This window comes from Acinetobacter sp. 2JN-4 (genome assembly GCF_003687745.1).
Classification (GTDB): Bacteria; Pseudomonadota; Gammaproteobacteria; order Pseudomonadales; family Moraxellaceae; genus Acinetobacter; species Acinetobacter halotolerans.
This window is the reverse complement of the sequence record NZ_RDNY01000003.1, coordinates 288358-402917: the sequence shown is the minus strand read 5'-3', so window position 1 is coordinate 402917 and position 114560 is coordinate 288358. Positions and strand designations below refer to the sequence as shown.

94 protein-coding genes, 1 pseudogene and 1 riboswitch (1 of these 96 running past the window's edge) are annotated in these 114560 nt (G+C 37.6%); of the genes and pseudogenes, 61 read left to right on the top strand and 34 right to left on the bottom strand.

Annotated features, from left to right (window positions below; genetic code table 11):
* From EAH57_RS07025 to EAH57_RS07015, 3 genes are all read left to right on the top strand, one after another.
* On the top strand, window positions 1-884 hold an 884-nt coding region (locus tag EAH57_RS07025; protein WP_147440120.1), incomplete at its 5' end, for a DUF2345 domain-containing protein.
* Between the two features lie 2 nt (window positions 885-886).
* Entirely contained in the window at window positions 887-2131 is a 1245-nt protein-coding gene (locus EAH57_RS07020; RefSeq protein ID WP_121929420.1) for a hypothetical protein, read from the top strand.
* A complete protein-coding gene (locus tag EAH57_RS07015; RefSeq protein ID WP_121929419.1) occupies window positions 2131-2484 on the top strand; it encodes a hypothetical protein in 354 nt (117 codons plus the stop codon). Before EAH57_RS07020 ends, EAH57_RS07015 begins: the two co-directional genes overlap by 1 nt.
* Before the next feature lie 140 nt (window positions 2485-2624).
* Here the strand turns inward: EAH57_RS07015 and EAH57_RS16275 are convergent.
* Window positions 2625-3014, bottom strand: a pseudogene (locus EAH57_RS16275) (formylglycine-generating enzyme family protein); the annotation flags it as partial.
* Window positions 3015-3244: 230 nt separating this feature from the next.
* On the opposite strand from EAH57_RS16275, the gene atzF reads away from it, so the two are divergent.
* The 7 genes from atzF to hchA all read left to right on the top strand — a co-directional run bounded on the left by atzF (window position 3245) and on the right by hchA (window position 12678).
* Complete coding sequence (gene atzF / locus EAH57_RS07005) at window positions 3245-5071, top strand: allophanate hydrolase (RefSeq protein WP_121929418.1); 1827 nt, start codon at window positions 3245-3247, stop codon at window positions 5069-5071.
* A gap of 15 nt (window positions 5072-5086) precedes the next feature.
* On the top strand, window positions 5087-8692 hold the full coding sequence (gene uca, locus EAH57_RS07000) for an urea carboxylase (protein WP_121929417.1): 3606 nt from the start codon (window positions 5087-5089) through the stop codon (window positions 8690-8692).
* 11 nt (window positions 8693-8703) lie between these two features.
* Window positions 8704-9399 carry a GntR family transcriptional regulator gene (locus tag EAH57_RS06995; protein ID WP_121929416.1) on the top strand — a complete coding sequence of 232 codons (696 nt, stop codon included), beginning with the start codon at window positions 8704-8706 and terminating at the stop codon, window positions 9397-9399.
* 21 nt (window positions 9400-9420) lie between these two features.
* Window positions 9421-9651, top strand: coding sequence for a hypothetical protein (locus EAH57_RS06990; RefSeq protein ID WP_121929415.1), 231 nt, complete (start codon window positions 9421-9423; stop codon window positions 9649-9651).
* Between the two features lie 154 nt (window positions 9652-9805).
* On the top strand, window positions 9806-10681 hold the full coding sequence (locus EAH57_RS06985; protein WP_121929414.1) for an AraC family transcriptional regulator: 876 nt from the start codon (window positions 9806-9808) through the stop codon (window positions 10679-10681).
* Between the two features lie 7 nt (window positions 10682-10688).
* Entirely contained in the window at window positions 10689-11693 is a 1005-nt protein-coding gene (locus EAH57_RS06980) for an NAD(P)H-quinone oxidoreductase (protein WP_121929413.1), read from the top strand.
* Between the two features lie 109 nt (window positions 11694-11802).
* Entirely contained in the window at window positions 11803-12678 is an 876-nt protein-coding gene (hchA, locus tag EAH57_RS06975; RefSeq protein WP_121929412.1) for a glyoxalase III HchA, read from the top strand.
* Window positions 12679-12795: 117 nt separating this feature from the next.
* Here hchA and EAH57_RS06970 read toward each other — a convergent pair whose 3' ends face one another.
* On the bottom strand, window positions 12796-13674 hold the full coding sequence (locus tag EAH57_RS06970) for a bile acid:sodium symporter family protein (RefSeq protein WP_121929411.1): 879 nt from the start codon (window positions 13672-13674) through the stop codon (window positions 12796-12798).
* A 676-nt stretch (window positions 13675-14350) separates the two neighbouring features.
* On the opposite strand from EAH57_RS06970, the gene EAH57_RS06965 reads away from it, so the two are divergent.
* The 9 genes from EAH57_RS06965 (at window position 14351) to EAH57_RS06925 (ending at window position 26892) form a co-directional block, all read left to right on the top strand.
* Complete coding sequence (locus EAH57_RS06965) at window positions 14351-15418, top strand: HlyD family secretion protein (protein WP_121929410.1); 1068 nt, start codon at window positions 14351-14353, stop codon at window positions 15416-15418.
* 24 nt (window positions 15419-15442) lie between these two features.
* Window positions 15443-16990 carry a DHA2 family efflux MFS transporter permease subunit gene (locus tag EAH57_RS06960; RefSeq protein ID WP_121929409.1) on the top strand — a complete coding sequence of 516 codons (1548 nt, stop codon included), beginning with the start codon at window positions 15443-15445 and terminating at the stop codon, window positions 16988-16990.
* 150 nt (window positions 16991-17140) lie between these two features.
* A complete protein-coding gene (locus EAH57_RS06955; protein WP_121929408.1) occupies window positions 17141-17962 on the top strand; it encodes a hypothetical protein in 822 nt (273 codons plus the stop codon).
* Window positions 17959-19545, top strand: a complete 1587-nt coding sequence (locus EAH57_RS06950) for a GH3 family domain-containing protein (RefSeq protein ID WP_121929407.1) — start codon at window positions 17959-17961, stop codon at window positions 19543-19545. The genes EAH57_RS06955 and EAH57_RS06950 overlap by 4 nt, the downstream gene beginning before the upstream one ends.
* Window positions 19546-19583: 38 nt before the next feature.
* Window positions 19584-20885 carry a TolC family protein gene (locus tag EAH57_RS06945; RefSeq protein WP_416240488.1) on the top strand — a complete coding sequence of 434 codons (1302 nt, stop codon included), beginning with the start codon at window positions 19584-19586 and terminating at the stop codon, window positions 20883-20885.
* Entirely contained in the window at window positions 20882-22054 is a 1173-nt protein-coding gene (locus EAH57_RS06940; RefSeq protein ID WP_121929405.1) for a hypothetical protein, read from the top strand. The genes EAH57_RS06945 and EAH57_RS06940 overlap by 4 nt, the downstream gene beginning before the upstream one ends.
* Window positions 22055-22358: 304 nt before the next feature.
* Window positions 22359-24560 (top strand): OsmC domain/YcaO domain-containing protein, encoded by a 2202-nt coding sequence (locus EAH57_RS06935; RefSeq protein ID WP_121929404.1) that lies wholly within the window; start codon window positions 22359-22361, stop codon window positions 24558-24560.
* A 412-nt stretch (window positions 24561-24972) separates the two neighbouring features.
* Window positions 24973-26046: an amidohydrolase family protein gene (locus tag EAH57_RS06930; RefSeq protein WP_121929403.1), complete on the top strand. Its 1074-nt coding sequence runs from the start codon at window positions 24973-24975 to the stop codon at window positions 26044-26046.
* A gap of 15 nt (window positions 26047-26061) precedes the next feature.
* On the top strand, window positions 26062-26892 hold the full coding sequence (locus tag EAH57_RS06925; RefSeq protein ID WP_121929402.1) for an SDR family NAD(P)-dependent oxidoreductase: 831 nt from the start codon (window positions 26062-26064) through the stop codon (window positions 26890-26892).
* 75 nt (window positions 26893-26967) lie between these two features.
* Here EAH57_RS06925 and EAH57_RS06920 read toward each other — a convergent pair whose 3' ends face one another.
* Window positions 26968-27606: a LysE family translocator gene (locus EAH57_RS06920; RefSeq protein ID WP_121929401.1), complete on the bottom strand. Its 639-nt coding sequence runs from the start codon at window positions 27604-27606 to the stop codon at window positions 26968-26970.
* Window positions 27607-27736: 130 nt separating this feature from the next.
* Here EAH57_RS06920 and EAH57_RS06915 point away from each other — a divergent pair, with 130 nt between their 5' ends.
* From EAH57_RS06915 to uca (EAH57_RS06900), 4 genes are all read left to right on the top strand, one after another.
* The gene (locus EAH57_RS06915; RefSeq protein WP_121929400.1) at window positions 27737-28216 is read left to right on the top strand and encodes an Lrp/AsnC family transcriptional regulator; all 480 of its coding nucleotides are present in this window, start codon (window positions 27737-27739) and stop codon (window positions 28214-28216) included.
* A 132-nt stretch (window positions 28217-28348) separates the two neighbouring features.
* Window positions 28349-28457: riboswitch (guanidine-I (ykkC/yxkD leader) on the top strand.
* Window positions 28458-28481: 24 nt separating this feature from the next.
* Window positions 28482-29225 (top strand): urea amidolyase associated protein UAAP1, encoded by a 744-nt coding sequence (locus tag EAH57_RS06910; protein ID WP_171407396.1) that lies wholly within the window; start codon window positions 28482-28484, stop codon window positions 29223-29225.
* 17 nt (window positions 29226-29242) lie between these two features.
* Window positions 29243-29896 carry an urea amidolyase associated protein UAAP2 gene (locus EAH57_RS06905; RefSeq protein WP_121929398.1) on the top strand — a complete coding sequence of 218 codons (654 nt, stop codon included), beginning with the start codon at window positions 29243-29245 and terminating at the stop codon, window positions 29894-29896.
* Window positions 29897-29899: 3 nt separating this feature from the next.
* Window positions 29900-33505 (top strand): urea carboxylase, encoded by a 3606-nt coding sequence (gene uca, locus EAH57_RS06900; protein ID WP_121929397.1) that lies wholly within the window; start codon window positions 29900-29902, stop codon window positions 33503-33505.
* Between the two features lie 68 nt (window positions 33506-33573).
* On the opposite strand, the gene cpaB is transcribed toward uca (EAH57_RS06900), so the two are convergent.
* Both cpaB and cpaA read right to left on the bottom strand, forming a co-directional pair.
* Window positions 33574-34266 (bottom strand): metalloprotease secretion chaperone CpaB, encoded by a 693-nt coding sequence (cpaB, locus tag EAH57_RS06895; protein WP_121929396.1) that lies wholly within the window; start codon window positions 34264-34266, stop codon window positions 33574-33576.
* Between the two features lie 2 nt (window positions 34267-34268).
* A complete protein-coding gene (gene cpaA / locus EAH57_RS06890; protein ID WP_121929395.1) occupies window positions 34269-36065 on the bottom strand; it encodes a metalloendopeptidase CpaA in 1797 nt (598 codons plus the stop codon).
* Between the two features lie 623 nt (window positions 36066-36688).
* On the opposite strand from cpaA, the gene EAH57_RS16205 reads away from it, so the two are divergent.
* The 3 genes from EAH57_RS16205 (at window position 36689) to EAH57_RS06880 (ending at window position 38340) form a co-directional block, all read left to right on the top strand.
* Window positions 36689-36814 (top strand): hypothetical protein, encoded by a 126-nt coding sequence (locus tag EAH57_RS16205; protein WP_004639188.1) that lies wholly within the window; start codon window positions 36689-36691, stop codon window positions 36812-36814.
* 4 nt (window positions 36815-36818) lie between these two features.
* A complete protein-coding gene (locus EAH57_RS06885; protein ID WP_121929394.1) occupies window positions 36819-37253 on the top strand; it encodes a CopG family ribbon-helix-helix protein in 435 nt (144 codons plus the stop codon).
* A gap of 64 nt (window positions 37254-37317) precedes the next feature.
* On the top strand, window positions 37318-38340 hold the full coding sequence (locus EAH57_RS06880) for an ABC transporter substrate-binding protein (RefSeq protein WP_121929393.1): 1023 nt from the start codon (window positions 37318-37320) through the stop codon (window positions 38338-38340).
* Between the two features lie 172 nt (window positions 38341-38512).
* Here the strand turns inward: EAH57_RS06880 and EAH57_RS06875 are convergent, their stop codons facing one another.
* Both EAH57_RS06875 and EAH57_RS06870 read right to left on the bottom strand, forming a co-directional pair.
* Window positions 38513-39391 carry an ABC transporter ATP-binding protein gene (locus EAH57_RS06875; protein WP_121929392.1) on the bottom strand — a complete coding sequence of 293 codons (879 nt, stop codon included), beginning with the start codon at window positions 39389-39391 and terminating at the stop codon, window positions 38513-38515.
* The gene (locus EAH57_RS06870) at window positions 39391-40335 is read right to left on the bottom strand and encodes an ABC transporter permease (RefSeq protein ID WP_121929391.1); all 945 of its coding nucleotides are present in this window, start codon (window positions 40333-40335) and stop codon (window positions 39391-39393) included. The genes EAH57_RS06875 and EAH57_RS06870 overlap by 1 nt, the downstream gene beginning before the upstream one ends.
* A gap of 188 nt (window positions 40336-40523) precedes the next feature.
* Here EAH57_RS06870 and EAH57_RS06865 point away from each other — a divergent pair, with 188 nt between their 5' ends.
* The 11 genes from EAH57_RS06865 to EAH57_RS06815 all read left to right on the top strand — a co-directional run bounded on the left by EAH57_RS06865 (window position 40524) and on the right by EAH57_RS06815 (window position 52552).
* On the top strand, window positions 40524-41045 hold the full coding sequence (locus EAH57_RS06865) for a sigma-70 family RNA polymerase sigma factor (RefSeq protein ID WP_161401213.1): 522 nt from the start codon (window positions 40524-40526) through the stop codon (window positions 41043-41045).
* The gene (locus EAH57_RS06860; RefSeq protein ID WP_121929390.1) at window positions 41046-42050 is read left to right on the top strand and encodes a FecR family protein; all 1005 of its coding nucleotides are present in this window, start codon (window positions 41046-41048) and stop codon (window positions 42048-42050) included.
* A 128-nt stretch (window positions 42051-42178) separates the two neighbouring features.
* Complete coding sequence (locus tag EAH57_RS06855) at window positions 42179-45352, top strand: TonB-dependent receptor (RefSeq protein ID WP_121929389.1); 3174 nt, start codon at window positions 42179-42181, stop codon at window positions 45350-45352.
* A 188-nt stretch (window positions 45353-45540) separates the two neighbouring features.
* The gene (locus EAH57_RS06850) at window positions 45541-46332 is read left to right on the top strand and encodes a Slam-dependent surface lipoprotein (protein ID WP_121929388.1); all 792 of its coding nucleotides are present in this window, start codon (window positions 45541-45543) and stop codon (window positions 46330-46332) included.
* 80 nt (window positions 46333-46412) lie between these two features.
* Window positions 46413-47900, top strand: coding sequence for a surface lipoprotein assembly modifier (locus EAH57_RS06845; protein ID WP_121929387.1), 1488 nt, complete (start codon window positions 46413-46415; stop codon window positions 47898-47900).
* Window positions 47901-47909: 9 nt separating this feature from the next.
* Window positions 47910-48824, top strand: coding sequence for an energy transducer TonB (locus EAH57_RS06840; RefSeq protein ID WP_121929386.1), 915 nt, complete (start codon window positions 47910-47912; stop codon window positions 48822-48824).
* A gap of 34 nt (window positions 48825-48858) precedes the next feature.
* A complete protein-coding gene (locus EAH57_RS06835; protein WP_121929385.1) occupies window positions 48859-49455 on the top strand; it encodes a biliverdin-producing heme oxygenase in 597 nt (198 codons plus the stop codon).
* 111 nt (window positions 49456-49566) lie between these two features.
* A complete protein-coding gene (locus EAH57_RS06830) occupies window positions 49567-49992 on the top strand; it encodes a YbaN family protein (protein ID WP_121929384.1) in 426 nt (141 codons plus the stop codon).
* 181 nt (window positions 49993-50173) lie between these two features.
* Window positions 50174-50521: an iron transporter gene (locus EAH57_RS06825; protein WP_121929383.1), complete on the top strand. Its 348-nt coding sequence runs from the start codon at window positions 50174-50176 to the stop codon at window positions 50519-50521.
* A gap of 4 nt (window positions 50522-50525) precedes the next feature.
* Entirely contained in the window at window positions 50526-52220 is a 1695-nt protein-coding gene (locus EAH57_RS06820; RefSeq protein WP_121929382.1) for a PepSY-associated TM helix domain-containing protein, read from the top strand.
* On the top strand, window positions 52217-52552 hold the full coding sequence (locus tag EAH57_RS06815) for a DUF3325 domain-containing protein (RefSeq protein WP_121929381.1): 336 nt from the start codon (window positions 52217-52219) through the stop codon (window positions 52550-52552). Before EAH57_RS06820 ends, EAH57_RS06815 begins: the two co-directional genes overlap by 4 nt.
* 102 nt (window positions 52553-52654) lie before the next feature.
* On the opposite strand, the gene EAH57_RS06810 is transcribed toward EAH57_RS06815, so the two are convergent.
* Window positions 52655-56125, bottom strand: a complete 3471-nt coding sequence (locus EAH57_RS06810) for an indolepyruvate ferredoxin oxidoreductase family protein (protein ID WP_121929380.1) — start codon at window positions 56123-56125, stop codon at window positions 52655-52657.
* Between the two features lie 204 nt (window positions 56126-56329).
* Here EAH57_RS06810 and EAH57_RS06805 point away from each other — a divergent pair, with 204 nt between their 5' ends.
* The gene (locus tag EAH57_RS06805; RefSeq protein WP_121929438.1) at window positions 56330-57286 is read left to right on the top strand and encodes a LysR family transcriptional regulator; all 957 of its coding nucleotides are present in this window, start codon (window positions 56330-56332) and stop codon (window positions 57284-57286) included.
* Window positions 57287-57412: 126 nt separating this feature from the next.
* Here the strand turns inward: EAH57_RS06805 and EAH57_RS06800 are convergent, their stop codons facing one another.
* The 5 genes from EAH57_RS06800 to EAH57_RS06780 are packed head-to-tail and all read right to left on the bottom strand — an operon-like array spanning window position 57413 to window position 63927.
* Window positions 57413-58315, bottom strand: a complete 903-nt coding sequence (locus EAH57_RS06800; protein WP_121929379.1) for a hydroxymethylglutaryl-CoA lyase — start codon at window positions 58313-58315, stop codon at window positions 57413-57415.
* Window positions 58312-60303, bottom strand: coding sequence for an acetyl/propionyl/methylcrotonyl-CoA carboxylase subunit alpha (locus EAH57_RS06795; RefSeq protein ID WP_121929378.1), 1992 nt, complete (start codon window positions 60301-60303; stop codon window positions 58312-58314). The genes EAH57_RS06800 and EAH57_RS06795 overlap by 4 nt, the downstream gene beginning before the upstream one ends.
* 11 nt (window positions 60304-60314) lie before the next feature.
* A complete protein-coding gene (locus EAH57_RS06790) occupies window positions 60315-61118 on the bottom strand; it encodes an enoyl-CoA hydratase/isomerase family protein (RefSeq protein ID WP_121929377.1) in 804 nt (267 codons plus the stop codon).
* A 10-nt stretch (window positions 61119-61128) separates the two neighbouring features.
* Window positions 61129-62730, bottom strand: a complete 1602-nt coding sequence (locus EAH57_RS06785; RefSeq protein ID WP_121929376.1) for a carboxyl transferase domain-containing protein — start codon at window positions 62728-62730, stop codon at window positions 61129-61131.
* 24 nt (window positions 62731-62754) lie between these two features.
* A complete protein-coding gene (locus EAH57_RS06780; protein ID WP_004671138.1) occupies window positions 62755-63927 on the bottom strand; it encodes an isovaleryl-CoA dehydrogenase in 1173 nt (390 codons plus the stop codon).
* Between the two features lie 145 nt (window positions 63928-64072).
* On the opposite strand from EAH57_RS06780, the gene EAH57_RS06775 reads away from it, so the two are divergent.
* The 6 genes from EAH57_RS06775 (at window position 64073) to EAH57_RS06750 (ending at window position 71687) form a co-directional block, all read left to right on the top strand.
* Window positions 64073-64690, top strand: coding sequence for a TetR/AcrR family transcriptional regulator (locus EAH57_RS06775; RefSeq protein ID WP_005196943.1), 618 nt, complete (start codon window positions 64073-64075; stop codon window positions 64688-64690).
* Window positions 64691-64794: 104 nt separating this feature from the next.
* The gene (locus EAH57_RS06770; RefSeq protein WP_121929375.1) at window positions 64795-66489 is read left to right on the top strand and encodes an AMP-binding protein; all 1695 of its coding nucleotides are present in this window, start codon (window positions 64795-64797) and stop codon (window positions 66487-66489) included.
* Between the two features lie 67 nt (window positions 66490-66556).
* Window positions 66557-67261, top strand: coding sequence for a class I SAM-dependent methyltransferase (locus EAH57_RS06765; RefSeq protein WP_121929374.1), 705 nt, complete (start codon window positions 66557-66559; stop codon window positions 67259-67261).
* 291 nt (window positions 67262-67552) lie between these two features.
* Window positions 67553-68830 carry a DcaP family trimeric outer membrane transporter gene (locus EAH57_RS06760; protein ID WP_121929373.1) on the top strand — a complete coding sequence of 426 codons (1278 nt, stop codon included), beginning with the start codon at window positions 67553-67555 and terminating at the stop codon, window positions 68828-68830.
* Window positions 68831-68924: 94 nt separating this feature from the next.
* Window positions 68925-70289: an MFS transporter gene (locus tag EAH57_RS06755; protein ID WP_121929372.1), complete on the top strand. Its 1365-nt coding sequence runs from the start codon at window positions 68925-68927 to the stop codon at window positions 70287-70289.
* Between the two features lie 213 nt (window positions 70290-70502).
* Window positions 70503-71687 carry a hypothetical protein gene (locus EAH57_RS06750; RefSeq protein ID WP_121929371.1) on the top strand — a complete coding sequence of 395 codons (1185 nt, stop codon included), beginning with the start codon at window positions 70503-70505 and terminating at the stop codon, window positions 71685-71687.
* A gap of 132 nt (window positions 71688-71819) precedes the next feature.
* Here the strand turns inward: EAH57_RS06750 and EAH57_RS06745 are convergent, their stop codons facing one another.
* The 5 genes from EAH57_RS06745 to EAH57_RS06725 form a co-directional block, all read right to left on the bottom strand.
* Window positions 71820-72992: a thiolase family protein gene (locus EAH57_RS06745; RefSeq protein WP_121929370.1), complete on the bottom strand. Its 1173-nt coding sequence runs from the start codon at window positions 72990-72992 to the stop codon at window positions 71820-71822.
* A 74-nt stretch (window positions 72993-73066) separates the two neighbouring features.
* Entirely contained in the window at window positions 73067-73714 is a 648-nt protein-coding gene (locus EAH57_RS06740) for a 3-oxoacid CoA-transferase subunit B (protein ID WP_121929369.1), read from the bottom strand.
* Between the two features lies 1 nt (window position 73715).
* Window positions 73716-74420 (bottom strand): CoA transferase subunit A, encoded by a 705-nt coding sequence (locus tag EAH57_RS06735; RefSeq protein WP_121929368.1) that lies wholly within the window; start codon window positions 74418-74420, stop codon window positions 73716-73718.
* A 231-nt stretch (window positions 74421-74651) separates the two neighbouring features.
* Window positions 74652-75533, bottom strand: a complete 882-nt coding sequence (locus EAH57_RS06730) for a LysR family transcriptional regulator (RefSeq protein ID WP_121929367.1) — start codon at window positions 75531-75533, stop codon at window positions 74652-74654.
* 177 nt (window positions 75534-75710) lie between these two features.
* Complete coding sequence (locus EAH57_RS06725; protein WP_121929366.1) at window positions 75711-76142, bottom strand: SRPBCC family protein; 432 nt, start codon at window positions 76140-76142, stop codon at window positions 75711-75713.
* Window positions 76143-76385: 243 nt separating this feature from the next.
* On the opposite strand from EAH57_RS06725, the gene EAH57_RS06720 reads away from it, so the two are divergent.
* Window positions 76386-78584 (top strand): TonB-dependent siderophore receptor, encoded by a 2199-nt coding sequence (locus tag EAH57_RS06720; protein WP_121929365.1) that lies wholly within the window; start codon window positions 76386-76388, stop codon window positions 78582-78584.
* A gap of 51 nt (window positions 78585-78635) precedes the next feature.
* On the opposite strand, the gene EAH57_RS06715 is transcribed toward EAH57_RS06720, so the two are convergent.
* The 3 genes from EAH57_RS06715 to EAH57_RS06705 all read right to left on the bottom strand — a co-directional run bounded on the left by EAH57_RS06715 (window position 78636) and on the right by EAH57_RS06705 (window position 81488).
* Window positions 78636-79334, bottom strand: coding sequence for a DUF1826 domain-containing protein (locus tag EAH57_RS06715; protein WP_121929364.1), 699 nt, complete (start codon window positions 79332-79334; stop codon window positions 78636-78638).
* A 296-nt stretch (window positions 79335-79630) separates the two neighbouring features.
* The gene (locus tag EAH57_RS06710; RefSeq protein ID WP_121929363.1) at window positions 79631-80629 is read right to left on the bottom strand and encodes an NADP-dependent oxidoreductase; all 999 of its coding nucleotides are present in this window, start codon (window positions 80627-80629) and stop codon (window positions 79631-79633) included.
* A gap of 55 nt (window positions 80630-80684) precedes the next feature.
* A complete protein-coding gene (locus EAH57_RS06705) occupies window positions 80685-81488 on the bottom strand; it encodes an oxidoreductase (protein ID WP_121929362.1) in 804 nt (267 codons plus the stop codon).
* 235 nt (window positions 81489-81723) lie between these two features.
* Here EAH57_RS06705 and EAH57_RS06700 point away from each other — a divergent pair, with 235 nt between their 5' ends.
* The 3 genes from EAH57_RS06700 (at window position 81724) to EAH57_RS06690 (ending at window position 83948) form a co-directional block, all read left to right on the top strand.
* On the top strand, window positions 81724-82737 hold the full coding sequence (locus EAH57_RS06700; RefSeq protein WP_121929361.1) for an alpha/beta fold hydrolase: 1014 nt from the start codon (window positions 81724-81726) through the stop codon (window positions 82735-82737).
* Window positions 82738-82913: 176 nt separating this feature from the next.
* Window positions 82914-83210, top strand: a complete 297-nt coding sequence (locus tag EAH57_RS06695) for a YciI family protein (protein ID WP_121929360.1) — start codon at window positions 82914-82916, stop codon at window positions 83208-83210.
* Window positions 83211-83237: 27 nt separating this feature from the next.
* Window positions 83238-83948, top strand: coding sequence for an SDR family oxidoreductase (locus EAH57_RS06690; protein ID WP_121929359.1), 711 nt, complete (start codon window positions 83238-83240; stop codon window positions 83946-83948).
* A 78-nt stretch (window positions 83949-84026) separates the two neighbouring features.
* Here the strand turns inward: EAH57_RS06690 and EAH57_RS06685 are convergent, their stop codons facing one another.
* The gene (locus EAH57_RS06685) at window positions 84027-84467 is read right to left on the bottom strand and encodes a winged helix-turn-helix transcriptional regulator (RefSeq protein WP_121929358.1); all 441 of its coding nucleotides are present in this window, start codon (window positions 84465-84467) and stop codon (window positions 84027-84029) included.
* Between the two features lie 169 nt (window positions 84468-84636).
* Between EAH57_RS06685 and EAH57_RS06680 the strand changes: the two genes are divergently transcribed.
* Window positions 84637-84885, top strand: a complete 249-nt coding sequence (locus EAH57_RS06680) for a hypothetical protein (RefSeq protein WP_121929357.1) — start codon at window positions 84637-84639, stop codon at window positions 84883-84885.
* A 245-nt stretch (window positions 84886-85130) separates the two neighbouring features.
* Here the strand turns inward: EAH57_RS06680 and EAH57_RS06675 are convergent, their stop codons facing one another.
* Window positions 85131-85367: a VF530 family DNA-binding protein gene (locus EAH57_RS06675; protein WP_121929356.1), complete on the bottom strand. Its 237-nt coding sequence runs from the start codon at window positions 85365-85367 to the stop codon at window positions 85131-85133.
* 439 nt (window positions 85368-85806) lie between these two features.
* On the opposite strand from EAH57_RS06675, the gene EAH57_RS06670 reads away from it, so the two are divergent.
* Window positions 85807-86544, top strand: coding sequence for a hypothetical protein (locus EAH57_RS06670; RefSeq protein WP_121929355.1), 738 nt, complete (start codon window positions 85807-85809; stop codon window positions 86542-86544).
* A 249-nt stretch (window positions 86545-86793) separates the two neighbouring features.
* On the opposite strand, the gene EAH57_RS06665 is transcribed toward EAH57_RS06670, so the two are convergent.
* Window positions 86794-86988, bottom strand: coding sequence for a hypothetical protein (locus tag EAH57_RS06665; protein WP_004865564.1), 195 nt, complete (start codon window positions 86986-86988; stop codon window positions 86794-86796).
* A gap of 121 nt (window positions 86989-87109) precedes the next feature.
* Here EAH57_RS06665 and EAH57_RS06660 point away from each other — a divergent pair, with 121 nt between their 5' ends.
* The 3 genes from EAH57_RS06660 to EAH57_RS06650 all read left to right on the top strand — a co-directional run bounded on the left by EAH57_RS06660 (window position 87110) and on the right by EAH57_RS06650 (window position 88716).
* Window positions 87110-87358, top strand: a complete 249-nt coding sequence (locus tag EAH57_RS06660; RefSeq protein ID WP_121929354.1) for a hypothetical protein — start codon at window positions 87110-87112, stop codon at window positions 87356-87358.
* 4 nt (window positions 87359-87362) lie between these two features.
* Window positions 87363-87782: a hypothetical protein gene (locus EAH57_RS06655; RefSeq protein WP_121929353.1), complete on the top strand. Its 420-nt coding sequence runs from the start codon at window positions 87363-87365 to the stop codon at window positions 87780-87782.
* A gap of 196 nt (window positions 87783-87978) precedes the next feature.
* On the top strand, window positions 87979-88716 hold the full coding sequence (locus tag EAH57_RS06650; protein ID WP_121929355.1) for a hypothetical protein: 738 nt from the start codon (window positions 87979-87981) through the stop codon (window positions 88714-88716).
* 249 nt (window positions 88717-88965) lie between these two features.
* Here the strand turns inward: EAH57_RS06650 and EAH57_RS06645 are convergent, their stop codons facing one another.
* The gene (locus EAH57_RS06645; RefSeq protein ID WP_004865564.1) at window positions 88966-89160 is read right to left on the bottom strand and encodes a hypothetical protein; all 195 of its coding nucleotides are present in this window, start codon (window positions 89158-89160) and stop codon (window positions 88966-88968) included.
* A gap of 121 nt (window positions 89161-89281) precedes the next feature.
* On the opposite strand from EAH57_RS06645, the gene EAH57_RS06640 reads away from it, so the two are divergent.
* The 5 genes from EAH57_RS06640 (at window position 89282) to EAH57_RS06620 (ending at window position 101128) form a co-directional block, all read left to right on the top strand.
* Window positions 89282-89530, top strand: a complete 249-nt coding sequence (locus EAH57_RS06640) for a hypothetical protein (RefSeq protein ID WP_121929354.1) — start codon at window positions 89282-89284, stop codon at window positions 89528-89530.
* Between the two features lie 4 nt (window positions 89531-89534).
* Window positions 89535-89954 (top strand): hypothetical protein, encoded by a 420-nt coding sequence (locus EAH57_RS06635; protein ID WP_121929353.1) that lies wholly within the window; start codon window positions 89535-89537, stop codon window positions 89952-89954.
* A 335-nt stretch (window positions 89955-90289) separates the two neighbouring features.
* The gene (locus EAH57_RS06630; RefSeq protein WP_121929352.1) at window positions 90290-91309 is read left to right on the top strand and encodes a ComEC/Rec2 family competence protein; all 1020 of its coding nucleotides are present in this window, start codon (window positions 90290-90292) and stop codon (window positions 91307-91309) included.
* On the top strand, window positions 91296-96425 hold the full coding sequence (locus EAH57_RS06625) for an ATP-binding protein (protein ID WP_228200039.1): 5130 nt from the start codon (window positions 91296-91298) through the stop codon (window positions 96423-96425). The genes EAH57_RS06630 and EAH57_RS06625 overlap by 14 nt, the downstream gene beginning before the upstream one ends.
* A 65-nt stretch (window positions 96426-96490) precedes the next feature.
* Complete coding sequence (locus EAH57_RS06620; protein WP_121929351.1) at window positions 96491-101128, top strand: hypothetical protein; 4638 nt, start codon at window positions 96491-96493, stop codon at window positions 101126-101128.
* A gap of 15 nt (window positions 101129-101143) precedes the next feature.
* Here the strand turns inward: EAH57_RS06620 and EAH57_RS06615 are convergent, their stop codons facing one another.
* Window positions 101144-101635: a hypothetical protein gene (locus EAH57_RS06615; protein WP_171407395.1), complete on the bottom strand. Its 492-nt coding sequence runs from the start codon at window positions 101633-101635 to the stop codon at window positions 101144-101146.
* Between the two features lie 85 nt (window positions 101636-101720).
* Between EAH57_RS06615 and EAH57_RS06610 the strand changes: the two genes are divergently transcribed.
* Entirely contained in the window at window positions 101721-101930 is a 210-nt protein-coding gene (locus EAH57_RS06610) for a helix-turn-helix domain-containing protein (RefSeq protein WP_121929350.1), read from the top strand.
* Here the strand turns inward: EAH57_RS06610 and EAH57_RS06605 are convergent.
* From EAH57_RS06605 to EAH57_RS06575, 7 genes are all read right to left on the bottom strand, one after another.
* Window positions 101919-102356, bottom strand: coding sequence for a hypothetical protein (locus EAH57_RS06605; protein WP_121929349.1), 438 nt, complete (start codon window positions 102354-102356; stop codon window positions 101919-101921). The two genes, EAH57_RS06610 and EAH57_RS06605, sit on opposite strands and share 12 nt — an antisense overlap.
* 1 nt (window position 102357) lies before the next feature.
* Window positions 102358-104682, bottom strand: coding sequence for a hypothetical protein (locus EAH57_RS06600; RefSeq protein WP_121929348.1), 2325 nt, complete (start codon window positions 104680-104682; stop codon window positions 102358-102360).
* Complete coding sequence (locus tag EAH57_RS06595) at window positions 104672-106252, bottom strand: site-specific integrase (protein WP_121929435.1); 1581 nt, start codon at window positions 106250-106252, stop codon at window positions 104672-104674. The genes EAH57_RS06600 and EAH57_RS06595 overlap by 11 nt, the downstream gene beginning before the upstream one ends.
* Window positions 106253-106259: 7 nt before the next feature.
* Window positions 106260-107609, bottom strand: a complete 1350-nt coding sequence (locus EAH57_RS06590; protein ID WP_121929347.1) for a site-specific integrase — start codon at window positions 107607-107609, stop codon at window positions 106260-106262.
* Between the two features lie 390 nt (window positions 107610-107999).
* Window positions 108000-109250, bottom strand: coding sequence for a hypothetical protein (locus EAH57_RS06585; protein ID WP_121929346.1), 1251 nt, complete (start codon window positions 109248-109250; stop codon window positions 108000-108002).
* A gap of 117 nt (window positions 109251-109367) precedes the next feature.
* Entirely contained in the window at window positions 109368-110288 is a 921-nt protein-coding gene (locus EAH57_RS06580) for a metallophosphoesterase family protein (protein ID WP_121929345.1), read from the bottom strand.
* A 395-nt stretch (window positions 110289-110683) separates the two neighbouring features.
* Window positions 110684-111706, bottom strand: a complete 1023-nt coding sequence (locus EAH57_RS06575; protein WP_121929344.1) for an AraC family transcriptional regulator — start codon at window positions 111704-111706, stop codon at window positions 110684-110686.
* Between the two features lie 131 nt (window positions 111707-111837).
* On the opposite strand from EAH57_RS06575, the gene EAH57_RS06570 reads away from it, so the two are divergent.
* The gene (locus EAH57_RS06570; protein WP_121929343.1) at window positions 111838-112539 is read left to right on the top strand and encodes an NAD(P)H-dependent oxidoreductase; all 702 of its coding nucleotides are present in this window, start codon (window positions 111838-111840) and stop codon (window positions 112537-112539) included.
* A 66-nt stretch (window positions 112540-112605) separates the two neighbouring features.
* On the opposite strand, the gene EAH57_RS06565 is transcribed toward EAH57_RS06570, so the two are convergent.
* On the bottom strand, window positions 112606-113355 hold the full coding sequence (locus EAH57_RS06565) for a TenA family transcriptional regulator (protein ID WP_005196980.1): 750 nt from the start codon (window positions 113353-113355) through the stop codon (window positions 112606-112608).
* A gap of 344 nt (window positions 113356-113699) precedes the next feature.
* On the opposite strand from EAH57_RS06565, the gene EAH57_RS06560 reads away from it, so the two are divergent.
* Window positions 113700-114560: the 5' portion of a GGDEF domain-containing protein gene (locus tag EAH57_RS06560; protein WP_121929342.1), read on the top strand. 369 nt of this gene lie beyond the right edge of the window; 861 of the gene's 1230 nt are visible here — the first part of the coding sequence; it begins with the start codon at window positions 113700-113702; the stop codon falls past the right edge of the window.

Sequence of the window (114560 nt, the reverse complement as noted above, 5' to 3'; positions counted from 1 at the left end):
CAGGAGAAGGCTTACTGATCAGCACCCATGCACAACAACAAGCACAAGGCGAACACCTCGAAGCGCAAACAGCCAAACAACAACTGGAAGGCAACCAGAACAATGCCAAAGCCCTCAGTGAAGTGGCGAAGAATCAACAAACGGATGAACTCGAAGCTTTAGAACAACTCAAAGCGTTCGCTGAGACAATTCAGGACAAGATTGCTAAATTTAATGAAGCAATCCTTTTACTCAGTTCGCCAAACGGCATTGGACTCAGTACCGCAGAAGACATACACCTTTCCGCCGATGGACAATTGAACCAATTTGCAGGCGACAGCATTAACCTGACCACACAAAAGAATTTCATCGCCCAAGCCAGTCAAAAGATCAGCCTATTTGCAGCACAGGGTGGGATTAAACAAGTTGCAGCAAAAGGTAAGTTTGAGATACAGGCCCAGTCCGATGGTTTAGATATCTTAGCGAAGGCAGGCATTCAGATTATCTCGACAGAGGATACGATTTATTTAACTAGCCCCAAAGAAATCGTCTTTAAAGCAGATACGTCAGAACTGAAGGTGAATGGTTCGGGAATCTTTCCAACGACAGGTGGCAAGTTTGAGGTCAAGGCTGGGCAGCATTTGTTTATGGGAGGTTCTAATATGAATCTGAGTGTTCCTCAGTTACCTGTTTTTGGTGTAAAAAATCACCACAATTTAAGGTATCTTTTGAAAGATAAAGAAAATATTCCATTTGCTCATCATAAATATATTGCTTTTATGCCAAATGGAGAAAAACTAGAAGGTCTAACTGATGAAAATGGATATACTCAATTATTTAATACTGTACGCCCAGAAGATATATCTATCCACTTGTATAATAATGAAGAACTTGATATAGATTAGCCATGAAAAAATTCTATCCATATATTATTTTAAAAACTAATGTTTCAACTAAGTTGTTGAAATATAATATCTACATATATAATACAGTGCTCAATAAGGCTGAGACAGCTATTGTTTTTAAAGATAGTGCATTTAAAAAAATAGGTGATCAGCTTTATCAAACTAAGCCAGTCGAAATCGATAGTTCAAAAATAGGATTAGAAAGACTTAGAGACTGCGTTATTATTCTTAATTTATATCGACTAACTTCATCAGGGAAAGAAAACCTAGTGATAAGTCGTTACATTATTCCAGATAAAATTGAATCTTACCCTTATCAAGATCATGCAAAGAACAAAAATATTCCCGTAACAACGTACGTTGAGTCAACGGCTGTAACTAAAATCGTTAAAGATGATATCTCTAAAAATGAATTTGAACTCGCTTTAAATCGAAATCGAATTTTTCAGTGTATTGATTCTGGCTGTAGACCAGGAGAAGCTAAAGATCCTTTTTCTAAGGCTCAAATTGAGGCTGGACTACAATCGAGATTAAATGAACCTCTTCCAAATCAAGACTTCACATCATTATGTGGACCAGCAGCTTACTTTTTTTGTTTAATTAATTTAAGCCAATCCAAATATAAGTTAGCTGTGAAACAACTTTGGGAAACAGGGCAGACAAAGATTGGGGAACTAGAAATTAAACCTTCATTGAATGGAAGTAGGCGTGTAAAGAATTTTTACATGACTAGTGGTGATCCAAAAATTCCTCCCATTGACTGGATCATGCTTGCAAGTTTACGTGAATCTGAAAATATTAGTTTAACACTTAAAGATCCTTCTCAAGAAGTTGCGGGAATTACGCTCTGGACAGAACTAAAAAATTGGTTTAGCAAGTCAGGGTTTAAGGGTTTAAAAACATATCCCTTTTATCTTAACGGTTACAATCCCAGTTTGATTAATGAAATTAATCAATATGCTGGTGAAGATTATTATGTAGTCACTTTAATATCGGCAAGTCTTCTTAGTAGTGGTAGTAGTTCTGGTACTCAAAGTTTTCCCGATCATTGGATTGTCTGGACAGATAAATTAAGAGATACAAAGGGACGACCTATTACAATTTCGTCAGATCCATATAAAACTGAAGTTAGACTAAAAATGTTTACTTGGGGAGAAAACACCCAGAGACTCGGTTCAGGAATATCTCTGTATGATTTTGAAAAAAAAATATTTTTTGCCTTACTTATAAAAAAGGAAAGATTTTAATGAAAATTAAGCTGATCATTATTTTTTCGATATCCTTGATACTCACAGGTTGTGGTAAGAAATATACCATTACTCCCGATAGCTTGCCTTTAGCCCATGTTAATCAAGAATACAAACAAACTATAAAAATATCTGGGGGTAAAGTTATCGATCACTATGCTAAATTAGAAACAAATATTCCAAAAGAATTAGGAATAACTATTCAACCTGTAAATGATCTAGATGGTTATAATATTATTGAGGTCAAGGGGAATCCTAAGTACAAAGGTACATTTACAATTCATATTTGGGCTGGTTTTTATGCAGGCGGTAATGCAGAAATCAATAAAACATATACGCTTACAGTTCAGTAAGAGCTTTTAAGAGATTAAATTTTTTGGACCTGTGCTAGATAGCATTGTGACAATCTACTTTTATGAAGATAACTAGACGTAGATTAAATTGCAGGTCCTTGAGGATTCTTTTCTGGAGGTTTTTATAGTAATAGGAATCGTTCATACTCGCCCTTATCTGTTGGGTAAATAACGTATTCACCGCGATTACTTGTGCATATTCCCAATGCGCCTCATTTGAGAGATTCATCGGTATCCCCACTTGTTCACCTATACACTGACAGTAATCATTGGCTTGTTGCCAACTTGATCCCAGCAGGTGCATTAGGAACACGGTTAATTTTAGAGATTTCTTGCATCCCAGCTTTGTGCTATCCAGTTGCTTCTGTATAGATATTAAAGTCGTCGAAAGTAGTTTTATAGGCATTTAAGCTAAAACTATCGAGCGTGACTTTGTGTAATAGCATGGGCTGCATAGAGTCCCATGATGAGTAATTTACCCTTGGGTGCGTAATGGGGTTTCCCATCATAAAAGAATCACCTTCGACAAAGTGCAGTTAAGGCAATACTAGAAAGTAATTTGGAAATGCTAGATAAAAATTACATTCTCAGCATTATCTCTAGAATTGTGCAACAACAGTGATTTCAGCACCAATAATAAGCATATTTATCAGATCTAAAAATTAAATATATCTAAATACATGAATTATATTAAAAAATTATTATGGCACACTTTCTGCATTTATTAATTCAAACTTGTATACAAGATAGGATTCATAAAGTGCACGAAATTAAAACTTTAGGCTGGACAATTTCTGAATGGCAAACGGCTTACTTAAAAAAAGAGATTCAGCTCGATACTTTAAAAGATTTAGTTGCAGCAATTGACCCTCAAGACAATGCATGGATTTCAATTGCAACGGTAGATCAAATTGAACAGCAAATCCAAGTATTGAATCACTTAACTCAAGATGCTGAGAATCTGCATAAACAATTTCCACTTTACGGCGTACCGTTTGCCGTGAAAGACAATATTGATGTTGCAGGATTTGCAACAACAGCAGCATGTAAGGCACTAACCGCAATAGCAGAGCAAGATGCAGAAACAGTACGTTTGTTAAAACAAGCTGGTGCGGTTGTGATTGGTAAAACCAACCTTGATCAATTTGCTACAGGTTTAGTGGGGACACGTTCGCCATTTGGTGCAGTGCCAAATACATTTAAAGCTGAATATGTCAGTGGGGGGTCAAGTTCTGGCTCAGCAAGTGTCGTGGCTCGTGGATTCGTGCCATTTGCATTAGGTACAGATACCGCGGGTTCAGGCCGTGTACCTGCAGCATTTAATAATATTGTTGGTTTAAAGCCAACCAAAGGGCGTTTTTCGAATCGTGGCTTAATACCTGCGTGTAAAAGCCTTGATTGCATTTCGATTTTTGCTTTAACAGTTGTAGATGCAGACTTGGTTGCAAATGTTTTAGAAGCATATGATGCTTTAGACAGTTATTCACGTAAGCATCCTAAAAACGTCCCAGCGCATTTCTCTAGCAAATTAAAATTTGCCATCCCAGAAAAACTAAATTTCTTTGGTGATCAGCAAGCCGAAAAAGCATTTCAACAAACTGTGCAATTGCTGGAAAGTTTAAACGCTGAAATCACCAAGATTGATTTTTCAGATTTTGATAAATTAGCAGCGCAACTCTATCAAGGGTCTTGGGTGGCAGAGCGTACCGCAGCCGTTGAAGATTTACTGAAAACTAATCCTGAAGCTTTTGATCCAACCGTATTGGAAATTATTAAAAATGGAGAAAATTATTCAGCGGTTGATGCCTACAATGCAGAATATTTAAAACAGGATCTCGCTCGAAAAATCCAACAACGATTGGCTGAATTTGATGCCTTAATCGTACCAACAGCGCCAACCATTTATACCATTGAGCAAGTACATCAGCATCCGATTGAATATAACGCTCATTTTGGTACGTATACCAACTTTACCAATTTAGCCGATCTCAGTGCGTTGGCTTTGCCAGCAGGTTTTAGAGGAGATCATTTACCTTTTGGCATCACCTTAATCGCACCAGCTTGGCACGATGCCGCATTGGTTCATTTCGGTAAGGCTTGGCAAAACTACTTAGCACTGAAATTAGGTGCTTTAGATAAGACTCAGCCTTTAAGTTCAGCAAGCCCTATTTCTCCACATCATATTCGTGTTGCAGTCGTCGGTGCTCATTTGACAGGCATGCCGCTGAATTTCCAGCTCACTACTCGTGATGCAGTGCATATCGAAACTACAAAAACGTCTAAAAATTATGAACTTTATGCTTTAAACGGCACTGTTCCACCAAAACCAGGATTAGCACGTCAGCAAGATGGTCAAAGCATTATCGTTGAATTGTGGGATGTCCCAACAGCTCGTTTTGGTGAGTTTGTGGCTGAGATTCCAACACCTTTGGGCATAGGCAATGTTGAGCTAGAAGATGGTCGTTGGGTTAAAGGCTTTATCTGTGAGCCTTATGGCATAGATGATGCAGAGAATATTAGTCATTTTGGTGGATGGAGAGCCTATATCCAGCATCGTCACAGCCAAGCAGCAAACACAGCGAATTAATTGGGGGAAATCATCATGTTTAAAACTGTACTTATTGCAAACCGTGGTGAAATTGCTGTTCGAGCGATTCGCACTCTCAAAAAATTAGGCGTGACCAGTGTTGCTGTTTATTCAGATAGCGATCGTTATGCACAACACGTTGAAGATGCTGATATTGCGATTGGATTAGACGGTTTAAAGCCTGTCGATACTTATTTGAGTATTGAAAAACTAATTCAGGCAGCTAAAGAAACTGGTGCTGAGGCAATCTTTCCGGGGTATGGCTTTCTTTCTGAAAGTGCTGATTTTTCCCGTGCCTGTGAGGAAAATAATATTGCCTTTATGGGGCCAACAGCTGAGCAAATTCTAGAATTTGGTTTAAAACACCGTGCTCGTGAATTGGCTGCCGCTGCCAATGTGCCAATGACTCCGGGAACAGGATTGCTGGATAGTTTAGAAGAAGCACTCACTGCCGCAGACCGTATTGGTTATCCAATTATGCTGAAAAGTACCGCAGGTGGTGGTGGTATTGGTTTGACTCGTTGTGATACGCCACAAGCGTTGACCGATGCTTATGAAAGTGTAAAACGTTTGGGTGAACAGTTTTTCAAGGATGCAGGCGTATTTATTGAATGCTTTATTGATAAAGCTCGCCATGTTGAAGTACAAATTTTTGGTGATGGAAAAGGGCAAGTCGTTGCCTTTGGTGAACGTGATTGTTCTTTACAACGTCGTAATCAAAAAGTGGTTGAGGAAACACCTGCGGGAAATTTACCTGAAGAGACACGCAAAAAATTGCATCTAGCTGCGGTTGAGTTAGGCAAATCGGTCAATTATCGTAGTGCAGGGACCGTTGAATTTATTTACGATGCAAATCGAGATGAATTTTATTTTTTAGAAGTGAATACGCGTTTACAGGTTGAGCACCCAGTCACTGAGATGGTCACTGGTTTAGATCTAATTGAATGCATGCTCAAAGTGGCTGCGGATGATGAACTCGATTGGGCATATCTCAGCGATATTCAGCCGAAAGGTGCTGCAATTGAAGTGCGAGTTTATGCCGAAGACCCTGTAAAAAATTTCCAACCTAGTCCAGGTGTATTAACTGAAGTCGCCTTTCCTGAGGGTACACGTGTCGATACTTGGGTGAAAACAGGCACAGAGATTTCTCAATACTTCGACCCAATGATTGCCAAGATAATCGTTCACGCGGATGACCGTCCTAGTGCTATTGAAGAATTAAAGAATGTATTGGCTGAAACACGTTTAAATGGGATCAGCACCAATTTAGATTACGCACGTGCCATTGTTTCAGATCAGCGCTTTGAATCAATGCAGATTTGGACACGTATGTTGGATGATTTCAACTATACGCCAAACGTAATTGAAGTAGTTCAAGCAGGAACGTTGAGTTCAATTCAGGATTATCCGGGTCGTACAGGCTATTGGGATATTGGTGTACCTCCATCAGGCCCAATGGATGATTATGCATTTCAGCTTGCCAATCGTATTGTTGGAAATGATGCTAAAGCCGCAGGTTTTGAGTTTACTTTAGTTGGGCCGACTTTAAAGTTTCATGCAAATACAACCATTGCTTTAGCTGGAGCCAGCTGTACAGCTTTATTGGATGATAGAAAAATTGATTTTTGGCAACCAGTTGATGTGAAAGCAGGTCAAATACTAAAGATTGGTCAGGTAAATTCAGGTTGTCGTACTTATTTAGCGGTAAGAAATGGCTTAGATGTTCCTGTTTATCTGGGTAGCCGTTCTACCTTTGCACTTGGCAATTTTGGTGGTCATGCTGGGCGTACTTTACGCGTTGGTGATATAATTAAACTGGTTGATCCAGCATTTGCCAGTATAGAACTTCCAATTGCAACTGACGTGCCTCAAGCATTATCGGCTGATCTGATTCCTGAATATGGCAATGAGTGGGAAATCGCAGTTTTATATGGCCCACATGGCGCACCTGACTTCTTTAAGCCTGAATATGTGGAGGAGTTTTTTGCATCAGAGTGGACAGTACACTTCAACTCCAACCGTTTAGGCGTGCGTTTATCAGGACCGACGCCAAGCTGGGCGCGAGAAAATGGTGGTGAGGCAGGTTTACATCCATCCAATGTGCATGACTGTGAATATGCGATTGGCGCAATCAACTTTACTGGTGATTTCCCTGTTATTTTAGCAAAAGATGGTCCGAGTCTAGGTGGTTTTGTATGTCCTGTAACCATTGCCAAAGCAGAACTTTGGAAAGTTGGGCAGTTAAAGGCGGATGATAAAATTCGTTTCTACCCAATCACGGTAGAACAAGCCAATGAATTAGAACGCAAGCAAATTGAAAATATACAAAACTTTGCCGATGCGACCAAAGTCGTGGAGACGATTGAGCCAACTCAAGATGTGCTAACAACAATTTTGGCACAACGTGAACCAACCGATTTATCACCAAAAACAGTTTATCGCCAAGCTGGGGATAGCTATATTCTTTTAGAATACGGCGAAAATGTTTTAGATTTGGCGTTGCGTTTACGTGTGCATCAATTGATTCAAATGATTCGTGCAGCAAATATCGATGGCATATTAGAACTGTCACCGGGTGTACGTTCGTTGCAAATTAAATATGATGGTTTAGTGATTCCACAATCAGAACTGATTGCTCAATTACTTAAACTTGAAGAAGAAATGGGCGATTTGAGTCAGTTAAAAATTCCATCTCGAATCGTACATTTGCCAATGGCATTTGAAGACAGTGCAACTTTAGGGGCTGTTGAACGCTATCAAGAAAGTGTTTGTTCAAAAGCACCGTGGTTGCCAAACAACGTAGATTTCATCCAACGCATCAACGGTTTGGCAGATCGAAATGAAGTCAAAGATATTATTTTTGATGCGAATTATTTAATCCTTGGTTTAGGCGATGTTTATCTTACTGCACCATGTGCCGTACCAATCGATCCACGTCATCGCTTACTGAGTTCTAAATACAATCCAGCACGTACCTTTACCGCAGAAGGAACAGTGGGGATTGGTGGTATGTACATGTGTATCTATGGCATGGACTCACCGGGTGGTTATCAGTTAATTGGTCGTACTCTGCCAATTTGGAACAAGTTTAAGAAGAATAAGCAATTTGGCAATAAGCAATGGTTCTTGCAATTCTTCGATCAAATTAAATATTTTGAAGTCACTGAAGAGGAATTAAATCAGTGGCGTGCTGATTTTGAAAATGGTCGTGCGCAGATTCAAATTGAGGAAACTGAGTTTGATTATGCAAACTATGTAAAATTCTTAGAGAATGAGGCGGAAAGTATTGCTGAGTTTAAAGCCAAGCAGCAACAAGCATTTATCACCGAAGTGAGCCGTTGGAAAGAAGAGTTTGCCGCACAGCCAGAAGAACAGATTGAACTTTGTAACAATGCGGACTATAGCCATCTTTCATCCCTCAACGCATCGATGACTGGCAATATCTGGAAAATCTTTGTTGAAAGCGGTCAGGAGGTTAAAAAAGGTGAGACTATTGCTATTATTGAAGCAATGAAAATGGAACTTCCTGTTTATGCAGAAGAGGATGGCATCGTGAAAGCCATCATTTGCAGAGCAGGGCAAACCGTACATAGTGGCGAGCCACTGGTCTATATGGAATAAGGCAAGGCTGCATGAAAGAAACCAAAATAAAAACAACAAAAAGCTCAGACAATTTGTCTGAGCTGGTTTACCAACGCATAAAGAATGATATTTTTGATTTCAAACTAATGCCTGGTGAACGTTTCACTGAGTCCGAAGTTGCAAAGGCTTATGATGTGAGTCGCACCCCAATCCGACAAGCTTTGTATCGTTTGCAGCAAGAGGGTTATGTCGATGTGAGTTTTCGTAGCGGTTGGCAAATCCGACCGCTCAATTTTCGTTATTATGAAGAACTCTATGATGTGCGGATTGTGTTGGAAAAAGATGCCATTCGGAAGTTATGTCATATAGATCATCAAAACTCAGTCGAACTATCGGTTTTAAAAGACTTTTGGATGGTTGAGCCGAATCAATACCTAAAAGACATTAAACAACTCTCGCAGCAAGATGAAGATTTTCATTGTGCTTTAGTTCGCGCCTCTGGAAATAATGAAATGGCTAGAATTCATCGTGATTTGAGTGAGCGAATCCGTATTATTCGTCGTTTGGATTTCTCTAAAGATTATCGTGTTGAAGCGACTTATCAAGAACATCAAAAGATACTCGGTTTGATTTTTGATCGTAAAGTAGATGAAGCCATTCAAGCGATCGAAGCACATATTATGCAAAGTCGCGATGAAGTGAAAAAGATTACTTTGCAAATGTTAGATTCGAGTCAGTTTTATTGATTTATGAGTTATGGATTACGAATGCTTGAAAATGAATTAACTTATAGTATTCAACAATTTATAGATAAAAAGGATATATCTGTAAAGAATGCTAATAAAATTGAATTTTTGCTTGAAAGTTTAAATTCAGAGCAGGAGTTAGTTGAAAATACTATTTTAATGTTGGCTTCTTATCTACCTAATGGTGGAAAATATATGTACGACGAAGACCAAGTTGCTTATGAGCTAAAGAAAATATTGAAAATTTTGTAATAGATAATTAGATTTTATTTATCATAGTTAGAATAAAAATTTAATATTCTATTAAAACACTCTATTTTTCATGCCTAATCCTGCATAAAACTAACATCTTTCATTACTTTTCTATTTAATAATAAAGATCAAACTTCCAATCATCAGATGAAACATGATGAATGATCAAACACTAACTGCACTTTTTCTAAAAATCGTTCAAAAAGAAGGCTTTTTTACTACAGCAATCGATGGCATCACCTTGATGCGTGTAGATCACAACACGCCACCACTAGCCGTACTGCAAGAACCGACTTTAGTTTTTGTTTTACAAGGCAAGAAACGTGGCTACATCGGAACAGAAACCTATACATTTCAACAAGGCGAATGTCTAATCGTTTCAGTATCTATGCCATTTGATTGCGACACGATTGCAAGTCCTGAGTCACCTATGATCGCTGTAAGCATGAAACTTGAGGCGGATACTGTCAATGAATTACTAGCAAAAACCTATTTTGAAAATGATGGGTTTAAGCCACTCACTACGGGTATGAGTGTAATTCAATGTGATCAAAATATTGCAAATGTACTGATACGATTATTGAATACACTTACATCAGCGCAAGATATTTTGATTTTAGGTGATCAAATAAAACGAGAACTCTTATATCGAGTGATTCAACACTCAGGTGCAGATGCTTTAAAAGGGTTAGTGGCTCAAGGAAATTTAAGACCAATTTATAAAATTTGTGAATATATTCAGCATCATTTTACAGAGAAATTAACAGTAGAAATGCTGGCTGAGCAAGCCAATATGAGCATTTCTGCTTTTCATAAAGCATTTAAACAAGTCACCTTACATTCTCCATTGCAATACCTCAAAGTCGTTCGATTGCATAAGGCCAAACAATTGTTGCAAAACGAAAACCAAAGCGTTGCGCAAGCAGCTTATGCTGTTGGTTACCAAAGCTCTTCACAATTTAGTCGAGAATTTAAAAAGCAGTTTGGTTTTCCTCCTAAACAAGCTGAATTCAATACTGATAAGGAATAAGCAAATCATGAATCGAAATAGTGTAGATCAAATGAAATATATCGAAATTACTCAAGCGGGCGGTCCAGAAGTATTAAAAGTTGCACAAGGTGATCGTCCAGAGATTAAAGAAGATGAAGTGCTCATTGAAGTCTACGCAACAGGTATCAATAGGCCTGATATTTTGCAACGTCAAGGACTTTATCCAATGCCGAAAGGCGTAACACAAATTCCGGGTCTGGAAGTTGCTGGCGTTATTGCACAAGTAGGGAATAAGGTAGAAAAGTTTAAAGTCGGCGATAAAGTGTGTGCACTTACCAATGGCGGTGGATATGCAGAATATTGTGCTGTACCCGCAAATCAGACCTTATCAATTCCCAAAAATCTGAGCTTTGTAGAAGCAGCTGCTATTCCTGAAACTTACTTTACGGTATGGGCAAATCTATTTCAGATCGGGCAGTTAAAAAATCATGAAACTGTCTTAATTCATGGTGGCGCAAGTGGTATCGGTTCAACCGCGATTAGTCTATGTCATGCGATGGGAATTCAAAATTTTTCAACAGTTGGCAGTGATGCCAAGGTCGAAAAACTAGCTTCAATGTCTCAAGTCATCAATTATAAAACTCAGGATTTCGAAAAAGAAATTTTAGAACGTACCGATGGTCAAGGTGTCGATGTCATCTTGGATATTATAGGTGCATCTTACTTCAATCAAAATTTGCGCTTACTCAAACGAGATGGTCGACTAGTCATTATTGGCTTTATGGGTGGTCGAAAAGTCGATGGTTTTGATATACAAGAGCTAATGCTCAAGCGTGCGGTGGTGACTGGCTCAACCATGCGTGCTCGAACCAATGATGAAAAAGCAAAAATTACTCAAGAATTAGAACAGTTTGTGTGGCCGCTAATTGAAACAGATCAATGTAAACCGATTATTTATAAGACTTTTGCTTTTGAAGATGTTGCAGCAGCACACCAATGTCTTGAAAGTAGTCAACATATTGGAAAAGTGGTACTCGAGATTAAATCGTAATTTTGCCTAATTATATTCATCACATGCCTATTTATGTGCATTACTTGAGAACAACTCAACTCTTGAGCAGTATGTGTATAAATAAAACACCCCTATGAGGACACTCAAAATGACAACAAATACTGATGATCGTAACCCAACGCCTGATGTTGCTGAAGATAATGCTTTTTTTCCATCGCCTTATTCATTGAGCCAATACACATCTCCTAAAACAGATTACGACGGAACCACGTATCCGGATCCTTATCAGGGCGATAAGAAGATACTTATGATCGCAACGGATGAACGTTATATCTTGATGCAGAATGAAAAATTCTTTTCTACAGGTAATCACCCTGTTGAAATGTTATTGCCTATGTTTCATTTAGACAATGCTGGTTTTGCTTTTGATATCGCAACGCTTTCTGGTAATCCAGTAAAGCTTGAAATGTGGGCGATGCCTAATGAAGAACAAGTGGTTCTAGACACCTATAAGAAGTATGAGAAACAACTGAAAGCGCCACTTAAGCTAGCAGATATATTGGATAAAGTACTCAGTAAGGACTCTCCTTATGCAGCCGTATTCATTCCGGGTGGGCATGGCGCAATGGTAAAAATACCGCACAGCAAAGAAGTTAAATCCGTGTTGAAGTGGGCAGTTGAAAATGACAAATATGTGATCACACTTTGTCATGGTCCGGCAGCCTTATTGGCGGCAGCAGTTGATGAAAATTCAAATGATTACCTTTTTAAAGGTTATCAAGTCTGTGTATTCCCTGATGCTTTAGATACTGGTGCCAATATTGATATTGGTTATATACCAGGCCCACTACCGTGGTTGGTTGGTGAAAGTTTAGAGAAACTCGGTGTGGAAATCCTAAATAAAGAAATTACAGGTCAAGTTCATCAAGACAGAAAATTATTAACAGGTGATAGTCCTTTGGCTTCAAACAATTTAGGTAAGCATGCAGCGAATGCTTTATTAGCAGATACAAATATTGTTTAAAGGAATACATCCCCCAACGAATAAAATCTTCTTCAAGTTGAGTATTTATCTAACTTCAAGAAGGCAATAAAAAACAGCGTATCACTTGATACGCTGTTTTTTTATTAAAGAATAAATCTATTCGGGTGTGTTGACCGCATCTTTAGGACCAAAGCGAGTAACCCAGATCCCAAAAATAGTCGCAAAGATATACATGAAAATAGAATAGACCGCAGCAGGCATTGCAATGGTAGTACTTGCCATCACCGTAAGCGCAATCGTCATGGCTAACGTACTGTTATGGATACCAATCTCAAAAGCACAAGCACGTGCTTGAAATGAACTAATGCCGAGCAGACGAGGAACAAAATAACCAACGCATAGACTAATTGCACAGAATAGAGCAGTAGCTAAGCCAATTTGGCCAATGTACTCTACTAGATTTGCTCGTTCTGTAATAATTGCACCTAGAATAATAATCACGAGGAAAATGACGGCAAAAATGCGTACAGGGCGGTTCAGTTTTTCAGCAAAATGTGGCGCATAGTGACGAACAAGCATCCCAATACCAACAGGCACTAAAATAATTAAAAATACCTGCATTATTTTAGAAAACTGTAGACCGACTTGTTGGCCCTCATTCATAAAATGGAGGATTGAAAAATTGACAATAAAAGGTAAAAAAACAGCGGCGAGTACAGCATTGATCGCAGTTAGGCTAATATTCAGCGCAATATCACCTTTATATAAATAACTAAATAAATTTGCGGTCGTTCCACCAGGTGAGGCCGCAAGGAGCATCAAACCAACAGCCAATAATGGCGGTAAAGCTAGGATTTTACAGATTAAAAAGGCAATACCGACCAATATGACCAATTGACAGAACAGTGCAATCAGTACAACTTTGGGATGTTTACTTACTCTGGCGAAATCTTTAACCGTTAATTCAAGCCCCAAACCTGCCATAACAATGGCGAGGGCAATAGGTAAAAAAAGTGTGACCAATCCTGAATCCATAATCATTTTGTCCTTTTAATAAATATTATTTGCATGAATAGATGTTGTTTGATCGTACCCATTACGAAATCGAATCCTTCGATTTCTATTACTCTTGGGAAAGCCGGTACGACGCTAACAACATACTTAAAAAACCAATACTTTATGCAATGTGAATTTAGTTATTTTTACTAAATAATTTCACTTATTAATACGATGCATTTTTCTATTGGAATTTGTCTACTCTACGACAAATTCATAAAATTTTAATATGTCACTTTTAGACTGAGCATTCATTTTTGATGCTTGGTTACATTTTTACAACTAATGAAAATGATTGCAGTTTGATCTCCATGCGAGGACAAATAGCCGCATATAGCATGATTTTAAACAATGTAAAAAAATATTATTAGGATTAATAGTTATTATTAACAGATAGATATGTCGTTTTTAAGGGTGGTAAAATTGCCAATAATAAAATGGTAATGATTATCGTTTAATATTGTTTTTAGCAAAAGTAATTGGCTTAAGTGCACAACTGTATCTTAATTGTGGTCAATGACACTAAATTACATCGAGCATGATAATTTGCGCCAATTCGATATTTGTAACTATTTATTTGGCTTGAATAAGTGAAAGTTATAGAAATCTATAAATCGAAATAGAAGAATTTATATTACAACATGTGGAATAAAATATGGATACCATAGCTCGTGTAGAGGTGGGGACGGATACGAAGGTCCAAAAAAAGCAAAAAGTCACTTGGATCGTTTTTTCACTACTTTCGCTATTTTTATTGATTGGGGTAATGTACTACTTTTTTGTTTTTCGATTTTATCAATCTACAGATAATGCTTATATCCAAGCCGATGTGACATGGGTCATGCCGAAAATTTCGGGTGAAGTTGTTGAATTAGTCATAAATGACAATCAGTTTGTTAAACAAGGTGAAACCCTAGCCATATTAGACCAGCGTGATTATCAGGCACGTTATGATCAAGCTCAATCTTTGGTGACATTAAAAGAAGCTGCGCTTATTGTGCAGCAACAAAATGAAAGGTCTGCAAAATCGACCATTAATGAAGCAAATAGCGGCGTGCTTGCGGTACAGGCGGATTTATCTCGTTTGAAAAAAGATTATGCCCGTTACCAAGACTTATTGAAAGATGGCGTGATTACGCGTCAAAACTTTGACAGTATTCAATCCCAATATCTTTCTGCTCAAGCGCAATTAAACAAAGCACTAGCAACCGTCAATTCAGCAGAAGCGCAGCTCGGGAGCCTACAAGCGGGTCGAGCACAACTTTTGGCAGATATCCAAAATGCAAAAGCAAGCTTGGATCTTTTTCAAATTGATTTAGCATCTGCAAAAGTGACTAGCCCCGTTTCAGGTAAAGTGGGGAGTTTAGCGATACAAAAAGGTTCTCGTGTTGGTCCGCAAACAAGATTAATGGCGATTATTCCAGAAAATAGTTTATATGTTCAGGCCAACTTCAAAGAAACGCAAATAGAAAAAATGCATATTGGGCAGGAAGTTAAATTAAAAATAGATGCTTATCCAAGTTTAACCTATACCGGAAAAATCGAAAGTTTTTCACCTGCATCAGGTGCAACGTTCTCACTGATGCCACCAGATAATGCAACAGGCAATTTTAATAAGGTCGTTCAGCGAATACCCGTGCGTATTGCGATTGACTCCAACGCTCATATCGATCTGATCAAACCTGGTATGTCTGTCAAAGCAACCGTAGATTTAAGAACTTAATCATCACGATTTTAGGTGCTAAACATGGATAAGCGTTTAGATGAGGACTGGAAGTTCCCTACTAAAGTCGCGTGGGTGATTTTTATTGCCATGATTTTCGGCAATTTTATGGCGATTTTGGATATTCAAATCGTTGCAAGTTCTCTGAATGAAGTTCAAGCAGGTATGAGTGCCAGTCGCTATGAGGTGACATGGGTTCAAACGGTGTACTTGATTGCTGAAATCATCGCTATTCCGATGTCCAGTATTATTGCGCGAGTGTTATCGACACGAATTTATTACACGATTTGCGCAGTTGGATTTACGATCAGTTCGCTTTTGTGTGCGATGGCATGGAACTTAGAAAGTTTATTGGTATTTCGTGCAATTCAAGGCTTTATGGGCGGCGGTATGATTCCGACTTCCATGACCGCTTTATTTATATTATTTCCTGAAGCGAGACGTACTTTGCCACTGGTGCTTTTTGGCATGATCAGTACTTTAGGACCAGCTATTGGGCCGACTGTGGGTGGGTGGCTCACCAATAGTTTCTCATGGCACTGGATGTTTCTGATCAATATTATTCCAGGCATCATTATCGCAACCATTATTTTCTCTGGCCCTGATATTGATCGTGCCGATCATTCTTTGCTGAAAACAATGGACTGGATTGGTCTCATTGCGATGGCAATGTTCTTGGGTGGATTGGAATACTTTTTAGATGAAGGCGCTCGACATGATTGGTTAGTGGATAGTGGAGTGCGCATGGCATTTATTATCTGCATTTTAGGCGGTATTACGTTCTTTTATCGGAGCTTTACCCAAGAAAAACCCTTATTGGATTTGAGTGTTTTTAAAAATAAAAATTTTACCTTGAGTGCGATCATCACCTTTGTTATTGGCATGGCGCTGTATGGTTTGGGTTATATGATTCCTGTTTTTCTTGGGCAAGTTCGGGAAATGAACAGTAGTCAAATCGGTCACATTATGATGGTAACAGGCGTAGTCATGTTCTGTTTCGCACCATTCCTTGCATGGCTGATTCCAAATTTTGACACTAGAAAAACGGTCTTTGTGGGCATGATCTTGGCTGGGTTTGGTGTTTGGTTAAATTCGCATTTAAGTATCCATAGTGATTATGACTTTATGTTTTGGCCGCAAATCTATCGTGGTATTGGCTTAATGATTTGTTTGATTGTGGTGTCGCACTTAGCCATGAGTACCTTGCCGATGAGTAAAGTTGCGGACGCCAGCGGTATCTATAATTTGATGCGCAATATTGGTGGAGCAGTAGGACTTGCTTTAATCAACTCTTCACTAGATTGGCTTACGGCGATTCACGTCACAGAGATAAATCAATATATGACGCCACAGAATTGGATTTTTGTAGAACGACTTGAACAACTTACAGCGCAATATCAAGAAGTAGGTTCAAATGCTCAGCAAATCGCACTCAGTATTATTTATCGAGATATTCATTATCAAGCACTGACATCAAGTTTTAATGATTTACTGCGTATGCTGTCGATTATTATGTTTATTGCTGCTTTTCTCACATTTTTTATGGATAGGGGGAAGAAAATGAATATGTAAAAATCATATTTGAGGGTAAGTTTTTTAATCAATTAAAAAACTGGAAAGGTGTATATCAATATATGCCCTTTAAATAAAAATAATAGTTATATAAGTATCGAGATGTCTTGGGGACAAGAATACTTATGTATGAATTTAAAGGTTAGATCTATGATTAAGACAACATATAAGCTGATTTCTAAGTTAAACAATAAAGAAACCACTTATGGCCAATACATTGAGAAAGAGAAAATTGATACGGATATGTTGAAAACCATGTTTTCAATTTATGAACAATATTATGAAAATACTAAATTTTCAGTCTTTGTTGAGGATTTCAAAAAGAAAAGTGGTGCAATATTAATCTTCAATAAAGATCGCAATGAAATTGTGGGATTTTCAACGGTTGCTGTTCAACATTTCTATTTTGAAGGTAAGGATTACACGGTTTTATTTAGTGGTGACACAGTCATCTTAAGAGAATATTGGGGAGCGCGTACACTACAAAGCACAATGTTAAAGCTCATGGTGAAGTTAAGAGTTAAGTATCCTTTTAATGAGTTTTATTGGTTATTAATTTCGAAAGGTTATAAAACCTACTTGCTGCTTGCAAACAATTATTATGCTTATTATCCAAATATAAAAGAAGAAAATCAGCATCTTTCTGCAGTCGTTGAACATTACTGCGAAAATTTCTTTGGTGAATATTATGACAAAGAAGTTGGCTTATTAAACTTTGGCAATGACTATCAACCATTAAAAGGAGAAGTCGCACCAATTACGGATGAGATGAGAATAAAAAATCCTAAAATTGAGTTTTTTGAGCAACTCAATCCAACTTGGACAGTAGGAACGGAGTTACCGTGTATTGGACGTTTGGCTTGGAAAGATATTGCTCGTTTTCCGGCAAAGCTCATCGCTAAACCAATTAGTAAAGGGCGATATGAAGCCATTATAACCAAGCAAATTCACCAACGAGGAGCCAGAAAATGAGATATCAAGAATGGCTAACGTCTGGATCGCATTTTATTTTAAAACAATGGTGTGATATCGCAGATCAAAAATTTAAGAAAGGTTTTAATGATCTAGAAGCGACACAACGCCAAATTTTAAGTGCTATTTTGCAGTCATCTACTCTAGCAAAACAAAAAGACGTCAACGATTATGAACAATTCGTCGCGTCTTTTCCTGCAACACGTTATAGCGCATGGCGAGAAGATATTCAGCAATATCGAGAAGAAAAGTCTTTGCTTTCAAGTAGTAAATTGATCCGTTTTCAACCGACCAGCGGTTCGAGTGAACAAATCAAATTTATTCCTTATACCCAAGCATTCTTAGATGAACTTGATCATGCCATCACGCCTTGGTTAGCTAGCATGTACCGTAAATGCCCGCAATTACAATCGGGCACTCATTATTGGTCAGTTTCATGGTTGCCTGAAAGCCAACGTGAAGTTTTAAAAGACAAAAACTTAAATGATGATAGTGCGTTACTTGGGATTGGAAAACGGATCTTATCCAAATTCACCCAAGCTGTTCCCAGTAATATCGCCTTTGCAGCAAACGCAGATGATGCCTTGTTTGCCACGATTTGTTATTTGGTTGCTAATCGTAATTTAGCCATGATTTCAGTGTGGAGCCCAACTTTTGCTATACAGTTGTTAGATCGTTTGGAAGCGATGCAGCAAGAAGTCGCCGAGGTTCTTTACAGTGGTTCTTGGGGGGCTCGTCAGCTTTCTTTGCAACAAGTCGACGCACCACATAGTCCAGAAAGTGCTGAGCGTTTAATTCAATGCTCCGATGGCGAGAAAATTGATTTTAAAGCCTTATGGCCAAAACTCAGTTTAGTTTCCAGTTGGGATACAGCAGGCTCAAAAGCTTGGGCGGCTCAATTACGACAAAGACTGCCTGAGGTACAGTTTGAAGGCAAAGGTTTGTGGGCAACCGAAGGTGTTGTCACGATTCCTTATGCTGATCAGTATCCACTTGCGTATCAAAGTCATTTTTATGAATTTGAATATCTAGAAGGCGAAAAACAAGGGCAGATTATCCCATCTTGGGCATTGAAACTTGGTGATGTTGTGAGTCCAATCATTAGCTCAGGTAATGGTTTACTCAGATATTGTTTGGATGACTGTTTAATTGTGACTGGTTTCTTGGATCAAATTCCGTGTTTTGAGTTTCAAGGACGTCGTTTTGGTGTCGATCTTGTGGGAGAAAAGTTAGCACCTGAAACAGCACAACAGCTTTTATCTCATTTAAATCAAACGGATTCTAAAGCGATTTCGTTACTCGCGATTGATACGCAGCAGCACGTTAAACCGTTTTATTGTGTATTGTTTGAAGGCGATATTCATCACACCGTTGATCATGACTATATCGACAATATCTTGCGTCAAAATTTTCATTATGAATTGGCACGGAATTTAGGACAGTTGGATCAACCTCAGATTCGACAGGCAAAAAATGGTTGGAATGCCTATAAAAAGTTGGTGATGTTCGATGGCATCATTGAAGGGAATATTAAGCCAGAACCTCTCAAGAAAGTGAGCTTGAATAGTTTGGAACAGCTATGAGACATGGAGGATGTAGGGTGCAATGGCTAAAAAAGAAAATGTGTAAATTTCATTCCTTGATGTATGTCAGTGTTTTATTCTTGTCGGAGGCAGTCAATGGAATGACTTTAGATCAAGCCTTGAGTGCGAGTTTAAAACATGAAAGCCAACTGGAGTTAAGTCGTTTAAGTGTGAATCAGTCTAGCGCCATGCTGGAACAGGCCAAACAAAGAGATGGGTTAAAAGTCAATCTGGTTGGGCAGTTAGACTATGAAAAAATAGAGACACCCACGACCGTTTTATTTCCAACAGAGGGAAATAGACATGGTCGTAGTTTACAATTACAGATGGACTATCCGATTTATACATCAGGTCGTCATCGTCTGGGGGTAGATGCGGCTAAAAGTCAACTTTCCGCACAGACACATGCATTCTCCGATCAACGATCAGAAACGATTTTAAATACGGTGATGGTCTATACCGATGTACTCAAAAAGCAATCAATTTTAGCCCTTAGAAAAAAAACTCTTTCTAATCTACAAAGATCACTTTATGAGTCTCAACGGCGCTTTGATGTTGGCATGATTACTCGTGCTGATTTGGCTCAAGTCTTGGCGCAGGTCGCTCAAGGGCAAGCAGATGTGACTCAAGCACAATCGAGCCTCAGCATTAGCGAAGCGCAATTTTATCAAGTGACAGGTGTTCGAGCTGATCAATTGGTTGCCATCACTCAAATCCCAAATCTATCAAATGATTTAGATGACATCCTGTCAAAAACCAAGAATCATCCAGCATTGATCCAAGCCAAATATCAAAAGCAAGCGGCAGAGCAACAATTCGCCTTAACAAAGCGTGAGCTATGGCCAACAGTGATGTTGACGAGTCGCGCTGGAAAACAAGAAGAAGCGAGCTATATAGGGTCAGAAAGCAATAATTATATGGTGGGCGTACAGTTAAATGTACCGTTATATGATGACGGATTGAATCGCGCCAATATACGAAAAGCACGAACAGATGTGGACTTGGCCAATCAAAAGATCAGAACTCTTGAATTGGATCTGAATCAACGTGCACAAACAACCTATGCGCAACTTTTAAGCATACGTCAAAATAAAAATGCGCTCAAAAATGCAATCGATGCAGCAGAAATAGCGTTGCTCTATACACGTAAAGAATTTGAAATAGGAACCAAGACAACTTTTGACTTACTCAATACCGAGCAAAAGCTGTTAGACGTTCAGACTCAGAAAATCGTCAATGAGCAAGATGAGATTGTATTTGTTTATCAGTTATTGGATCAAATGGGTGAGCTAAACCAGCTGGTATCAAATCAATATCCCGAACAGGTGAATCAACAATGAATATAAACCCATCATTACAACAGCCTGAAAAAAGTCATCTCATTACAAGAGAAGCAACATTAGACGATGACCAAGCATTGAGAGCATTAATCGCTGTTCCAATGACAACAAAAGGCGTTCAAATCAGTTTTCAACGTGAACCAAGCTATTTTAAAGCCTCAGATATTCTGTATAAACATAAATTACATGTTGTGATTGAAGACAGTGCGAGTCAGAAAAAAGTAGCATGTTATAGCAATGGTCATCGCCCATGCTATGTCAATCGTGAAATACAGAACTTTAGATATGCCAGTGATTTGCGCGTTGATCATCGCTATCGCGGCAAATCCTTAGTAAAAGTGCTGGGTGTTCATGTAAAAGATAATATGCATGCACCGAATTTTAGTCAGATGATCATTTTTGATGATAATCACGCAGCTCGGGCAGCAATACAAACCCCTAAAACAGGTATGCCTGATTATTATGATGAAGGACTCATTGAAACTTTAACATTAACAGATTTGGGCTCACCCAGAAAAATTACGACTTTCTTGAATGATTCAAACCCATATAATACGGACATGACGCAGATTCAATCTTGCATAGCCATGCCAGAACATATACAGGCGATGAATCACTTTATTGCTGAGATGTCTGTTCACTATAATTTTATCCCTGCTTATAATTTCGAAGAGTTAGCTGAAGGAGATTGCTATTTTTCTGGCATAAAACTATCGGACTTTCTTCTGTATTTTAAGGGTGAAAAACTGGTTGGCATGTTTGGGTTATGGGATCAACACAGCCTAAAACAAACCAAAATATTACATTACAGTCCAATGATTGGTGTACTCAGACCGATATATAACCTTTACACCAAGTTCAGTAAAAGTATGCCTTTGCCCAAACGGGGCGAAGCAGTGAAATACCATGTGCTACATACTTTATTGTGTCACCCAGAGGCTCTCGCTTTGCATCATCAGATGTTAAAAGACGCCTATCATCGTTCTAAGCAACTCGGTGTTGGTGCTGTTAGTTTTACCTTATCGCATAAAGATCCGCGCTTTCAACTGAATCAGTTTTATAAAGGGGAACGATTGACAGGAATGCACGGTTTTATTAGCTTTCAAGGTGATCCGCGTCCTAACTTTGATCAAACACTCATTCCATATCTTGAAGTGGGAAGAATTTGACACTCAATCAAAATGACTGTGAAATATTTTTATTGAACAGTCATTTTCAATTTAACATGTTTCAATATGGCGTTTTTTTAAGCCAATCCATTTAAATCCATTAGAAAAACCGACAAAAGTTATCAATTAGATAAAATACTTCTATAATAGCGTCCATTATGACTAAAGTTCATGTTCGATACGCTGATCGCATGACTCTAGCCACTCTTTTTAAGTCAATTTCTTATTTGTGATTCGACTTATCTATTCAATATTTTAAGTGTTGTGTGTTGCTAGTGACACATAAGAAAGTTTAGGTGTCTGCATGGAAATCAAAGTTAATTATCTCGACAATCTTCGTCAAGAAGCCAAGTTCGATGACTTTACCGTAATTGCAGATCAACCGATCCGCTACAAAGGTGATGGTTCTGCGCCAGGTCCATTTGATTATTTTTTAGCATCATCGGCGCTCTGTGCAGCTTATTTCGTAAAAGTGTATTGTGCCGCACGTGATATTCCGACGGATAATATTCGTTTATCGCAAAACAATATTGTTGATCCAGAAAACCGCTACAAACAAATTTTTAAAATTCAGGTTGAATTACCGGCTGATATTTCAGAAAAAGATCGTCAAGGCATCTTGCGCTCAATCGACCGTTGTACGGTGAAGAAGGTCATACAAACTGGCCCAGAATTTATTATTGAAGAAGTCGAAAGTATCGATGCCGATGCACAGGCATTGCTTATGCCAAGCTTAGCATCGGAAAATACGACCTATATCGCAGGTAAGGATCTGCCATTAGAAGAAACCATTGCCAATATGTCGAGCATTTTGGCAGGCTTAGGGATGAAGATTGAAATTGCGTCATGGCGTAATATTGTACCAAATGTTTGGTCACTGCATATCCGTGATGCCCAATCTCCAATGTGTTTTACCAATGGTAAGGGTTCAACCAAAGAAAGTGCATTGGCTTCAGCACTCGGTGAGTTCATTGAGCGTTTAAACTGTAACTTTTTCTATAACGATCAGTTTTGGGGTGAAGAAATTGCCAACGCTGAATTTGTTCACTATCCAGATGAGAAATGGTTTAAACCAGGTCCAAATGGCGAATTGCCGAAAGAAATTTTAGATGAATACTGTCTAGAAGTTTATAACCCTGACGATGAGTTACTGGGTACGCATTTGTATGATACCAACTCAGGTAACATCGAACGTGGTATCTGTTCACTTCCATTTGTGCGTCAATCTGATGGTGAGACAGTCTATTTCCCATCGAATCTAATTGAAAATCTATATCTAAGTAACGGTATGAGCGCGGGGAATACTTTAGAAGAAGCGCAAGTACAATGTTTATCTGAAATCTTTGAACGTGCTGTAAAACGTGAAATCTTAGAAGGGGAAATCACATTACCTGACGTACCTGAAGACGTTTTAGCGAAATATCCAAGCATCGTCGCAGGTATCCAAGGCTTAGAAGAGCAAGGTTTTCCAGTATTGGTTAAAGACGCTTCTTTAGGCGGTCAATTCCCTGTGATGTGTGTCACTTTGATGAACCCTCGTACAGGTGGTGTGTTTGCTTCGTTTGGTGCACATCCAAGCTTTGAAGTCGCTTTGGAACGTAGTCTGACTGAGTTATTGCAAGGTCGTAGTTTTGAAGGCTTGAATGACTTGCCACAACCAACCTTCCAAAGTGAAGCAGTGACCGAACCAAATAATTTTGTGGAACACTTTATTGATTCAAGTGGTTTAGTCTCTTGGCGTTTCTTTAGTGCCAAATCAGACTATGATTTCGTCGAGTGGGATTTTACCAATGATGGTAAAAACTCAAATGCAGATGAAGCCGCAGAACTGTTTGGTATTCTTGAAGAAATGGGCAAAGAAGCCTACATGGCTGTCTATGAGCATCTCGGTGCAACAGCTTGTCGTATCCTCGTACCAGATTATTCAGAAATTTATTTGGTTGAAGATTTGGTTTGGGATAACACCAACAAAGCTTTATTGTTCCGTGAAGATATTTTGAACTTGCATCGCTTAGACGATGAGCAACTTGAAGCATTGCTTGAACGTTTAGAAGAATGTGAATTGGATGATTATACTGAGATCACTACGCTGATCGGGGTTGAATTCGATGACAATACTGTGTGGGGACAGCTCACACTGCTCGAATTAAAATTATTAATCAATCTTGCATTGCAGCAATTTGAAGAAGCCAAAGAACTGGTCGAAACGTTCTTGCAATACAATACCAACACAGTTGAGCGTGGCTTGTTCTATCAATGCATGAATGTCGTGCTAGAAGTCATTCTCGATGATGAGATGGAATTGGAAGATTACGACAAGAACTTCCGTCGTATGTTCGGTGATGAACGTATGGATGCTGTAGTGGGTTCTGTCGAAGGCACTGTTCGTTTCTATGGTTTAACGCCGACCAGCATGAAACTTGAAGGGCTCGATCGTCATTTGCGTTTGATTGAAAGCTATAAGAAATTGCATGCTGCTCGTGCGAAATCAGTGATAGTAAGCTAGGAACGTCAATACACGACACTGGACTGCAAGATGATATTCATTGAGCAGTCCAGTGTTTTTAAATATCTAGCACATTTGAACAAAAAATTTAAAGAAATAAGAATGATATAAATATTTAGAGTCTGTTGACACTTCAACTATGCATTGCGTTTTTAGCTAACCTCCTTTGATCTTTATTTACATCTGCTGGTATTTCCTTTTGAGATAAACAAAAGGAATTTATAAAAAAGTGTATTGCTTTAGATTATGAATATAATTCATATTTTTACATTAGAAAAAATCATTTCATGCATATCTAAATTGTTTGTAAGCTCGCAGAATAAGATAGAGATGGTCATCATCTAATAACCGAAGCTATTAATGGATGAATAAATACAAAGATGCGTTTATATATAATCAATAGAGTAGAAAAATGAATCCCTTAGATTTCGCAATTATCGATCCACACATACACCAATGGGACCCTTATCACACACCACATTCAGCCGCGCTATTAGTCAAAACCTTGGGGAAATATCCAGCGCTTATGGATAAGGTGATTCGTCTGGTTAAGCCCAAGCCATTATTAGATACGCTCGGAAAGACTGAACACATCTTAAATCCTTATTTACCGATGCATTACCATCAAGACTTAGGCGGTTTGAATGTAGAGAGTGTGGTGCATGTTGAAGCCAATTGGCATCATCATAAAGGTTTTGGCGTTGTTGAAGAAACGAGCTGGTTAAGCCATTTAGATTTTTCTAAACATGATTTAAAGCTTACAGCAATTGTTGCCACGGCGGATCCAAGTAGCCGCAAATTCGCCGATATTTTAAAAGCTCATCGAGATGCAAGTCCTTTGTTTAGAGGAATTCGAAAGATGTCTTCTTGGCATGAAGATGACGGCATCTATCGCTGGTCTAAAACACCTCATTTATATCAGTCTAAGAAATTCTTAAAAGGATTTGAGCAACTCGCCAAAATGGATTTGTCCTTCGATGCTTGGGGCTATTCAACTCAATTAAATGAGATCACTGCCTTAGCCAAGCAATTTCCAGAAACACGCATTGTAGTGGATCATCTTGCAACACCTGCTGGGCTATTTGGCGCAGTGGGTAAGAAGACTGGGAAAACTGCTGCGCAACGTGATGCAATATTTCAGCAATGGCAAAACGACCTGAGTACTTTAGCGGAGCAGCCGAATGTAAGTGTGAAAATATCAGGTCTCATGATGCCTGTATTGGGACATACATTTTATAAAGAAAATCGCACCGCGACTGTAGATGAAATGGTTCAATTATTGACCCCATTGATACAGCATGCGATTCGTGTTTTTGGTACAGATCGAATTATGTTCGCTTCGAATTACCCAATGGATAAACCTAATGCGCGTTTAACTGACTTAATACAGGCTTATATCAAAATGATTGAGCCTTATGGTTCTGAAGCTTTGCAAGCAATTTTTAGACAAAACGCAATCCATTTTTATCAATTAGACATCAACTAAACAAAGAGCCATGCTATGAAAAATTTTAATCAAAAAGTTGCCGCGATTACAGGTGCGGGTTCTGGAATCGGCCAACAACTTGCTATTTTATTGGCACAACAAGGTGCACATTTAGCCCTAAGTGATGTCAACGAGCAAGGCTTAGCTGAAACATTGGAGCTTGTTAAATCCTATCCAGTTAAAGTCACGCTTAGCACCTTAAATGTGATTGATCGCACTGCTGTAGAGGAATGGGCTGCGAATACCGCTCAAGAACATGGAAAAATTAACCTCATTTTTAATAATGCAGGCGTGGCATTGGCAAGCACGGTTGAAGGAATGAGTTATGAGGAAATGGAGTGGGTATTTGATATTAATTTTTGGGGTGTTGTACATGGTACCAAAGCATTTTTACCCTATTTAAAGCAAAGTGGTGAAGGGCATATTATCAACATTTCTAGTCTATTTGGCTTAACCGCCCAACCTACGCAAAGTGCATACAATGCGACTAAATTTGCAGTGCGTGGTTTTACCGAATCACTTCGTCAAGAACTGGACTTACAAGCCAACGGCGTAAGTGCAACTTGTGTCCATCCAGGGGGGATACGCACCAATATCGCGAATAGCGCACGCATGAGTGATAGTATTCGGGCCTTAGGATTGAATCCTGCAAAGGCCAGTAAAGCTTTTAACAAGGTACTCAAAACCCCACCTGAAGAAGCTGCAAAAGTAATTTTAAATGCGGTTAAAAAAGATCAGCGCCGAGTTTTAATTGGCAATGATGCAAAAATTTTAGATCTAATTCAGCGTGTAGTACCATCACATTATGCGCAAGCATTGAATTTGTTCACCAAAAAGAAAAAGTAAGATTTGAGTTCATCTTTTATTTGATTCACAAAGCTCTAAAGTAAAATATAATTTAGGGGTTTGTGAATCAATGGCTTATGCTAAATATTGAATGTTAAATTCTCTATAAAACATTCCCAAAGCCAATATACCCATCATGAGAGATAGTGTTCTTAATAAAATGGTTTGTACTTTTATATCACTGAGTACTTTCTTTAGCTTCCACGAAAAAAAGACATAAAGTCCGCCAATGATGGCAAGCGTGAAGATGGTAATAGACACTAAAAACCAGCTTTGCTTTTGCAATGACTGCGCGCCGAAGATAGCAGGTACAATCGCAAGATAAAATGAAATAGTTTTAGGATTACTCAAAGTAATTAACAGCCCATCTTTAAAGGAAAAAAGCGTGTTTTTGAGATTTTCAGGTGCTTCATTTTCCAATAGATTACCTTTAAAAAACCAAAACTTATAAGCTAAGTAAAGTAGGTATGAACTTGATAGTAGTATCAAATAAAAAGCCAAATGTGGACTGAAATGATGAAGTGAAGAAAAAACAAAAATTGAAACCAATAAAAAAGTGATATCTCCCGTGATGAGGCCAAATAGCATCATCAGTCCATTCTTATATCCCTGCACTAAAGTCTTAAACATAAGACCAGTCATGCCTGGTCCAGGGAGTATCGCAGCTAATCCTAAAGTTAAAACGTAGGTCATTGTTTGTGTGAGATGTTCCATGTCAATTAAAACCAAATGAAATTGGATCTCTATTTTTTAATAAATTCACAGGTAAATTTGATCTATATATTCTATTAAATATCAAAAATAGGGTATAAATAACCCTATATTTAACTTTAATAGAAATATTATGCCTAATTTAAAAATTGATAAAACTGATGCAAGAATTTTAGAGTTGTTGCAAAAAGACTCAAGAACCACAAATGCTGATTTATCTGAACAGTTAGGTCTCTCAACCTCGCCATGTTGGCGAAGAGTCAAACATTTAGAAGACACCAAAGTCATCAAAGGATACGGCGTTTTACTTGATCGCAAAAAACTTGGCTTAGGTGTGATGGTGTTTGTACGTGTATCAATAGATAGTCATAGTGAAAAAGAAGCAAAGAAATTTGAAGAAGAAGTCACTGCTTTAGATTATGTCGTTGCATGTTATAGCATTGGAGGCGATGCAGACTTTTTGTTGCAAGTCGTATCACCAGATCTCGATACCTATGCTGAATTTTCAATGACGACCATTCGAAGATTGCCCGGAATCAAAGAAATGCAAAGTATGTTTGTGCTGAAGGAAATAAAGCCCTTTTTATGTTTTCCAGTAAAGCCTCAGAAATAAACACTAGTGCACTGATTTTGACTGATCACAGTGCATAAAAATAAAAATGCCTTGTTTTAAGCCAAAAAAAGTATGACGAAATACAAAAATCGTATTACTAAACTGGCACGCCATTTGCTTAATTAATCCCATCATAAAGTGATCTAGGGTTCCGATAGACGACTCCTCAAAGTTGGCTATGACTGAGACCGAGAGTTCACGGTTCGCAAGAACTACACGGAGGGATAAAAGCCCGGGAGGTTGGACTTAAACCTTAAAAGAGGTCATGCGAATGAGCGAATATCATAACAACCAGATCCTTTGGACTGAAAAACTACCGGGTGGCCATCATTGGTCTGGACGAGTTCAGAAAGGGACAGTTTTACAATTCAAAGCGTTAGCTTCAAACGCCAATGTTTCACTGTTTTGTGTGAATGCTGAAGATAAACTTGAACGCTACAACATGCCAGACACCTTAAAAGGACAACATACTGCATTTTTAACGACGGGTAATGTTTTATATTCAGATTTAGGGCGTGTCATGGCTTCGATCGTTAAAGATGACCATGGTTGGAATGATACGTTCTGTGGGGCGAGTCGTCCTGAGCAAATCACCAAACAATTTGGTCAACGTCGTTTTCAAGATGCACGAAATGAAATGTACCAAAACGGTGTCGATGGCTTATTGGTAGAGATGGCGAAATTTTCACTGTCACAAACTGATTTAAGTGCAACCGTAAACCTTTTCTCAAAAGTGAGTCCCAATGATCAAGGTGCTCTAAGCTATACCCAATCAGACAATACCAGCCAAATCATTGAATTACGTTTTGAAATGGATTGTTTGGTTTTCCTTTCTGCTGCCCCACATGGTTTAGATAACAGTTCGCTCTATCAACCAAGCGATATTCAATTGTCTTTGTATAAAGCCAACTCTTTAGCCAACCACGATATTTGTCGTGATGCCTGTCCACAAAATCAGCGTGCTTTTCAAAACAACGCACGTTACTACGCATTGAGTTCAGCATATTAAGCTATAGGAGAAGCATCATGACGAGTTTACATACTTTTGAAAAAGCAATATTAAGTGAAGTTTGTCCTGCAGGTGAAGCATGGATGTGCGAAGTCAAAAAAGGGCAATACTTTCGGATTATCGATTTAGAGGGCAACCAAGCTGTTGATACGTTGTTTATCTCAGCAGAAAATCCTGAAGAGCGTTATAGCGCTACAGATACGCTTGCCATGAATCAATATATTTATTTAGAAAAAGGCACATCTTTATACAGTAACTTTGGACGGTTAATTGCAGTCATTCATGATGATAACTGTGGTCGTCATGACACGTTGGGTGGCGCATGTTCTTGCGAAAGTAATACTGTGCGCTATGCACATGAGACTTATCCTATGCATAGTTGTCGCAACAATTTCATGTATGCCTTAGCCAAACATCCAATCGCGAAAAAGCACAATTTGAATGTGCGTCACATTGGTCCAAATATCAATTTCTTTATGAATGTTCCAGTTACATCTGATGGACATTTGAAATTTGATGATGGTATTTCTGCACCGGGTAAATTTGTCGAGATCAAAGCAGAAATGGATTTAATCGTGCTGATCTCTAATTGCCCGCAACTGAATAATCCATGTAATGCCTATAACCCGACACCGATCCAATTAGTGATTCGTGATGGTGAGGAGGCTTAGTCTATGTTTGATAAAGTTTTAATCGCCAATCGTGGAGCGATTGCATGTCGTGTTATTCGAACACTAAAAAAACTAGGTATTCAATCCGTTGCTGTGTACTCTGAGGCAGACCGAGATTCATTGCATGTGACCTTAGCAGATGAAGCGATTTATATCGGTGATGCACCCGCGAGTCAAAGTTATCTCAATGTTGACAAAATTTTAGAAGTCGCCAAACAAACAGGTGCGAATGCCATCCATCCAGGTTACGGTTTTCTATCTGAAAATGCTGAATTTTGTGATCTGTGTGAATCACAAGGAATTGCATTTATAGGCCCAAACTCAGCTCAAATGCGTGCATTTGGCTTGAAACATACCGCTCGAGAACTTGCAATCGAAGCAAATGTTCCGCTATTGCCGGGTAGCCAACTTTTGGCTGATGAAGCAGAGGCATTGGTTGAAGCAGAGCGCATTGGTTATCCTGTAATGCTAAAAAGTACCGCAGGTGGTGGTGGTATCGGCATGCGCTTGGTATGGAATGCTGAAGAACTTAAAGATGCTTTCGCAACAGTTTCTTATCTTGCTCAGGCAAACTTTAAAGATGCAGGACTGTATTTGGAGAAATTCGTACAGAATGCTCGCCACATCGAGGTGCAAATATTTGGTGATGGTCAAGGACAAGTTTTAGCTTTAGGTGAGCGAGATTGTTCTGTTCAACGTCGCAATCAAAAAGTTATTGAGGAAACCCCAGCACCGCATTTAAATGATCAACAACGTTCATATATTCAGACTGTTGCGATTCAACTCATGCAATCCGTGAATTATCGTTCAGCGGGTACTGTTGAATTTGTGATGGATACGGACACGCAAGATTTTTACTTTTTGGAAGTAAATACCCGTTTACAAGTTGAACATGGTGTCACAGAACAAGTATACGGCGTGGATTTGGTTGAATGGATGGTCACACTTGCGAGTGGCGACTGGACAGCTCCAACACAATCTTTGAAATCAGTAGGGCATTCGATACAAGTTCGTTTGTATGCTGAAGACCCGATCAAAAACTTCCAACCGAGTGCAGGTTTACTGACCTTTGTTGAATTTGATGATCAAGCACGTAATGAAACATGGGTAGAAACTGGCTCGACTGTTTCATCATTTTACGATCCTATGATTGCTAAAATTATCGTCACGGCAAATGATCGAGATGCGGCTATTCAAGCAATGAATCATAGCTTAGCCAAAACTCAGGTGGCAGGTATCGAAACCAATCTTGAATATTTACAGAATATTATTGATTGTGAAGTGTTTAAAGCTGGTACTCAAACCACTCGTTTCCTGAATACTTTTGAGTGGAAAACTCAAAAAATCGAGGTATTGCACGCTGGTATTCAAACTTCCATACAAGATATCACTGGGCGTTTAGGTTACTGGGATGTAGGTGTACCACCGTCTGGAGCAATTGACCCTTTATCTTTAAACGTGGCAAACCAACTACTTGGTAATGCATCTAATAGTGCAGGTCTAGAATGTACCTTGCATGGACCTACACTAAAGTTTCACTGTGATAGCCAAATCGTGCTTGCAGGTGGTGACATGCCGTCAACCTTAGATGGTGTACACATTCCAATGTGGCAAACGATGAATGTCAAGAAAGGGCAAATCCTTAAATGCGGTAAAATCATCACAGGATGTAGAACGTATATTGGCATCAAAGGTGGTTTGAATGTTCCTGAATACTTGGGTTCACAAGCGACTTTTACCTTAGGTCAATTTGGTGGTCACGCAGGACGTAATTTGTTAATTGGTGATATGTTGCCAGTCACTTCGTTTAGTTCAGATCAACAAACAAGTTTAAATGCAGAACAAGTCCCGACATTTTCAAACAGTTGGGAAATTGCAGTGATGTATGGTCCGCATGGTGCGCCTGATTTTTTCACCAAACAAGATATTGATGCCTTCTTTGAACATTCCTTCGAAGTACATTTCAACTCAAGTCGTACAGGAATTCGATTGATCGGACCAAAGCCTGAATGGGCGCGTGAAGACGGTGGCGAAGCTGGTTTACATCCTTCCAATATTCATGACAATGCCTATGCTATTGGAGCAATCGACTTTACTGGAGACATGCCGATCATTTTAGGTCCTGATGGTCCGAGTCTTGGTGGTTTTGTTTGTCCAGCGGTCGTTGTTCATTCTGAACTTTGGAAATTAGGTCAATTAAAAGCAGGAGACAAAGTTAAATTTGTTCCTATTCGATATGAACAAGCAACCCAATTAAATCAAACATATCATCATATGCTCAGTACAGAGCATCTTAATGCTGTGCAATTTGGTCAAAGCTTTTATGCTGAGTTTGATAGTTTAAATGATGCCGTATTAGATCGTTTAGATGGTCAAGATCATACGCCAAATGTAGTGTATCGCCCCGCTGGTAATAACTATATGTTGGTTGAGTATGGTGAATTGGTTTTAGACCTTAATTTGCGATTCCGCATACATGCATTAATGCAGTGGGTTAAAGATCAAAACATCAAAGGTATCATTGATTTAACACCGGGAATACGTTCACTTCAAATTCATTATGATTCACTCAAACTGGATCAACAGAATCTATTAAACCTACTCAAACAAGCCGAAACAGAATTGCCAGATGTGACTGAAATGCAAGTTCCTTCACGTACTGTGTATTTACCTTTGGCTTGGGAAGATTCACAAACGCAGTTGGCAACTGATCGTTATATGCAAACGGTGCGTCCTGATGCACCGTGGTGTCCAGACAATATCGAATTTATCCGTCGCATTAATGGTCTGAAAGATAAACAAGCTGTAAAAGACGTGGTGTATAACGCAAATTATTTGGTGATGGGCTTAGGTGATGTATATCTAGGTGCACCAGTTGCAACACCGCTTGATCCACGTCAACGACTCGTAACGACCAAATATAATCCTGCACGAACTTGGACACCTGAAAATGCTGTCGGAATCGGCGGTGCTTATATGTGTGTTTATGGGATGGAAGGACCGGGTGGCTATCAGTTTGTGGGTAGAACGACGCAAATGTGGTCTCGCTATCGTAAAAATGCCGACTTTGAGCAAGGTAAACCGTGGTTGTTACGCTTCTTTGATCAGATTAAATTTTATGAAGTTTCTGAAACAGAACTCATGCAAATGCGTGAGGATTTTAAAGCAGGACGACTCAAACTTAGAGTTGAGGAAGGTGTTTTAAACCTCAAAGAATATAATCAATTCTTATCAGACAATGCTGAAACCATTTCAAGTTTTAAAGCAACTCAACAAGCGAACTTTGATGCTGAGCGTCGTCGTTGGCATGAGGCTGGGCTTGCGGAATATGTCTCAGAGAGTTTAGATGCTGTTGATGAGGGTGAAACCGTCATCATTCCTGATGGTGGTTGTGCCGTTGAATCACATATGCCGGGTTCGATTTGGAAAATTGAATGTCAATCTGGTGATATCGTCGAGGAAGGAGCAACGCTAGCGGTCATCGAAGCCATGAAAATCGAAATTCCGATTGTTGCACCTGAAAGGATGAAGGTTGAAAGCATTACCATTGAAAAAGGACAAACTGTTAAAACAGGGCAGGTTTTATTTACTTTAGCGCCTGTAGCCTAATATTTACAGAAAAGACCGCTTAGGCGGTCTTTTCTCTTGGAGTTAATACATAAAACTACATACTCAACCTAATGATCATGGTGATTTTCTCCTGCTAATATTGCAGCAGATTCGTTTTCTACGTTATTTATCCATCCATATCCATTTTTCATCAGCATTGCATATGTTCGGCCTTCAGAATTAATAGTTCCTATGGTGAAATTATCTTTAACAGTTTGAGTGATATAGAACGTTTCATTATTTTTATCGCCACCTTCTAAATATCCAGACCAACTTACAATATCATCATTTGGATCTACATCAATTTTTTCAATAATTGCTTCTCGTTTTAATCCATATGCTGGAACAGTAAATCCAACTCGGTCACCAATAGTTTTTCCCTCTAGCGTATAAATATTATTAGCTAAAAAGATACGACCATCATTTTTTTGTTCTTCGCTAAGTTCTATCGGATTATGTTTAGTTACTGTATTTACATTACTTGTATAAAACATCTCTTTTTCTGAGATGCCTTGACGTAATTTATTTTCATCCAAATTTATAAGTTTGCGTCTAGCGGTACTTTGTTGAACCCTCTCTAGCACCTCAGCTTCTGTGTAATGGAGGGAAGTTACTTGTTGTGATAGATCTTTAAGCTCGATTTCTTTACTAACAGTATTCGTTTCCGCTTTATCTTGGACTTTCTTTTGGTTTGGCATCAGCCAAACCAAAAGAGCAATCAATAACATTACAGAAATAACAATATATGTCTGTTTTTTCATATTTATTTAACCGCGACTAAGAACTTAGAAACTGTTTCTGCATTTTCATTAATTATTCTTAACCCATCATGTTTTTCGGCTTCTCCTAAACGAACACCATATTCTGGACTATAATGATCAGGACTGGAGTAAAGACCAATATTATTACCAGCCATGACTGTACTGCCTAATGGGTGGGTAAAACCCCAATGGTAACCAGAAGTTCTTTCTGACTGCCCGTGACCAATTCCCATGTTGTGTCCCAACTCATGCCGCATAGCTGTGATACCACATTCATAGTTTTCAGAACCAATCATATTGTATTTATTTGGGGTCGTATTTCTCCAAGCTAAACCACAACCAGTATGATCTGTAAAGACATAAACTGCATCAGCGCCTGTACGGGTTCTTTCCGCTTGCACAATACTGTCTGATCGACCTGCGTTTATCGCATCACCTAAAGTTGTGCCTGAAATGCGATAATCTAAATAACCGACTTCTCTAAAATAAGCCTTGGCTTGGGAGTTTTGTAAAGCTTCATTCGTCAATCGTAGAGCCTCGCGCGCTCTGATCTTTGCAGCGGTTGCGCCAAGTTTTTCATTTAAAACAGGGCTATTGACGATCAATAAATCAATTTGATGGCTGTCAAGATTCCATACATTATTTTTGAATACAAAACGAATCTTATCTCCTTTGTTTAGCGTTGCCGCTATATTATTACCTGTGATCGTAAATGCTGTGTCAGCAGAATTGGATAAAATTACTTTATCTCCAGACTGGGCTGTATTTGGTAAGTTAATCGTTGGTACCCATTCAGCATTATTAGCTATGATTTCAACAATAGGGGTCTTCAATGTAAAGCCTTGAGCTGCTTTTTGTGCGGTTAATACTGTTTTAGGAGAAGAAATTAAAATCCATTGAGCCTTATCTGCAATATAAATAAACTCATATCGATCACCTGAGTTCAATTTCATTGTAGCAGTGGTATTTGTATTTTCATTTTCAATAGTAGATTGCCAAGTTGCTGAGGAACTAATAATCAGACGATCTCTATCATTCGCAGATTTTGGTAATTTCAATGAAGGAATCCATGATCCATCAGCAAAACGAACTTCTGTTTTTGGCGCTGTTAAGTTTTGTAGTTTTTGATTGAATGTCGCTGAGTCACCTTGAACATTTAATATGCGAGTAGGTACAGAAAAAGGAATCCACTTATTTAATTTTTGATTGTATTGGAATATATATAAGTCGTCTTTATGCAAAGTTAATGTACTAGGGAATAATGCATATTGTGAATCAATTTTTGTTGCTTTTAAAGCTTTTGATTCAATAACAATGAGCTGACGATCTTTAGCTGTTTGTGGCAAGTGAACAATATCAGTCCAAGCAGTATCATCGATTGTATATTTCGCTAGAGATTCTTGAAATTCTGGGATTGTATTTCCATTTTTTTGTGGGTTTAGACTATTTGATTCAGATACGTAAAACTCCCACTTGCCATTATGAAATTTAAATTGATATGTGTCACCGGTTTTTAGCGGAAGATAGCCTGTTTTGTTGATTCTTATATTGCTTAAATCAAATTCACTGTCATAGCCTGCTGTCGAACTAAGAGTTAACAGGGCACCTTCTTTTGCAGTATCTGGTAAATAAAGAGTTTTTACCCAATTACCATTAGAAACACTAAATATAAGATCATCATAACCACTAGGAATAATACCACTTTGGTTATTTTGCTTTGGTGACAGGGTTGTTGCAGCAATAGCAAATGTAACCATGCTGCTTGTAACGAGTGCTGTTATAACTTTGAATTTATTCATTTGATTTTTTCCTACAAGATTTAACTTTTAGACTTATGATAATATGGTAACTATAACTTGAAAAGTATTTTAAAATATTGACTTTATAGCCTGAGTCGTGTGTAAAAAATGCAAATAACCAGTATTACTTTATAATTTAATCGTAATACTGAAATTCATGGGTTTCTCTATTCTTTTATAATTTCATACCTATCTATATGTATTTTATAGTTTTTAATAAGGTCCATATTAATCAATAGATCATATTCCTATACTTTTAATAAATGTTATGCTATCTTTTTTTAAAATACTTGAAAAATAATATAATTAAATTAAAGTTAAGACCATATTAATGCATAAAATATATGTGCGGTGTAAGAACATATAATGATCTAGATGGTACATGAGTGAGCTTCTCTATGCCTTAAAGTTTTAATTAGAAAAAAATATGAACTTATTACGAGCATAATCTACTAATAAATTTTAGCCCCAACACTGTGCATGTAGCTTTCTTTTCGCCCAAAAAACATTCATTACATCCCCTAGAACCTATCAAAAATCACTAAAAAATTGGCACATATTCTGCATTTCAATAGAAGTAATACAAAAACTAATTTTAGTAATACCTTTGTAGGAGCTGCGAGATGAGTGAAGCCAAAACCAACACTGTAGAAAAACACCCTATTAAGAAATTCTTAGTCGATTTATTCAGTGCAAGAGCAGGTCTGTATTTCAAACAAAATCACCAAGTAAGCAAAGTAAAGGGATAAGACTGTGGCCAAGCAAAAGTTAGCTCGAATCAGTATTACTGTGCCTGAAACTACATTGAATGCACTTGATCAAAAAATTGTAGATCAACACTACGAAAGTCGTTCACAAGCGATCTTGGACATGATCAATCGGCACTTAATCGATGATCTAGCTAAAAATGATGAAGTTATGGTTGGCACTTTGACATTGTTATATGACGTGAGTTTAAAACCACTTCGTACACAACTTGTTGATTTGCAGCAACAATACTTAGCTCAGGTTGTCAGTTCATTACATATTCAATTGGATGATGACAAGGTTCTACAAGTCATGTTGATGCAAGGTGTGAGTAGTGATTTGAAAGCCATCAGTCAGCAGTTCATTGCATTAAAAGGGGTAATTAAAGGGCATTTGGAATTGATGGATGCCGTCATGCCACCAATCGCACAAAACACTTAGGTACATAAACATTCGTAAAGACGAAAAGTTCTAAATATCAGAGCACAATAGGAGCAAGCATAAGATGATCAAAAAAACACTGGTTTCAGCATCTGTGCTGACAGCGATTTTTTTAGGGGGCTGTGACAACACAGCAAAAATTCCAGAGTCTAAAGCAAAAACTGAAGGTAGTACCAACACTAAACCAATCACGATTGGATACAGTGATTGGCCGGGTTGGGTTGCATGGCAAGTAGCAATTGAAAAGGGATGGTTTAAAGAAGCGGGGGTAAATGTCGAATTCAAATGGTTCGATTATTCCGCATCAATCAATGCATTTTCTGCCAATCAACTCGATGCTGTTTCTGTATCCAATGGTGATAACTTGGTGATCGCGTCAGGAGGCACCAAAGGCATCATGATTTTGGCAACGGATTATTCTGCTGGAAATGATGTCATTATTGCCAAAAGTGGAATTAATAATATTGCTGGTTTGAAAGGTAAAAAAATCGCTGTTGAGAAAGGATTGGTTGATCATCACTTACTCAATACAGCTTTAGATGATGCCAAAGTTTCTAATAGTGAGGTCACTTTAGTCAATGCTATGACGAATGAGTTACCTCAAGTGTTTGCAAGTCCTGATGTGTCGGCAATTGCAGTTTGGCAACCTGTAGCCAATCAAGCATTAAAAGCGGTTGCAGGTTCTAAAATTATCTATTCATCCAAAGATAAGCCAGGACTGATTTATGATACTTTGACCGTCAATATGACACACCTTGCTGCAAATAAGGAAGATTGGAAAAAAATCATTCAGGTATGGGATAAAACTGTTAAATATATCAATGATCCAGCAACACGAGACGATGCTGTAGCAATCATGGCAAAACGAGTCGGTTTAGATGCTGCTCAATATGCTCAATTTATTGATGGAACCCATTTACTTGATCTGCAAGCAAATAAGAAGGTATTTACCAAATCCGACAGCTTTGATTCTATCTATGGCTCAAGTTATCACGTCAACGAATTTAATTTTAAAAATGGAGTCTACACCACTAAAGTGGATGTTGATGGCGTGATATTCCCAACGCTTATTGAAGAGGTGAAATAGTTTTAATATATTGAGTAATAATACTTTTAAATTTAATCATTAGCTCTTAAAAATCTCCCTTTCATGAGGGAGTTTTTTTATCTATCAGATATATCAATGAATACTTCCATATAAAAAACCCACTCTTGTAAGTGGGTTTTGAAATTTTTTACTTTCTTGACGTATCGACGTTTCAATCTTCGCTTACTTTAGTCATACGAGGAATTAAAGGTAAATCCTCGAGTGCTGGATCGAGTTGATCTTCATCGGCATGAACCAGTTGATCCACACGTTGACGCAGTGCTTTAAATTCAGGGCAAAGCATTTGATCTGGATGACGTGGGCGAGGTAAATCTACTTCGATAATTTCTTTTATTTCACCAGGATTGGCTTTCAGTGCGACGATACGGTCAGCGAGTAAGATCGCTTCATCCATATCATGAGTGACAAAAATAATTGTGATATCAATATTTTGCCATAAATCCATCAAGTGCCGTTGCATCTTCTGGCGGGTATGTGGATCAAGTGCGCCAAATGGTTCATCCATCAATAGAATTTTGGGTTCATTCACTAATGCTCTAGCAATCGCAACACGCTGTTTCATCCCACCAGAGAGTTGATGAGGATACTGATTTTCATATTTTTCTAAGCCAATAATATTAATCCATTCTCGTGCTTGAGCCTCAGCCGTACTATCACTTTGTCCCTTCATTTTTGGACCGAACATCACGTTTTCTTTGACGGTTTTCCACGGAAACAGTGTATATCCTTGAAACACCATACCTCGCTCAGGACTAGGACCCATGATCGGTTGTCCATCAATCAGAATCTTTCCACCTGAATAAGAATCAAGTCCAGCAACAATCCGACTGAACGTTGACTTACCACAGCCAGAAGGACCGATCACACAAATAAACTCACGTTTATGAATCTTTAAATCAATTTGATTTAAAACAGTTCGTTCAGTTTTACCGTGTTTAAAGCTTTGCGTGAGTTGTTTCGCTTCTAATATGACAGCACGTTCATAGATATGATCAAAATATTCACGAGCATTGAAATGGGTATTTGACATTAGTGTGCTCCTGCTTTCCATTTAAAAAGCTGCTGTCCAAGTTTCATTAAAATGACATCACAAATCAGACCAATCACACCAATGATGAGGATGGCTGCATAAACATTGTCAAAATTTTGGTAACGCGCTTGTTGGGTGATAAACCATGTAATACCTGATGTGCTCCCAATCAACTCAGCAACGATCAAGTAAGTCCACGCCCAACCCAACAAAACTCTCAAATCTCGATAAATCTCAGGCAAAGCAGCAGGAATCACCACATGAATTAAGCTTTTGGTTTTGTTCGTGCCAAGGGTAAAACCTGCTTCAATCAAACTGCGATCGACCAATCGAGTGGTATTGGCAATAATAAGTATCTGTTGAAATAGCGTACCGATGATAATGATGGCTATTTTTGGTGCATCATTGATACCTAATATAGCAACAGCTAAAGCACCAAAGGCAGGGGCAGGCAAATAACGGAAAAATTCAACAAATGGTTCGGTAAGTTGAGAAATTGTTTTAGAAAAACCACATAAAATCCCCAAAGGTATACCGATGAGCGATGAGATAAAAAATGCAGTGAACACCAGTTTAATACTATGCCAAAGACTTTCATGGAACCACGGCGCATTGGCTTGAACGGGTGGTGTTGTAAAAGCGGTTACTAATGCAATAGCAACTTCATGCGGTGCTGGCAAATAGATAGGATTAACAAGAACACCTTGTGGCGGTGTGTTGCCTTGGTCTAAAGCACTTTGTGCTTCGGTATAGAAAATATCTTTAGCAATTCGACTATCGACCTGTAAATAGGTCACGCTGCCAGAATCTGTAATCTTTACTTGTGGATGCCAAATAAATGGAAAGTAACTCACAGCACACCACAACAAAATTGGTATTAAAAATGACCCTAGACCAAATAACACTTTGTTGGTTTGGCTGAGTTCGCGTGCAACGTAACTCATATTGCTTGCCTCTTAATATTACATTTTTTATAAAACGTAATACTAATTAAGCAAAATAAGTGCCAATCAGACTAAGACTAATTTGCGGTGAAAATAGGCAAGCAGTAAAACTTTATTCTTATTCTTTCTTGATTTTACAAATGATAATTATTATCATTTGTAAATACTTTGTTTTTGAGTCAATGATTGTGAACAAAAACCCGATACTCGTTGATGAATTATACAGAAACCATAGCGGGTGGCTTCATCATTGGCTGCGAAAGAAAATTGGAAGTTCTGAGCAAGCTGCTGATTTAGTTCAAGATACATTTATTAAAATCCTTCAGACACGCGATGAGTTGTTGGGCGTCAAAGAACCAAAGGCATATTTGACTTCAATTGCGAAAAATTTATTGATCGATCAAGTACGAAGGAAAAGAATTGAACAAGCATATCTAGATGGTTTGAGTGAAATGGAATACATGCTTGATGCAGTTGTTTCTCCTGAAGAACAGGTGCAAATCATTCAAGCAATTCATCAGTTATGCAAAGCATTAGAAGCGGTCTCTGAAAAAGCGCAACAGGCTTTTATCTTGCATTATTTAGAGGGTTATACCCATAAAGAAACGGCTGAAAAACTCGGTGTTTCGACCAAGATGATCCAAAAGTATTTGGCCAGTTGTTTGGTACAGTGCTATCAAACCCGAATGGATATGGATGTGTTGGTTTAAATGACAAAGAATCATAACCAGCAATTGGTTGAAGAGGCAGCACAATGGATTGTTCAATTAAGCGCGGATGATGAGGTGACTCGTCGTAATGCAGAAGTACAATTCAAACAATGGAAAAAAAATAGTCAGCAACATCAAAAGATTGCCAACGATATTGAACGCTGTCTAGGCTCGATTCAAAAGTTATCACATAATCATCATAAAAAAATTACCAAATCGGCACTCAAAGCTGGGCTGGGATCAGGAAAGGTTTATAAAAATATTCGCACTGGTACAGCATTTGCGATCGCCCTATGCACTTTGGGTATTGGTACATTATATTTATCAGATACATCAGTAGGTTATATTGCTGCGGATATTCGCAGTAATTCTAGCCAGTGGACCACTCAAACATTACAAGATGGCTCACAAATCATTCTTCGCGGTAAAAGTGCCGTCAATATTGATTTTAAGTCTGACCAAAGAGTGGTTGAGTTGGTGCAAGGAGAAATATTTGTTGATGTTGCTAAAGATCAGCATCGACCTTTTATTGTCAAAACATCTCATGGACAAATACAGGCACTTGGAACAGCTTTTAGTGTTGCGTATCAACCCGAGATAACAGCATTAAAAATGCTACATTCAAAAGTTCAAGTGCGAGCCAAACCATTTAAGAAAACACCTGTAAATAAAGTCAATCAAGCAATAGTGGAAGCAGGGCAAGCGATTGGAATAGATCAAAATGGTTTAACACCAATTTCAGTACTAAATCGCTATAATGAGCAGCAAAAGTGGAATAAACATCAACTGATGGTTGAAGATCTACCACTTAATCAGGTGCTGAAAGCCTTGGATCAGAACTACAAAGGAAAAATTATTTTTAATGATTCAGCACTGAATAAGATACAAGTTAATGCTGTATTACCACTAGACCAAACACAAGACGCTCTTAAACTGCTCGGCGCAGTTTTTCCACAATTAAAAATATATCAAATTACACCTTATGTGATTTTTGTGACGACTTAGCAAAATTTTTTAATTATTTGGTTCCACTTTTTTCTTACTTGTTCGTCATAGTAAATAGAAGCAATAAATTTGGATCATTTTAATTATTTGTGTTGAATGATTCTTATTTCTATTTACTGGGGTGTGTAATGGAAAACTTGGGAAATGGCCAGCAACAGAGAAACAGTCTGTTTCGACTATCAAAGCTTGCGCTTGCAATCTATACCGTGGGAATCGGGAGTTTAGCCTTACCGTTACATTCTGCATATGCAGCAACGACAAATGCCAAATCTTATGATATTTCAGCAGGTACATTGGCAAATGTGTTAAATCAATTTGCAGAGCAATCAGGCACTTCGATTGCAATCGATGCACAACAGTTAAAAGGCAAAAATAGTACTGGCTTAAAAGGAAGTTACTCTACAGAGCAAGGCTTTCAACATATTCTCATGAACACAGAATTTTATGCTGTGAAAGTTGGGCAAGGCTATACACTCACAAAAAAAGCACCACCATTAACGGCCAATCAAGTTGCTTCAGTTTCTCCTATGAGTGATCAGCGCGATTCAATGAATGAAGCCTCAGCTCGTTTAGCTCCCATCGTTGTCTACGGTCAAGAAGATCGTGATACACAAGGCTATAACAAAGTTTATGATGCAAATCATTCTTCAGTTTATGCAGGTAAAGAATATGTAGAGCGTTTTAAAGGTACAAATCCCGCTGATGTATTACAAGGTATGGTTGGGGTGTATAGTGGTGATGCTCGGAATAGCGGCGCACTTGATCCAAGTGTTCGCGGTGTGCAAGGTGTTGGTAGAGTACCATTAACGATCGATGGAACAGAGCAATCGGTCGCTGTTTGGCGAGGGTATAACGGTGTTAACAATCGGAACTATATTGATCCGAACTTGATCGCTGGGATCGAGGTCATCAAAGGACCTTCACTAGAACGTAATGCCACAACATCTGTTGGTGGTGGGGTGTTGGTAAAAACACTTGAAGCTGATGATATTGTCCGTGCAGGAAAAACCTTTGGTGCTGAATTAAAAGTAGAAGGCTCAACAAACTCAATAGATCCATCGCTACCCGACATGAGTAAAGTGGGTCGTGATTATAGTGAGACAACACCATGGATTGAAATAGATCGCGCCCGATATGATCCTGATATTTACAAGAAAAATAGAACCCGAAAAGATAACTCTAATTTCTCTGGCGATGATTTGGCCGGTCGACTTGCACTGGCAATGAAACAAGATCAATTCGATTTATTGGCTGTTTATGCTGTTCGTGAACGTGGCAACTATTTTTCAGGAACACACGGTGCGGGTTATTACAAACGTGCTGAACCCAATAATGACAATTTCGATTTTATTCCATATTTTGCACATGCTTATAAACCGGGTGATGAAGTTCCAAATACATCTAGCCAGATGGAGTCTTGGCTTTTCAAAGGGACCTATCGACCTACAGATTTCCAAACCTTAAAACTCACTTATCGAGATACTAAAAATAAATTTGGCGAAATCATGCCATCTCGCATTCAATGGGGAATAACGCCTGATTTGGGTGTACCTCAATGGCCCCTGAGTGATATCCGTTCAAAAGCATATAGTTTAGAATACAAATTTAAACCTGAAAGCAATCAGTGGGTCGATTTTTATGCCAATGTTTGGCAAACCGATACTGAAAGTCAGACTTATACTCGTGGTGGCTGGCCAACCACGATAGACTTTCGTGATAACAAAATTATTAATACCGCAGTCAGTCATTCAGATAATACCCGTAAGGGCATTACAGTGAGCAATAAAGCACATTTGACTGATCAACTCGATTTGACGCTGGGTGGAAGCTTCTTAAAAGAAAAGCTGACATCTGATGATGTCTATGGTGATCATGGTTCAAGCTATTCTTTATACCAAGCCTTGCCTCGTACAGGCCGTAGAGAAGAGAAAACATTTGATTTTAATTTTAATTATCGTCCATTGTCTTGGTTAAGCTTCGATGCGGGTATGCGTTACCGTTCTTATTGGGCTTTTGATGACTTCTTAAATAAATCAATCCGTGATGGGCTTGATCCTACGCTAAATCCATTATTTACCAAGAAAAATAGACTCAAAGAATATAGTTTTGAATATCGAACCATGCCTGAAAATTATAATGCTCAGCAGCAGCGCATGATTAACCTACTATCGCAACGCTATGCAACGAGCAATCCTGATTGGGATGGTCGCTTAGAGACTGTACCTGCATCAGAGACAAATTTATATAGCCGAATTTGGTCACAAATCAATACGTTGACATGGAAAGCAGATCAAAATGGTCATTTGGCTTTGGCTGACAACATTTTGGATCAATTGAACGCTTTAGATCAGAAATATGTAGTGATTGGAAATGGCTTTAAGCCCGCTGTAATTGAACAAGTTCCAATTGAATCTGTAAACAAAGTTAAAGATAGTGGTTGGGCGCCTCAGTTAAGTGCAGCGATTCAACTGACCGAAAATAACCGACTCTATGCACGATATGCTGAAGAATATCGTTTGCCGAGTTTGTTTGAAAGCACTGTCGGTTTTTCAGCAATGATGCCTTATCAAGCTGTTAAACCAGAACATGCTTTTAACTATGAAGTGGGTTATGTCTATGATATGCGTGACTGGTTCAGTTCAGCACGCAATGCTGACTTTAAACTGGCGTATTACTACAACAAGACCAAAAACGTGATTGAGCGAAATCAAAATCTGATTTTTACCAACATGGATGAGCAAAAACTTTCAGGTTTAGAACTGCAAAGCCGTTTTGACAACGGTGCTTTCTTCACAGATTTAAGTTTGGCTTATAACCTCAAAAATGAAGTCTGTGATAGCAATAGTGCGATTGACAGGATGATCAATAGTGGCACTGTACAAACAGATCATGGCATTCAATTCCGTGATGCTTACCAACGCTGCGTCGATGACGGCTTTCCCAATGGTTATCTGGTGACAATGTCTACACCAGAACTCAGTGCACATGCATTATTCGGCGCACGTTTCTTTGATGAAGCGCTTGAACTTGGGGCACGTGCAACTTTCTATAAAGGTTATGAAAGCCCGCTGCGTAAAAACAATGATGATAGCGTCAATAAAGGCTATTACCTCAATGTTCCTTTGGCTTGGGACGATACATGGATTTTCGATGCTTATGCACGTTATCAAGTAGATACCTATAACACCGTTGAGTTTGTAGGAAATAATCTTTCAAACCAATTTTACATCGATCCACTTACTCGGAGTGCAATGGCCGCACCTGGTCGCACCCTTAAAATCAGTTGGACCACTAAGTTTTAACTCAGAATTTAATTCCTGCTTTTAGTGAGTTGGGATTAGATAGGCGTAAATAATAGATTTGAATGATTATTATTTACATAACTAAAAAGCAGTTTTATAGATTCAACTGCTCATACAACGACATGATAACGATAGCGTTATCCTCATTGAAACAATAACTTATCTTCAAATAAATGGAGTAACAATAAATGAAAATCTCTCAACTGTTCATCGGTCTGGTCGCATGTTCTGCTGTATTTTCTCATGCAGCTATTGATGGTGCTTCTAGCAATGAAGCGAACATTCGAATTGGTGCGGCTGCAAATGCTAGCCATCCAGACGGTGCAGCAGCAATATCTATAGAAGCGGCAGGCGCACCATACAATGCATTTACAGGTTTTAGTTCATTAAAAGGCTTGGCACAAGCATTTGCCGCACAAGGTACCAGTAATACCAATGTCACAGTGGGTAGCAAGAGCTTTAATATTTCACACATTCCTGTATCGGCTATGCCACCTTCACATAGTGCTTTAGGTAACTTTAATTTTGGTCAGGTGGGTACGCAGGAAGTATATTTTGGTGAGTGGTGGAAGGCTGGCGATACAGCAGCGAGTGCGAGCCATACGGTTTATTATGCGGGTGACAATAGCAATACCACCGTACCAACAGCAGGTACTGCAACTTATACCGTTGCAGGGATTAATGGATCTGCGACGAATCTGTTAACTGGTAATTTCACTGCGAATTTTGGTACGGGGACGCTTGAAGGTTCTTTAAATGGAACAGGTACAGCGGTTTCAAACTTAACATTGAATGGTGTGACATTTAATCCGGGTACTGCTGAGTTTGCTGGTGCAGCAAGCGCCAATGGTACAGCTGGGTTAAATAATACAGGTATTGTCCAAGGGCATTTCTTTGGTGCAAATGCTGCGGCTTTGGCAGGTATCGCCGAGTTTAATAATGCATCTTATAACACTGCATTTGGCGGTGCGAAAAACTAATCGTGGCGAGAGGAATCTACATTTGTAGGTTCCTTTTGTTTTTATGCGTTGATGATTTTACATTTTGGTTTGCGGTTGATATGAAACGAACATTGCTGTGTTGCTTGGCTTTATGGGGAAATACATCACTCTATGCGGATGATGAGACTCAACTTCGACTAAATCAGAGCCTAGATCAGCAGTTATTACAACAACAGCGTTCACTTCAAGCACAAGGTACGATTCGGAGCACTGAAAAGTTACCTGAACTCCAAATCAATGGAAAAGTCTATGTCGTAGAGAAAAATCAAGATGATCTAGCCAAAGCGCTATATCTCACTGTTATGCAAAAACAATGGGTAAATGTTCAAATCTATTTAGTGCATTATCAAAACTATCCTGAGCATGATCAGGCTTTAACTGATTTTGCAGAAGGAGCATTGGCACGTGCTCAGGGACAACTAAAACTGGCTGAACAAAAATTCCAAAGCAGTTTAAATAAACAACCGAACAATCTGATTTGTGAACTCGAGTTAGCGCGTGTGCTGTTTGAACAACAGAAGAACAAAGAGGCAGCACACCTTTTTTTTTCGATTCAAGATAAATTGAAACAAAGTGATCACAGTGTCATCCCACCAGAAGTACAAAAAACGGTTCAGCTTTTCGTCAAAGCGCTTACTCAACGAGATACATGGCAAGGTTCTATTGCTATAGGTCCTACATATGCGAGCAACCTAAATAGTTCGTCAGAACAAAGTAAAACTTGGACGCTGTATGGCATGGATAAAGATGGCAACATTATCCCAGCTAAAATTACACGAGGAAGTCCAAAAACAGTTTCAGCAGAAGGCTTGGATTATGATGCAAGTTTGATCAAACGTTTTTCCATTAAAGAAAATCATGGCGTTGCACTACGTGCTCTAGCTTATGGACAGTCTTACGATAACCAAAGCAATTATAATGAATCCACCCTCAACGTTAATGCAGGTTATAGCTATTACGATTTAAAAAACCAAATTAATTTCAGTCCACTATTTGAACACAGACGTTATGGCAACGAGAGTTTGTACGATGCTTGGGGCGGGCGGATTGAATGGATGCGATTTATTTCAGGTGATAAAGCACTCAAACTTGAAGCAGAAATTAAAGATTTTGATTACCACACTTATAAAACCCTCAATGGGCAAGAGCGTTCGGTACTGGCGACTTTTTGGAAAATTTTACCAGAACAATGGACATTCTTTGGTGGACTGGATGTCCTCGATCGTTCGACACAAGAACAATATACCGCGGCTTACCAGCAACAAGGAATTCGTCTAGGTATAAGTAAACCATGGAATATTGGAATTAATACAACATTATTAAGTTCTTATCGTTGGCGACAATTTGATAAATACGCAAAGGTTTATGAAGCAAGACGACATGATTTTGAACAAAATTATACGTTTGTTGTGCAAATGCCACGCTTCAAATTTTATGGTGTAACACCGAATTTAACGTATCGTTATAACCACAATGATAGCAATGTGGACTGGTTGTACACTTATGACAAGCACAATGTCAGCCTGAAACTCGAACACCGTTTCTAGGAGTGGCTGATGAAATTAAAAAATCTATCTCCAAGTTACAAACAACAATTTTCTCGCTTCTCTGAATTACCTCATCATCATTTCGGGAAATGGGGCGTTGTAGGTACGGTCATTCTTTTGCATATTGCAGCATTGTGGTTGCTCAGCCATCTGATAGAACCGTATACATTGGATAGCGCACCTAAAGTGAATGCATTAAAAGTGCATTTCGTTTCATTGTCCAGTGCCAAACAATCATCACCACGATCGCCTGGACAAAGTGCTGTTGCAATCAAGTCAGAGAAGCAAAAACGAAGCGTATCAGAGAGTTCAAATGCAACTGTATCATCCAAACCCGTTGAAAATACTCGCACACTCAGCAGCACACATGCTGATCGTGTGATATCAGATAGCCAGCCAAAACATAATCATAAAAATGAGCAAGCTACCCCAACTCAAGTATCTGTAGATTCAAAGCCATCCCTGAATAAAGATCTGACCTTAAAAACAAAAAAGATCGAACAACAGCTCACATCGGAGCAAAACCCAAATGTATCAAAACAACAAGGAGAGAGCCATTCCAACGCTGGTGGAGTGATGACACCCGCGACACAACAGGAACTTGCACGTGCTCCAGATAGCCAAGTCGCCCCAAATGAACCATTACAAGTGAGTCGTGTAGATGTATTAAGTTTTGCAAAACTAAGCTATGAGGATCGTGAACTAAAACAACAAGATCGCACGGTTGAACTTCGTATACGTATTAATGAAAACGGTCAGGCGACAGATATTCAACTACAACAAAGCTCAGGCATCAGCAGCTTGGATCAACGTGTCATACAAGCTGCACTTAAATCAAAATTTAAACCTTATCAAGTGAACGGTCGAGCAGTGGCCGTGGTCGTGGACTTCCCAGTCCAACTTAAACTCAGTCGGAATCGTTGAACCATCCATGCTATCTATTTTTAGGAGAAAGAAAATGAATGCAGCAACAGAACAGATGATTGCTAATCAATTGTCCCAACGTTTAAAACATGAAACCGCAACTGAACATGAGCGTATGCACAAACTGATGGCTGAAGCAGCGGTATTTTCGAGTAAAGAGCGATATACACAATTCACCTTGTCACAGTACTACTTTCAAAAAGAGATTGAACATCTTTTCGAAAAACAAGGGGTGGCGGAACTCATCCCAGATTTAGGGATTCGTGGACGCTCTCAACAAGCACTTGCAGATTTGCAAGACTTGGGACTACAACCCAAAGGTGAACCTTTACAAAGTAAAAATATCGAAATGCCTGAAGCATTAGGCTGGATCTACGTTTCGGAGGGTTCAACTTTAGGCGCAGCCTTTTTATTTAAAGAAGCACAAAAGCATTTAGGTTTTTCTGAAACTTTTGCTGCTCGAAACCTTGCTGCCTATCCAGAAGGTCGTGCCAAGGTGTGGAAACGTTTTGTACAAGCCTTGGATGAGGCAGGCTTTGATCAGTCTCAACAAGACCGTGTGATCCAAGGTGCATTAGATGCTTTTGGATATTTTGGTCATGCACTCAACCGATTGGATGAATTGCACTAAATCTTTGAGAAGCAATTTTTATTTATCCAGATTGGGGAAATACAAAGCAAAGATTAGAAAATTCTCAAAGCACTTAACTCATCAAACTATGCCTAACTGAGTATGAAACATATGGATCACACAGAGAATAAGTTAAATATGGAACTGACTTCCTCACCACCATCAGAAAGTAAAGTCGCACGTTCGATTTGGTGGCGCATGTTATTTATATGTCTCGCTTGGTTATGCATTGCACTGGGAATAGTCGGGATTTTTATTCCGGGTTTACCAACTGTCGATTTTATTTTACTGGCAGTTTTCTTTGCGGCGAGAGGATCAGAAAAACTTCATCAATGGTTGTTAAACCATCGTTTTATCGGTCCCATCATAAAAGAATGGAGGGAAAATCGTCGCATACCGAAAAAAGCAAAATATATGTCAACAATTAGTATGAGCATAGCAGCAGGAGTGATGATCTGGACGATTCCACACCCTTGGTTTGTCTATCCAGCTATCGCATGTATGTTCATGGTATTGATCTGGATGTGGAGAAAATAGTTATTTTATTCATTCAAATAGATGCAATTTCATTTATTTAGAGGAAAATTAAATCAATTGCAAATGATAATGGTTGTCATTATTGTTATTTTTAATTGTTTTGTGTATTCTTCAAGCACTTTTTAATAATAGATTAAGGTGGGGATGATTTAGGATCATCGCCACTCCTGTTGGTATTGCTATGACTATTGAAGCGTCTGTTCCCTTCGTTACCACGAAAAGTGTCTCCAAAAATCGAATTCAACAATCATCATTGCTTAAATATCGCTTGATGATTTTTTCACGTTTTGTACTGGCGATTTTTGGTGCTTATTACCTTGTAGCCATTGCGGTGATGCTGATTGTTTTTTTATTTCCCTCAGAGCCTTTAAAAGCCAATGCTGTTTTAAGCGTCACTATGCTGGCTTTTATCATTCATTGTGCCTTGTTTGTATGGATATTCATGGTCAAATCGACGCTTAAAGTCTGGCTAGCTGTGGTGTTGCCGAGCGTCTTGATGACATTCATCTATTTATTGTTACAAGGGTGACATCATGCGTGTCGATAGTAAAAATGAAGGTCCACGTCAGTCGATGTCATGGTTGCATACTTGGACAAGTCTACTTTTAGGCTGGTTGTTATATGCAGTATTTTTAACAGGTACACTCAGCTTTTTCCAAAATGAAATTACCGTTTGGATGAAGCCAGAACTACATCAATCAGTGAATACCGCTTCACAGCAACAACAGCTCAGTCATGCCTTAACGTATTTGAATCAAAAAGGGCAAAATGCAGAGAGTTGGAATATTCGTTTTGCCAATGAAAGACAACCCGCCATTATGCTGAATATCCGTCAAGCAGGTGAGGAGCGACGACGTGGTGGAGAGATTTACTTAGATACTCAAACAGGTCAAGAGATTAAGGCTAGAGAAACAAGAGGTGGAGCTTTTCTCTATCGTTTCCATTTTGAGCTATATGGCATGCCGCGTATTTGGGGACGCTGGATCGTAGGTGTGGCAACATTATTTATGTTTGTTGCCATCATTAGCGGGATTATCACGCATAAAAAGATTTTCAAAGATTTCTTTACTTTCCGACCTGCCAAAGGCCAACGTTCATGGCTTGATGGACACAATGCGACGGCTGTTTTTGCTTTGCCTTTTCACATCATGATTACTTTTAGTGGTTTATTGCTGCTGATGCATTTGTTTATGCCTTGGGCGATGAATACACATTATGGCGATGTGCGAAGTTTCTATCAGATTCTCAATCAACCTGTTGCTCAAACACCTGAACAAGCCCGTTTACTGGAAGAACAAAAACAAAAAGGAATGCTGACAGGACGAGGAAGTCGTGGTGGTGGTCGTGTTGAATCAGGACAAGAAAATAAGCCTGTCGAGGCAGCAGAAATGGTTAATTTAACTGCGTTGACGAAGACTGTTCAACACAGTTGGTTAAACAATCCCATCTCTTCGATCAGGGTCAATAAACCCAATACTGCAGAAGCCGAAATACAATATAACGCTACACGTACCACAACGTTAATGGATCGAGAAAGTATCCCGTCATTAAAATTCAATGCGGTAACTGGTCGAGAAATAGACGAGGCGAAACCTGTCAATTCGACTCCAAAAGCGATTTATACCTTAGTGACATGGTTACATATGGCACATGGGGTAGATTCAGTTTTACGTTGGTTGTTATTTTTATCAGGCGTGTTAGGTACGATGATGATCGCTTCTGGACTTATTCTATGGGTGGTTAAACGCGCACCTGATGTCCAAAAATTGGGGTATAAACCTGTCGGGCATCGTGTAGTTGAAGTCTTAAATATTGCAGCGATTACAGGTTTACCGATAGCCTGTGCAGCATATTTCTTCGCCAATCGTTTGATTCCAGCTCAAGTTATTGAACGTTCACCGATTGAAATTAATGTGTTTTTTATCGCATGGTTGTTGTGTTTGGTCCATGCTGCAATTCGTCAGCATCGTCCTGCATGGTTAGAACAACTTGCTTTAGCTACGGGAATGTTTTTATTCATTCCAATACTCAATGTCTTAACTGGAGGTATGCCACTCTGGAAAAGTATCTATCTTGATCAATGGATGATTGCAAGCTTTGATCTGGTATCGATCACTTTAGGACTGATCTTTATTTACGCTTACTACAAGCTAAAACGTTATCAAGGCTTACCGATCAAGAAAAAAGCGCAGCCTAAAAACAAGACTGCACAGGAGTCTATAGAATGACTGCCTTGTTATTGTGGTGTGTTTGTGTGGTTGGATTGTCGAGTCTGGCTTGTGCGATGGCGAAGCACCAACGTGAGATTTTCTCAAGTCCAGTCAGTCAACGAAATTGTCGTTTATTTCAAACTGTAGGTTGGGGCTTGCTCATTATTTCTGCGGGATTCACTGCATATTTTAAAGGCATTTCAATTGGTTTGTCAGAATGGCTAGGGTGTGTCAGTTTTGCAGCTTTGGCGGTCGGATTGTTATTGACCTATTCGCCTAAAAAGATGTTGAAAGCGAATGCTATGGTCGCAGTGCTGTTTCTGATTTTATTGGTTATACACTTGCTATAGCATTGATATATGTATGTCATAAACAAAGCGTTAAGAGCTTAGCTTTTAACGCTTTGAATTTTTCTTTTATAAAGTCGTCATATCAACTTTATTTATATTTCCTTATTTTTTGAGTGCTAATGACAACTCATCCCAACGTTGCATCGCTGTCTGCATTGCTTGGGTTTTAATATGACCAAAGCCACGTACTTCTACAGGTAACTGAGCAATTTCCTCAGCGACAGTTAAGTCATATTTTTCAGGTGAAGCAATCAGTGCTTCAACAAATGCGATATAACGATCACGCCAAGCCTGTTCACGTCTGCGTTCTTCATGACGTGCAAATGGATCGAGGAAGGTTTCCCGAAGCAACTGCAAACGAGCCAGCAACATCATTGGGAAACGAATCCAGTATCCGAAAGCACGCTTACGAATATTTTGATCAGCACCTAAAGTCGGTGGAGCAAGATGGTAAGTTAAGCGTAAGCCTTTACCAAAATGGGTTTCAATCGACTCTTTGAATTTTTTACCTGTCAAAAGACGAGCGACTTCATATTCATCTTTATAGGCCATGACGCGATACAGTTGTGTGGCAATGGTCGCGGTCAATTCTTCTGGTAATGCTTTCGATGCTTGTTCGACCAAGCTACGATACTTCATCGCATAAGCTTCATTCCAATAGTCAACCAGACGTGATGAGCGATCTACGATTAATTCAGCCAATGTTTCAGGCTTTTTAGTTTTTTGCATGGCTGCAAGCAAACGTGGCGCTAAACTTGGATCACTGGCAAGATGACACCCAATGCGAAAAGCCTCTAGATTCTTCTCCACGGCAGTGCCATTGAGTTGAATTGCTTTTTCAATGCTTTGACGTAATAACGGTATACGACCTGATTGCCATGCCATACCCAGTAATAATTGATTTGTAAAGATGGCATCACCGAGCACTAAAGTTGCGATGCGTGTCGCAGATAGTGATACCAGTGTGCCTTTGTGGGTACGACCACGTAGTCGATCAACTAAGTCACTGATTGGTGCATACCAGTCACGTGACTCGATAAAGTCAGAAGTTGGGGAAGAATCTTCATTCACGATCACCACCGCATTTTCTTTTAAACGAGAAAGTACTGCGCCACCACCAGCAACCACGGCATCTGCACCGATTAAAAGATCACATTGACCCGCTGGAATCTTGGTTGAAGAAATTTGATCATCAGAATTTGCGACTTGGATATAGGAATAAACCGTACCACCTTTTTGAGCTAATCCAGCCATATCCATCACGCGTGTAGCTTTGCCTTCTAGATGCGCGGCCATACCAAGTAGGGCACCGATCGTCACTACACCTGTACCGCCAACACCACCCACCATAATGCGACTTGGAATATCATCAAGCACGGGAATCACTGGTGTTTCTGGCCAGCCTGCAGCGATGCCTTCAAATTTCTCAGGACGTTTCATGGCGCGAGTATGCACAGTGACAAAGCTTGGGCAGAAACCCTCAACACAAGAAAAGTCTTTGTTACAGGTACTTTGATTGATCTGACGTTTTGTTCCTAAAGCTGTTTCCACAGTTTCAATGGATAAACAGTTCGATTTTTTAGAACAATCACCACAGCTTTCACATATATCCGTATTGATATATATACGTTCGGCTGGATCAGGATAGGCATCACGTTTACGACGACGGCGTTTTTCACTGGCACAGGTTTGTACATAAATTAGCGCAGTAACACCTGAAATATCACGTAATTGACGTTGAACCGCATCTAGTTCATTTCGGTGGTAGATTTCCACATTTGGCGCAATCTCTTCCTCTGCATGAATCAATTCAGGTTCATCTGTGACAATCACCTGTTTCTTTATGCCTTCCGCAGCTAACTGTCTGGTCAGTTGCGCAACACTTAAATGACCATCGACATGTTGCCCACCAGTCATGGCAACTGCATCGTTGTAGAGAATTTTATAGGTAATATTAATTTTTGCGGCAATCGCTTGGCGAATCGCCAGATAGCCTGAATGAAAATAGGTACCATCACCGAGATTTGCAAAAATATGTTTTTCATTGGTGAAATGCGATGCACCCGCCCAACTAACACCTTCGCCACCCATTTGAGAATATGTTTCTGTACCACGATCAAGTGAGACCGCAATATAGTGGCAACCAATACCACCTAGCGCACGACTACCTTCAGGCAGTGTGGTTGAGGTGTTATGCGGACAGCCACTACAGAAATAAGGTTTGCGCTCAGCAAGATCGATTACACGGCGAGATTCTTGCTCTGCTTTATGTAATAAGTCCGCTTTATTCTGAATTTGCGTTCTTAACGCTTCTGGTAAATCGAGTCCTAAGAATCGAGCAGCTAGCATCTTAGCAATTGGTTCAGGCTGGAATTCATAATGACCAATGAGTGGTGCTTCTTTGATCGATGTACTCCATTCACCTTTGCCATCACAGGCTTTACCAATCACACGAGGGCGTTTGTCATCTGGCAGAGAGTAGAGCTCATCTTTGATTTGGGATTCTAGAATTGGGCGTTTTTCTTCAACCACGATCAGCTCTTGTAAACCTTCAGCAAACTCGCGAATGCCTTGAGGTTCTAAAGGCCAAATCAATTCAACCTGATAAACACGTAATCCGAGTTGTTCAGCCGCTTCACCTTCAATCCCTAAAATACGCAATGCCTCAATCGTATCTAAATAAGCTTTGCCACTGGCAGCGATTCCGATACGCGCATTTTTGCATGGCAAAGTCACACGGTTCAATTTATTGGCGCGTGCATAAGCCAATACCGCAGGTAGGCGATATTTATAGAGTCGTTCTTCTTGTTGTATGCCATGATCTGGCCAACGGATATTGACACCACCCTCAGGAAATTGGACATCTTCTGGGATAATGGGTGTTACGCGGTCTAAACCAACCTTGACTGAAGCAGAGGTTTCTACAATTTCACTCACCAGCTTCATCGATGTCCAAACGCCTGAAAAACGAGACATCGCAACAGCATGCACACCCAGATCAAGAATATGTTGCACTGATGTTGGATAGAAAATAGGAATACCACAGCCAATCATGACATGTTCGGATTGATGCGGAACAGTAGAAGACTTACAGGAATGGTCATCGCCAAATAGGGCAACAACACCACCATGTTCAGACGTACCGGCTAGATTGGCATGGCGAAGTACATCACCAGAACGATCAACACCAGGACCTTTACCGTACCACCATGAGGTGACGCCATCATATTTACCTTGGCCCGCGAGGTTGGCTTGTTGAGTGCCCCAAATTGCAGTCGCAGCTAAATCTTCATTTACACCTGGTTGAAAGACCACATCATGATCTTTAAGTAAACCGCCTATTTGCCAAAGGAAACTATCGTAATTACCAACAGGGGAACCACGATAACCAGATATAAAGCCTGCAGTTTGATAACCGTTTAAAGTATCCCGACGTGTCTGAGCAAGGGGCAAACGAACCAATGCCTGAATACCAGTCATATAAGCAGTACCGTCATCGCTTATATATTTATCCTCAAGGGACACATCCTTTGTAGCAATCATTCTTGGAGTAAATTTTGTAGCTATATTCATTTATGTCTCCTTAATATTTTTAGTCGTTCGTGCGACTTTCTTTTCTCAACATCCGAGTTGAAGCTTGGAGCAATTGACATACGAAAAATTAAAATGGGCTGAGCGTCTTTGAAAAAGGGCTGGCTCAATGTATGTACATATTTACCATTGTGGATGATCTAAACTGGTGCAACAATGCGTAATTTAGGAAAAGATATTTACGTTATGCGCAAAAATCACGAGGGCGGACTGTTGCATGCAATGCATGCTTTCCTGAAAGTGATCGACAGTGGAAGTTTTACCGCAGCAGCTGAGCAGATGGATCTGACCACGGCACAGGTCTCACGTTTGATCAGTGAGTTGGAAACACGCTTAGGAATTAAATTACTGCAACGCTCTACCAGACAGCATGCGTTGACCGATATTGGTGCAACTTACGCAGAACGCTGTCGACAAGTAATTGCAATGATTGATGAGGCAGAGGCGGAGGCAACGGGGACAGCCACAAAGCCAAAAGGTCGATTACGTATCTTGAGTATGGCAAGTTTTGGTCATTACTACGTTGCACCAGTCATGGCAGAGTTTTGTAGAACTTACCCTGAACTGACTGTTGAATATCGTACGTCTCAAAATGCCCCTGATCTTTTAGCGAAAGGGATTGATGTCAGTCTTTATCTCACTGAATCTTTGACAGATTCAAGATTTGTTTCACGTCGTATTGGTACTATATTTTCAGTGCTCTGTGCATCACCGACGTATTTGAAAAAACATGGTATACCGCAGTCACCAGATGATTTGCATGAGCATGCCTGTTTACGTTTAGTGAATCCATCCATCACAGCACAATGGCATCTGGTCAGTAAAAGTAGTTGCTCTTATCAAATTGATATTACAGGACAATTAATTGCAGATACGCCAGAGTTATTGTTAGATATGGTTCAACAAGACATGGGGATCGCGCTTTTACCCATGTTTACGGTAATCGAGGCTGTTCGTGCGGGGCGACTTTGTCACATTTTGCCAGATTGGCGTTCTCCAGATATTGGCGTTTATACCTTATTACCATCCCGACATTTTATTGATGCCAAAACACGAGCATGGTTAGACTGGGTAGAACAGCATATTGCCCCAAAAATAGAGGCGGATACCTCTTATTTTTATCAATTAACCCATATCGACTAAGTCTTTATCAGGAAATAAAAACGCCCAATAAAATGCTTCATAATTAAAAAGTGAGAAAATAATAAGATTCAAATGCTCCTTCAACATTTAATTGTGGAGCATTGATTCAACTGTAATTAAATTTATTTATGCGCAATGTTGCTGCAAATAGGTATTGGCATAGCTTGATAAATTTTTCCGATTCAGGGCCTTATTGATATTTTGGCTTGCTCTCATCAATTTCTCTAAATTAATTCCAGTTTCATATCCAATATGAGACAACAGATAATATAGATCTTCGGTGGCGACATTGCCTGATGCGCCTTTGGCATAGGGACAACCACCAAGCCCAGCAAGAGACGAATCAAAAATACGGATACCTTGTTGCAAAGACTGATAGATATTGGCGATTGCCATGCCATAGGTATTATGAAAATGCCCAGCCAAGACGTTGCTATCCAGTTCAGCTAAGCAGGCTTGCCAAACTTTTTGAACACGGTCTGGTGTCGCTGTACCAATGGTTTCACCCAAAGAAATCTCATAACAGCCCATGTCATAGAGCCGTTTAACCACGCTAAGCACTTGTTTAGGATCTATTGCACCTTCATAAGGGCAATCTACCATACAAGAGACATAACCACGGACACGAACATTATGTGTCTTGGCAGCTTGGAAAATTTCAGAAAACCGTTCTAAACTTTCATCAATCGAACAGTTAATATTTTTTTGGGTAAAACGATCAGAAGCCGCGGTAAATACCGCAACTTCTTTACAGCCAACTGCGAGCGCTGCTTCAAAGCCTTTGAGATTGGGGGTCAGCAAACTCAAGTTTAAGTCAGCACCTTGTGGCAGCAGTTTATATAACTCATCGCTTTGCGCCATCTGTGGAACCCATTTAGCCGAAACGCAAGAACCCACTTCAATTGATTTCAAGCCAGCATCAATCAGGTCGCTAATGAAATTGAAGCGTTGTTCTATGGTCAAGGGCTGCTTTTCGTTTTGTAGTCCATCACGCGGTCCAACTTCCACGATTTTGACAAATTCACTCATGCAACTTCCTCCTCGGCAGCTTGAAACTCAACAAGTTCATCACCGACTTTAACTTGATCGCCCACTTGGAAATAAGCATCCACAATCACACCATCTTTCGGTGCACGAATGGTATATTCCATTTTCATCGCTTCCAATGTCATGAGAATATCGTCTTTTTTCACCGTATGATTCGCACCCACAAGTAGCTGGGTCACTACACCCGGCATAGGCGCTTTCAAGTGTCCTTGTTCAGCTTGACTGTCCGCCTGATTAAAGTCTTGACGAATATAATCAAACTTATAACTTTGCCCTGTATGGAACAAAGTAATGCCTTGTGAACTTCGATTAAATGCGAGTCTTTGCTGAGTTGCATTGATTTGGATTGAAGCGCTATGTTGATCAATGAGTTCGCCAGAGATATGGAAAGTTTGATCATTAAATTCTGCGTTAAAACCTTGTTCAGCCGCGACGAACTTTATCTGAATATTTTGATTTAAATAATTCAGTTTAATACTGTGTTGATAAGCAACATTTAAACGCCACAACGGTTGTGCTTGCCAAAGTTGTTTTTGACTAGAGTGATTGTTGTCGAGTTTACTTAAAAACTCGATAAATGCGGTTGCCACTACCAGTTCAGGTTTGATATGCGCAGGACTAAACAAGAACTGTTCTTCTCGTTGAATCAGATTGGTATCCAGCTTGGCCTGTTTAAAGGAATCACAGCGTACAATCTTTTCTAGAAAGGCTATGTTATTGCCTAAGCCATCGACATGAAATTGACTCAGTGCATGTTGCATTTGAATCAAAGCTGCTTCACGGTTTTTACCCCATACAATCAACTTGGCAATCATTGGATCGTAGAAGGTGGTAATTTCATCGCCTTCAACAATCCCACTGTCTACGCGCACGTATTGGTTTTGAGTTGGGTAACGAAGATAGTCAATTTTACCGATTGCAGGTAAAAATCCCTTTTCAGGTTCTTCAGCGTAGATACGTGCTTCCAAAGCATGTCCATGAATTTGTAATTCATGCTGTAGTTTTGGCAAAGGTTCACCATCAGCAACACGAAGTTGCCATTCTACTAAATCTTCACCTGTAATCATTTCAGTGACAGGGTGTTCGACTTGGAGACGAGTATTCATTTCCATGAAATAGGCAGTACCGTCTTGCTCTACAATAAACTCCACCGTACCTGCACCCACATAATCTACCGCACGTGCAGCATCAATTGCAGCTTGACGCATGGCATCAAGTTTATCGCTTGGCATTTGTGGAGCAGGTGCTTCCTCTAGCACTTTTTGATGACGACGTTGTACCGAACAATCACGTTCAAATAAATGTACATAGTTGCCGTGCATGTCACCAAATACTTGCACTTCAATATGCCGTGGTTGAATCACATAACGTTCAATAAGGACATCATCATTGCCAAAGCTTGATTTGGCTTCACGTTTACACGAGGCAAGGGCATGTAGGAAATCTTCGCTGCGTTCCACCAAACTCATCCCTTTACCACCACCACCAGCACTGGCTTTGATCAACACTGGATAGCCAATCTCATCTGCTTGCTGTTTTAAAAACTCAGCATCTTGGTTAGTTCCGTGATAACCCGGTGTTAAAGGTACACCTGCTTTTTCCATCAAAGCTTTAGAGGTTGCTTTTAAGCCCATGGCTAAAATGGCATCGACTGGTGGACCGATAAAGCAAATATTGTGTTGTTGGCAAGCAAGGGCAAATTGGTCATTTTCAGAAAGAAAACCATAGCCAGGGTGAATGGCTTGGCTGCCAGTATCAATTGCCGCTTGAATAATACGGTCAGCTTGTAAATAACTTTGCGTTGCAGGAGATTGACCGATATAAATCGCTTCATCGGCAAGTTTGACATGCTGTGCATTCGCATCAGCATCTGAATACACCGCAACCGTTGCAATACCTAATTTTTTCGCTGTACGAATCACGCGACAAGCAATCTCACCACGGTTCGCAATTAAAATCTTTTCAAACATTTTGGTCGTCCTTAATTGTTGTTATTGGAATTTGAAATCCATGCAGGAGATTGTTTATTTAGAAAGGCATTTAAACCTGCTTTTGCCTCACTACCTTGACGGACTTGTGCAATATGCTGTGCAGTCTGCTGAAGCAAGTGATCATTCATACTTTGATTGCTGACCATTTGAATCAATTGTTTCGATGCGGCCTGAGCGTGTGGACCACCAAGTAATAATGCATCAATAATCTCTTGAACCTTTTTATCTAAATCTTCCGCATCCGCAATTTCATGTGCCAAGCCAATTTGTTTGGCTTCACGTGCTGAGATACGTTCAGCGGTTAAGAAATAGCGTGAAGCTTGTCTTGCTCCAATCGCACGAATCACATAAGGGCTAATCGTAGAAGGTGCAAGTCCCAAACGGACTTCAGAAGTTGCAAATTTCGCATCGGTACTGGCAATACAAATATCACAAGCCGAGGCAAGCCCCATACCACCGCCGAAGGCGATGCCATGAACCCGAGCAATCGTTGGTTGTTTGAGTGTTGCAAGCGCATCAAGCATCTGCGCGAGTTTCATCGCATCAGCTTCATTCTCTGCTGAAGAGGCTTGACCAGCCTGTTTCATCCAGTTGAGATCTGCACCTGCAGAAAAGCTTTTGCCACGCCCAGCCAAAACCACCACTCGAATATCATCACGACTATTTAAGCTCTTAAAGCAAGCATGTAATTCTTCAATCACCGTTGTATTGAAAGCATTGTGTAGCTCTGGTCGATTTAGCCACACAAATGCCACTTGATCGTGTTGTTCCAGTTGTAAAAATTGATAGCTCATAAAACACCTCTTACATGCGGAACACGCCGAATTTGGTTGGTTGAATCGGTGCATTCATGGCTGCTGCAAGGCTCAATCCAAGCACTTGACGTGTTTGAGCAGGATCAATCACACCATCATCCCATAGGCGGGCAGAGGCATAGTAAGGATGACCTTGACGTTCGTACTGATCACGAATCGGTTGCTTAAATTCATCTTCTTGTTGTGCTGACCATTCTGCGCCTTTTTGCTCAATCTGATCACGCTTCAAGGTTGAAAGTACGCTGGCTGCTTGTTCACCGCCCATCACAGAAATACGGGAGTTCGGCCATGTCCATAAAAAGCGTGGTGAATAAGCACGGCCACACATACCATAGTTACCTGCTCCAAATGAACCACCAATAATTAAAGTCAGTTTAGGGACATTTGCCGTTGCAACTGCCATCACCAGTTTGGCACCATGTTTCGCAATGCCTTCATTTTCATATTGGCGACCCACCATAAAGCCTGTGATATTTTGAATAAATAGCAAAGGAATGTTGCGTTGGGTACATAACTCAATAAAGTGCGCACCTTTTTGTGCAGACTCAGAAAATAAGATCCCATTATTGGCAATAATCCCCACTGGCATGCCGTATAGAGACGCAAAGCCAGTGATTAGGGTTGAACCAAAACGCGCTTTAAATTCATCAAAACGGGAACCATCGACAATACGAGCAATCACTTCACGTACATCAAATGGTTTACGTGCGTCACTTGGTACGACACCGTATAGCTCTTTGGCATCAAATAGTGGCTCATCAATCTGCTTGTTTAAGTCATTTGGCTTTTTATTGAGATTTGCAACGATATTCCGTGCAATCGCAATTGCATGTTCATCGTTTTCTGCCAAATGATCCGCAACACCTGAAAGACGGGTATGCACATCACCACCACCCAAATCTTCACTACTCACAACTTCACCAGTAGCAGCTTTAACCAGAGGAGGACCACCTAAGAAAATCGTGCCTTGATTACGCACGATGATGGTTTCATCTGACATTGCAGGAACATAAGCACCACCAGCGGTACAGCTCCCCATTACGACCGCAATTTGGGCAATACCTTGGCTGGACATGCGAGCTTGATTGTAAAAAATACGACCAAAATGATCACGATCTGGGAACACCTGATCTTGCATAGGTAAATATGCACCACCTGAATCGACCAAATAGATACAAGGTAAATGGTTCTGCTCAGCAATTTCTTGCGCACGTAAATGCTTTTTGACAGTGAGGGGATAATAAGTCCCACCTTTGACTGTGGCATCATTGGCAACGATCATGCACGTCACACCATTGACCTGTCCAATACCAGCAATGACTCCAGCAGCAGGGATGTCATCCTCATAAACCTTGTACGCAGCAAGTTGTCCGATTTCTAAAAAGGCAGTACCCACATCGATCAGTTGATCAATCCGTTCACGAGGAAGTAATTTTCCACGCGCCAAATGCTTTTGACGGGCATTTTCTCCACCACCTAAAGCGATAGACTGGGCAACTTGGGTTAAATCATTGACCAAGCTTTGCATAGCCTGCTGATTGGTTTTGAAGTCTTCACTTCTGACATTAATTTTGCTTTGTAATTGATTCATACGATGCATCCTAATTTATCGTTATTATTTGGTCTCATTAAACAATTCACGGCCGATCAACATACGACGAATTTCAGATGTGCCCGCACCAATTTCATAAAGTTTCGCATCACGCCATAGACGACCTGCAGGGAACTCATTGATATAGCCATTTCCACCTAAGCTTTGAATCGTTTCACCCGCCATCCATGTGGCTTTTTCGGCTGCATAGAGAATGGCACTTGCGGCATCTTTGCGTAAGCTACGGTCATGATCGGCTTTGTCACAAGCGGCACCTACTGCATAGACCAACGCTTTACATGCCAACCAAGTCGAGTACATGTCTGCTAGCTTGCCTTGCATTAACTGAAACTCACCTAATGCTTGTCCAAATTGTTCACGTTGATGCAAATATGGAATCACCACGTCCATACACGCATCCATAATCCCGAGTGGACCCGCACTTAATACTGCACGTTCATAATCCAAACCGCTCATCAGGACTTTTGTTCCATTACCAACACCACCGAGTACGTTTTCAACGGGCACTTCAACATTGTCAAAAAACAGCGGATAAGTGTTAGAACCACGCATTCCGAGTTTGTCTAAATGATGACCATGACTAAAACCTTTCATATCTTTTTCAATTAAAAAGGCTGTCATACCTTTCGCACCCGCATGAGGATCTGTTTTCGCATAGACCACGAGTACATCTGCATCACCGCCATTGGTGATCCACATTTTTGAACCATTTAAAACAAAATGATCACCTTTTTGCTCAGCGCGTAATTTCATGCTGACCACATCCGAACCCGCATTTGGCTCAGACATTGCTAAAGCACCAACGAAATCACCAGAAATTAGCTTAGGTAAATACTTCTGTTTTTGTTGTTCGCTTCCGTTACGGTTAATTTGATTGATACATAAGTTAGAATGAGCACCGTAAGAAAGCCCGATGGCTGCTGAAGCGCGAGAAATTTCTTGCATGACAATGATGTGAGCAAGATAGCCAAGATTGGTGCCACCATATTCTTCGGAAACCGTTAAGCCGAATAAACCCATATCGCCAAACTTTTTCCAAAGATGAGCAGGGAATATATTGTCTTGATCAACTTGTTGAGCAATTGGTGCGATTTCTTTTGCACAAAATGCGGCAACTGAATCTTGTAGTGCAATGAGTGTTTCATCGAGGCCAAAATTCAAGCTACGTAGGTTCATTGTGTTCATCCCATTGGTTATATTTGTTGTTCCATAAGCATTCTTGTAGGTGCTTAGGAAGTACCATACAATGATTTTTTAAAAAAGTGAATAGAGATTCATAAAATGATTTACAATTCACTTTATTTGTTAGAGAATAAAATTTATGAGCTATAAACGATCATCTTTAATGCAAGAGCGAATGGAGCAAAATCGTAAGGCGATTTTGAGTTCGGCGAGAAAATTAATTTCAGAAGGAGGCTTTAAAGACGCGCAGATACAAACAATTGCTGAGCAAGCAGGCGTTTCAAGTGGTCTGGTTTATCGCTACTTTGACAATAAAAGTCAGGTGCTGATTGAAGTTTTGTCAGAAGCCATCAATACCGAACTTTTGGTGATTGATGCAATCACAGAAAGTGATCTGACTGCAGAACATAAATTGCACAAGGCCGTTGCGACTTTCGTCAAACGAGCATTGAACAGTCCGCAGCTTGCGTATTCACTTATGTTTGAACCCGTTGACTCTTCGGTTGAACATGAACGTTTTCGGGTTAAGCAGTTGATTAAACAGAGTGTGATTAAAATCCTTGCGGATGGAAATGCAAGTGGTGAGTTTGTGTTAGAAGACCTAAATACCACGGCACTGTGTGTGGTTGGTGCCATGACTTTTGTGGTGGTCGAGCCTTTAGACCCAGCTCAAAATACAAAGTTTGATCAGCAACACAAGGACTATTTTTCAAAACAGATTGCTGACTTTTGTGTGGATGCCGTACGGAAAAAGTAGAGCATGCACAACCCGTAAAATTACAAAATAGGCAGATTGAAGAGTAGTTGCAGTAACAACAATTAGAGCGAAGAGAATTACAAAGAATCAAGGAGAATGATTCAATGCAACACGTACAGTTAAGCTATGCCTCTGGGCCAAGTTCGCAACCCCTGTTGGGGATGACGATCGGAGAGAAATTTGACCAAGCTTGTCAGCAATATGCTGAGCAAGAGGCGATTGTGAGTTCGCATCAGAACAGACGGTTAACCTATAAACAACTGCACGATGAAGTAAATGCATTTGCATGCCGTTTGCTTCAACTTGGTTTGAAAAAAGGTGACCGATTAGCGATTTGGTCTCCAAACTGTGTGGAATGGACAGTCACTCAGTTTGCTGCTTTTAAAGCAGGAATTATTTTAGTCAATCTAAATCCAGCCTATAAAAGTCATGAACTCGAATATGTGTTGAATAAAGTCTCATGTAAGGGACTGATCATCGCATCACAGTTCAAAACCACAGATTACCAAGAACTGCTCACGAGAATCGCACCGGAGATCAGCTTCTGTACGGATAAAATCATTCATTCCGAACGACTGCCATTCTTAAAATTTGTGATCAAAATTGATGAGCAGCAACACATAGGAATTCACCGTTTTTGTGATCTTATCGTCGCACCGACACAAGAACAGCTCGAACAATTACAGTTAGTCGCGCAACAACTGCAATTTGATGAAACCATTAATATCCAGTTTACATCAGGCACAACAGGCAATCCGAAAGGCACGATGCTCACCCACCATAACATTTTAAATAATGGTTATTTTGTCGGTGAGGGCATTGGTTTAACCCCACAGGATAAAGTCTGCATCTCTGTACCACTATTTCATTGTTTTGGCATGGTGATGGGAAATTTAGCCTGTATCACACATGGATCGACGATGGTGTATCCGTCTGCAGTGTTTAATCCATTAGAAACACTCAAAACCATTCACAAAGAAAGTTGCACAGCTGCCTACGGCGTACCGACCATGTTCATTGCCACACTGGAGCATGAACAGTTTGATGAATTTGATCTATCAAGTCTGCGTACTGGCATTATGGCAGGCAGCCCATGCCCACGTGAAATCATGCAACGTGTGATTGATCGAATGCATATGTCAGAAATCACCATTTGCTATGGCATGACAGAAACTTCTCCCGTCAGTGTACAAAGTTCGGTGAGTGACACCATTGATAAACGCGTTAGCACTGTTGGTCATGTCCACCCACATGTTGAAATCAAAATCGTCGATCCAGAAGGACAAATCGTTCCTCAGGGAACTTTAGGCGAATTATGTGTCCGTGGTTATTCAGTGATGGCAGGTTATTGGGGCGAAGAAGAAAAAACCCGTGAAGTAATCGATGCTGCTGGCTGGATGCATACGGGTGATATCGCGGAAATGGATGCTGATGGCTTTGTCAAAATCAAAGGACGTATAAAAGATGTGGTGATACGGGGCGGTGAAAATCTATTTCCAAAAGAAATAGAAGATTTTTTGTATACCCATCCTGATATCAGCGATGTTCAAGTCATTGGTTTACCAGACACTCGCTATGGTGAGGAGCTATGTGCCTGCATCATTCTACACGAGCATCATCAGAGCGATGAAGATGGTATCCGTAGCTTCTGTAAAGCACATATTTCTCATAATAAAGTGCCACGTTATGTCAAATTCTTTAATGAATTTCCAATGACGGCGTCAGGCAAAGCGCAGAAGTTTAAATTACAAGAAATTATGCGTGCTGAGCTTAATTTAACAGGAACGGTATTCGACTAAATGATGTTTTACATGAGCGAGAAAAAACACCATTTTAAAAGTCGTAACAGTAAAGGATAAAACAAAAATGGCAAAAGATTTTAATAGCCCGAAAGTCGTTGAAGAATATGATCAGCATATCCGTAAATTAATTCCAGGTTATGAAATCATCCATCAACAGGTGGATGCCATTTTACAATCAGCGTTAAAACCTCACGCACATATCTTAATTGTTGGCTGTGGCACAGGCTATGAACTGGAATATCTACTCAAAAGGCATCCGAGTTGGGAATTTACAGCAGTCGATCCCTCATTAAGCATGCTTGAAAAAGCCCAGAAACTGGTTGCTGATTTAGGTCGATCTGCCCAAGTAAGATTTGTACATGGTGAAACATCTGTTTTACCTGATCATGCCTATTTTGATGCTGCACTTTCTATTTTGGTTGCTCATTTTATTGCTGATGAAAATAAGCCCACTTTTTTTAGCGAGATCTATGATCACTTAAAAGAGGATGGGATCTTGCTCACCTACGATTTAATGACTTGTACAGACCCTCAGCAGCTTCAAGCATTACGTTATGTATGCTTGGCACAAGGCTTGACGGAAGTGCAATGTCAGAAAATGTTAGAACGAATGGCGCAAGAGTTTTTTACGCTTTCCTTCGCTGACTATCAGCAGTTGCTCCATGGCACAGGCTTTATGGATGTGCATTCCTATAGCCAAATTTTAATGTATCAAGGATTGATCGCGCAGAAAAAAAGGCGTCAAACGTTTTCTGCACAAGCATCATAAACAAGGGTTTGCATCTATGATGGAATAAATATTAAAGGACTCATTTAAACTTATTTTTTACCAAATGGTTAACAGAGACTTTTATAGCCGCTGCTAGATATTTTTGTCTTAAAAAAAGAGCGAGTTTATCAATATCAGTATTTTAAAGGAGGTGAAAACCAAATAAATCAATGTGTTAATGCTTTAAAACAAAAAATGCGATGCAGTCATGGTTTCTGCAAAGGATACAACGCAAACAAATAGCGATCTTAAAACGGTATTTAAGATCAAAAAAGAAGGAAACTTATTTTAATGAAAAAGTTCATACTAACGGTGCAAAAAAGCGTGCTGACGCTGTCCATTGTGGCAGTCATGTCATCTGCTCATGCAGCTTCGGAGAGTGCCGAAATTGCACAGCTTCGCCAAGAAGTACAAGAGTTAAGAGCAATGTTGCAACATTATGTACAGCAACCTGCATCGGCACAGCCAGCAAACAATCTAAACACAGCAGCCACTCCAGTAACCCAGCAAACGCTGACACCTAAACTAAAATCTGGTGCAGAAGTCAGTCTATATGGTTATATCCGTGCCGATGCGTCTTATCAAGCGAAAGGCGCATCCACGATGTACAACAATATCAGTGGTGTACCACTCAAAGGTACAGCGGAAGCAGCACAACAAAAAGATCGTTTACATTCAACTGCCAATGTCTCACGCATAGGACTCAATTTCACCACATCAACAACAGCAGGCGATGTGGGCGGAAAATTAGAAATGGATTTCTTTGGTGGCGCTTCACGCGATCAGTTCCGTATTCGTCATGCCTATCTTACTTTGGATAAATGGTTGATTGGTCAGACTTGGTCTACCTTTATCGCACCTGAATACTATCCTGAAACGATTGATGCTGCGACCTATGTGGGCGGTGCATTACAACGCTCTCCGTTAGTACGCTATAGCGATTCTTTATCTGCAAATACCAGCTTTGCCTTATCGGTTGAAGATCCAAAATACACAGCCACATCTGATCCTGAAAATAAAATGCGTTTGCCCGCATTTGTTGGGCGCGTAAATCATAAGTTTGAAAATGGTTCGATGCTATCTGGGCGTAGCTTTGTGGCTGAGAAGAAAACCAGCAATGATGATGAATGGGCGTGGGGCATTGGCATCGGGGGCAAATATCAGCTCAGTCCAAAAACCTTTTTAAAGGCGGATTATAACCACATCAAAGGAGATGGACGTTTCTTGATGTGGACGAATAGTAGTTATGCCATTGATGATCAAAACAACATCCAAACGAATGAATTTGATTCCATTTCAACAGGGATTACCCATCAATTCACTTCACAGTTCCGTTCAACATTAGGTTATGGCTATATGAAAGCCAAAGACGATAACGCATTTGCGCGTATCCATAAAAATAACCCAGCTCAAAATAAAGAACTATGGCAAGGCTGGATTAACGGCATGTACAACCCATACAAGCCGATTACTTTGGGGATGGAATATGTCTATGGCGAGCGAGAAACATTTGATGGTCGTTCAGGGGCAGATAGCCGTATCAATATGATGGCGAGTTATGATTTTTAATTTAAATAAAACCTTGAATAATATTGTTTTTCTTTAAGGTGCATTATGCCGTTTTAAATATGATGGAAAAATTATCTCATTGAGGAGATGCAGAATGACAACATCTACAGTTAATGTAAATGCAGTAATTGACCAAGCAAAATTTACCCCTTTTCACTGGAGCATTTTGCTTTGGTGTTTATTGATTATTATTTTTGATGGTTATGACCTTGTGATTTATGGCGTGGTATTGCCACTATTGATGCAAGAGTGGTCACTAACCTCAGTCCAAGCAGGAATGCTGGCCAGTACCGCATTATGCGGCATGATGTTTGGGGCAATGCTGTTTGGTGCTTTGGCAGACAAAATTGGTCGAAAAAATGTAATTTTAATTTGTGTCACTTTATTCAGCGGTTTTACCTTTTTAGGCGCTTTTGCTTCTAATCCATTTGAGTTTGGTATTTTACGCTTTTTGGCAGGATTAGGGATTGGTGGAGTGATGCCAAATCTAGTTGCGCTCACGTCTGAATATGCACCAAAACGCATCCGAAGTACCTTAGTCGGCACCATGTTTAGTGGTTATGCGATCGGGGGGATTCTCTCAGCATTGATTGGGAGTTATCTGGTCGAAAGTCAAGGATGGCAAATCATGTTTTTGATTGCAGGTATTCCTTTGCTTTTATTACCTGTGATGTGGAAGTTTTTGCCTGAATCTTTAACTTTTTTGGTTAAAACAGGGAAAACTGAACAGGCGCAGAACATTATTCAAAAAATTTCGCCTGAACAAGCAATTACCCGTAATACAAAATTAATGCTAAATGAAGAAAATATTCCAACAGGTAGCTCTGTCAAAGGATTATTTCAACAAGGTCGTGCCTTTAATACACTGATGTTTTGGGTATTATTCTTTATGTGCCTACTAATGGTATATGCCTTAAGCAGTTGGTTACCTAAACTGATGCTTGCAGCAGGGTATTCACTCGGAAAGAGTATTTTATTCCTACTCGCTCTAAATGTCGGCGCAATGATTGGTTCGATTGGCGGTGGTATTCTTTCAGATAAATTCCATTTGAAACCAGTAATTCTAAGTATGCTTATGGCAGGCGTTGCGGCACTCATTGGTTTAGGATTTAATTCACCAGCCTATGTTTTATATGGTTTAGTGACTGTTGCAGGTGCTGCGACCATTGGTACCTCAATTCTTCTTTATAGCTATGTTGCTCAATATTATCCATTAAGCGTGCGTTCTACAGGAATCGGTTGTGCTTCTGGTGTGGGTCGAATTGGTGCAATCGTGGGACCTATTTTGACAGGTATGTTATTGACATTAAACTTACCGCACACCATGAATTTTGTGATGATTTCTATTCCAGCGATGATTGCAATCTGTGCGATTTTAAGCCTAAAACGTCATAAATTTGATGAAGAACAACAGGTAGAAGAAGTAAAAACTAATTTAACTGAATCGGGTAATGCTTAACTTGGTTTTTTGATGATTATTCAAATACTAAAGGCACATCGGAAAATTTGATGTGCCTTCTTTATAAATACAAACTTATATCTATAATATTTTAAAAGGTTGATTGAATTTTAAAGTTGGATTTTTAAAATCTATTCGCTTAGAGCATAATTTTTATACCTATCTTTAATTAAATGTTGTTTAATTGAATGATAGTATTTTTGAATCTTTAAAATGAGCAGAAGTAGATTTTTTAATAAAACGTACCGTTCTAATTACCGAGGTAAAGTATCTGTTGAAGATGCTGTTAAACATCAAGCATATCTTGATGATATGAAAAAAGATGCTGTTTTTTATTGTGTAGATCACATTGAAAGTTCAGTGATCCCACATAGCATTCTTCATAAAATAATTCAAAAGTTAAAAACGAAACAGAACGATAGTTTAACTTTTCCAGAAAGAGCTTATTTAGTTCGCCAAAATCTTAATGCTTTACATAGTTTGGTTGAAGGTAAAATTTCTTTTAATCAATATAAAAAAGAAGTTGTTAATGACAGAATAAAGCATCAAGAACACTTAGAAGCAGAAAGATTGCACTTGCAAAAAGTCAAAGAATTAGAGCTAATTCAGTTAAAAAAACAACAAGGAAAATTAGTTCAGGAAAGAAAAATTAGAGAACAAGCTGAACGCGAACGTAGAAAAAAATTGGAATCTGACCCTAAATATATAGAGAGGGAAAAAGAAAAGAATCTAATAAAAAAATATGATATTTATTTGTATGACATAGTCCATAAGCATAGGTCGAAGTTAATTAATATATTGGAATTATTAGATAATAACCAAAGGCTAGTAGAACAAGATGCTATTTGGTTGAATTCAGAAGGACGACAGTTCTTTACAGGTGAAGTTAAGATAAAATTTCATCGAATAGAAGCTGATTTTTATATTAATGAATATAAGACAAGCAAGTCAGATTGGCATGCTATTAATGCCTCTGCTCAATTAAGAAAAGCTAAAGCAAGTAAAGAGGCTGAAAAGTTTTTAGAAAATACGGAAATATCACTAAACAAAAATAAAAAGTTATTGTCAGCTTATTTCACTACATTGGGGGGAGTTAAGAGAGATATTAGAAAAGTCGATACAGCAATAGAATGTGGCGTAAAAGCTCATAAAATTAATTCTCAAGACTACCGACCATGTACTTTATTGGGAGCCATATACATGGAAAACCATGAATATACTCTTGGACATGATTGGTATAGCAAAGCACGTGACCGAGGTGCACCAGAAAATGCTATAAATGCTGAACTAAAAAGTATTTTGTTAAAATTAGATAAAGCAAAACGCCTTGAAATGATTGCTAGTTTAGTAAAAAAAGACCCATATATTTATGGTTGGTTAAAAAGTTTACCCAAGTAGCTTCAATCTAATTTTATAAATAGTCATTTATAATTCTAGTATTACTAGCTTAAATGGATAAGTATTTCAAATTATTTAATTAATTTAAAACAAAAGCATCTCGATCGAGATGCATTTTTGATTTTTTGAAATTTAGATTTCAATCGCAACAGCAGTTGCTTCACCACCACCGATACACAGTGCAGCTACACCTTTCTTTTTACCTAAACGTTTTAATGCATAGATCAATGAAAGAATAATACGTGAACCTGTAGCACCAATTGGATGACCTAAAGCGCAAGCACCACCATGAATGTTGACTTTGGTTTCATCAATACCCAACTCATGAATAGGTGCCATTGCCACCATCGCAAATGCTTCATTGATTTCCCATGCATCAACATCCTCAACTGACCAACCCGCACGATCAAGCACTTTTTGAATCGCGCTAATAGGGGCAACAGTAAATTCACTTGGATGCTGTGAGTGGCTTGAAGTCGCCACAATTTTAGCCAAAACATTTAAACCATTTGCTTGTGCATAGTCTTCAGTCGAGAGCACCAAAGCTGCAGCACCGTCAGAAATAGAACTAGCATTTGCTGCGGTAATCGTACCGTCTTTACTAAAAGCAGGGCGTAACGTTGGGATCTTTTCAAGATTTGCTTTATGTGGTTGCTCATCTTGATCAACAAGCTCGCCCCCCTTACGAGTCTTGACTTCAACAGCAACGATTTCTTCTTTGAAATATCCTTCGGTGATCGCTGTCTGTGCTTTTTTCAGTGAAGAAATTGCAAAGTTATCCATCTGCTCACGGCTATAGCCTTTGGTATTTGCCATATCTTGTGCAAAAGAACCCATCAAACGACCCGTTTCAGCATCTTCTAAACCATCCAAGAACATATGATCTTTGATTTCACCATGTCCCATACGATAGCCACCACGTGCTTTAGGTAGGATATATGGTGCATTGCTCATCGATTCCATACCGCCCGCAACCACGATATTTGCGCTGCCTGCTTTAAGTGTATCCGAAGCGATTAATACCGCTTTCATCGCAGAACCACATAGTTTATTGATCGTGACTGCACCAACATGATCAGGAACACCAGCTTTACGCATCGCTTGGCGAGCAGGACCTTGACCGATACCAGCACTCAATACACAACCAAAAATCACTTCATCAACTTGTTCAGGTCGAATACCTGCACGTTGAATAGATTCACGAATCACAGCAGCACCCAACTCAGGAGCTGTTAAAGCGGATAAGCTACCCTGAAAACCGCCCATCGCGGTACGACTACCTGAAACGATAACAATAGAACTCATTTTTAATATCTCTTGAAAATTTATGTTGTGATAAAACTGCTCTAGTTGGACCCAGAGCAGAACATTCGATCAAATCAAGCAACTAAGGATTTATTAAAAATTAAAGGTACACCGGTCACAGAGCGTATTTGCTCAAGTGTCACATCTTTCGCCAGCTCAATCAGCTCAACACCTTGTGGTGTGATATCCATTACACCCAAGTCGGTGATGATGCGATGCACCACACCTTGACCTGTTAAAGGGAGACAACAATTCGGGACGATCTTTGGCGTACCATCTTTTGCACAGTGTTCCATCAGAACCACAACTTTCTGAACACCGACAACCAAATCCATTGCACCGCCCATACCTTTGACTTTCTTGCCAGGGATCATCCAGTTGGCCAAGTCACCTTGTTCAGAAACTTCCATTGCCCCTAAGATTGCAATATTGACATGACCGCCACGGATCATGGCGAAGGATTCAGAGCTAGAGAAAAAAGCTGCGCCAGCACGTGCTGTAATGGTTTGCTTTCCAGCATTAATCAGATCAGCATCGACCGTATTTTCAGTTGGGAAAGCGTCAATACCAAGCAAACCATTTTCAGACTGCAACCAAACATTCATATTTTCCGGAATATAATTGGCGACAAGGGTAGGTAATCCGATTCCCAAATTTACATAAAAGCCATCTTCAAGTTCTTTTGCAGCACGTTGTGCCATTTCATTACGTGACCAAGCCATTTTAAACTGCCTCCGTGCTTAAGGTTTTTTGTTCGATACGTTTTTCAGGTGAAGCATTGAGTACAATACGATTTACATAGATGCCTGCCAAATGGATCTCATCTGGATCTAATTCACCAATCTCGACTACATGTTCAACTTCGGCGATGGTAATTTTCCCAGCCATTGCACACTCAGGATTAAAGTTCTGCGCGGTTTTACGGAACACCAAATTACCTGCTTTGTCTGCTTTGTAGGCTTTCACAAGAGAAACATCGGCAGTCAGTGATTCTTCTAAAATATAATTTTTACCTTTGAAATTTCGCTGTTCTTTACCTTCAGCGATCAATGTGCCTACACCTGTTTGGGTATAGAAAGCAGGAATCCCCGCACCACCAGCACGTAATTTCTCAGCCAAAGTACCTTGTGGGGTAAGTTCGACTTCAAGTTCACCATTGAGATATTGGCGTTCAAATTCTTTATTTTCTCCCACATAAGAGGAGATCATTTTTTTGATTTGTTTAGTTTGCAGTAAAATCCCTAAACCAAAGTCATCCACGCCTGCATTATTAGAAATACAAGTCAGACCCGTTGCACCGCTTTGTTTAACCGCTACAATTAATTTTTCAGGAATTCCGCATAAACCAAAACCGCCTACAGCAAGTGTTTGGTTATTAGCAATTACATCTTTGAGCGCTGCCTCTGCGCTGCTATAAACCTTATTCATTCACTTGTTTTCCTACTATCCCTTAGTGATTTAGTTTTAGCACTTGGTTTAGAGGTATAGAAGTTGATTTTTCTTAAGGATTAATGAGGAAAATTAATAAATAATAATTTAAATGGCATATTTTGACTTGTTATAATCTAATTGAATATCATCATCCAATTGATTTACATTGTAATTAATAAAAATAAGCGACAATTTGATTAGAAGTTGAATGACTCAGTAATTAATTTTCTAAAATTTATGATTGATTAAAGTTTCAATAAATTGTTCTGAAATATGGGATATTTCAAAATTCTTTTTATAGACAATACCCACTGTTTTATGGATAGTTTCAGCTTGTAACTCAAGCAAAACATTTTGTTCCAAATCGATATGTTTGGCGAAGTGACGCGGAATTGCACTCACGCCAATACCAAGGGCAACAAAACTAGAAAGAGAGGAGATTTGATGACATTCGATTTTTAGATCCAATGTCATATTGTTGCGCAAGCAATTCTGTTCAATCAAATGACGGACGATTGAGGGCTTTTGTAAGGTAATAAAAGGATTGGAAAAAAGTTGTTGCCAAGTGATCGTAGAGGAGGTTGCTAAAGGATGATTTTTAGGCAATAAAGCGAGGAAATCCTCTTCAAATAGAGGTTGAAATTCTAAACCTTCAGTCAGATCTGGTTCAAAACATATTCCTAACTCAAAAATACCATCTTGAACTTTTTCGATAATGGTTTCATTTGGAATATCATGAATGGAAAAATTAAGGTTTGGATGAAGTGATAAAAACGCATGAATCACGTCAGGCAAGATCGCATGAGTAACAAATGGCATAGAAGCGATACTGAGCGTACCGCGATTCAGTTTAAAACGCTGTTTGACATCATTTTCCATTTCATCCCAATTTGCGAGTAATTTTTTTGCATAGGGGATCAGTGATTTTCCCTCCTGAGAGAGTTCAACACGGCGTGTATTTCGATTAAACAACTTACCGCCCAATTCCTCTTCAAGACTTTTAATAGAAAGACTTAGGGCAGATTGACTCAGGTGTAACTCAAGAGAAGCATTGGCATAATTTAAGGTACGTGCAAGTGCCAAAAAGGCTTTTAATTGCTTAAGTGTCATCTCTTTCCCTGAGCGAAATCGTTCTATAGAGCTAATTTATCGTAAAAATGAGCTGAATGTTATTTTAGAAATCATTTTTCAAAGAAAAGTTGATAAATACACCAAATAAAAACTCCCACAATTAGAAAAAGGGGAGTTTACTTCAAAGATTAGAGAAGATTTGGCTTTCTCTAAAAATTATACTTTCAGCTTTTTAAGCCCACGGCTCACACCATTTTGTAGTGCAATTTTTATGATAGGACCAATAAATGGGACTCGACCTTTAAACATAATCGTATAGTCCAAACGACTACGATTATGACCAAGATCAGTAAACTTCATCACACCGCGATGATCTTTGATCGGTGCGATACCACTGGTAATGGCGTATTCAATCAGTTCATTTTCTTTATAGACTAAATTTGTTTCAACAAATGATGGTGTTAATGGAAGAGATAGCTTACGTGCCGAACCGACACCATTACGCGCATCCTTGCCATCACTTAGACGCGTCACTTTTGCTGGGGCGAAAAGTTTATTTAGGTTTTCATGCTCACTGAGGATCGCAAAAACCTTTTCGACAGGCGCATTGAATTCTTGCGTTATGTTGATCTGTTGCATTTTTAGCATCACAATTCCTTCTTTTAATTTGACATGATGTATTGTCATTTTTTGGATATTAGCACGCTTTGAATGACTCAGGAATTTTCCTTTGTCGGAAATTTAAATAATGCCTAATTAAGATCATTATTAAGATCATTCAACAAATCTAAGATATACAGTAGAAAAGCTTGTTCAATCGCACAAAATTGTGAATACTCGTCCTCGTAAAACTTAGGCTGTAAGATTATCTTTTGGGGTTAGGCAACGACTGTGAAAACATATCCATTTTCTCGTTTACAAAAAGCATTATTGGCAGTTGGCTCATTTTCGTGCTTAGGGCTTAGCTCAACAGTCGTACATGCGGAAAATGAAAATACGACACCACGACTCCCGACCATTACCGTCGCAGCACAAGTAGAACAACCAATTTATCATCAGCCTAAAGTGAATTTATCGGGTTTTACTCAACAAAATCTTATAGAGATTCCTGCATCCATCAATACAGTCACAGCAGAACGCATTGCAGATCAGCATGCAAAAACACTCACCGATGTAGTAAAAAATGATGCCGCAGTAGGCGATGGCTATGCACCTATTGGTTATTATCCCAACTTTGTCATGCGTGGCTTTGCTTTAAACCTCGGTTCGAGTTATTTACTGAATGGTAACCTCCTACGAGGTGAACAAAATGTAGCGCTTGAAAATAAAGAACAAGTCGAAATCCTAAAAGGCATAAGTGCAATTCAAAGTGGTATGTCAACACCCGGCGGTGTAGTCAACTATGTGACTAAACGTCCAAAAGATATTCGTTCCATTACAGTTGAAGCAGACAGTCATGGCGGTCATCGTGTTGCGACTGACTTGGGCGGTTTCACCAGTGAAGACCAGCAATTTGGCTATCGAATCAATCTCGCTCACGAAGACATTCATCCATATGTAGAACATACCAATGGTAAACGTTTATTTGGCGCTTTGGCTTTAGATTGGAACATTTCAGATGCTTCAAAACTAGAATTTGATGTCGAATCACAGCGTCAACGCCAACGTTCTGTCGCGGGTTATCAATTACTTGATGGAAAAACTGTACCTACAAATGTGGAATGGGATCGCTTACTTGGCTATCAGAGCTGGAGTAAACCCGTAACCAATGAAAGCCTCAATGCCAGCTTAAAATATAGTCAACAAATCAATGATCATTGGACTGCAAACCTGTCTGCATCACAAAGTCGTGTCGTGGTCGATGATTATTCGGCATTTCCATGGGGTTGCTACAGTGATATATGTCAGACTACAGGCTTAGGCAATAGTTTTGACCAAAATGGCAACTATGATATTTATGATTTTCGTAGCCCTGATGACAGCTACCTAACCAATCAATTTAAAACAGGATTAAACGGTAAATTTAATACGGGATCTTGGCAACATAAGCTTAATGTTGAATTGTCTCAGACCTACAAACGCCGTGCGCAACATGATGCTATCAATGAGTTAGTGGGCACAGGAAATATTTATAAAGATAGTGAGACATACAATCCTTCTAACATTCCTTTAGGCAATCGTTATAAATCTTTAGATAGTCAGCAAACCGCACTCAACCTGCTCGATCAGATTGATTTTAATGATACTTGGTCAGTTTTAGTGGGTGGAAAACTGCTACATTTAGATGAAAAAGCTTATGATGCTGAAGCTAATAAGATCCGTGATACGGACTTAAATCGATTCTTACCTCAGTTCGCGCTGATGTTTCAGCCTTGGGAAAATACCCATCTCTATGCATCTTATGCCAAAGGCTTGAGCGATGGTGGACAAGCACCGTGGTTTGCATTGGGTAATGAAGAAAAAGGAATTGTAGGGAATGCATTGGAAACACTTGAACCTATCAAATCCACCCAATATGAATTAGGAGTGAAGCATCGATTACAATCTATACTGTTTACTGCTGCCATATTTAAATTAGAGCAAGATCATCAATATACAAATTCTGATAACTACTACTTAACTGAAGGTCAACAACACAACCTTGGCTTGGAGTTGGGCGTACAAGGGCGCTTAGGGCAGAGCCTAGACATGATATCGACATTAGCGCTTACTCGTTCGCGATTAAAAGATATAAATGTCTTAGATTATCAAGGGCATCAAACTCAAAATGTACCGAAAGTACGTTTTGCTAGTTATTTATCTTATCAAGTGCCACAAGTAGATGGATTACGCTTGTTAACAGGCATGCAATACAGCAGTAGTAAATACGCTAATAAATCAGGTACAGCGAAAGTATCTGGTTATACAGTATTTAATGTCGGCACTGCCTATAACTTCCGAGCTTATGGGTATGACAATACTTTGAGATTTAATGTTGACAATATATTCAATAAAAAATACTGGCGAGATGCAGGTAGCTTCTTTGGGGATGATTATTTATTCCTTGGTGCGCCACGTACCGCGCAGTTGTCTTGGAATGTGAGTTTTTGATTTGATTGGTTATCTTAAAAGTAAATATACACTCGTTGATTTGTTCATGGTTTAACAAATCAATAGCAGTCTATATTCATTTTCCTTTTCAACAGGAGCACGATGAACACAAGGTAAGACCTGTTGCGCTGGATGATCTACCGCTAGCCGCCAAAGATGTCCTAAACCTAAATTCACAGGTTTTGTGTTGGGTTTAGGCTGATAATGCAGATCAAAGAAATACTCTTCTAGAAAATTTTCAAATTCAGCTTCTGGGCCGTCATGTAATTTTTTAAGTTTTTCCCTGATTTCAGGAATTAGAATTTTTTGTTCAACTTGATTATGGGACAGGATATCACTTGCAGAACCATGATAGGTGCACAAAAAAGTATCTGTTGGGATGGGTGATCGGTCAACATGAAACGAATATACATCTGTTGAAATAAAATCTAGCTCATCATCTCTTTCGTAACTTTTAAGCAAATTCAGAGACGGTGATGCTTCAAAATCAGTTAAGTGTTGTATATCACTTATGATAATTTCTCTTGCTAAATTGCCATTTTCCGAAAGTTGTAATGCTAAAAGGTCTTCAACTGAAATCTCAGTAACATTCTCTTTTAACTCAAGTTTAGATACAATCTCTTCGAAATCACCAACCAAGTTTCGATACCAGCAAATGGCATTACTTTCTCCTTGAAAATTGGAATTTACCAATTCAGAAAAAGTAGAAACCACGCTAATTTGATTGTTGTCAGAAAATGTATTCTTCATAAGAGAATTAGATAATAAACAGGGTCTAATAATAACACTTAGCTTTATAAAAACATTGCATTACAATTAAAGTAGGTTGGTAATGCTGTTATTAAGAAACATGATCTGTATGAAGCCATGGTTACAAAGATCGCTATAAATTCGGCTGATAGATGATGTTTAGAATACACAGCAACGTGAATTAAGATCGCATATATTCACGTTGCTGTGCTGAAGTTACTATCTCCTAAAATAATTTCTGAAATATACAAACCAGTTTTGAATAGAGAAATAATAATGAATATGTATGTTCAGTCTCATTCAGAAATTTTCAAGACCACTTTGCCTTTGGTACGTCCAGTATTAACGTAGTGAAGTGCTTCTTTTATTTTAGAAAAATCATATTCTGTATCTACCACAGGCTTTATTTTTCCAGTCTCAACAAGGTGTGAGATTTGAGATAGCTGTTGACCATTGGGCTGCATAAATAGAAATGAATAAGTAACGCCACGTTTTTTTGCTTTACGTCGGATTGACCAGCTTAGAAGCGGGATAACACATTTTAGAAAACGGTTTAGATTAAATGCATCTGTAGTAGCTTGATCGGGTGGACTTGCAAGACTGATAAGCCGCCCACCACGTTTAAGGACATTGAGTGATTTATCTAAGGTTTTTCCACCTTGCGTATCTAAAACTACATCATATTCTTTAAGTTCTTGCTCAAAATCTGTCGTTTTATAATCAATAATAATGTCGGCGCCTAGCTCTCTAACCCAACGAGTGTTTTTACCACTGGTCGTTGTTGCGACAGTTGCACCTAGATGCTTAGCAAGTTGAATTGCGATTGAACCAACACCGCCTGAACCCGCGTGTATCAGTACTTTTTGTCCTGCTTGAACTTTTGCCATTTCAACCAGCGCTTGCCATGCTGTTAATGCAACCAAAGGTAAAGAGGCCGCCTGCTCCATAGAAAGATTTTGAGGTTTAAGTGCAAGTGAAGACTGTTGAACCACAGTATATTCAGCAAAAGCACCGTTTAAATCTGTCTTGGCATAGACTTCATCTCCGGCTTTAAACTGAGTAACGTTCGATCCAACTTCTACGACTGTACCTGCAAAATCATTGCCTAATATGAAAGGAAACTTCAGTGGCAGAATTGCTTTAAGTTCACCCTCTAAAACTTTTAAGTCGAGAGGGTTAATACTTGCAGCATGAACTTTAACAAGCACAGCGTCCGCTGTCAGTGGTGGTTGAGATTGTTCATTGAGCTGTACGTCATCAATGTTGCCATAACGGCTAATGTAGGCTGCTTTCATTTGAAACCTCTATTTCTCGAAATTATTTTTAAAGTTTTATAGGCTTGGGTTTGTTCTAAACTTTCAAGCTGCGGTGAATTAATTTGTCAAAGATCTTTGCTGGTGCAAATCGTCTTAATGCTTTTAAGCTTTTTGCAGTTTTTCCTGCTGTGTAGCGTGGTACGACCTGTTGGCTTTGAATGACGGTTAAAATTGTATTGGCAACTACACTCGGGTCATCTGACTTATTAATTGAATTAATCATTTGTTTATGTAGCTTTTCACGCGTTTGATCGTAAAAAGAAATTTTATTGTCTGCTTCGAGTAAGTTTACTCCCAAAGACGTATTGGTGTAAGCAGGTTCAATAAGTGACACACGAATGCCTTGAGATCTTAATTCGTGATCTAAAGATTCAGAGTAACCTTCAAGTGCATGTTTTGATGCAGAGTAAAGTGCACCAAAAGGCAGAGGTAAAAGCCCAAGAATTGAACTGATATTTAAAATCAATCCTGATTTTTTCTGGCGCATATGTGGAATCACTGCACGAGTCATTCGAACCGCACCAAAAAAGTTGGTATCAAAAATAGCCTGTGCTTGTTGCATTGAGCTTTCTTCGGCACCAGCAGGTGCTATTGCAAACCCAGCATTATTAATTAAGACATCAATTTTTCCTTCAGTTGCTATTACTTTTTCAACGGCTTGTGCAACCGAATCATCTTGATTTACGTCTAACTCAATAAGATGGAATTTGTATTTTGATGAATCTTTTGCTTGTCGGCTTGTGCCATAAACAATAAATCCAGCCTCATGTAAAAGGTTTGCTGTTGCTAAACCAATACCAGAAGATGCACCTGTAATTAGAACTACTTTGCTGGTCATATCATGTTCCTTACTTAAACTTTGTGGCCTGAACCAATGAATTCTGGCTTGATTTTTCCATCATAATCTAAAAATAAAATAGTTACTACTAAAAAGATAGTGACAATATTTTTTTACATGCGTATAGTGGGTGTTAAATCGATACTTACTCTGTTTTTATCTTTTCTCCCTTTGGAAGATCACTCATAAAAAACAGATGAATCAGATCAATGAATTAAATTTGAGGATCAGAGAAATGAATTTTTTATTAAATACAGTTGCTATGAGTTTGACGGCGATATCTATTTTTAGTGCTCCCTTAACTCATGCAGAGGTTGTGCCATCGGTTTCTTTTAATGAACCATCAATTCAGGCACATAAAGTGTCATCAAGTGCTGTTAGCAATCAGCAAGCAGGGCAACACGCCGAGCAAGATACAAATTGGAAGAATGTACCAACTCAATTTATTAGTGCAGGTGGCGTTAACTTCGCTTACCGAGAATATGGTCAACAAAACGGTGGAACACCTGTCATTTTCTTAAACCATTTAGCTGCTGTACTAGATAACTGGGATCCACGAATTATTGATGGAATTGCGGCTAAACATCATGTTGTTGTGTTTGATAATCGCGGCGTTGGTGCTTCGACTGGTGAACCAGCAAAGTCAATTGAACAAATGGCAGATGATGCGATTACTTTCATTCAAGCAAAAGGCTTTAAGCAAGTCGATTTATTCGGCTTCTCGATGGGCGGCATGATTTCACAAGAGATTGCGCTAAAACAGCCGAATTTGGTTCGAAAAATGATTTTATCGGGAACTGGCCCTGCGGGCGGTACTGGAATTAGTACAGTCGGGCGAATTTCTAATTGGGATTTAGTTCGTGGAATGGTGACTGGTCAAGACCCTAAGGTTTATCTCTTTTTCACTCGTACAGAAAATGGTAAAGCTTCTGCAAAAGCCTTTATTCAACGTATTAATGAACGTACTGAAAACCGTGATAAAGAAATCACCATTTCTGCCTATCGTGCCCAGCTTAAAGCATTAAAAAAATGGGGAAGTAAAAAACCTGCTGACCTTTCTGTGATTCAACAACCTGCATTAGTTGCCAATGGTGATCATGATCGGATGGTACCTACTGTAAATACTTATGACTTGGCAAAGCGTCTTCCAAATAGCACGCTCATTACCTATCCCGATGCAGGGCATGGTGGAGTTTTTCAGTTTCATGATGATTTTGTAAAACAATCCCTCGCGTTTTTAGCTAAATAACAAATTGCTGCGATGTACTGGCGGAGTCTTTACAGTCCAAGCCTAATACGCTCGGGCAAAAGAGTTTGAGTCCTCAAAGCCTAGTAGAAAAGATATTTCAGCACTAAAAGTGTCAAAACTGCAAAGTAGATACTTAAATATTTACGCAATTTACTAATTATTTTTAAGGATATGAAATGAAAAATTACTTATGTAAATGGATCCCACCACGTGCGGATTTTCTCGGAACGATGTCTGACGAAGAGAAGAAATGGATGGGACAGCATGGCGATTTTTTAAATAAACTTCTAGATCAAGGCGTTATTGTCGCCCATGGTCCCGTTATTAATGATGGGAATGGGTACGGCCTTTCGCTTTACCAGATTGCAGATGAAGAGGATATCGCTAGCTTCACGTCACAAGACCCTATCGTAAAAAATGGTGTCGGCCATTATGAGCACTACGTTATGCTTCATTTGGCTTCACACCTCTAATTTCCTAAATTTATAGAAGATATTATTATGAATATTAAAGGTTCAGTCGCACTTGTTACAGGTGCAAATAGAGGACTGGGTGCAGCTTTTGTACGTACATTACTCGCTGCTGGTGCTAGCAAGGTCTATGCGGCAGCGCGTAATCCATTGAGTATAACAATTGAGTCAGGTGTAGTACCTGTTCGTTTGGATGTGACCAGTCCAGATGAGGCTGAAGAGTTAGCACAAAAACTGGGCGACGTAAATTTATTAATAAACAACGCAGGTATCGGTGGATATGGAGCTATTCTTTCTCCATCATCCATCGATTTACTTCGGGATCAGTTCGAAACAAATGCAGTTGGGCCACTGCGGGTAACTCAGGCATTTGCACCAATTCTAACTACTCACAATAGCAGTGCTGTAATCAATGTGATCTCAGCGTTAAGTTGGGCTACTTTACCTGGAGTTACAGGTAGTTATAGTGCTTCAAAAGCAGCAGCTTGGGCTTTGAGCAATGCTATGCGACAAGAGTTAAAAACACAGGGAACAGAGGTTTTGTCGCTGCATGTTGCTTTCATGGACACAGACATGGTTCGTGGGTTAGCTGGAAATAAAGCTTCAACTGATGTTATTGCACAAATGACGATAGCTGCTTTAGAGAGAGGGGAATCTGAACTCTTAGCAGATGAGATTACCCAAAATGTGCATGCTGGACTGACAGCCGAAACGCCAGTTTATCTAGGCATGCTTGAGTAAATTAATAATGAATGAATAAATATAAACATGCTCTGTTCTATAAAAAGCACTCTCATTGAGTGCTTTTTTTTATTTATATTATTCGCTTTTTAGGCGAATAGGGCGAGTGCCAATTTCAGCTCCCGTCATTTGGTCTAACACAATAGGTTTGATTTCAGTACCTTGTTCTGCATCAAGGAAAGTCATCATTTTTTCAGGCTTTTCATAAGGTTTGTATTTTCGCCCCCATGCGCCAATCACAAATAAAACAGGTAAGAAGTCTTTACCTGCTTGAGTTAATACATACTCTTCACGCGGCGGGTGTTCAGAATATTGTCTTTTTTCAAGTAAGTTTTCATCTACCAACACAGATAACCGTTTTGTTAGCATTGTAGGTGCAATACCTAAACTTTTTCGGAATTGATCAAAACGAGTAGATCCTACATGCGCATCTCGTAAAATCAACATGCTCCAGGCATCACCTAGCACAGAAAGGCTTCTGGCGATTGGGCAGGTTTCAAGACTGGTATTTTTACTCATAGAATTAATAAGTTGATATCTGACTACTTAAATAATAGTAACATGGTTCTATATTCTTAACTATGACAATTAGCTACAAGATGATAAACGACAGTTTGTGTCGCTCAGATGTTGATCATCCAAGTCTACTTGCTAATATAAAAGCTTCTTAACTTTGGTGATTTTTATCATGTCAAAAAACTCAAAACAAACCTCTAGTAAAGTCGGATCTCTAGCTTCAAAGGTATTACGAAATCCGTCTTCTTCTGCAATTCAAAAGGAGTTAGCTGGATCTGCTTTAGCCCAAACGCATTCTAACAAGCAAACAGGAAATGAAATGGAATCAAAGGCATCTAAAGTATTACAAAGTGAAAAATATAGTGACACAACAAAAAGTTTAGCTGCTTCAGTACTTGCTCAGGCAAATAAAGAGAGATAGATAAGCTTTAAATGAAATATAAAAATGCTTCTATTCACGTTGCTGAGCTGTGGCAATAAACAGTGTTGTCTGTAAGCCACAGTCTCAGATATTCTAATTACCTTATATTCACCTGTAATCTAGTTCACAATTAAATTTATGTTTAATGAAACAATAAATTTAATTACTTAGAGCATTAAAATTATAATTTATAAAATATTTGGCAGTCCAGCACTAATTAAAATGCTGAGGCTGGGTTTTGATAGCTACGATTTCTGCTTGGCTTTTTGGCGTAAGACATACAAATATAAGTTTTCTACTTTTTCACGTGCCCATGGTGTGGTACGCAAAAATCGCAATGATGACTTAATACTTGGATCTATGCAAAAACATCTAATTTCAATTTTATGACTTAAGCCTTCAAAGCCACCGTAGTAATCCAATAATTCATCCAAAATGTCAGCAAGTTTTTTGCCGTGTAAAGGATCATTGGCGGTGTTCATAATAGATCAACCATATTTTTGGAGGCCATTATTATAACCCGAGCTAGTTAGAAAATGAGAGAGTTGAAATTTAAACGTAATTAACATATAAAATTACAGCTTATCTTCCTAGTTATAGTTCTAATCGTTGGTCGTAATTTCAATTTCCCGCAACCTATAATATGCGGGAAACGATAGGCGATATTTGCCTCATTACCCAGACATTGAAGTCATAGCCACGCAGACTTGCGTAGGTTTGACTAATACGCAAGTCGAGTAGCGGTCTGATTTCTGCATAACTTATATTATGTTACTTGGAATACTCAGCAACGTGAATTATGATCGTAGAGATTCACGTTGCTGAGCTGTAGCTACAAATAGTGTTGTGTAGGCTACAGTCTTAGATACTCTATTTAACATAAAATGAAGTTATGCGACTTCAGAATGACTAAAACTAAATATGACTACTGAAAAATGTCCAAATAGAGTAATTTTTGAAAAGTTAGAATCTTCTTTTGATCGTTTAAGAGAGGCTGAATGGACTATTGATTTAATGAAAATGCATTATCATTCTGCAGATTCATTTAGATGGTCTTTAAACTGTTTTCTTCGATCATTAAAAGAAGTTGCCCAAATTATCTTAATGGAAATTCAGGACAATCCCGATGCTCGTAGTTTATTTAAAACTATTAAGAATAATCTTAATGACGATCAACTTATCAGTTTTCTTTTTAAACAAAGAGATATCATTGTTCATAAGCAAATGCTAAAACCTAATAGTTCTGCATTTGTTGGCTTTACGAAAGGAAGAGGGCTAAAGTTAGGATTTAAATTTCCATTGAACCCACTGGAAGACAGTGAAATTGGTATTAAAAAATATATTCACGCTTTAATAAAATCTAAAGAAAAAGATTTTTTCGGCTTTCTTTATATGGATCCCGATGATGATTGTGGTGAATATTCATGTGTTCAACGCGAATGGAAATTAGAAGAATTCCCTGATATTGAAATTATAGATTTAGCAACCCATGCTTGGGAAATTGTTGCTGAAGCACTATTTGAAACTGCCAGATTTTTAGGGGCTAAACTGATTCAACCAAAGCTTGAAAAAACACCTAAAGACGATTATCAAATCGAAGCATATCACCCTCAATGGGTAAAAGAACAATATGATGATTTAGCTTCTAGAATACAATAAGAAAGAGTCCACGCTATCTAATGGTGGACTCTTATAGTTTTTTACATTTAAACAACAAAAAAACTTAAGTTATTATTTTTTAAAGATTTCAAAAAACAAAATTATATATCTTGCATTGCAAGACTATATATCTTGTATATCCAATATATATCATATTGGTTTTTAAAGATTTATCTCAATTTGCCACCCTTTAAACATTAATGAATACTCTCCAACGGGGCATAGGTTCATTGGTGGTTTGAATCTAGATTAATCAATCTTATCAAGTACTTCTTCGCGATATTTTATAACTTCATCAGCCTTTAGATTCTTAAGGTGATACTTGATAAGAGCATGAATTACATCAGATTCTTTCATTAAAACTTTTTTCTCAATGACGAACTTCATCAAAGCTTCTTTGATGCTATCAACTTCGTCATCTCGAATTTTATAAACCTTAGCCATAACTTTGATTCCACGTTAAAAAGTAACTTAGTTTTATTTTAAACTTAATTTAAAGTTGTAAAGTTACTTTTAAAATGATTTAATCCTAACTATAAATTGGTAACTTTTAAATAAGGTAACTATGGCTGCTATAGCGTTCCAAAATCATCTCGATTTCATTCAGGCTGCTTTCAATCAAGTTGCCAAGATCGTTGCTGAACATGGTCATCCATGCCTAGACGTATGTTGTCCTGCTGAATCTACAGAAAGATGCCTTGAACATTTGGCAGTGGTTGCAAGTGACTGGTCGTATGACTATTCACTCATTGATGCCCACTTAGAAACCTATAAAAAAGCCAATGCTGAAATTCGTGAATATTTAGGAGAGTAGGGTGATGGACAAGGCATGTGAACTGATTAATAAAATCCAAGACTTCGATAAAAATATTCATCAACTAACAGAAGTCTATGAAGAATCAAAATTCATCATGGATGAAATTGTTTTAGCTGCGACTTACTCAGAAATTGATCTTCGTGTTTGCCAAAATCTTAAAGATTACTTGAATGGTGTTGTTCAAAACAAATTGAACCATTGCCAGCAGCTCATCACTAAAAAACAGAAACAGCCACAGGACAACTCAGTCGTTCAAACCTTTGAACATAAAATAGCCAATGTACTGGTAAATACGGTACATCCAACTAAGCAAGGTTCTCAGCCCCCAATTTATAATATGCGGGAAATGATTGACCAAATCTGCATCATGTACCCAGACATAGAGGTCATAGCCACGCAGACTTGCGTAGGCTTGGACTAATACGCAAGTCGAGTAGCGATCTGATTTCTGCATAACTTATATTATGTTACTTAGGATACTCAGTAACGTGAATTATGATCGTGGAGATTCACGTTGCTGAGCTGTAGCTACAAACAGTGTTGTGTAGGCTACAGTCTTAGATATTCTATTTAACATAAAATGAAGTTATGCGACTTCAGAATGACTAAAACTAAATATGACTACTGAAAAATGTCCAAATAGAGTAATTTTTGAAAAGTTAGAATCTTCTTTTGATCGTTTAAGAGAGGCTGAATGGACTATTGATTTAATGAAAATGCATTATCATTCTGCAGATTCATTTAGATGGTCTTTAAACTGTTTTCTTCGATCATTAAAAGAAGTTGCCCAAATTATCTTAATGGAAATTCAGGACAATCCCGATGCTCGTAGTTTATTTAAAACTATTAAGAATAATCTTAATGACGATCAACTTATCAGTTTTCTTTTTAAACAAAGAGATATCATTGTTCATAAGCAAATGCTAAAACCTAATAGTTCTGCATTTGTTGGCTTTACGAAAGGAAGAGGGCTAAAGTTAGGATTTAAATTTCCATTGAACCCACTGGAAGACAGTGAAATTGGTATTAAAAAATATATTCACGCTTTAATAAAATCTAAAGAAAAAGATTTTTTCGGCTTTCTTTATATGGATCCCGATGATGATTGTGGTGAATATTCATGTGTTCAACGCGAATGGAAATTAGAAGAATTCCCTGATATTGAAATTATAGATTTAGCAACCCATGCTTGGGAAATTGTTGCTGAAGCACTATTTGAAACTGCCAGATTTTTAGGGGCTAAACTGATTCAACCAAAGCTTGAAAAAACACCTAAAGACGATTATCAAATCGAAGCATATCACCCTCAATGGGTAAAAGAACAATATGATGATTTAGCTTCTAGAATACAATAAGAAAGAGTCCACGCTATCTAATGGTGGACTCTTATAGTTTTTTACATTTAAACAACAAAAAAACTTAAGTTATTATTTTTTAAAGATTTCAAAAAACAAAATTATATATCTTGCATTGCAAGACTATATATCTTGTATATCCAATATATATCATATTGGTTTTTAAAGATTTATCTCAATTTGCCACCCTTTAAACATTAATGAATACTCTCCAACGGGGCATAGGTTCATTGGTGGTTTGAATCTAGATTAATCAATCTTATCAAGTACTTCTTCGCGATATTTTATAACTTCATCAGCCTTTAGATTCTTAAGGTGATACTTGATAAGAGCATGAATTACATCAGATTCTTTCATTAAAACTTTTTTCTCAATGACGAACTTCATCAAAGCTTCTTTGATGCTATCAACTTCGTCATCTCGAATTTTATAAACCTTAGCCATAACTTTGATTCCACGTTAAAAAGTAACTTAGTTTTATTTTAAACTTAATTTAAAGTTGTAAAGTTACTTTTAAAATGATTTAATCCTAACTATAAATTGGTAACTTTTAAATAAGGTAACTATGGCTGCTATAGCGTTCCAAAATCATCTCGATTTCATTCAGGCTGCTTTCAATCAAGTTGCCAAGATCGTTGCTGAACATGGTCATCCATGCCTAGACGTATGTTGTCCTGCTGAATCTACAGAAAGATGCCTTGAACATTTGGCAGTGGTTGCAAGTGACTGGTCGTATGACTATTCACTCATTGATGCCCACTTAGAAACCTATAAAAAAGCCAATGCTGAAATTCGTGAATATTTAGGAGAGTAGGGTGATGGACAAGGCATGTGAACTGATTAATAAAATCCAAGACTTCGATAAAAATATTCATCAACTAACAGAAGTCTATGAAGAATCAAAATTCATCATGGATGAAATTGTTTTAGCTGCGACTTACTCAGAAATTGATCTTCGTGTTTGCCAAAATCTTAAAGATTACTTGAATGGTGTTGTTCAAAACAAATTGAACCATTGCCAGCAGCTCATCACTAAAAAACAGAAACAGCCACAGGACAACTCAGTCGTTCAAACCTTTGAACATAAAATAGCCAATGTACTGGTAAATACGGTACATCCAACTAAGCAAGGTTCTCAGCCCCCAATTTATAATATGCGGGAAATGATTGACCAAATCTGCATCATGTACCCAGACATAGAGGTCATAGCCACGCAGACTTGCGTAGGCTTGGACTAATACGCAAGTCGAGTAGCGATCTGATTTCTGCATAACTTATATTATGTTACTTAGGATACTCAGTAACGTGAATTATGATCGTGGAGATTCACGTTGCTGAGCTGTAGCTACAAACAGTGTTGTGTAGGCTACAGTCTTAGATATTCTACTTAACTTATGTTTAGCTAGAATTAAGTTCATAATTAATTAAAAAATTATTTTATATAAAACAAATAGTTAATTAACATATTTTAAATATATTGAAAACAACTTCATGAACTTGCTTTAAAAAATGATTCCATTTTTAATATAAATAGATAAAATATTTATAAATCATCATTTTACATAAGTATTAAATGTTAAAGATTCATGTAATAGATGCGACTCATGGAGATTGTCTTCTTCTTGATTTCGATCATTCAAAAATTCTGATCGATTGTGGTCCAAAATCATTCAAAGCTCGTAGAGATGTACTAGCTAATATAGAAAAGATTTTAGGTGAAAATAGTGTTATTGATATAGCGATAGTCACTCATAATGATGATGACCACATCGGTGGATTTGAATTTTTGCTCGATACTTCTATCAAAATTAACACTATTGTTTTTAATAGTCTTCAAGATATTCCTGACATTATAAAAAATTCACAAAAACAAATTTCATATAACCAAGATAATGCTCTTAAGCAAAGATTGTTGGCAGAACGAGGAATTAAAACTCTATGTTTAACAAGAGATTCTAGTCCATTAATAATTAATGATATTACGTTAACTGCGATAACGCCAACGGCTGAAGCTCTAGAATGCATGCTAAATGATGCCAATGTTCAAAAAGAAAGAGAAGAAAAAAAGAGAAGGCAAAAACAGATCTCAAGTTCGAAGACTGAAGAAATAAAGCCTGAGGAGGCTTTACAAAAAACTCAATCTGGTCAAGATGTTTTCGTAAAAGATCCTTCTATTACTAATAAATCAAGTATAGGATTAGTCATTCAATACGGATCTTTCTCTGGGCTTTTTTTAGGGGATGCTCATGCTGAAGATGTGATTGAAGGGTTGAATATTTTAGGTTTTAATAATCATCAATTTGATGTGGTAAAAATATCTCATCATGGAAGTGAACGAAATACAAATATTGAATCATTAAGTCTTTTGGGAAAGACTGACTATATATTGTGTGCAAACAATGAAAAGCATTATCACCCTAATAATATGACATTAGCTAGAATATTAAGTTTAGATAATACCCCAACTATTCATTTAAGCTCAAATAATCCTAGTCTATTGGAAAAAATTAATGATTTTAAAAAATTAGGTTTTAGTATTAATGAATCATATCCGACTAATGGCGTGAATACACTTTGCTATGAATACAAATAATCTAATACAAGTTCACACACTGACAGATAACTCCAGTGGATATTTTTTCAAGTCATTTGATGATGAGAAGTCTTTTGTTATTACATCTAAACATAGCATTTGTGACCAAAAAAAAAGCTGTGACTTATATCAGAGAAAAGTGGATGGATGTTGCAGAGCCTGTCCTAAAGAATTTGATATAAAAGATATTAAATTATTAAAGAACAATGATAAGGCTACTCTTCAAATAGAAAAAATCTATTATGAGAAAACAAAAGATTTAGTAATCTTAAGTGTAATTGATCATGCTACTGATAAACTAATCATAAATGGAAAAAGTAGTAGTGACAGCTACGTAACTTTTGGTTTTAATAGTTTAGAATCAGGAGTGACTAGCTTAGTCTTTGATACGCCGAGAGTTATTGATACACTTATATATTACAATTTACATTCAAACCCAATCCCAAACTTAATAGAAAAAGAAGATAATTTTGATGGGATTTCAGGCTCTGTAGTTTTTACACATCATGAAAAGTACCCGACAGCAAAAGCACTTATTATTCATGATGAAAATCATAATGATATTGGAGCAGAAAGCCTTGATACTTTAAATTTCAGTGAAATCAATGATTTTTTTGAATGCAAGGTCTTTGATCAAAGATTATATATTCCAGAAGTACAAAAAATTAAAGATATTAGTCAACAAAGTTTGGAATTAGTTTCGAAGATGATTGATGGAGTAGAGTTATCTAGACCTATATTACACAACGAGTTTGAAGATAAACTAAATTCAGGCAGATTTATACAAATTACTGGTTTGTCAGGTACAGGTAAATCAGTTCTATTAAGACAAATCGCTGAATTAAAAGCTAATAATTCACCATTTTTATTTATTAAATCAGATCAACTTACAGGAAGTAATAATTGGTTAGAATATCTATCTAGAGTTGGACTGCCGAGTTTTTCAATTTCAGAGTGGCTAATCAGTTTAGAAGCTACTGGGGGAATTCCAATTGTCTTCATTGATGGTATAGACAGAGTTAGTGAAAACAGTAAACCAATTATTGAAGATTTAATTCGTTCAATTTTTAATAATGATGATTTAGCCAATTGGAAAATCGTAACCACTTTAAGAGACACAGGGCTTGAACCATTAAAAGTGTGGATCGGTGCTCTTTTAAAGAGTATTAATATCCAAATTATTAACGTAGAACTTTTAAATGATGATGAATGTTATGCATTAGCTCAAAAAATTCCAAGTATTCAGCAGTTATTATTCAGTGATAGTAAAGTCAAAGAAATCATTAGACGTCCATTTTTTACGAAAGTTGTAGCAAGCTTAAAAGCTAATAATTTTGAACCTGAGTCAGAACTAGAATTAATAGATGCTTGGTGGAAACGAGGCGGATTTAATGAAATTGGTCAATCTACTTACAATCGACAGGATTTTTTAAAAAGACTTTCTGAACTTAAATCTATAAACCTTAGCAATAGTGTCAAACGTAGAGAGATTAAGCCTATCGATGCTTTAGATAGCTTGGTGGTAGATGGTATCATCCATGTAAACTCTAAAAGTTCTGCTGTTGATTTTACACATGACATATTTTATGAGTGGTCATTACTTTATCTTCTTTTAGAAGAAGAACAAAACTGGTTAAATAAAATAGAAAGCTTTGGGCAACCTCCTTATATAAGTAGGGTTGTAGAATTGCTTGCTCAACGAGAGTTTATTGATGATCAGTGGGTAAGTCATTTAGCGAATCCAAAATTTCAACAACTCAGATCACAATGGTTAAGAGCATGGATAATTGGACCAATAGGACATCCGAAATTTATTGAGTTGAGTAGTGGATATACACAAACTTTGCGGGAAAAGGATTTCGATCTTTTTAATAAGTTATTAACATGGTTTCAAGCAGAGAAAACTAAGGCAAATCCAATATTCTTGCAACAGCCTGATAAATTACAATTAGCGATTCAACATCCCTGGCCATCTGATGCATTCTTATGGCGAACACTTTTAGAATATGTTTTTAAATTAATACCAAATACTCCACATCGATTATATCCTCAAATTTTAAAAATTTTTGAGGTTTGGCAATATGTAGGTATTCATGTACCTTCAAATCAAATGTCTAAAATGATTTTGGATGTATCAATCGACTGGCTTTTAGAAATTTCTCAAAGAGATAGAGCTAATGATTGGGGCCAAATAGTTAACTTAAAAGATTTTAAGTTTAGTCTAATTAATCTAATTTTGGTTTCAACACAATCAAATCCAAGTTATACGGAAAGATATTTAAATTTTTTACTGTTGGAAAAAGAAGTATCTAAAGAAATTTATGCACATATAGTAGGTGCTTCCACACTTATTTCACAATACCATCCAAAATTACTTGCTGATTTAACGCTAAAATTTTTATTAGATGAACTACCTAAAGAACATATAGAACGTGAGAAAAGGGAACATGAAAGAGCCCATCAATATTTTCAGGAGTTATTAGCTAAACCTGAAGAAGAAAGAACCAGAGAAGAACAATTAAAGATTGATCGTCGTGCTTTATTTTTTCATCAAGCACTATATCAACAGATTCAGAGTCGTGATTGGGAAAATTTATCAATTAAATATGAGTCTAGACACTTTTATCCTAGCTCACCTTTAAAGGAACCATTTTTTTCATTATTGACTCATTCCGAAGAAACGGGATTTCAGATTATACGTGATTTGTCTAATCATGCGATTCAAGCATGGAAACAACTATGTGAAATTTCTGAACAAGTCCCTCTACCAACTATTATTGAATTTCCTTGGGGAATGCAAGAATTTTGGGGAAATGAAAAGCAATATATCTGGAAAAAACCTGTTTGGATAAATAATGCAATTTCATCGGCCTATATGGTGTTAGAAAATTGGTGCTTTGAACAACTAGAGCAAGGGCGAGATTTTGATGAACTCATTCAAAAAATTACTTTAGGGCATGAATCAGTAGCAATTCTTGGTGTAGTCAATGTTTTAGCCCTAAATAAGCAAGTTATTTCTAATTCTATATTTCCAGTTGTCACTAATTTTAAAATTTTAGAGTTAGATAAGTATCGTTTTCAGCAAGACTTACAGGAACCTAGTACAACTTTAATTTCTCTTCAAGGTGAATCAAAATATCAAAAAGATATTGAAGCTGTCAGACAAAATTACAATAGAGAAGGTCATAAATTAAATTTAGAGTTCTTATTAAAAAATTACTTTACAAATCCTGAATTTCGTGAACTTACAAAAGATAAGTTATCCAATTTCAAAGCTGAACTGCCTTTTAATTTTTTATATGAGAAGACTGATGAATGTAGTATCAATTCTTTAGAAGAACGGGCTAATTATTACGCTGAATACGCGAATATCACTAATTACTTATTCCAAGAAATGGATAAATATCATTTTAAATTTTTCTTTAACCATCCTGAACATAAAAAGCAAGCTGAATCGAAAGAGCATAAACAACAAAATGAAACCTTCTATTGTTCACAAATTGCATTTTGGGCCGAAAAATCATTAAAAGCTCAAAAAATTCAGGATACATTTACTTTAGAGTCAGTCATTGAATTCTTAAAAAGTATAGAAGAAAAAGACTTATTTCACGATGCTTGTGACACATATGAAGATTCGTCTACGCATAAAAGGATGAAGCAAAGTGCTTTTAGTGCATTAGCTACGATGATCTTAGTCTTTAGAACAGATCGTAAAAAAAGTGATCTAGAATGGGCTCGTGATATTTTAAACCAAGCAGTCCGATTACCATATAGTTCTTACGAAGTAGGGTGTCCACAAGCTTCCTTAACTTTTCATCCGAAGAAATTTCTTGCACAGGCTTTATCGAGCGAAATTATTCATGACAGCATGGATGATTCAACGTTTAAAAATCTAATCAATATTATAGTGAGTCCATCTCACGAAATTTCATTAGTGGCACTAAAAGAATGTCTTAAATTATTTGATAAACATCCTAAACTAACTTGGTCTGCAATTTATTTTGCATTTGCTCTATGTAAAAATCATTTAAATTATCGAATCTATCGATCGGATAAATATCCAGAAGCACAACAACAGTTAAAACAGTTATATGAACATCTAAACAGCTATTTAAAATCAGAAAATGATTGGTGTGCATTACCTATACCTGATGTACCTTGGATGAAAAAAGATGAACATGATTCAAAATGGGTAAAATCAGATACTCAATGGGATCATGAGTTTTCAGGAAAAGTTATTAAGTTATTGCCTGAGAAATTACTTCATGATACCTCTCAAACCTATATCCTCAATTTTTTAGAAAGTTGCTTAGAATGGACTATAGAAAAACAAGAACCTTCTTGGCTTGAAAAGAATCAGAGGTTTGATGATAAAGATATTATTTATGAATGGAATCATAGCTTATCTAGTGCCTTAGCTAGGGTCGTTGGGATATTCCCTAAAGAAGAAATCAAAACAAAATTCCTTATGCCAATTCTTAAGCTTAAAACAGATGCTTGTTGGGAGTTGCTTTATCCGTTCATTGAAAATTATATTTGTCGTTATATTTATGATGCACAAAACATTCCTGAAAATGCATTAGATGTTTTAAATTTATGTCTGAATCGTTTTTTACTTGCATCCTGCTTTGATAAACAAAGTTATAGAGCTGGACAAATTTCAGGCTTTGACTTGCCTAAAATTGCAAAATCGCTGATGTTTGTATCATTAGATCAAGATGCACCTTTAGCTAGCAGGTTTATGAATGGTGATTGGTCTGAAATTGATATCATTTTACCTCTAGTGAATAAATATGTCCGAGCGGCAGGTTGGACTGAATATATTATTCATCTATTCCTGAAATTGTGTGAACGATCAGTCCAGAATTATCCATCACACTTATATGCGGATCAAATTTTAGGGTTAATTTCCTCAGGTGAAACATTGAATTGGAATGAGCACATATATCAAAGGATATCTAACATTATCCAAATTTTTATAGATAAGGAACAATCGATGCCAATAGAATTTCGACAAAAATTCTTAAAGATCATTGATTGGTTAGTTGATCATGGTGATAGAACAAGTGCAGCACTTCAGCAAACCAAATTTTTTCAAACAGTAAAAAGCTCCTGAGTTATAAATTCATAACTTTATAGAGTTAACAATTTTTATCAAACACTTATCTAATTGAATATACTATGAATCATAAGAGCTTAATCAAAGTTGAAACTCTAGACTCGGAATCTACAGGGTATCTTTTTTTATCATATGATGAGGCAAAATCATTTGTCATAACCTCTAAGCATAGTATTTGTGATCAAAAAGATAAATGTGACCCTTACAAAAATAGAGTAGATGGCTGTTGTAGAACATGCCCTAAAGAATTCACTATGGAAAATATCCATTTATTCGAGAAGGAAAATCAAGAAAAACTAAGTATTAGTAAAATCTTTTATGATAAAAATAAAGACCTTACGATTATTGAGGTTCACGGAAGGGCTACTGATAAATTAATCATTAATGAAGAAATTTATACCGACTCATATATTGCAAGAGGGTTCAACGAAAAGGATAAAGATTGGATTAATTTGGATCTAGATAAACCTAAACTTTTCGGATCTATGATTCACTATCGCCATTCAAGTTCAACCCCCAATTTAGTGGAGAAAAAAAAGAATTTTAAAGGAATATCTGGTTCGGTCGTTTTCACTTATCATCAAGATAATTCTCAACAAATTGCAAAAGCAATAATTATTCATAATGAAAACCATAATGATTTTGGTGCAGAGAATCTTGAAACACTAGACTTCGATTACATCAATACTTTTTTTGAATGTCATGTCTTTCACAGAAAAAAAGATGTAGAACAAAATGAACTGAGGCTTCTATTACAAAAGAACCAAGAATGGTTATTAGAATCATTCTCCAATTATCAAGCAGCAAAACATAGTTTTGGCCAACCTTTAGCTCCTAATGACCCAAATTTACCAAAATTATTACCTCGTGCACCTCTAATTAATACAATTCATCATAATTTATTTATAGAAGATATTAATTTCATACTAGGGAAAGAAGGTGTTGGTAAATCATGGGTTACTGCACAAAGTTGGTTGTTTCTTGAACATAAACCATTGCACATTTTTCTAAGTGCTCAAGATTTTAGTCAATTGGTGACTAGCGATTTAAAAGATTTTTTAATCAAAAAAATTATTGAACAAACAAATGATGAAGAGAATCAAGTTACTTTTCAAAAATGGAAGGATGTATTCAAAAAATGGGAAAATGACTCAGGTGAAAATAATATAAATCTCTTAGTCTCTATTGATGGAATAAATCAAAAACCGGATGTAGATTGGCCCCTGATTATTAATAAAATTTCTCGTCTATTTAAGAGTAAGAAAGTTAAAATTCTAGTTACATCGAGAACGACCTTCTTTAATGAAAAAGTCAAAAGAAAAATTATAGATGATTATAAAATAGTAACTGTAATGGACTGGTCTGAAGAAGAAAGAAATGAGATTTTACTCCAAAAAGAAATTAATCCCACTGCACTTACAGCTAGCGTAGCAAACTCTTTATTGAATCCTAGATTGCTAAATATTGCTATTAGTCTATTTGATAAACAGAAAATCCAGAAAATTGCTGAGTTGGATGTCAATAGCATATTATTAGAACATATTAGGCAAATGGAATCAGAGAATTATGAAGAAATATCATATTCTGAATTTTTAATAAGTCTTCAGACTCATGCACAGAAAATTATAAACAAGTTGGTCAAAGATGAAAAAGATGATCTGAATTATTTTAAAGGAAATTTAAATGCTGTTGCTGAAGGTCGTTTTTTTGAAGTCATCGAAGATGATCTTAATTCATATAGATTAAGAGATGAAGGTTTAAGTTTTTCATTAGGATTAGAAATTGTTCTTCAGTTAAATAGAATGAAAAGCAATGGAAAAAATCTTGATGATGGTTTAGCTAAAGTTATTGAACCGATAAATGCATTAGATAAAACCTCAGATATTATTATCTCTAGTCTTACAATATTGATTTTTGAACCAAATTATTATTCTAAAGAGGTTCTTACTGCTTTAGTTTCATGTTTTGTTTCTCTGCAAAATACCGATGAGTCATACCTTGGTTATTTTTCTACGATTGTTGAAAGGAAAATCTCTGATTTTATAAATATTTTGGAAGAGTTATGTTTGAATGGGGGCAATCAACCAAATTTTAATTGGGTCGAAAAGTCGATTATTTGTATCTCTTATACTTCACAATCTTGGCTATGTATTGAAGTACAGATCAAAAAATGGTTACAATATTATTCATTATCGCCAGAAAAAAAACTTTCCTCATTTTCAAAGAAAGACGATAAAGATCGCTTAAATGCGCTTGAAAAGAATAAGGCCGAAATTTCAGAAAAATTAAACAAACTATCATCAGTTGAAAAAGGATTAATTTCTCAATTAACTGAGAATACAGAAGATATTGAAACATTGGTTATTACGGCATTCCATATCTTAGCAGGAAAACCTTTAGCTAATTTTGCACCTGAATTTACTAAATGGAGCTTCGGTTGTAGTCTAAATTCAAGTTATAGCTCCCCACACAAAGACTTTATTAGCTTAATTAGATACAACCTTGTTGATTGGGTGAATACAAGGACGCAATTATTAAATGAAGCAAAAATTTTGAATTCCTCGGATAATTCAAGTGTTGCGCAATGGGCGTATATAAGAATACTTTATGCAACAGGTGAGTCCAGTGATGCAAAATTTGCGGAAGATCTTGCTAAGCAACTTAGAACTGATGCATCCTTTGGAGGATGGAGAAGAATAGAAGACTATTGTTCTACCGATCCATGTGATCCTGAATCTCTTGATCCCGAAAATATTGTTAAAACCAATCAAATGTGTAAGGAAATAGATGTTAGTCAAATCTGGAATGATTTAAATCAGACTTCAGAAAGCCTTTTACTGCACGATATTCAAACTGGTCTAGCACGCTTTAGACCAAAAGAGCTTATATCAAAACATCGAGAATTAATTACTGATATTTTGTGTCGAGCTAATTACCCTTTGCGATGTGGAATAATAAATATAGATCAACATAATCTTTTATTCACAAAAGAACATGTTGATAGATTATTGGACTTTTATAAACTTAATAAAGATTCAGAAATATTTGATGGACTAACTGAAAATGATAAAAACTTTGTAAATCAGTTTTCAATTATGCAAATCCTACCATTTATTAAACCAATTCAACAAATTGAAATTCTAATGAATTTTAACAAGAAGGATAATGTATTTATCAATCTTATTGAAATTATGGAATCAGTAACAACTGAAGAGTTTGATCAAATTCTTGATAGTGAATTACAAGAACATCAACTTTTAAATGTGCTTTATTATGCCAATACCAAAGAAATTACTCTAACGGAAAAATATAAACTTATTTTAAAAAAATATTTAGTTAGTGATAATCCCCCTATAAGAACACAAGTGTTTAGAGCAATAAGTATTTACGCTAATATAGACTTATTAAATGATTTCATAAAGATAAATTGGTCAGGTTTAAAGACTGATGCTAATAACTATGAATTGTTTTATGGCTCATTATTGTGGTTACTATGTGCAAAAACTAATTTAGTAGATGAAGAAACTGCTGTGGCACATATAAATCCTAATTTTTATGGAAATGCCACTGAATATATTTCAATTATAGGGTTAAGAAAAATAGCACTTGCTATTGATTCTATTTTTAAAGTTATTATTAATACTAATATTGATTTTCCAGATTTAGAAATTATCGAAAACTTATCATTAAAAAGAAACGTTACCTCATTATTTTCAATTGACAGAAGAGAAGATAATGTTAACTTCGAACAAAATCTAAAATTACTTTCAGAGTCTGGAGAGGATTTTGAGAAAAGACATGAAAATCAAAATCAGCAGTTTGACAAATATATAAGTTATTTAAAGACAAAAGGTGCTGATCTAATCTTAAATGGAATGTTACCAGAAGCATTTGCTCACATAGCAAATTCAGCTCCTGAATTGAAAAATGAATGGTTTATTACTTTTTCTAATTTACCAAGTATTCATGTTCCAAAATTTCATAATTTTATATTACTATTGGCGTATAGTTATTCTGATAATGATGCCCAAAAGGCTCAATTGCTTTGGGATAAAATAAGCAATAGCGACTATTTTACCAATATAACAATCGGTCAGGAAAAAATCCCACTAAAACAGATGTCAATTTGGGGTAGTAAAAATCGAGATTTGGATTTATATCGATTTGAATTACTAGATAAAGCACTATCAGATCAACAAATATACAACCATGTGTTTGCAGCAATAGTAAATAATAATGAAAATATTATTCATGATTACGTTAATCATAAAATCAATTGTATAGAGCCATCTCAAATTTCTAGAGGAATTCTAGTTGCCGGATGTTTAGATGAGAACTCTTTTTCTACAGATATCTTTGATAAATACAAAGACTACAATGGAATCATCGGAGAGGCATATAAATCATCATTATACATGTATGAAAGAAATATTTGGTCCAGATATTGGTTTAACCAAATGTTGTCTGCAGAAGATAATTTGGATTTTTGGAAGTATATGATTTTATTTGTAAAGATTGTAGATTTAAGATTTTATAAATGGAAATCTTCCTTATCAAATAATAATCTTCTTTTCCGAAAGTTTTATCAAAGTTTCAGGAATGATATCAATAATCGCTGTAAAAAATGGCAAAAAGAACGAGATAAAAAATTATTTGGGAGTGAGCCTCCAAATCCTATCTACATTTATTTACAAGGATGATTCAAGAAAATTATATCATGAACAATAATTGATTAAAGAATTAATAGCTCTGATCTTTATTTTCAAACTATTAATTTCTTTGCTTTTTATTTGTCTTAATTGTTCAATTTTAAACTGGATATCAGGAAATTGTTCTTTTAAATCTTCCAATGCTTCAACTTCTTCTTCGAGTTTAGTTATTTCACACTCAAATTCTTCCTTTTTGAAGTTGAGTTCTTGAAGAGAAGTTGTTGATTCTATAAAAAATTGCGAACGTAGATCATGCAAATATTCAGTTTCAGTATAAGTCGTTTGCCCATATCTACTTTTTTCAATATCAATTATTAAATAACCTTCTTTAACTAGCCGAAGTATCAATCTATAAACACTTTGATAGTTAATATTAGTATTTTCAATCTTTAAGAGCTTGACCTTATCCCAAAAGTCTACCGTTTGCCATGACTCAATTTTATAACTACAAAGAACACGAGAAAGCTCTTTGAACATTGGTAAGTTTTGAATTTCCATATTCATTACTCAAATAATGAGGATTATAGTCCGTGGATTAAAACACTTCAATTCCTGATAGTTCTTGTATTTACGGTTGTCACCTATGAATCAAGAACTAGCACTGTCGATTGGCTCTAAAATCAGGGAAACTCGAAAAAATAAATCTATTAGTCAAGAACAATTAGCCTTATTAACAACGATTGATCGTAGCTATTTGGGGCGAATTGAAAGGGGTGAAGTCAGTATTACAGTTGAAAAACTCTACCAAATATCACAAACACTAAATGTTGACCCTAAAATATTACTCCCGTGAAAGATACTTTTTAAGGAGATGTGTAGCTAATAGGTGATCAACCTTCAAGTTGGTTTTAAGTTTTACCTCTTCAATAATATCTATAAGTGTTTCTATATTCTGATGAAGCTGTGACTCCAAATCATCAATTTGTGTGCGTAAATTTTTATTGGTATCAGTAAGTGCCTGTCTAGTCTTTTTATTCACATAAAGTTGCTGTTCTTTAGTCTTTAAGTGCAATGGAGAAATCTGCTCAGATACATACAGAGATATGAGTTTCTTCCTTTCAACCGAACTCAAAGTACTTAGCCCACCTGATATATACCCTTTAGCTGTTAGACGACTATGAAGAGCTTTGTGCGAAATAGGGGATTTTTCAAAACCTTCAATCATCATCATTTGCAATTCTTGCTCAATGACTTCATCTAATTGTTTACCACGTAACATATTAGGCTTCCTTAGTTTCAATTTTTTGCTGTTCTATAGCGAATAGTTCACTTAAGGTTGTTGGTAATTTAGCGATAGCATCTCCATAAGGGAAAACGGGAATAGGAGTTAAACTATTTTGTCTATCAAGTGCTTTTGTTTTTAAGTCACCTAAATAAAGTATTTTTTGACGTAAATCCCCAAGCATTTCTCTAAAAGATAAATCATGGACTACGATTTGCTCTATATGTGCAAACTCATCTAACAATTCATTCAAAGTATGTTGTAGGGCTTGTAATTCACCTTTCCGACCAGTTAAAGCAAAGTTTCCACATTGATCACCAGATTGGCATGCAAGGCGTTTAGGGCAATCGTGTACAGCGACTTCACGCATACATCCACCAAAAGGCAAGGGGTGTAAACAAGCATGGCGTTGAACTAATGAATTGGCTAATGATTGATCCTCTTTAACCAACTCATTAAAAGACTCTGCGATATCTTGAAAATATTCATCAAAAAAAGATTCCTTTACATAACTTGCTACTTCATTCTTCGAGTCAAAGGTTTGTAAATTCATCTTTAAATTATTTTCTAGATCAAATTTTTCTGAAAAGTACATTAATCCATCATGTTTAATAGAATCAATTGGATAATCTGGCTTTAGTTCTTGTTTATCATTCTCGTAAAGTGCCAATTCATGTTTTTCTAACAAACTAGCTGTGACTTTACGTTGTTTTAAGGCTAAGTGTTGATAATATTGGTTTTGCTTAATGTCTACACGCCCCATGAGCATTGCTTGTAAGTGCTCAGCTATTCCACTGAGAGCCAGAAAAGTATTGATATTGTGCCGTGGAATATGACTTGTAATTTTTGAGTGTTCTGTCTCATCTTCCATTAAATTATATTTTTCAAAAACAGACACACTTAAGGTATTACCTAAAAAACTATTCACAAGATGGACATTTAAAGGAATTATATTCGTTTTATTAACAAATGCTCTATGTAGTGTTGCTGATCTAAACTCATGAATAAAAAGTAGATCTTCATAAGCGATTTTTTCCGTTTTTCCTTCATAATTAAAGACATGATCTATAGGATATTCAGAGTTATAATTGGCTAATCCTTTAATAAATTGATTGATATCTTCTTTTAAGTAATATCTTTCAACGCCTTGACCATTTTTAACTTCATTATAAATTGGAAGATTTTTAATGGATTTAATAACAACATCACGTTGGCCAGCTCTACCTTTATAGTTATCTTTTACTCCAAAAATTGTTCCAATAAGATCATCTATTTCAACAAAATTTTGACCAATATCATCAATAGATTTTGGCAAAAAATCTGAACAATTTTTTGACCTGATATAATACAGATGCTCTCTATATTCTTGGGTGAGAGCTAATACTGACTGAAATATTGTCTCAACTAAACTTGCAGACAAGGGTTCAACCCAATGTATTCTAAATCCAGCACCTTTTGCGCCATGATATTGAATTCCCAAAGTGTATTGCTTTTTGCCATCTAAAGTTAAATGCTCCTTTGTTACTGGATCAAGAATAGGTTGTTTGATCAATGCATCTGTTTTTAGAAGGATTACTTCTGTTGAGCGTAAACCAGTAACTATAAGCATTAATAAAAGATTTAGAACAATCTTTTCACCATTCGTTTCACACAAACTGATAAGAGAAACAATATTTATAAATGTACGAATTGAAATCAGCTTTTCTTTATCAAGATCATCTTCATCTAGTTCCAATTGATCAATTAAAGCTTTTGTCTTCTTAGCATTTGGAGTTCTATTCTGGCGGTTTATGTATAGGTATTTTTGAGAAAATTCTAAAGGTTGTTCAGTAAAACCGTAATGATTTAACATCTCCTGTAATCGAAGATATGTACCAGCATGATCAGGAAGATTCGTTTTACTTGAATTTTCTGACAAAATTTCAAAAGATTTATTTAATACTAATGTAGATAACTGGCAGGGATGTATGCTCTCAATGTTTTCAGCATTTAGTGAGCTGTACCAACGCTTAAGGATTAGAAATTCTGCATACAGCTTTTGGGGCGATGCTTTAGAGTTAGATTTTCGATAGCTAAGTATTAATACTGATTTAATAAATTCTTGAAAAATAGGATCAATGGTATTGTTTTCGATACCTTTCAATTTTTTAATAGTGCCAAAAGTGAAATGTGTTTTACCACTTCTAGACAACAACCATCCTGATCCAATTGTACCGCCATACCAAGATGAATCGTTCCAATTCCATTTAAAATTAGACTGTAAATTCTGATTAAAGTAATCTCTTTGCTCGTCAATAAAAACATTATATTTTTCAATGTTCATGAATATCATCCTTGTGTAATGCACAACGAGCTATTACAGATTCAATTTCGAATTTAGTTGACTCATGCACTCGAATCAATGGATTTCTAGACACGCCAATCCCATCTGATAGCTTAATAAGATCATTGATTTCACTTTGTATGCTTTCTAGAACATGATTATGGTTAGCATCTATAAAAGGATGAAAGTACATGCAACCATAGCAATTGCGAACTGGTTGAAATAAACATTTGTCTTCGTAGGAGCACCCACCAATATCGTAATGAATTTTGCTACCAATATTTCCTAACACTTTTTTCTGAAGCCAATCTTTCTTATAAACTAGTCTTCCAGTCAGGAGCATAGCGATCATTTGTCTATACAGAGAATTTTTACCAAGTGCTTGCGCTCTAATTTGAGCTAGTTCTGGGGTAGAAAAAATATAATGTCTGGCTGTTACAACAGAAGAATGACCTAAGATATAAGCAATTTCCTCAGCTGAAGAACCTGCCATTGCCAAACTATAGCCAACATGATGCCTAAAATCAGAAAAGGAGTACTTTTGCTGTATCACTTCACCAGAAAGAACAGCTTCTCTATAGGTTTCAGGAGCAAAATCAAATAATTGTGTATTAATAGCCGTTGAGCAGAAACGAGCTGCATTTTCCCCCATATCGAATAACTTTTCATCTGGATGCAAGTTAAACCTTTCGATATATGAAAGAATAATTTCAGCAACTTCTTCTGGCAGTTTTACAGCTATTTTCTCATGTACATATCTTGCTTGCTTTGCATAGGGAATTAGTACGCTATAGCGATGGAAATTATCGGTAATACGTGTAGTGTCTACTTTTATATCTTCTACCGACAACTTAGCCAATTGGACAGGTCTAAGTCCTGATACATAGATTAGACCTAATATTGAAGAGTTGATTAAGGTTTGATTAGTGGCTTCTAAAGAATCTTGTTTTAATTGATGATTCAATTGGCTAAAACCTTGTTGAATCATGGTAATAGTTGGATGATCAATAGGGTCTTCATATTGTTGATAATACAATTTTGAGTTGAAGGCTGTAGGACGTTCAAGAAACTCTAATTCGTATTCTTGATCAATATCAAAATGTGAAAAATTTTCTAAAAATAATAATTTAACTAGAAATTTCAAGTGGTAATAGTAAGGTGATCTTTCATCTTTTGCCAAATCACCCAATATCGATTTTAGATTGTGATAATCAAGTTTTTGCTTATTGGTTTTTAATATTCCTATGGCATAACTAAAAGCCTGTAATTTAGCTTCAAGTGATGATGGGGTGTTGACCTGAATGTAATTAGCAAGAAAAAATTTAGCTAGTTTTTTCTCGAATTTACTGAAATTAGAAAAACTTAGCTGAACCTTTTTTCCTGAATAATTAAAGCTCCAAAGATCAGAAGAACTCTGAATAAATTTACTATCAAATTTATCAGCCCTTTGAAATTTAATGATTTCAGGGAGTTGTAATGATTCTATTACATTAAGGTCATTATCAAAAAAGACTATGAACTCATTAGGCTTTTTATCTATTTTTTCAAAATCTAGACTAAGTTGAGGCATATTTTTATCAATCATAATTTATACTGGAATCTATGATGCGAGCCAAGTTCATAAAATTAGCACGTTCTACAATAAAGCGTTTACCATAATATATGGGCATTGTACTTGTAGGTGACCAACCACCTAAGACTCTTAGATCATCCTGTGCTTTTAGCAGAGCATTATTTACACTTTGTTTGAGATTAGAGTGATTAACATTTTCTTTTTTATACTTATCAAAAGAAAAGCTTAACATCATATATGCCCATGAATGTCTACATACGTGTGGAGTTAGACGATCTATTGAGTCATAAGCTGAAGTATCAAAACATTCTGGTAGCAATGCTTTTAGTGACAAATCTACTTGATCAAATATCTTTTTAACACTGGCATAGCTTAAAGCAGAGTAGGGAGGCTTTAAGGATGTAAATAAGATTTGTGAAGGAATTTCTTTTCGTATTTCATTTATATAAATTTGAAGAATTCTATAGTCTCGTTCCTGTAGTTTAATTACTCGGTATGAGTATTCATTTTTGATTTTTGGCTTTTTTGATCGATCATCGAACTCATCATCGGTATTTGTAATAATTAAACTAAAGCTATGATTTTGAATTGATTTTTTTATAGAGTTGGTTGTTAGTAGCATAAGCTCACCAATTCTAAGACCATAATTAAGCATGAGATGTATGATCAGAAAGTTTCTGAGTTGTACGTTTTTTGACTTAAATGGGTTTAAGGTGTTGTATTTATTAGAATTGCTCGGTGAGATAATTAAATACAATCCTTTAATCATCTCATCATTCATACTTTTGAATGAATAATTGATTTCACTTTTAATTGTTTTATTAGACTTTGAAAAGTTGTTTATAATTTTTTTCTTTATAGTCATATATTTATTTAAGTTTCCTTTAATTTTTTGGATTTCCTTCAGTGAAAGTTGTGGCTGAGATTGGATCGTTAGATATTCATCAATCAAAAAGCTGTAAAACTTTAGAAAGGATCTAATTCTATGGCCAATTGTAGTGTAGTTAGCATGTTCTGCATTTCTTAATCTTATAAGATTACTTTCAATTTTTTTGTTGTTTTCTAAATAGATAATGAAGTTATCAATTTCACTTTGAATGATTTCAAAGTTGTAGGACGTCGAATAGAAAGACTCACAAAAGGATGTGGCAAACTTTTCAAACCAAAAATCGTACCAAAATTTTAATGCTATCAAATCTGCATGCTGCGTAGAGATACTTTGAAATCTGAGAAATTTCATGGTGTACAGCATAGGGTACAAACATGGACAAGTTGTATCCAAATCAAATAACAAAATAATTTGATTTTCTTTTGAGACTTTCTTTTCTAAATGAATTGTTTTTAGAGCAAACATAGTAAAGTTTGTGAAGTATTCTTAAGGTCAACATATCATATTTTATAATTTTAATAGAACTTATATAAGTTATTGAATACAGGTCAGAGAGTGAAAGTGATGAACTTATTATCAGGTGTATCGGATTTAACATAATATACATTATACGCAACATCAATAGATGAAATCTTGGGTAATGCTTTGCTGTAACTTCAAACTTATTTTATTGCTGCGCTACAAACCGAATCTCTACATCTTATGTATTTGTCAGAAGTTCCTCTAAAACTATCAAAACCTTAGGTATAGAGTTCCAGTACACTTTTTCAATACACTGGCATGCTGTAAAGCGATACAACCAATAAAAAACCAGCTATTTAATATAACTGGTCTTATTGACGTTCCTATGTAAATTTACTGCATTATTTCCACACCAATATTATCTAAATAGCCATCATTGTCGTTACCACGGGTTCGTACGGCTTTAGCATGAACGCGAATTGATCGTGTACCCATTGGAACGGTCATGGTCGAGCTTTTAACAGTCCATGTAGCCGTTGCACTACTTAGTGTGCTACTGGTTGCTAACTTAACCCCATTGGCATCATAAAATTCAATATACATAGATGGCGTATCAGATTGGCCTGCCCAACCACGCATCGCCGCTGAGTATCTCACCACCGCAGAACCTTGATCTATGATGGTTGCATAACTGCTCATATTGATATTTTGATACATAGCATCCGTACCAGAACTTGCGGTTCCACCAAAACCACCGCCAGCAAAATAATAACTACCATCATAAGCTATTGTACCGCCATTTTGAGCTGCGGTAATCGCCTGCATATAACCCGTAGCTCGCGTCCACGATGACATTGAACCTTCAGCACCGCCATTACTTACCAAATTATTGCTCCATGTAGCATTACTCGCAGCTAAGGTAAAGTTATTTGCTAAGCTCCAATCACTCCAACGCAATGATGAGTCACGAGCACGGGCACGAAAATACCAAACATCACCGTTATTGAGTGTCATTTGTGCTGGCACTGCTGGAGTTGGAAAATTAGACATTTGATACCAATTCGGCTTTTGCACACGATAATAATCATCAACGCCCACATACACTGGCGCTTTGTTTAATATTTCACTCAATTTCAAGCGCAAAATACTTTTGCCAGCTTGTGTGTCTGTCATTGCTTTTTGTGCATCAATATAAATATTTGATTCACGGGTGTCATTACCCCACACATCAAACACCGTACCTGAGAAATTAGATTGCTTAGAAAATTGCCAGTGCATTTCTTCTGGGGTTATTCCGTTGGAAACGCCCACAAGCTCAACAGCTGTCGATGGCATAACTGAGGTAAGTGGCGCAACACCAATGGCTGCAGCGTTGCTGCCTACAGCCATCATTTGCGTGTCTACAAGTGATAAAATACCACTATTGATTGCACTTAGAGTTGCATTATGTGGAACACCTTGTAGGCTATAACGGTTTAGAGTGATGCCTTGTGATGGTACTGCGGACACATCCATCAATACTATTCCAAACTCATTTCGGCTCACAGCAAAATTATGATAATCCTTTAAATCACTGGCATTAACCATATCTTCGGTATTTCCGCCAATGGTTGCTGAGTTCAGCCACAAATGTGGAACATTCATGGAATGACCACGTGAATAAGCATGAGTATGTCCAAAAATATGCCCTGACAACTTATTAGTCTGGCTGCTAAAATTTTCTAAACGCCCTACAATTTCACAAGCACCTATTGTTTCTCCTTATCGCCATAGCTCAGACAAACAAGGATGATGAAATACCGCAAAAACTGACTGGGTTTGTGAATCTGTTTTAGCCTGTGCAATTTGTTGATCAAGCCAAGACAATTGTGTATCCAGTGCTTGTCTATTAAAAATACCCTGTCTTTGATCTGATGGATTGGTATTCAACCCCAAAATACGCATAGTGCCATATTGTAAATCAAACCATTGCTCTGGATAATTACTTGAACCATTACTTGGGTTTGAAAAATACTCCAAGTAATTTTTTAATTCACCATCTCCCAATACATCGTGATTACCAGGTACTGCGATTAATGGCACATTCGCCATTAAAGGTGTTAAAAGTGCAAAAAACTGACTTCTCCAATGTGTTCTATTGCCACCATTTTCGGTCAAATCTCCTGCAATCAAAATACCGTTAAATTGATCAGTACAATTGACAGCAACCCCACCACACTGCTGTGCTATCACCTGACTTACAATGCGATTAAAAACTGCCACAGAATTTGAGAAACTCGCTTGAGGATCACTAATAACGATAAACTTACCCGCAGTATTCACACCTTTAGTCGGCCATGTTTTAAATCTACTTAGAGCAGTCGGATCACCCGCTACCATAATCCGATACTCATAATTGGCGCTTGTCTGTAAACCTGTTAAACGGGTTTCATAAACCGTGCTTGAATTTGGTGCTAAAGTCATATTTTGACTTTGAAATGCACCCGTTGTACCCAACAATCGATACTCAACAACAGGTTGCGCGCTTCCAGACGGAACCTCTAAACCGATAGTCATTGCAGTGTCCGCAGGACTTTGCAGATACGGTGCGACCGTTAAAGTAGGAGCTGCTGATGCCCCTTGCCCCCAAGCAAGCCCCAAGATCATGCTAAATAAAATACTGTTTCTTTTTAACTCTATCATTGATCAAAACTCCATTGAATGTAAAAATTTCGCTTTACATTTAGCCATCTTATTTTTAAGTAAATTGATTTAAACTAGATATATCGCAACATTGATATAGCAAAAAATATATCAACATCATTCAATCCAAGATTTTAAAATTCCCTATCACTGGCTTGAATTACATGTATCATGTCATTATTACTAACTCAAGGTCAGCATTAAGACAAATAAAGGTGACAGAATCATTAAGATAAAAAAGAATAAAAAATTATTTATTAATATAATACAGAAATAATATTAAGTTAATTATGTGAACAATCAATAAAAACACACCGTGACGATAATCACAATATTTATTAAGAATAAGAAAAATTATATTATTAATATTGGAATTAAAAAATTATTTTATCTATTTAATATGAATTACCCTTAGCAACTTCTCGATAAAACTTAGGCGTGACGTTTGTCCATTTTTTAAAAGCACGGGAAAAATGAGAAATATCTGCATATCCTAGACGCTCAGAAACCTGCTCAATTGATAACTTACGTTGTCTCAATAAATGCTCAGCATGCTTTCTACGAACTTCTGCGGCTAGAAGCTGAAATGCTGTCTGTTCATTCGTCAATTGTCGTTGTAGTGTTCTTTCTGAAATATGAAGTTTCTCTGCGACCTGTTTTAAAGATAAAAAGCCCTCAAACTCATCATAAATTAGCTCCTTTACTACTGATGTCACGTTATCTTTGCTTCTTCTTTTTAAAGTTAAGTTCTGAACGTCTTGTTTACATTGCTGTTTAGTTAGCCGAGCCACCAATGCATCTGCAGTTTTAAGCGCTAAACCAAGCACATCCTTTTTTAAGATTAGACAGTCATTTTTATGATCAAAACTGACATTTAACCCATTAAACTTTCTCAGTTCTTTGTAAAAAACAGGTTTATCTTGCTGAAATCTAAAAGTGATTTCCAATTTGTGTTGAACTAAATTTTCCAATATTTGTGCAAATCCAAAAACCAAGAACGTAATACCATGCGTATTCAATCTAAATTTTTGTAAAGGTTGATTAAAATATAGATACGCCATTTCTTCATCGACTTTAAGTCTAGGCTTAAACACCGAACAATGTAAGCCAATAAATTGTTCTAAGACCTCTATTGCATCCCCTAAAGTTTCTGATACTGTTGCTGCAATTCCAACATGCCCATAACAAGAAACCTTCATCTCTTTTGCAAGATATAAACTTATTGCTGGCTCTTTTGTAAGTAGCGCTGCCTTTTCCAATAAGTAGTTAAAGACATTGAAATCTACATACCAAAATGGAGCATCTAATTTTTGCGAGGAAATACCTGTTCCAGCCAAAAGCTGTTCCGAAGAAATATCCCACTTTTTAACGACATCTACCAATAGATTGACATATGTGCCAGGTAATTCAGGGTTCATCACTCATCCTTTTAGAAGATGCTACATTTGGCGTGAAATGGTAAATATTGGCGGTTTAAGAACTATGCCATTTTTTAGCTTTTAGGCATAGTAGATCTATCTAAAAATTTACATATTAAGGTTATTGATCAATGAATGTTTTGATTGTTCATGCACATCCTGAGAAACTTTCTTTTACTGCGGCGCTAAAGAATACGGCCCAACAAACTTTTGAGCAATTAGGTTATATCGTTGAGGTTTCAGATTTATATGAAATGAATTTCAATCCAATTGCATCAAAAGATGATTTTGAGCAGCTTAATCAACCAGAATATTTCAATTATGCACTTGAGCAACGTCATGCTCTGAAGCAACAACAATTTTCTAAAGATATTGAAATCGAAATTGAAAAAGTAAAACGTGCGGATCTGATTCTATTTAGCTTTCCATTGTACTGGACATCGCTTCCCGCAATTTTAAAAGGTTGGATAGATCGCATTTTTGTTTCTGGTCTTTTTTACGGTGGCAAGCGCTTTTACAATCATGGTGGCATGACTGGGAAAAAAGCGATGCTTTGTTTGACTTTGGGCGGACGCAACAACATGTTTGGTGAAAACACAATACATGGCCCTATTGAACATTATTTATCATCTATCCAACGCGGCACACTCGCCTATGTTGGTTTTGAAGTTTTACCGCCATTTATGGCTTATCATGTTCCGTATATCAGCAATGAAGATAGACAAAATATTTTAATGAATTTTGAAGACTATATTAAAAACTTAGATGATTTAGAAGCGCTAGAATTTCCACAATTAGAAAATTTTGATGAAAAAATGAATCCGCTTACTTAAAAAATGAGAATAGAGACTGCGACTAAGTCCCCAAGCAAAGTCACAGTCTCTATATTTGTTAAATTCTTATTTGTTCGCCTGTTGGAGTTTATAACATTCGTCTAGTGCAAGTTCATAATAAGCCAAACCTTCTTGAGCAGCTAAGAACGCTTTTCGTTGCATGTCAGGATCTTTATCACAAAGCCTCTTTATCAGTTCCATTGCTTCATAAGGATGTAGGTCATCATAGTGAGCATGTGCTCTTAACCAAGCCAGCGATCGTTTATTGATATTGACCTCTGGGTTTTGGGTGTAACTTTGCACCCCTTTATAAACTTGTATGCTCCAATCCCCTGTCGCCCATTCTATTGCAAGATTCGTCGCGGCTATACTTTCAGCTAAACTACCTCGAAAGTTGACATCCCATAAGAAATGATTGACAGCATTCATCGCAGCGGGTGGTCTGACCGTATTTAACATTTCAACAGTTAGCCCAAAACCACCTGCCCAATCCTGATACCAACTCAGATGGCGCTCTTCAACTTTAATATTTTGAATCAGCCAATCACGAGTCTCTGTGACCCCGTTCTGCGAGAACGATGTGGCTTTGGCCAAGGTTCCAGCCATATATGAAGGAAAATGAGCAACTAAAGGATAAAAATTCAATAAAGCTGAACGAAAACATTCAAGACTCAATGAACCACTTGCCATATCTAAAAATAATGGGTGTTTGCTAACTCGTTCTTTTGCAGGCAAAAGTTCATCCCAGAACTTTTGTGACCACCCAGAATGAGCTGTAATTTCCAGTTTTGTTCCATATTGACTCATAGCAGTCATTGCGATGCATCCTATTTCGTATGACTTGACTCAATCACATTCCATGATTGCTGCTTTTTTATAAATTGTATCCTAATATCCTAAATATACAATCACCATTCTTCGATTTGTAGTTGTTTTGTTTACCGATCATCTTTTTTATTGAAATCATTCTATTAGATTGCTTAAAAAACTCTAAAAACCCTGAATTAGTGTAAGTTTTAAGCATAAAAAAGCCATTGTGACAAAAAATTGAGTTTTTTTGATTATCTAATACACATTTTATTTAATTCAGTGTAACGTAGTAAAAAAGAATACCTATATCTAACTTATATAAAAAATCTTTGGGAGTGGTGAGAGATAAAATGAAGTTGAAAGCTTCCAATATCTTGGGACAAGAACAAATCGACTTGTTAATATCTCGCGGGCTAAATTTAGTTTGGTTTCCTAAAGAATTAGAAGCGATCTATCGAGATCAGTATAGAAATGAGGCTGCACACGAGTTTCGTTACCGTGGTCCCATCATTTTAGGACTGTACTCATTTCTTAGTTTCGGTATTTACCAAGTATTACCACCAGACATGCGACTTGAATGGATTGCCTACTATGGCTGGGTGGGTATTATTATCCTAATCGCATGGTTACTTTCCTTTCTTCCGGTTATGAATCGCTGGTTCGATCATTATGTCTGTATAGGTTCAACAGGTGCTGTTGCAATTACATTCACCTTGATCAACGTATTAGAACAAGGCCAGAACAACGTATTATTTCACGCTGCTATGATGTATGCAGTGGTCATTATCTATGGTTTTGTGGGTATGCGTTTCTACACAGCGATCATTGCTGGTTGGTGTGGTGGTCTTGTGGGTGTCGCAGCCAGTACTTGGCTAAATGGTTCAATAGATTGGACTTTTCTAAATAGGACATATACGTTTAGCAGCTTCTTAGGTATGGCCCTCGCCTATGCCACTGATCGCCAACATCGAGAGAATTATTTACAAAATTGTATGATCGAATTAAATCGATTAGAGCTGATGCGCCAAGCACAACAACTCTCTATTTTATCGCAACAGGATGCTTTAACGGGTTTAGCAAATCGTCGCTATTTAGATGAAGTGCTTGAAAATGAATGGAAACGTGCAATGCGCCACGAAATGCCAATCACCATCATGATGATTGATATTGATTTCTTTAAGGCATACAACGATACCTTGGGACATATACAA

What these genes read in the sequence shown, in the direction of transcription:
- EAH57_RS06760 (WP_121929373.1), top strand. Translation starts at nt 67,553, where the DNA reads ATGAAAAAGTTCATACTAACGGTGCAAAAAAGCGTGCTGACGCTGTCC.
- EAH57_RS06840 (WP_121929386.1), top strand. Translation starts at nt 47,910, where the DNA reads ATGAAATTAAAAAATCTATCTCCAAGTTACAAACAACAATTTTCTCGC.
- EAH57_RS06850 (WP_121929388.1), top strand. Translation starts at nt 45,541, where the DNA reads ATGAAAATCTCTCAACTGTTCATCGGTCTGGTCGCATGTTCTGCTGTA.
- EAH57_RS06930 (WP_121929403.1), top strand. Translation starts at nt 24,973, where the DNA reads ATGAATCCCTTAGATTTCGCAATTATCGATCCACACATACACCAATGG.
- EAH57_RS06610 (WP_121929350.1), top strand. Translation starts at nt 101,721, where the DNA reads ATGAATCAAGAACTAGCACTGTCGATTGGCTCTAAAATCAGGGAAACT.
- EAH57_RS06645 (WP_004865564.1), bottom strand. Translation starts at nt 89,160, where the DNA reads ATGGCTAAGGTTTATAAAATTCGAGATGACGAAGTTGATAGCATCAAA.
- EAH57_RS06870 (WP_121929391.1), bottom strand. Translation starts at nt 40,335, where the DNA reads ATGAGTTACGTTGCACGCGAACTCAGCCAAACCAACAAAGTGTTATTT.
- EAH57_RS06925 (WP_121929402.1), top strand. Translation starts at nt 26,062, where the DNA reads ATGAAAAATTTTAATCAAAAAGTTGCCGCGATTACAGGTGCGGGTTCT.
- EAH57_RS06725 (WP_121929366.1), bottom strand. Translation starts at nt 76,142, where the DNA reads ATGCTAAAAATGCAACAGATCAACATAACGCAAGAATTCAATGCGCCT.
- EAH57_RS06880 (WP_121929393.1), top strand. Translation starts at nt 37,318, where the DNA reads ATGATCAAAAAAACACTGGTTTCAGCATCTGTGCTGACAGCGATTTTT.
- EAH57_RS06695 (WP_121929360.1), top strand. Translation starts at nt 82,914, where the DNA reads ATGAAAAATTACTTATGTAAATGGATCCCACCACGTGCGGATTTTCTC.
- EAH57_RS06940 (WP_121929405.1), top strand. Translation starts at nt 20,882, where the DNA reads ATGAATATAAACCCATCATTACAACAGCCTGAAAAAAGTCATCTCATT.
- EAH57_RS06715 (WP_121929364.1), bottom strand. Translation starts at nt 79,334, where the DNA reads ATGAAGAATACATTTTCTGACAACAATCAAATTAGCGTGGTTTCTACT.
- EAH57_RS06970 (WP_121929411.1), bottom strand. Translation starts at nt 13,674, where the DNA reads ATGGATTCAGGATTGGTCACACTTTTTTTACCTATTGCCCTCGCCATT.
- EAH57_RS06835 (WP_121929385.1), top strand. Translation starts at nt 48,859, where the DNA reads ATGAATGCAGCAACAGAACAGATGATTGCTAATCAATTGTCCCAACGT.
- EAH57_RS16205 (WP_004639188.1), top strand. Translation starts at nt 36,689, where the DNA reads ATGAGTGAAGCCAAAACCAACACTGTAGAAAAACACCCTATTAAGAAA.
- EAH57_RS06780 (WP_004671138.1), bottom strand. Translation starts at nt 63,927, where the DNA reads ATGAACCTACGTAGCTTGAATTTTGGCCTCGATGAAACACTCATTGCA.
- EAH57_RS06685 (WP_121929358.1), bottom strand. Translation starts at nt 84,467, where the DNA reads ATGAGTAAAAATACCAGTCTTGAAACCTGCCCAATCGCCAGAAGCCTT.
- EAH57_RS06650 (WP_121929355.1), top strand. Translation starts at nt 87,979, where the DNA reads ATGACTACTGAAAAATGTCCAAATAGAGTAATTTTTGAAAAGTTAGAA.
- EAH57_RS06985 (WP_121929414.1), top strand. Translation starts at nt 9,806, where the DNA reads ATGATGAATGATCAAACACTAACTGCACTTTTTCTAAAAATCGTTCAA.
- EAH57_RS06640 (WP_121929354.1), top strand. Translation starts at nt 89,282, where the DNA reads ATGGCTGCTATAGCGTTCCAAAATCATCTCGATTTCATTCAGGCTGCT.
- EAH57_RS06705 (WP_121929362.1), bottom strand. Translation starts at nt 81,488, where the DNA reads ATGACCAGCAAAGTAGTTCTAATTACAGGTGCATCTTCTGGTATTGGT.
- EAH57_RS06585 (WP_121929346.1), bottom strand. Translation starts at nt 109,250, where the DNA reads ATGAATGTTCCACATTTGTGGCTGAACTCAGCAACCATTGGCGGAAAT.
- EAH57_RS06690 (WP_121929359.1), top strand. Translation starts at nt 83,238, where the DNA reads ATGAATATTAAAGGTTCAGTCGCACTTGTTACAGGTGCAAATAGAGGA.
- EAH57_RS06615 (WP_171407395.1), bottom strand. Translation starts at nt 101,635, where the DNA reads ATGGAAATTCAAAACTTACCAATGTTCAAAGAGCTTTCTCGTGTTCTT.
- EAH57_RS06915 (WP_121929400.1), top strand. Translation starts at nt 27,737, where the DNA reads ATGCCTAATTTAAAAATTGATAAAACTGATGCAAGAATTTTAGAGTTG.
- EAH57_RS06875 (WP_121929392.1), bottom strand. Translation starts at nt 39,391, where the DNA reads ATGTCAAATACCCATTTCAATGCTCGTGAATATTTTGATCATATCTAT.
- EAH57_RS06755 (WP_121929372.1), top strand. Translation starts at nt 68,925, where the DNA reads ATGACAACATCTACAGTTAATGTAAATGCAGTAATTGACCAAGCAAAA.
- EAH57_RS06710 (WP_121929363.1), bottom strand. Translation starts at nt 80,629, where the DNA reads ATGAAAGCAGCCTACATTAGCCGTTATGGCAACATTGATGACGTACAG.
- EAH57_RS06775 (WP_005196943.1), top strand. Translation starts at nt 64,073, where the DNA reads ATGAGCTATAAACGATCATCTTTAATGCAAGAGCGAATGGAGCAAAAT.
- EAH57_RS06565 (WP_005196980.1), bottom strand. Translation starts at nt 113,355, where the DNA reads ATGACTGCTATGAGTCAATATGGAACAAAACTGGAAATTACAGCTCAT.
- EAH57_RS07015 (WP_121929419.1), top strand. Translation starts at nt 2,131, where the DNA reads ATGAAAATTAAGCTGATCATTATTTTTTCGATATCCTTGATACTCACA.
- EAH57_RS06570 (WP_121929343.1), top strand. Translation starts at nt 111,838, where the DNA reads ATGAATGTTTTGATTGTTCATGCACATCCTGAGAAACTTTCTTTTACT.
- EAH57_RS06960 (WP_121929409.1), top strand. Translation starts at nt 15,443, where the DNA reads ATGGATAAGCGTTTAGATGAGGACTGGAAGTTCCCTACTAAAGTCGCG.
- EAH57_RS06790 (WP_121929377.1), bottom strand. Translation starts at nt 61,118, where the DNA reads ATGAGCTATCAATTTTTACAACTGGAACAACACGATCAAGTGGCATTT.
- EAH57_RS06805 (WP_121929438.1), top strand. Translation starts at nt 56,330, where the DNA reads ATGCGCAAAAATCACGAGGGCGGACTGTTGCATGCAATGCATGCTTTC.
- EAH57_RS06605 (WP_121929349.1), bottom strand. Translation starts at nt 102,356, where the DNA reads ATGTTACGTGGTAAACAATTAGATGAAGTCATTGAGCAAGAATTGCAA.
- EAH57_RS06955 (WP_121929408.1), top strand. Translation starts at nt 17,141, where the DNA reads ATGATTAAGACAACATATAAGCTGATTTCTAAGTTAAACAATAAAGAA.
- EAH57_RS06745 (WP_121929370.1), bottom strand. Translation starts at nt 72,992, where the DNA reads ATGAGTTCTATTGTTATCGTTTCAGGTAGTCGTACCGCGATGGGCGGT.
- EAH57_RS06950 (WP_121929407.1), top strand. Translation starts at nt 17,959, where the DNA reads ATGAGATATCAAGAATGGCTAACGTCTGGATCGCATTTTATTTTAAAA.
- EAH57_RS06625 (WP_228200039.1), top strand. Translation starts at nt 91,296, where the DNA reads ATGAATACAAATAATCTAATACAAGTTCACACACTGACAGATAACTCC.
- EAH57_RS06580 (WP_121929345.1), bottom strand. Translation starts at nt 110,288, where the DNA reads ATGATAGAGTTAAAAAGAAACAGTATTTTATTTAGCATGATCTTGGGG.
- EAH57_RS07020 (WP_121929420.1), top strand. Translation starts at nt 887, where the DNA reads ATGAAAAAATTCTATCCATATATTATTTTAAAAACTAATGTTTCAACT.
- EAH57_RS06820 (WP_121929382.1), top strand. Translation starts at nt 50,526, where the DNA reads ATGCGTGTCGATAGTAAAAATGAAGGTCCACGTCAGTCGATGTCATGG.
- EAH57_RS06680 (WP_121929357.1), top strand. Translation starts at nt 84,637, where the DNA reads ATGTCAAAAAACTCAAAACAAACCTCTAGTAAAGTCGGATCTCTAGCT.
- EAH57_RS06750 (WP_121929371.1), top strand. Translation starts at nt 70,503, where the DNA reads ATGAGCAGAAGTAGATTTTTTAATAAAACGTACCGTTCTAATTACCGA.
- EAH57_RS06825 (WP_121929383.1), top strand. Translation starts at nt 50,174, where the DNA reads ATGACTATTGAAGCGTCTGTTCCCTTCGTTACCACGAAAAGTGTCTCC.
- EAH57_RS06990 (WP_121929415.1), top strand. Translation starts at nt 9,421, where the DNA reads ATGCTTGAAAATGAATTAACTTATAGTATTCAACAATTTATAGATAAA.
- EAH57_RS06770 (WP_121929375.1), top strand. Translation starts at nt 64,795, where the DNA reads ATGCAACACGTACAGTTAAGCTATGCCTCTGGGCCAAGTTCGCAACCC.
- uca (WP_121929417.1), top strand. Translation starts at nt 5,087, where the DNA reads ATGTTTAAAACTGTACTTATTGCAAACCGTGGTGAAATTGCTGTTCGA.
- EAH57_RS06980 (WP_121929413.1), top strand. Translation starts at nt 10,689, where the DNA reads ATGAATCGAAATAGTGTAGATCAAATGAAATATATCGAAATTACTCAA.
- EAH57_RS06795 (WP_121929378.1), bottom strand. Translation starts at nt 60,303, where the DNA reads ATGTTTGAAAAGATTTTAATTGCGAACCGTGGTGAGATTGCTTGTCGC.
- EAH57_RS06675 (WP_121929356.1), bottom strand. Translation starts at nt 85,367, where the DNA reads ATGAACACCGCCAATGATCCTTTACACGGCAAAAAACTTGCTGACATT.
- EAH57_RS06810 (WP_121929380.1), bottom strand. Translation starts at nt 56,125, where the DNA reads ATGAATATAGCTACAAAATTTACTCCAAGAATGATTGCTACAAAGGAT.
- EAH57_RS06635 (WP_121929353.1), top strand. Translation starts at nt 89,535, where the DNA reads ATGGACAAGGCATGTGAACTGATTAATAAAATCCAAGACTTCGATAAA.
- EAH57_RS06670 (WP_121929355.1), top strand. Translation starts at nt 85,807, where the DNA reads ATGACTACTGAAAAATGTCCAAATAGAGTAATTTTTGAAAAGTTAGAA.
- EAH57_RS06920 (WP_121929401.1), bottom strand. Translation starts at nt 27,606, where the DNA reads ATGGAACATCTCACACAAACAATGACCTACGTTTTAACTTTAGGATTA.
- EAH57_RS06905 (WP_121929398.1), top strand. Translation starts at nt 29,243, where the DNA reads ATGACGAGTTTACATACTTTTGAAAAAGCAATATTAAGTGAAGTTTGT.
- EAH57_RS06855 (WP_121929389.1), top strand. Translation starts at nt 42,179, where the DNA reads ATGGAAAACTTGGGAAATGGCCAGCAACAGAGAAACAGTCTGTTTCGA.
- EAH57_RS06660 (WP_121929354.1), top strand. Translation starts at nt 87,110, where the DNA reads ATGGCTGCTATAGCGTTCCAAAATCATCTCGATTTCATTCAGGCTGCT.
- EAH57_RS06665 (WP_004865564.1), bottom strand. Translation starts at nt 86,988, where the DNA reads ATGGCTAAGGTTTATAAAATTCGAGATGACGAAGTTGATAGCATCAAA.
- EAH57_RS06800 (WP_121929379.1), bottom strand. Translation starts at nt 58,315, where the DNA reads ATGAGTGAATTTGTCAAAATCGTGGAAGTTGGACCGCGTGATGGACTA.
- EAH57_RS06655 (WP_121929353.1), top strand. Translation starts at nt 87,363, where the DNA reads ATGGACAAGGCATGTGAACTGATTAATAAAATCCAAGACTTCGATAAA.
- EAH57_RS06815 (WP_121929381.1), top strand. Translation starts at nt 52,217, where the DNA reads ATGACTGCCTTGTTATTGTGGTGTGTTTGTGTGGTTGGATTGTCGAGT.
- EAH57_RS06620 (WP_121929351.1), top strand. Translation starts at nt 96,491, where the DNA reads ATGAATCATAAGAGCTTAATCAAAGTTGAAACTCTAGACTCGGAATCT.
- EAH57_RS06935 (WP_121929404.1), top strand. Translation starts at nt 22,359, where the DNA reads ATGGAAATCAAAGTTAATTATCTCGACAATCTTCGTCAAGAAGCCAAG.
- EAH57_RS06995 (WP_121929416.1), top strand. Translation starts at nt 8,704, where the DNA reads ATGAAAGAAACCAAAATAAAAACAACAAAAAGCTCAGACAATTTGTCT.
- cpaA (WP_121929395.1), bottom strand. Translation starts at nt 36,065, where the DNA reads ATGAATAAATTCAAAGTTATAACAGCACTCGTTACAAGCAGCATGGTT.
- EAH57_RS06965 (WP_121929410.1), top strand. Translation starts at nt 14,351, where the DNA reads ATGGATACCATAGCTCGTGTAGAGGTGGGGACGGATACGAAGGTCCAA.
- EAH57_RS06785 (WP_121929376.1), bottom strand. Translation starts at nt 62,730, where the DNA reads ATGAATCAATTACAAAGCAAAATTAATGTCAGAAGTGAAGACTTCAAA.
- EAH57_RS06735 (WP_121929368.1), bottom strand. Translation starts at nt 74,420, where the DNA reads ATGAATAAGGTTTATAGCAGCGCAGAGGCAGCGCTCAAAGATGTAATT.
- cpaB (WP_121929396.1), bottom strand. Translation starts at nt 34,266, where the DNA reads ATGAAAAAACAGACATATATTGTTATTTCTGTAATGTTATTGATTGCT.
- EAH57_RS06730 (WP_121929367.1), bottom strand. Translation starts at nt 75,533, where the DNA reads ATGACACTTAAGCAATTAAAAGCCTTTTTGGCACTTGCACGTACCTTA.
- EAH57_RS06845 (WP_121929387.1), top strand. Translation starts at nt 46,413, where the DNA reads ATGAAACGAACATTGCTGTGTTGCTTGGCTTTATGGGGAAATACATCA.
- EAH57_RS06910 (WP_171407396.1), top strand. Translation starts at nt 28,482, where the DNA reads ATGCGAATGAGCGAATATCATAACAACCAGATCCTTTGGACTGAAAAA.
- EAH57_RS06595 (WP_121929435.1), bottom strand. Translation starts at nt 106,252, where the DNA reads ATGCCTCAACTTAGTCTAGATTTTGAAAAAATAGATAAAAAGCCTAAT.
- EAH57_RS06590 (WP_121929347.1), bottom strand. Translation starts at nt 107,609, where the DNA reads ATGTTTGCTCTAAAAACAATTCATTTAGAAAAGAAAGTCTCAAAAGAA.
- EAH57_RS06860 (WP_121929390.1), top strand. Translation starts at nt 41,046, where the DNA reads ATGACAAAGAATCATAACCAGCAATTGGTTGAAGAGGCAGCACAATGG.
- EAH57_RS06830 (WP_121929384.1), top strand. Translation starts at nt 49,567, where the DNA reads ATGGATCACACAGAGAATAAGTTAAATATGGAACTGACTTCCTCACCA.
- EAH57_RS06765 (WP_121929374.1), top strand. Translation starts at nt 66,557, where the DNA reads ATGGCAAAAGATTTTAATAGCCCGAAAGTCGTTGAAGAATATGATCAG.
- EAH57_RS06945 (WP_416240488.1), top strand. Translation starts at nt 19,584, where the DNA reads ATGTGTAAATTTCATTCCTTGATGTATGTCAGTGTTTTATTCTTGTCG.
- hchA (WP_121929412.1), top strand. Translation starts at nt 11,803, where the DNA reads ATGACAACAAATACTGATGATCGTAACCCAACGCCTGATGTTGCTGAA.
- EAH57_RS06575 (WP_121929344.1), bottom strand. Translation starts at nt 111,706, where the DNA reads ATGAACCCTGAATTACCTGGCACATATGTCAATCTATTGGTAGATGTC.
- EAH57_RS06600 (WP_121929348.1), bottom strand. Translation starts at nt 104,682, where the DNA reads ATGAACATTGAAAAATATAATGTTTTTATTGACGAGCAAAGAGATTAC.
- EAH57_RS06630 (WP_121929352.1), top strand. Translation starts at nt 90,290, where the DNA reads ATGTTAAAGATTCATGTAATAGATGCGACTCATGGAGATTGTCTTCTT.
- uca (WP_121929397.1), top strand. Translation starts at nt 29,900, where the DNA reads ATGTTTGATAAAGTTTTAATCGCCAATCGTGGAGCGATTGCATGTCGT.
- EAH57_RS06700 (WP_121929361.1), top strand. Translation starts at nt 81,724, where the DNA reads ATGAATTTTTTATTAAATACAGTTGCTATGAGTTTGACGGCGATATCT.
- EAH57_RS06740 (WP_121929369.1), bottom strand. Translation starts at nt 73,714, where the DNA reads ATGGCTTGGTCACGTAATGAAATGGCACAACGTGCTGCAAAAGAACTT.